Below are 115,343 nucleotides of genomic sequence, written 5' to 3'. Positions count from 1 at the left end.
AGCATCTGCCCGTATTGATCTATTTCAATGGCGGAGGACTGATGGCTGGAAGCGGAAGCGAGGCTCGATATGCTGGCGACGCGATGGCGAGAAAGGGCATCATCTCTATCACCGCCAACTATCGCGAGGGTATCTTCGGTTTCTTCGCGCATCCACAACTCTCCAAGGAGACCACCTATAAAGGATCGGGCAACTATGGTTTCATGGACCAGGTGGCTGCCATAAAATGGGTGAAAGACAATATCGAGGCCTTCGGAGGCGACCCCAACCGCATCACAATCGTTGGCGAATCGGCCGGTTCGATGTCGGTAAGTGCCTTGATGGCTTCGCCTCTCTGCCAGGGTCTCTTTGCACAGGCCATGGGTTCCAGCGGCTCGGTCATGGGATTCAAAAAGGTGCTTACCCTGAAGGAAGCTGAGCAGAAGGGGGTGGAAATGGCACAGAATATAGTTGCACAGATGGTCGGTAAGACCGATAAGACAAAGGGAAAGGCAAGCAAGAAGAAAGCCCCTAAGGCTGACATCGACATGCTTCGCAACCTTCCTGCTGAAGAGCTGCTGAAGTTGGCTTCCGTCAAGTCGCTCCCCGTGTACAACATCGACAGATATTTCTTCGTAGAGCAACCAGAAGAGACTTTCGCCAAAGGCAACCAGACCAAGGTGCCTCTGCTCGTGGGCGGCAACAACCAGGAGATGACACCATGGGCTGTACTGATGGGCAAACAGCCTACGGTGGAGAACCTGAAGGCTGGTGCCAAAGCTACTTTCGGCGAAGAGAACATAGATGAGTTGTTCCGTCTTTACGGCATCACTACCGACAAGGATGTGCTGGAGCAACCGGGTGTGAACTTGGCTTCTGACATCTTCCTCGACTATTCCACATGGAAGTGGGGCAACATGCACAAACTGACAAGCGGACAGCCCGTTTACCGTTATCGCTATTGTCATCCCCGTCCTGCCATGGCCATCAAGGGAAAGGTGGCTGCCCTGGCTGGTGGTGTGATAGACGCCAAGGAGGGTGAGGCTCCTGCCCCACAGGACAAGGGTGCCGTACACTCTGCCGATATCGAGTATGCCATGGGCACTCTGCCTACCAACCGTGTTTACAACTGGCAACCTGCCGACTACATGATAAGCGACATCTTCAGCCAGTACTACATCAACTTTGTGAAGACTGGCAACCCCAACGGACTGGGTCTGCCTGAATGGCCTTCCACCAACGGTAAAGCCATCGCTCCTGTGCTACAGATCGACGAGAACACGGTGGTAAAGACCGATGCCCAGATGGAGAAGCGATATGAGTTTATCGACCAACTGTTCTGGAAGTAAAGCGGTCAAATGGTTCTCAAAACCAATATAGAAATGAATATAAAATCAATAGGTAGTAAAATAAAAGGAAACCCCACGAAGATGGAGGGGACGGTATATTCGATACTTATCATTTGTGGCATTTCCCACTTTCTGAATGATATGATTCAGTCGATCATCCCCTCCATCTACCCCATCATCAAGGATAAGTTCGACTTCTCGTTCGCACAAATCGGAATCATCACCCTGATGTTTCAGATGGCGTCATCGATTCTGCAACCCTTTACCGGACTGTATGCCGACAAGCATCCACGTCCCTATGCCCTCTCCGTGGGTATGTGTTTCACACTCATCGGTCTACTGATGCTGGCCTTCTCAGAAAATTATCTGCTGATTCTCCTCTCTGTGAGCATCGTGGGTTTAGGCTCATCCGTGTTCCACCCCACTGCATCACGAGTAGCCCAGTTGGCATCGGGAGGCAGGAAGAGTCTGGCACAGTCCATCTTCCAGGTAGGCGGCAACGGTGGCTCGGCGATAGGTCCTCTCCTTGCAGCCCTCATCATCCTGCCTTTCGGACAGCACGCCATCTCGTGGTTTGCCCTTGCCGCCTTGCTCGCTGCCCTTATCATGATCAGATTAGGGGCATGGTACAAGGCCCGATTGGTGTATGTGGTGACGCATCCGCAGAAAAACGTCACCCTGAACAACGACATCTCGAAGCGGGCGAAATATGGGGCACTGCTCATCCTCGTGCTGCTCATCTTCTCGAAGTATTTCTATACCTCCTGCATCACGAGCTACTTCACCTTCTTCCTAATCGACAAGTTTGGCATCTCGGTACAGACTTCTCAGCTGTGTCTGTTTGTCTTTCTTGCCGCCTTTGCCATTGGTACTGTGGCTGGAGGTATGTTGGGTGATAAGTTTGGGCGCAAGTACGTCATCTGGTTCTCTATCCTCGGTGCGGCACCTTTCGCCCTCATCATGCCCTTCGCCAATCTGTTCTGGACTCTCGTCTGTACCTTCCTTTCGGGATTGATCATTGCCTCGGCTTTCTCGTCTATCGTGGTGTACGCCACTGACCTGATGCCCGACAAGGTGGGTCTCATTGCCGGCATCTTCTTCGGACTGATGTTTGGTTTAGGAGGTTTGGGCTCCGCCTTCTTCGGATGGTTAGCAGACAAGACCAGCATCGAGTTCATTTTCCAGGTAAGCGCCTTCCTGCCTCTGCTCGGCATCATTGCCGGATTCCTGCCTAACACGCAAAAGAAGAGGAAATAAGGGAGAGTTTTTTGGAGGAGTTAAGGGAGTTAAAGGAGTTAAGACAAATGCCTTTGTGGATATGAAATTAAACATTTCAAGTATCGCACGGGGGCAAGCACGGGCTGAAGGCCCAAGCGCATAGCCCAGGGCTGTAATGGACACAAGCAGCACGCCCTGAAAGGGCAGAAGCTCTTAGCCCAGGGCAGCGCCCTGGGTTATTTTGTGCGCAAACCTGTCGCCCTGTAAGGGCAAAAGCTTTAAAAAACACCTAATAAAAAATGAAAATTCTTTGCGATATGTAAAGCTTTTGCCCTTACAGGGCGCCTTGCAGATTGGCATTATACCCAGGGCGATGCCCTGGGCTAAGAGCTTCTGCCCCTTCAGGGCGTGTGGGGTAATTTCAACAGCACAGGAAGGGCGTATTGGGTAATTTCAACCGTACTTCAACATTCCCAAAAACTCCCCAACATTCCCCAAAAAATCTTCAACATTCCCAAAAACTCTCCAACTTCCCAAAAATGTAGGGTGAAAAACTTGCATATAAGAAAATAATCATGTATATTTGCTGCGTGATTATACTAACTCAACTATTGCAAATGGGGAAGTTAGAGAAGTTAAATTAAAAAGCAGTAAAGTATGAAAAAGAAATTGGTATTGACAGCAGCTGTTATCGCTGCTCTATCTGTTGGATCTTGCAATAGCAAGAAGACCAACGCTCCTGAGACCGATCAAGACAGCCTCAGCTATGCAGAAAAAGATTCGCTTGATTCAAACGACTTTGTACTCGACTCTATTGCAGGTACTTACGAGGGAACACTTCCTGCTGCCGACTGTCCTGGCATCAAGACCGTGCTGACCCTCAATGCAGACAGCACCTACCAGTATTCTGCCGACTACATTGACCGTAAAGACGGACACGACGAGGCAAGCGGAATCTACAAACTCCTGTCGCACGGTGTGATAGAAATCACCCGTCCTTCGAGTGGAGAAACTTCTTACTATAAGGTAAGAGATGCTCATAGTCTCATCATGACCGACTCCATCGGTAACGAGCCAGAAGGCGCCATGGCCAAGCACTATGTGCTGACCAAGAAGTAAGAAAAGACAAACGTCAGGCTACACCCAACAGCTCTATCTCGAAAATAAGGGTAGAGCCACCGGGGATGCCTGGCTGTGAGAACTTGCCATACCCCATCTCTGCAGGTATATAGATTTCCCACTTGGCGCCTACCGTCATCTGTTGCATGGCGACAATCCATCCTTCTATCAGTTCGCACAGGCGAAATGCTACAGGAGCTCCACCACGGCTGGAATCAAACTTCTTGCCGTTGATGGTCCATCCCGTATAGTGAGCCGTAACGATGCTTCTTCGGCCTGGTTTGGCACCATCAGGATTGCCTGCTTTCAGCACTTTATAATAGATGCCACGGGGCAAGGCCTGTACGCCTTCCTCGCGAGCCTTCTCTTCTAACCAACGCTTGTTGGCTTCTACGTATTCTCTTTTTGCCATTTTTGGGGGTCGATTAATGATGTTCTGGCACAATGGCAAGATACACCAAGTCGTGGTCGGTGAGGTTCTCCATATAGTGGGCATGGTTCATGGGGCAGTAGTGTACCTGTCCGGCACGTACCTCCTCCACACTGTCATCATAGTGGAATGTAGCCGTTCCGCTTATCACAAACACCACCTCGCAGTTGCCCTCGTGGGTATGCAGTCCTGAGGTAGCTCCCGGACGAAGTGTAGAATACATGATCTTCACCTTGTCGTCCACGAAGTTTCGAGTGTCCAACTTTCCTTTTCCTCCCTTGAAGCCCTCGAGATGAGCCTCAGCAATTTTTTCAAAATCTATTACCATATTTTTATTTGTTGAATTTTAGCCGGGTTCAGAAGTAAAAACCCTACACCAAGGCATCGAGATGTTTTTTCAGCTCTTTCAGCTCATCGCGCACACTGATGAGCGTCTCCAGAACATCTGAAGATTTCTCAGCGCCAGTCCTGTTCTGTGACAGATACTTGCGGGCAGCAGCAATCTTGAGGCCCTTCACCTTGATGAGCGAATAGATGACCTTTACCTGCTCTATGTCCTTCTCGGTATACTGACGAACCTTGTTGGATGTGACCTTGGGTTTGAGGAAAGGAAACTCTTTCTCCCAGTACCTCAGCGTAGACTCGTTGACACCCACTTCCTCGGCCACTTCCTTAATGGAGTAGTACAATTTGACGTTTTTATCTGTTTTCAGAGCCATAATTTGCAACTTTTTATCAAACAATGATTAATTGATTTGCAAATTTAAGCAATTCTTCTTATCTTTGCAAAGAATTTCGGAAAAAAATAAAGATTAATACAAAATAGATATGATGACAGCTAATGAAGTGCGCGAATCCTTCAAGAAATTCTTCGAAGGCAAAGGCCACAAAATTGTTCCATCAGCACCTATGGTTATCAAGGATGACCCTACGCTGATGTTTACAAATGCTGGTATGAACCAGTGGAAAGACATCATCCTCGGTACAAAGGACCCAGGTAAGGATGTACGTCGTGTTGATACTCAGAAATGTCTCCGTGTTAGCGGTAAGCACAACGACCTCGAAGAGGTAGGTCATGATACTTATCACCACACCATGTTCGAGATGCTCGGTAACTGGAGCTTCGGCGATTATTTCAAGGAGGGTGCCATCGATATGGCATGGGAATACCTCACTGAAATACTGAAGCTCAACCCTGAGGACCTCTACGTTACCGTGTTCGAGGGCTGCAAGGAGGAAGGTCTGGAGCGCGACAACGAGGCTGCAGGTTTCTGGGCAAAGCACGTACCTGCCGACCACATCATCAACGGCAACAAGCACGACAACTTCTGGGAGATGGGCGATACGGGTCCTTGCGGTCCTTGCTCAGAGATCCATGTTGACTCTCGTACTCCTGAGGAGAAGGCTCAGGTGCCAGGCCGTGAGTTGGTAAACAAGGACAACCCACAGGTGATTGAGATCTGGAACATCGTGTTCATGCAGTACAACCGCAAGGCTGACGGTTCTCTCGAACCTCTCCCTATGCACGTCATCGATACCGGTATGGGCTTCGAGCGCCTGGTTCGCATGCTGCAGGACAAGCACTCTAACTATGATACAGATATCTTCCAGCCAATCATCAAGGAAATCGAGGCTATCTCTGGCAAGAAGTATGGTTTCACTACTCCTACCGGTGAAAATGGCGAGGGTAAGGATGAGCAGGAGAAGATCGACATCGCCATGCGTGTCTGCGCCGACCACCTGCGTGCCGTAGCCTTCTCTATCGCCGACGGTCAGTTGCCAAGCAACGCCAAGGCTGGTTACGTCATCCGCCGCATCTTGCGCCGTGCCGTACGTTACGCTTACACCTTCCTCGGCCAGAAACAGGCATTCATGTACAAGCTCGTCAATGTATTGGTAGAGCAGATGGGTGCAGCCTTCCCAGAGTTGCCAGCTCAGCAGGAGCTCATCACCCGCGTGATGAAAGAGGAAGAGGATTCATTCCTCCGCACACTGGAGAAGGGTATCAACCTCCTCAATGGTGATATGGACGAGCTCAAGGCTCATGGCGAGACTCAGCTCGACGGCATGAGCGCTTTCCGTCTCTTCGATACCTACGGTTTCCCTCTTGACCTGACAGAGCTCATCTGCCGTGAGAATGGTTACACCGTAGACGCAGCCGGTTTCGACGAGGAGATGAAGAAGCAGAAGGAGCGTGCCCGCAATGCCGCTGCCGTGGAGAACGGCGACTGGGAAGTACTGAAGGAAGGCGACCAGAACTTCGTGGGTTACGACTATACAGAATATGAGTGCCACATCCTGCGCTACCGCAAGGTGACACAGAAGAAGAACAGCTTCTACGAGTTGGTACTCGACAACACTCCATTCTATGGTGAGATGGGTGGACAGGTTGGTGACAAGGGTGTACTCGTCAGCGAGGACGAGACCATCGAGATTATCGACACCAAGCGCGAGAACAACCAGAGCATCCACATCGTGAAGAAACTGCCAAAGAACCTGACTGCCGACTTCATGGCTTGTGTCGATATCGACAGCCGTGAGGGCAGTGCTGCCAACCATACTGCCACCCACCTGCTCGACTACTGTCTGAAGCAGGTACTGGGCGATCACGTAGAGCAGAAGGGTTCTTATGTAGACAAAGACACCTTACGTTTCGACTTCTCTCACTTCCAGAAGGTGACTGATGAGGAGCTTCGCCAGGTAGAGCGCAAGGTGAACGAGATGATTCGTGCCGACTATCCTCTGGACGAGCACCGCGACACTCCTATCGAGGAGGCTAAGGAACTGGGTGCCATCGCCCTCTTCGGCGAGAAGTATGGCGACAAGGTTCGTGTGGTTCGCTTCGGTCCTTCTGCTGAGTTCTGTGGTGGTATTCATGCCAAGAGCACCGGTAAGATCGGTTTCTTCAAGATTATCTCTGAGAGCAGCGTAGCAGCCGGCATCCGCCGTATCGAGGCTTTGACTGGCAAGGCTTGCGAGGAGGCCATCTACGGTTTGCAGGATACCATCGTAGCCTTGAAGGGATTGTTCAACAATGCCAAGGATCTCGAGGGTGTCATCAGAAAGTACATCGACGAGCACGATGCCCTGAAGAAGGACGTTGAGAAGTTCCAGGCTCAGGCTGTGGAGCGTGCCAAGGATAAGCTCGTAGAGAATGCCAAGGAGGTGAACGGTGTGAAGGTTGTCACAGCCGTATTGCCAATGGAGCCAGCAGCTGCCAAGGATTTGGTATTCAAGGTTCGCGAGGCTTTGCCAGAGAACATGATCTGTGTGGTAGGTTCCGTATACAACGACAAGCCAATGCTCAGCGTAATGTTCAGCGATGACATGGTGAAGGATCACGGTTTGAACGCTGGTAAGATGATTCGCGAAGCTGCCAAGTTGATTCAGGGCGGCGGTGGCGGTCAGCCTCACTATGCTCAGGCTGGCGGTAAGAACAAGGACGGCTTGAGCGCAGCAGTAGATAAGGTTGTAGAGTTGGCTCAGCTGTAATATTACATATAATATAAGGTATAAAGACAAAGTAGCAAAATATATAATGTGCTACTTTGTCTTTTATTTTAAGAACCCCAAATATTAGCAACGAAATGAAATTTTTCAAAAGTCCAGCCTTCCGATTAGGCTTAATACTAGTATTTCTAAGTGGAACAACTAATGCCAACGCTCAATTTTTCAAAAAGTTAGGCAAAGCAATTCAAAAAGCAGCAAATACCATTGAAGAAATTACTCAACCAACTAACGAGCCTACAACTCGTACAATGAAAATATACAAACAGCCGGATTCTTTCCAAGCAGACTCTACAAGCAATAAAAAAGAAATTACGGAAGGAACTTTAAATAGATGGAACAATGCTGCCCAAACTGCCTCTCAAATAAATAGTAAACCTGGCAACACTATCACTAACTCTAGCAAAATAGGCGGCAAGTTATTACCAGGACAAAGAATAGCACTAGCCGTTCAACAGAGAGCAGAATACGAGAAACAATTCTACATCAATGATACCATCTATAAAAAGGAACAATTAGGTGAATATAAGACATTTGAACAAATGAAAAAAATATATGCTTTAACTGATAATTCAAAACAAGCATATGCTTTCTTAGTAGAACCTATTCAAATTTTTGCTCCTTGGGGAGGTAAAGATGGATTAGTTAAGATTGCTAATTCGCCAACACTTTACACAACACTCCAAAATCTACTTGCCAAATATAAAGAATGGCAAAAAACAGCAATCAGCAACAATGTTGGAGCATTTGAGAAAAAAATAGACATCGAAATTCCTATAGAAACCATGACTTTTTATAGGGGTAAAGAAATACATGCAGGAAAATGGGATAATAAAAAGTTCACATTTATATATAAAAATGCGACAAAACCTCCTGTTCTAACATGCACCGGAACTTGGAAAGGCATGAATGATGATATTGCTCAATTAACTATTGCATTTAAAAATGAGCAAGAACTCTGTGATTTCATTGCGTTTTTTAATCCAAAAGAATTGAAAAAAATGATAGACTTCCAAAAACAAGGAGGATTATTCCATTAAAGTATTTAATATAAAGATTTTTTAAAAAAAACATCAACTTTCTACATAATGAAGTTGATGTTTTTTTGTTGAAGCAATTACAAAAAGTTGCCGGGAAAAACTAGTAAAAGAACTATCTCTATTATTTCTAAGAAAAAAATAATAATCTAAATTATTTTTTATATCATTGCCAACCTTACAATTGCAGTAAGGGAAGCAAAAAATGACAATTGCTACGTTTTATCATCTCACATAAAAGATAAAAATCCATAAAATATTCGCAAAAATAGCGAACACTAATTATAAAGTATTATCTTTGCAATCAATAAAACATATATAATTATGGAAATAATATTTGAAGAGGATTATCTCCGAGAATTATATTATGAGGGTAAAGCGCATAACAAAAAGTATCGCTTCCAACCTCAAATCATAAAGAAGTACGTTCGAGTTATTGACCTTATGGCATCCTTGAACAGTACAGCTGATTTTTATCGCTACAAAGCTTTACATTACGAAGTTCTTGTGGGTGATAAGAAAGATCGTGAATCTGTTAGAGTCAATGACCAATATAGAATAGAGTTTCATTCTGAAGTTGTTGGCAACGAAAAACAAATCACGATATGTAATATATTAGAATTATCAAACCATTATAAATAAAAAACAGCATTATGTCAAACTTAGGTTTTGGTTTTTACCCAACTCACCCTGGTGAGATTTTGAAAGAAGAATTAGAAGAACGTGGCATTTCGCAAAGAAAATTTGCGGAAAGTATTGGTATGGGATATTCCGTACTCAACGAGATACTGAATGGCAAACGTCCCGTTACCACAACTTCTGCTCTGATGTTTGAGGCTGCATTAGATATTCCTGCAGATTCTCTTCTAAAATTGCAGATGAAATACAATATGCATACTGCTCGAAAAGATAATGCTTTGGTAGAAAAACTTAAGCAGATTCGCAAAGTTGCAGCCATACTGTAAAATATATAATAAGGTATAGATATGGTAATGAAGAATCCTTTTGTCACAAACGGTTACGCTGGTCCGGAATACTTCTGCGACCGTGTGGAAGAAACCCAGCATATCACAGAGATGCTGACCAATGAGAATAACATGGCTCTGATTTCCCCTCGACGCATCGGAAAAACAGAGCTGATTCACCATTGCTTTGCCCAGCCAGTCATCCAAAAAGATTATTATACTTTTATCATAGACATCTATTCAACCAATTCCGTCAGCGATCTGGTCAATATGTTCGGCAAAGCCATTATTGATGAACTTCGCCCTAAAGGCAGAAGCGCTTGGGAGAAATTCCTGATGGCGCTCTCTTCTCTCCGTTCAGAAATCTCTTTCGATATCAACGGGGCTCCAGTTTGGGGAATAGGCATCGGCAACATGGTGAATCCGGAAATTACGCTTGATGAGATATTCGCTTATCTCAACCAAGCCGATAAACCATGCCTTGTTGCTATCGACGAGTTTCAGCAAATCACCAACTATGCCGACAATCGCATAGAGGCATTGCTCCGTACCTACATCCAGCGATGCACCAATGCCCACTTCATCTTCTCGGGTTCTCACCGCCATCTGATGGCAGAAATGTTCACATCTCCTGCCCGCCCATTTTATCAGAGCGTAACGCTGATGAACCTGAAGCCGCTGGATGTGGAGAAATACAAGGAGTTTGCCACAGCCAAGTTCGAGGAACGCAACAAACATCTCGATGCAGCCATTATCGGAGAACTCTTCGCCCGTTTCGGTGGTGTCACTTCATACATCCAGCGAGTAATGAATGTTCTCTTCCTCAAGACTCCCGAACAGGGCACCTGCACTCTGGATATGGTAGATGACGCCATCAACTACAATCTCAACATGGCATCAGACACCTACGAGACCCTTCTACGCCAGATGCCGGAAAAGCAGCGCAATGTCTTCATTGCCATCTCTGCAGAGGGCGAAGCCAGAAGCGTAAAGAGCGGAGCCTTTGCCAAGAAATACCACCTCCCATCACCAAGTTCTGTCAACTCTGCCTTGAAGGGATTGTTGGAAAAAGATTTCATCACCCAGCAGGATGATGCCTACGTGGTATATGACAAGTTCTTCGACTTGTGGTTGAAAAAGTATATGAAATAGTTTGACATGGTGCCATCGTCCACGGAGCCACAGTCAGAAAAGGCGCACTCATCGGAATGAATGCCACTGTACTTGACAAGGCTGACATTGGAGAAGGGGCTATTATTGCTGCAGGTGCAGTAGTTACCCATGGAACCAAGGTTCCTGCACATGAGATTTGGGCGGGTATTCCTGCCAAGAAGGTGAAGACCTGCGCTCCCGGACAAGCCGAGGAGTTTGCCAAGCATTATTCCGGATACATCAAGGACTGGTATCTGAAGGAAGATTGATAGAAAGGTATCTTGGCAAGGAGACTATCATCGTATTAATAGGTTAACGACGTGTAGTAAAAGCTGCATGATGAAGATGATTCGTGACCGTAAAACAAAAATGCGCCCGCACAATACGGACGCATTTCTGTTTTTATAAAAGTTCTATCTTTCCACCTTGAATATGGCGGCACTTATGCCAGAAGCTTTAATCACATCAGTCTTTTTTCCTGATTTATACACAACCTTTCCTGTGGAAAGAACAGAAACTGCCTTACCACCAACGGAGCTGATATTGAGAGAGGCTGCCTTGGCACCAGGATTCACGACAACAACATACTTCTCCTCACCCAAAGTGCGCTCATATACCATCGGATATTCCTGCCCCTTCTGGTTCAGGAGTTTCCAATCACCCTCATTGTCAAGAGCCTTTGCAGAATGACGCAAAGCGGTCAGCTTACGGGTATATGACAACAGAGATTTCTGATCACCCTGCTGAGCCTCAACGGTCAACTTTCCGTTTTCTGTATCTACAGGGAAGTAGAGCTTATCAGGTGCACTCGTAGAGAAGCCGGCATTCTTGCCCTTGGTCCACTGCATCGGAGTGCGGGTACCAGAACGTTCATTGCTACCCTCCTTGTTAGGGAGATTCATCTGATACTTCATACCAATCTCATCACCATAATAGATAAACGGAATACCTGGCATGGTGAGGAAGAAGGTCATCGCCACCTTCAACTGGTCTGGCGTATTGCGGGTACCGATGTTAGGACGCTGGTAATCGTGGTTGGCAGATGGAACAGCGATGTAGCCGAGATTCTTGGTGGCATTGTATGCCTTGGTATAGTTCTCGCTAAACTCCTTAAGCGAACCCTTGCCCTGCTTGTCGAAATAGCAGTTCTGGTAACTCTGCTCCCACTTGCCCCATGGAGTCTTGCGGTCGAAGAACAGAGAGGCATAGCCCTTGAGACCGAAATGGATGTAGAAATCGATGTTGAAGCCAGCAGGAATGGCTTGCTGCGGATTAGCCCACTCTGAAATCAAGACGGTCTCTGGATAATACTTATCCTTCCAAGCACGCATCTCCTTCCAAAGCTTGGAAACCTCCGTCTTGTCAGGGTCGTTCTTGACAAGCGATGACGCCATATCTACACGAAAGCCATCCACACCCTTATCAAACCAGAAAGCCATGATGTTACGTATTTCCCTGCGGACAGCCTGTGGTCCTGGAGCATCTACGCCCTGCTCCCAAGGATGATTTGGATCTGGATGAGCAAAACCATAGTTCAAGGCAGGCTGGCACTCGAAGAAATTCTTCTCATAATACTTGGCACGAGGAGCATTAGCCTCCACATATCTTCCTCGGGTACTAGACTCCGGACTTGCTTCCTGATGACGGGCTTCTATTTCTTTCTTCTCACTCTCAGGGATATCATTCATCCAGATATAATAGTCGCTGTAACGCTGGTTAGGATCTTTCTCGGAAGACTCCTTAAACCAGGCACACTTGGTGCTGGAATGTCCTGCCACCAAGTCGAGACAAACCTTGATGCCACGCTTATGGGCCTCATTGACCAATGTAACCAAATCGGTATTGGTACCGAATCGAGGATCCACCTTGTAGAAATCGATGACATCATAGCCACCATCAAACCATCCCGACTCAAAGATTGGATTGAGCCAGAGGGCGTTCACACCCAGAGACTTGATGTAATCCAACTTGGAAGTGATACCCGGCAGATCGCCAATACCGTTGCCATCAGTATCCATATAGGAAGATGGATAAATCTGATAGAAAAGTGCATCACTCAACCAAGCCGGTCCCTTCTTCTGTTCTGCCTGAACAGAAAGTGTGGTTGCCGCCAAAGCTGCAACCAACAGCATTTTATTCATTCTTTTCATAAGCAACATTATTTATTCAAAAAAACTTTCTTTCATAATAACTCAAAATTCTGCATTTTATTGTGCAAGAATGCTAATATCAGAAAATACATCGACGAGCACGATGCCCAGAAGAAGGACGTTGAGAACCGCTATGACATCCACGGCAAACGTATCTTTGAAACCAACGATAAGTTTTATTTTGTGTCGCTTTGTCTGTCCTACAGAATCGCTCTTGAAATACAGCCAATATTCTATTTTAAACTCAAGTTTCGCAAGCGGTTTAAGTACGGGCTGAAGGCCCAAAAGCTCTTAGCCCCTTGAATTTTCCATTTTCCAGGAGAGAAACATTAAGCCTTTATTCCTTCCCCATTCAGGCATTCGCCCGTCTCATAACTCTTCGTCATATCCTTTAAGATACCAATCATATCCTTCCTCAAGCTCTCAGGCTTCAGTACGATGATATTTCTGCCATGCCATAACAGTTCCTGAAGGAAATCACGGCTGGGGCGAACGGTGAGGGTATATTCCCGATACATTCCGTCTTTCGACTCCTTTACTTTCTGCTGACTCTCGTGCAGTGGAACCTCCTCGATATAATTGTATTCCGGATAGAAGGCACGGATGCGGATCTTCTCCACTGGTACATCTTCCATCCGATAGATGCCAAAGCAATCTTCATAATAATTCTCTGGAGTCAGGAACTTCTTCATCTTTGCCGACAACGGATGCTTCTCGCAAATAAGCTTCAGAAAACTGATGCGGTCGAAAGGAAGACAGCGAACGAGTTTTCTCACATCTTCCTCTGCATTCAAATCAGCATCTCCATCAACCTCAGCACTTGAATTGGCTTTCCCTTCAGACGCCGAACGTTGTTTCTTCACTCCCACAACATACCATCTCTGCTTGTAGTATCTCACGAAAGCCGGTTGCAGCACGATATCGCTCTCTGCTCCGAAACCCGAAACATACTTAAACTTCAGCAGATATTGCTTATCTATCGCTGCAAGAATATCATCCAGATATTCCGTGTTGTATGGCGGTGTATCGAGCATCACCTTATTGTGATACTTCAGCATATCACCTAACGAAGCCAGCCGCAGGGAACTCAGCATCCATTCCGTCACATCATCATTAGCGATCGGATCACGCTTCAGATAATACCGATAGCCGTCGCTCTTGTTGCATTCCACAGTAATGCCAAACTGCGACTGGATATTTTCACGATAACGATGAAAGGTACGTTTGTCCAGCTCATCCTCATCCTGATTAGCGTTGGCATCACGCCACTCATTAGCAATCTCCTCAAAGGTAAGATGCTTACGATCCAAGAGGCCTATCAGCCAACTATAGAATTTTACACGATTGTCCATAATCTCTAAATATCTAATGAAAATTTAAAAGAAATGCCTAAAAAGAGGAGAAAAGATAGCCAACAAAATGGTAATGCTAAATGCTGGCGTTTCTGACTTTTGTCATATACCAATGCGCGATACACTTGTGCCCGATGCTTGAAATGAACTGTGAACAAACTCGTCTCTTTGCATGAAACACATGAATTTTTAATAATGCTAACACAGACCTATTGCCTGATGTCAGCCTCTTGCTGCCTCTATCTTTTCTCCGAAAGTTTTAATCTACTCAATGAAAATTTCAATCCTCGCTCCATTATCGGGGCAAGTCTTGCAAATCTACCAAATCTACAGTCCAGTTCAAACTCTGAATTTTCAGGTCGAGCTCCCGATACTGCTTGGCATAGGTATCAGCCTCCTTACGAAGAGCCTTTATATCTATGGTTCTAACATATTTCAGTTCGTTTCTGCCAAAGCGAGTATCGTTGGCAGCAACGTAGTTCACCACCTCTTTCAATGCCTTGACACGCATCGACAAGACGTCTCTCTTGGCTATCAATCGAGTCAAGGAGTCTCCGTCCTGAACTATCTGAACGTTGGTGATGTTGATGCGATAAATCAAGTCTTCCAACTGGACGAGTACGTCATCCAGTTCCTTGTACAGTTCCTCTACGTTATCGCAGGGTTCATCGCCCTCCTGCACTTTGGCGCTTTCCTTGATACGTTCTTTCAGTTGACCCACTCTCTTCTGCAAGTCGGCTCTGATGCTCAATGCTTCTGCTAACTTCATAATCTTATATTTTTTATATATGACGTTAAACTTCTTGTTTTATTATGTCAAGGTATCAGCCTTTTTGTGTTCTACCCAAGCAAGGCACATCCTCAGGCCAATGAGGGTCGGTTTCATTTCCATCATCAGCATAACGAATATCTCGCTGTTCGGATATATTGCGGTCGTATTTCAGTTCCACTCTCACCGTGAAGTCATCCATACGAAGAATATCTGGCAGGCACCAAGGCTCATGAGTATGCAAGGCATGCATCGCATAACAGATACACAAATGGTCGTACGCCTTGTTGTGCAGATAGCTTTCCGCCCACGACGTGCCATCGTCGAGCGTATCAGTCAACTCTCTCAACGTATCCTCTTCGTTGCCGAAAAAGTTGGCAGACGCACCATTCACGATGGTATCCATCTTGCAATGTCCTGTACTGAGCAACTCATCTGTCAGATGAATCATATAGTCGAAGTCGGAACCGTAATAGTCATCATTCTCCAGATGCAAGACCGAGTCTTTGTCAGCATACTCGAATCGAAGCGTACTGTCCAAGTCGTAGCAGAAACGGTCGTCCACCTTGTATGGCGAACGGTAGAGCGTAAGCCAAAGGTTACGGCACTGCTCAAAACACTCTAAGGTGAGCTTGTAGAGTTTGTCGTTCAACTTGCTCAATCGTTCCACCTCGGCAGCAGTAGGATGAAGCATCATCTCGTCGAGCGTCACCTCACGAAGCCCAAGCAAGTCGTCCAAGAGCTCTCGCTCCGACTCACTGAAGTTTCTGAAGAAATAGTCAGGATTGTTCTCTTCCCGATTCACCACCTTCTTGATACGACGTTCCACCTCTTGCACGATGGCACGCTTATCCTCTATCGTAGACTTTTCTCTTATAAAGTCTACAAATTTGAAGTTAGGATCAGCATTATAGCTACGGTCGTTCTCTACATCATCTATCAGTTTCATCCATTCCTTTTCCATTTACTTCCTCTTTAAAGATTACGTTTCCTTTTTTCCATTGATACACCTCTCGCTCATATCTCAAGCTGACATCCGTCCAAAAATCATCCATACGGAGGATGTCTGGCAAAGAGTAATGCTCATGACTATGGAGCGAGTGAAGGAGATGGCAGATGCAAAATTTGTCGAAAGCCTGATTGTCGAGATAATCCAAATTCCAGTTGGTACCATCATCAGCCACTAGAGGTTCATACGAATACCGCCCACTATCCCTAAAATTGCAATGAAAATGGAGCATATACTCGAAGTCTGAGCCATAATAGTCATCATTATCCATCTTGAGGACGGAATCCTCATCATTCCAACTGAAATCAACGTGCTCCTCCACATCATAATAATCCTCGTTTGCCATCAAGCTCGGTGAGTGCAACAAAGACTTCCAGAGGTTGCGACCTTGCGCAAAGGCATCCTTCGACAGTTCATGAAGTTTATCGTTCTGATGTCCCAAACGCTCGATTTCTTCCTCTGTAGGATTTAACATCATCACATTGAGAATCTTTACCCGAGTACTCCAAAGGGAATCAAGCACCTCCCGCTCCTGTTCACTGAACTTACGGAAGCGGAAACTCTTGTCCGCATCATAACGGGCAATCATCTTGATGCGACGCTCTACTTCTTGTACAACTCTGCGCTTATCATCGTCCGACGCTTCGCCCACATAATCCATCAAAGCGAAGAAAGCCTCCGTTTCAAACGGATCTTTCTCAATTGTATCGATAAGTTGAATCCAGTTTTCCTTCATCTTCACCTACGATTTCACCATTACTAACTTCTATTATCTTATCATCGCCAAAGCTTCCTCCCCGTATCTTGTAGGGAGAGTTTCGCTTCAACGTCTTCTCCAAATACTCCAAGTCTTTGGGACGGAGTTGAGTGAGAGCGAAATCCACCTCATTCAGCTGCGACTGATTGCTCAGGGCGAGATGCTGAAGATTGTGACACATGAAGATGTCCAAGCGACGCAACTTGTCGTTCTTGCTCAAATTCAAAGATACCAAGTCCTTTGCTCCATCAATATGCAACTCCTCCAAGAGCGGATTGGCAGAGAAATCCAACTTCTCGTTTCTTATCTCGTGGAAGTCGATGAACTCCAGCAAAGGATTCTTGCTCACGTCGAGTTTCTCCTCGCCATACCCAGAATAGCCCAAGATACGCAAGTTAGGACATTCCGTGAGAATCACATCAAAGGTTTTCACCTCGAACATGCCACATCCATCAAATCCGATAATGGCATCTTCCTCTTCCGAACAGATGGTAATGGTGTAGTACATGCCCTTCTCAGGATAGGAATGACCAGCCTCCACCCAAGCCAACTTTTCGGAAGCAGGTTTCTGTTTACCTGTCACGACCTGTACCTTTCCATCGCCCCAAGCGATTCTTGCCTTGCTGCCTTTCTTCAGCATCAAGTGCAAGCCTACGGTCTCCCCCATTGTCCAGTCCAAAGTCTGGATATTGATTGTAATCTGTGCCATAATTCCTTGTTTTTAATGTTTACGTCGGCAAAGATAATGCAAACGAGCGCAATGAAAGCTTGCTTTCAAATTGCCGAGTGCAGCTTATCTTATGCAAAATTACAGGTCAGGTGTGTCAAATCGTGGCGCAAGCGAGAAAATTATCTCAAAAATCTTTGTATCACCTTGTACCAATAGTCCCAGGAATAGCCTACGGAAGGATGATTCACCACAAGAGCCTTAACATGCTTGCCACCAGGCATCATGTAGAAGCCATTAGGCACCCAAGTGCCTTCCACTTCCATGTCATTGCAATCCACCCAGTGAACATCAGAAACTTGCTCTTGGCGCCAGTGACCGCCAGGTAAATTGTTCCAAAGCCTCTTACCCCATACAATGATGTACTGAGGCTGATACTTTTCGATGACCTCAAAGAAAGCCTTGCCTGCCTGGTGATATTGTTCGGCTGTGCCAGCCTCGCGAGGACCACCCATCGCCACTTGCAGATAGTTGAAGAAGATGACCGAGTTCCAAATCTTCAGCCTCATCGCTTGATTGGTCTCCTCACCCACTAACGAACGCTCAAACTTCAGGAAAGTCCGCATCCAGTTCTGCCGTTCCTTGTTCTCATTGAGATAATCCCCAAGCACCTGCTGCGTAAAGTTCATACACTCCCGATGTAGCTGGCAGTCGCCACAATCCGTACAATTCTCATCACAATAATGACTCTCGCCCAATATCATGATTCGCTTGCCGAATATCCCTCCGTTGACATAATCCTTGCCAACGAAAGGTTGAAAGAAAATATTACTATTCATAGGCTATTTGTCAGTTTTATTCCTCTCATCGATGCTTTTCCATATCTTTCGATAAAAAGTCTTTTTCAAGCCAAACAATCCCCCAAAAAGAAATGCTATATTATATCCTGACGGATATGTATGCATACTGCCACACTTCGGGCATTTTACGGGAGCAGTATATACTGTACACCGCCACTCACAGTCCCATCCCATGAATTTGTTTCCACAATTATCACAGGTAAACTTTGTCATTCCTCTAAACATAAGCAATCCTTTTTTAGAACAATGAAGCTATCCAATCATAAGCCATGGTTCCCAAGCGAATGGCCCATGATATCACCACATAAACCAACCAGCAAAGCACGACGATGAACACAGCCGTCCAAAATGCCTTCTTATTCACCTTATTGATAATCTCCTTATCATCCTCGATATACCCGGTAACCAATCTCAGGTTCTCAACATACGAACGCTTGAATACATCCAGCACATCACCTATATAGAAAGGTATGGCACCAATCAGCACATCCATCAAGATATTATAGATGACAGCCAAAGTCAGCGGAATCGACTTAACCACGCAAAGACTGTAATAGATAAATGGGAATGCAAACACGCTCGTCAAAGCATCACCGATACCGACAGGAAGGATGAAGCCAAGGATAGGATCCAAGAACCACTTGTCCATATACTTCGCCGTACCTACCATCAGACGATATGATGGCATGTTCATCATCTTCTCACGCTTTGCTGCTTTTTTATCAGCCCTCGCCTGTTCTTTGGCAAGAGCCGCCTCTCGCTTTTGATCTTCTTTTGCGAAATCCATGCCCAAATCAGCCTGGGCCTGCTGTCTTCTTGAACTTTCCATACGCCTTATAATTCTATTTGTTTCTTACCATTTATAAATTCCGTGAACTCCTGTTCCGAAAGAGAAAAACCGCTCAAGTCGCTCATCAACTCCATAGCCTGCTTACGTTCCTCCTCACTACCAGCCAGATTGATACGCTTGAACACCTCACGAAGATAAGCACTCTTGTTGTCTATCTTAGCCATTTCACGCTTAAACTCATCAGCATGTTTCTTCAACTCCTTATCGTAAGCTACAGAAGCCAGCTTTCCGTTGAGCTGCTGCGCTTTGAGCTTAGCGAAACTATCAAACAGAACGATGCCTTTTTGCAAAGATTGCTCCATAGCTTCTGTCGTCATCGCCAAGTCTTCCTCGCTATACTCAGCAGGTTTGTTCTGTTGTGCGGTCTTGCCCTCTATCTTCTTATGGTCTTTCGTATATGCTTCCACTCCATCAAGCAGATTCTTAGCCATATTCTTGTCGGCATGGAGATTGTCTGCCAACATTCCTGTAAACTGAGAAAGGTTCTGCTCCACGTCGGAAGGAAGCTTGGCTGCCTCCCGATAATCGGGAATATCGACCGCATGCACCAACTTCTCATCTATCTTGCTCTCCATGATTTCACGTCCAAGTTTCAGCATGGCAACCATATCACGGAGATGTTTCAGCATCTTCAATTTCAAGTCGTCAGAGCAAACTATCTTGCTTCTGATCTCCTTAGAAACCTTATCCAGCTCACTGGAGAGTTTGGCATACTCATTTTTGATACGGATTTGTTCCTCACGATGCGATTCCAATTCCTCCTTATCCAATTTCAAATCTACCTGATAGCTCTCATATTCTCTCACAAGTGGGAAGCATACAGCATTCCATTCAGCGAAGTCACGATAGTAGTTCTTGTTGGCCATACCAAAGGTGATCCAGTTGACCAAGAAGAAAGGCTTGGAAGGCTTCTTAGCCTTCGCTTCCATATAACTTCCCTGCTTTGACTCCAAGGTGGCGGTGATGTCATTAATCAGCGAGGTGTAGACATCGATGTTCTGAAGATGGTCGTTAATTTCCATGTCCAGCGCTTTCATCTGCTGGAGCAGACATTTTCGTTGCTCCTCCAATGGACGAATAGTCTCATCCGCATACAAAGCATCAAGCGTCGCCTTCAAGTCAGAAGCCAACAGCTTTTCTCCATAGCGCAAGAACACATTCGCCTTCGGAATTACCACATCATTGAGCGTTTTGCAGATTACCAACAATCGTCCCATATCAGCCTTGATGCGAGTGGCATCATGCTTCACGCTGGTTTGGAAAACTGACAAATCAGACTTCAAACGATTAGCGCGTTCACTTGCTCCCATATAGTGTTCGAGCATCGTCAATCCTGCCATCGCCAAGCCCAATGACTTGTTGCCGTTCGACAAAGACTTATAAGCCTGCAAAGAACCCTGCAAAGAAGTGCGGAAGCTTTTAGAAATCTCACCAATCAGAGCTGCACATTTCTCCGTGAGCTTGTTATATTCCAACTCCACATACTTAAGCATCTCGTCCACATCCAGCCACTCTATTCGCTTGAAGTCGAACAGATCAGGAGAAACCATCTTGATGGAGTCGCCATAAATATCGATCAGTTTCAGGGCATAGTCACGATAAACCGTCCCGATATCACTACGCAAGGATGTAAAATCTTCAATGTTTCCACGAACGCTATCCTCGGCATAGTGATAAGCCTCCACCATCTTGGTGTATTTATCAAACATGGTAGACGCCTTGCTTCTAACATCTTTCACGCCATTCGTGCCCATGACAATATCAGCCATCTTCGACGTCCCCTTAACAAGAACTAAGTTTAGGTTCTGCTCCACCTGCTCCTTCAACTGCTCCAAAGCAGATGAAGACAACGCCAGTTCCGTCTCGGCTATCTTCAAAGCCTCCTCCTTGTTGCCCTGTTCCAGACTGTCATTCAACTTGTACTCAGCCACAAGCGTTGTACGTGAATTATTGGAAACAAAAGCAATGGCGATATTACCGTTATCATGGAAATATCTGTAGGCATCAAATACCAGCTTACTTACCTCCGAGGAATCGGAAGCTATACCATACTTCTTCAGTTCAAAAGCCAAATCTGCACGAAGATACGTCTTGTTCTCCTTGCAGAGTTCATCAGCAATCGTCTTGATCGCCTGATATACTTTTTGATTATCAGCCATACTGTTCATCGTATTTATATTTATTTATTCTTTATCACTACCTACAAATGCCGATGCCTTCATAAAAGAGAAGGTTGCATCAACGAGCCAACCGATGCACGAACCGACTGTAGCTATCCACCAGGCAACATGATAACCTGCAGTACAATTGGTAGCCTTGAAAAGGACATCGCCGTCAAAGAGATGCCTCACCAGATTAGGCAGGAAGAACAATCCATGCGCCAAACCAGCTTGCCATCTATACAATTCCGTACCATTGATGTTGACAAACAATACTGCTGCCACTATAGCAACGATTGGTCGCCAGGGTAGGAACATGAAAACCATTACAAGAAACCCTATAATTTTATTCATTTTTCGTTACACTTTATTTATGCTATGATTTCATCTATACAGACAATTATCTTTTAGATACATCTTGTTGTTTCTAATCTCAGTTGGAGTAAGTTTCTCTTTACGATAATCCTTCAAGGAACCCTTCTGCACCTGAAATCTACTCGTCTCCACAAAGATCAGGCTCTTGTGAATCCTCGTCTTGGCACGCTCCTCCATCCATTCTCTGCCTTTAGCGAGAGAAGACATATACCAATATCTCGTCTCAGCCCAAGCATTCCTTGTAGGTTGCGCAGTACCATGAATGAAGTCACGATAAACGGGAAGCGAGAGATCAGTTAGCCAACAAATCAGGACCGAATCCCCCTTAGCCATTAGCGTCATGTCCGACAACATCTGTTGCATGGTCATTTTCTCCGACTTCCGCCAAAGCATCCTCCTATCCATATATTCATTCTTCAAAGCCTCCTCCTTCTTTTGCCAATAGCCATGAGGGGTCAAGAAGAACCAATAGCCAAATAACACTACCAGCACGGCACTCATTACCGCAGCCAACCAACATACTCTTTTCCTGATGTTCTTTTCCATTGTTACATTACCTTATATAGTTATACATTTGATTTCGGCTGCGAAATAACTATATAGATATGTCAAATGGTGGCAGAGTATCAAGAAAAAAGTAAGAACACTCTATTTTTTTGCGAAATAGACATCAGTCACCCATAACGAATCAATAAACTAATGACATTTCTATTCCAATATTTCCCTGTTCAAATAAGATATTGTCAAGTTTCAGCTTTTCAAACACTTTCTGCAATTTGTCAATGTCGCCAAGGCGCAGTTTAACGATATTGCCAGGCATCTGTTCCACCCAACCTGCTTTCTCCGGCACAAGTTTCTTGGCATAAGAGATGGCTGGCGAAACAAGCAGGTCAATACCCATCTTGCCGTCATACGACAAGAACAAGTCTGTACCCTCAATCTTCTTCACAGTAATGTTTATGCTTACAGACTTGGTAAAGCCCAGCACTTTGATAGGTATAGAGACAGACACAGTAGCCCCGTCTACATACCCAAAATTAACAGTCTTATGAAAATGACTGGCTACATAATCCTGCAGCTCAGCATAAGTAATCGCTATCTTCATATAGCCTTATTTTAAAATGATTATTTTTTCTCTCTGTTTTTCCATATTCTTCGATAGACATATTTGTTCAAGCCTAAAAAGCCTGGTGGATAGGTATGCCACCCACCACACTTAGGGCATTTCACTGGAGCAGTATAGGCTGTTGCCATCCACTCGCAATCCATCCCCTTGAATCTATGTCCGCAATCATCGCAGACGAAAGCACAGAATCCTCTAAACATAAGCGATATGATTTATAAGTAGTTTTTTAAAAAATACTCTTACCATATAAACGAAACGGCATACTCTTGTCCGACGCACAGCCAACCAACAACGATTTATTGAATCATTCATTATTTCGTGCTTTGCGTCGGACAAATTTTTACTTCTTACCTCCAAACGTAGGTTTTCCACCTGTCATATCTACAATGACATCCAACACTTTTTTAACAATGCTAACAATTGTGTCTGCCTCGCCCTGTGAAAGGTTACGCGTGTCAGGTTTTAATCTTCCCGTAACATTATTATTTTTAAGTTATTTTTATTGAGGTCGCATTTCAACATACTTATCCCCATCACCTATCTTTATGGTATATTTCTTGTTGAGAGCATAAGCAGCAAAACCAAGAATCATTGCTAATTCTGCCGTACTTATAGTTACAGTACCAACGGTAAGTCCCATAGCTGTTGCACCCATAACAGTTCCCGCTAAAGAAGCGCCTCCTGTAAACGGAGCGGCAGCTAAACCACCTATTACTGCTAAAGCTCCAAATCCAATAGCCCCCTTAGCTACCTTAGCTTTCCTCCTTCTTGAACGAACTGCATTAGCAAATGTCTTGGCATAGGGATCTTCTATTCTTATTGAATCTACCTTATTTTTGATAGCTTCTTGCAATTCTTCTTTTGTTCTAACTACTATCATAATATTTCCAATTAAAATTGCAACTAATTTAGTTCATGGCCTCCTCTATATCCTCAGCAGAAAAGCCCAATTGTTTTGCTATCTTTTTGAAATATAATTTTTCAGCCAAAGCAACTTTATCTTCTGCTTTCAAGATATCAACTCCTTTTTCTAACAACTTCGCACTATTAGCTTCATCATTTTGTATAGAAGAGAAGTCTATTTGCAATAACTTATCACCACTCATTAGTTGTGCAAGTTCTAATTGCTCATCTTCAGACAAAGTGGAACTCTCTATTTCATTAGATAAAAGAGTTTCTTTTCTTTCATTCCAATTACCTCCTACTTTTGCCAAATTAAGCATGAATTGAATAATCAACTTATCTGGATTCTCTAACGCAATAGGAGACTCCGCTCCATCTTCTACCTCTGAAAAGGTTGCATTTACAAAATCTTCTGTATCTCCTTCTGGGATATGAATGTCATACATTTGTTCCTTCAATTTCTTTTGAAGACGCTTAGCTGAAGGACGGAATGTTGCAGCAGTTAATCCACCAGAAATAATGCCACCCAAAATTGGAATTGTTTTACCTACGCCTTTAGCAAAAGTATCTTTTGTCAGCTTTATTCCTATCCATTTGGCTACTTGCTTAATAATAGGATAATACACTGTTTTAGTTAAAGCCTTTTGAGGCAAGCGCTTAACAACTTGGACAGCAAATGCCTTAGAAACATTTTTAATTGCATTATTAGCTGCAGCAGCTCCCATCATCACACCGACAAACAAAGTCAACATATCTTGTGACGTTTCGGTAAGATTACCATTTTCATCTCTTAAGTCCGGAATACCATAAAGATAGGCTAATTTCTGTGCCAAGACGAAAGTATGCCAATAATATTGAGCCATATCTGCTGGGATTGTTGCTGCCATAGCTAAACCTCCTGGAATACCAGCGACAACCGACAAAGATGTAACTTTCAATAAATGATTATTGATACAGGAGTTTGCTAAACTATCTATTCTATCTTCCGAAAGGACATCAACAGGATTTGAGATAGCCTTCTCCAATTCATCTTTAGAGCAATACTGTCGAAGTTCTGATCTCAAAAACGTCTCTCTATCTACTTGTACTCCAGGAATAGCCAAAGCCGAAGACATAACTTTGTTCCATACTGTTACTTCATTTGCCATAATGCTCTATTTTTTTAATATTTTTGTTAAAAACTTAAGCCCTGATGCCACATCATTCATTACATGTGTATAACAAATATTTGTAGTACCACAACTTGGACACACAGAAACTTCCGACATCGTATTATAACTACGATGGCATTTTTTACACGTTGTCATTTTAGGCGTTCTCATCTATTTATATTTTTTAGTCCAACTTCTTAAATTCAAAATCGTTCTGGTTGCAGCATGCTTTCTTATAGTCGAAAGCATAGAGGCGCATGTAGGCCTCTTGCACCTCCTTGGCTCCATTGTAAAAAGGGGTGACGGTGTGCTGCATGGTTGTTACTGTCACTACCATTTCGGGAGTGAGAACTGTACCGTTAGAGCGCTTGATGCGCTTAGGCATTATTTGAAATACTTTACTCATAGTCTATTATGTTATATGAAACCCAATTAGTTGTGAAAATCTTATCACAACTAATTGAGTTATCAGAATTATGCTTTACATTTTATTTCTTCCAATTCTTTGGCGCGTTCCTCAGAGATTCCCAATGATTTTCTTTCACGCTCCAATAATCTACGAACATTATCAGGAATTACTCCATCTTCGATAACATCATCAAGAGCTTCCATGTACTCTTTTTCTTCATCGGTAAAAGATACCAAAGAAGCCTTTACCATGTCCTCAATCTCTTGCGCTCTCGTCTCTGACAATCCGAGTTTCTGACGTTTACGTTCCAAGAACTTACGAGAATGAGCATCTATTTCAGACGCATCTTCCAAACAGAACTCTACTTCTTCCTTATATGCCAACTCGTCCTCTGACAATTCAGATTTCTGTGTTTGAGCAATCTGAGCAACCGCCTGACCATTAGAGGCATTAACATTATCGTCCTCAAAATCCTGCAAAGGCTTGAACTGCATATCTATCTCCCATTCTATCTCTTCTGTCTTACTAAAGGTCTTGTCTGTTTTGGCATCATAAGTTCCACTTACATTTGTGACAAGGTATTCAAAAGATGCCTTGACAGACAGAACTTTACTTGAAGTCATGCTTACAGATTCCGAGGAAGACAGATGCAAAGAATATGACAATATATTTCCATTCAATCTTTGCTTTACCAAAGCTTGCCAAGAAGTTTCAGAGTCTAACCAAACCAAATCGTCTGGGCAATATGGCTGCTTTGTTGGTAAATACGTCTGAACCATCTCCATTCCATCCTTGGATGAATAACTATTTTGAGCAGCAGTATTTTTACCAAAACTTCCCCCAACATTAACGGCTTTAACATCCAATTCTCCAGACACATCCAACTGCTTTGCTTCTGAAGAAGCAGTATCTAACCCACGTAATCTTTTAATTCTTATTTCATTAGCTCCAAGACATTGTCCCAAATAACAAAGTTCATGTACTCTTTCCATAAACAACTGCTCTGTTGCATTCTCAAATGGAAGATACGTTGCAGGTTTGAACGGATGACCAATGTATAAAGTGTTGGCTTGCGGATGCCCAACAGGGAATTGGATTGATGTAGGAAGATCGTTTAATGTAAACACGAATTGTATGTTCCCATCTTTATCATAGCAACCAGGTAGTTGTTTCTCTGTTCCAAGAACAAATATAAATTTTCTCGTATTATAGTCTATTTGTGTAAAATAAGCAGGAAGATGTTTAGTTGTATTCATATATATATCCTTAGCTTCTTGCTTAATCTCAAAATCTGGTGATTCCATGGCTGCTAACGCCATTTGTCTTCCTTGTAATTGATTTAAGCAATACAAAGCATTAAGATAATATATTTTACAACGGAATTCATCATCTGTACAAAGTACAAGCGCCTCTCTAAACGCACTGTTCATAGCACCGTCATAACGATCTACTTCTTCTGAGAATTGCTCCGAGCCAGCTGCGATATCAACATCTAATTGTTCTTCCATTTTTTGTGCATACGCCAGTCCCAAATAATAATAACAAATTGATTTAGTCTCATCATCTGTAATATCTGTAGATGACAACATTTCATTTATTCCTTGAATTGCCTTATCCGCTTCATTATTATCCAAATAAGATTCTATTTCTTCCAATGGGGTTGTCTCCTCTTCATGCCCTGCAACAGTAACCATCTTGTTTAACACGGCAGCTATTTTTTGAGCATCAGCTTTAACGGCAGAAGTCTCTCCATTAAAACTAAAGAAATGGTCCAATGGCAAAGGTACATTATCCTCGTCATTTCCATATCCCCATAGATAGATATGCATCTCGCGATATTCAACTCTCTTAATGTCATTAAATGCAAAAGAATATACGTCTCCCTCATCATTATCAGGAATCCAAGCAAGCCTTTTATTGGTAATAACTATGCCTTGATTTTTGTTTCCAAAGAATGAAGTATCATTAAAGAACAAGATTTGTTCATGTATATCTATATTGAAATTATCACGAATAGAAGCCTTAGCACTATCAGAAATGTTTGTCATCATACAAACTATATGCTTGCCTCTTACACCATTCATAAAAGCTTTAGCCACTTCGTCAATTGGTGTCTCCGAAAAATTCCAGTTTTTTCCTCCATTAAGATTTTTGTCTATTACATCCATAGACTTATCTACAATGTCAGTAGCTTGCGAAATTGCATTTATGACAGGCGAAGAAGAAGCGACCATATTGACCGCTTTCTTCAAATTTTTAGAATTAAATATTCCCATTAGTCCAACTTCTTAAATTCAAAATCATTCTGATTGCAGCATGCTTTCTTATAGTCGAAAGCATAGAGGCGCATGTAGGCCTCTTGCACCTCCTTGGCTCCATTGTAAAAAGGGGTGGCGGTGTGCTGCAAGGTTGTTACTGTCACTACCATTTCGGGAGTGAGAACTGTACCGTTAGAGCGCTTGATGCGCTTAGGCTTTACTTGGAATACCTTACTCATAAGCATTCAGTTTTTAAGTTATCGTATATGGTTTATGCAAACGAGCGCAATGAAAGCTGCTTTCAAATTGCCCAAATGCAAGTGTATCAAGTTGCAAAGGTAGGAAATATCTGCGAACCAAACAAGTTCATAATGGTCCATAAGTGAAAAAAGAATGGCGTGAACCCCTACTTTCTTCACTTCCTTGTAAGTTAGGCTCTGGTAAAACCCGTAGAAAAGAAAATGCGAAAGAGGAATCCACACCATATGATGGCGCAGACTCGCTCAAACAAATTCGCGTTCTTTCTACGTTTCAATTTACCAGATTTCAACCTACAGAACTGAATAGTTTGCTCGTGTCCACAAGATTATCTTGTTTCTCTGCATCATAGCGACTTCAAGCGAGGACTTTCACCTGCCCTGTCACTAACCAATGGCAAATGTATTAAAAATCTGATGAGCCACCAAATTTTTAACAAGAAATCTTATGGATTCCTCCTATATTTCACATTTCAGGGACTCCACTCCCTCCTTCTTTCTGCATTCATACCTTAATTATATAGAGTTATTGTCAATTCTGCGGCAAAAATACAATCCTGTTAAGACAAAAACTGACATAGGAGGAGAAAAAATGAAGAGGGAAGATGAAATTGAAAATGAAATACAATATGCATACTGCTCGGAAAGGAGATAGCTTCCTGATGGGACAGAAAGGAAGAGAAAGAAATTCACTATCGGATACCAAGGATTGTCGATGGAGGATATGTAAAGCAATACCTAAAAATAATGATTTTTGAATACCAGCATTGCTTATTACAGAATTATTGTGTAATTTTGCACACAATAAAATTAGGATCTCAACTTTCGCAAATGGGGAAGTTAAAGAATTTAAAGAAGTTAGAGAAGTTAAAGCCATATGCTTTACAGCTAAATATTCAACCAAAAAGGCTGTTGGCTATAACTTCTAACGACCGAAGGGAGTGATAACTTCTTTAACTTCTATAACTTCTGAACTCTGCGAAAGTTCTATAACAAAAAACAATTATGAAGAAAAGAATATTCATTTTTGCGGCAATACTGTGCATAGGAATGGTCAGCAGTATAATAGCAACAGCCAAAAGTTCCCACTCTGAGGTCATGACCAAGAAGGCAGACGGAACCTACATCGTCAATACCACAACGCTGGGGAAAGACATCAAGGGATTTCGCGGCAACACACCACTCGCTATCTACATCAAGAAAGGGAAAATTGTAGAAATCAAAGCACTTGCCAATCAGGAGACTCCCAAGTTCTTCAACAAGGTAAAACAGGGTCTGCTCAACAAATGGAACGGCATGAAAGTAAGAAAGGCACAGCATGCCCAAATCGATGGTGTCACAGGTGCCACCTACTCCAGCAAAGCTGTAAAGGAAAACGTAAAGCGGGGCATCTCTTATTATCTAACGCATTGAACCTTCGCAAATACAGAAGTTAGAGAAGTTATCACTCCCTTCGGTCGTTAGAAGTTAAAGACTCAAGTTTCGCAAGTGGTTTAAGTACGGGCTGAAGGCCCAAAAGCTCTTAGCCCAGGGCATCGCCCTGGGTACAATGACAATCAGAAAGGCGCCCTGTAAGGGCAAAAGCCTTATAAATTGTTAGGAGTTTTAAAGCTTTTGCCCTTACAGGGCGACAGGCTATCATCCGTAATAACCCAGGGCGATGCCCTGGGCTAAGAGCTTCTGCCCCTTCAGGGCGTGTGGGGCGAAACTTCAGTTAAAGACACTACAGTAACGAATAAAAAAATAGGAAACAACAGACTTAAATATGAAATCATTTTTCAGAACAAAACAGTTATTAAGTCTTTTCATCTGTCTGGTCATTGTTTCTTCGCTGGCTATCGTAAAGCATGGCGAACTGTTGGGACACTCTTTCCGATCTGAACAGAAGCCACAGGCTGCAAACAATGACACTCTACGCATACTCGGAAACGGAACTGCCGTCATCAACACTTCTGCGCTGGCATCAGACATCACAGGATATGGAGGAAAGGTGCCACTCAACATCGTCATCAAGAATGGTGTCGTAGAGAACATTGTGGCGCTAAAGAACGACGAGACAAAGGAATTCTTTGACAATGCCTCTGCCCTGTTTGAGAAATGGAAAGGCAGAACGATAGACGAGGCAATGAACATGAAGGTGGATGCCGTAACAGGGGCCACATTCTCATCCAAAGCCATTATAGGAAACATGCAACGGGGACTTCTGTATGCCAAGAACAATCTGCAGACCGACGAATCAGTAAAAGGCAACAGCAGTTGGGGTTCTTCTGATAACAGCGGCTCTTCTCTGTTCTCCCTAAGAAACATCACCGGTATATGCGTGGTGCTGATGGCAGCCATCCTACCACTTTTTGTCAAGAACAGAAGGTATCATTTCTGTCAACTGATACTGAATGTCATTGTGCTTGGATTCTGGTGCGGAACTTGCCTTTCTTATTCTTCCCTGCTGGGTTTCGCAGCCCATGGCATGGAGATATCGGGCAACATCATTGCGACAGTCATGCTGATAACGGCTTTCATTTATCCGCTCTTTGGCAAGAAGTCGCACTATTGTACCCACGTCTGTCCATACGGCTCGCTGCAGCAGATAGCAGGCAGAGGGATAAAATACAAGATAAGAATGAGTCCCTTGGCTATCAAACGGCTTGACAAGGTGCGCAAGCTGATATGGGCTTTGCTGATGGTATGTATTTGGGGAGGAGTGTGGAGCGAATGGACTGACTATGAGCCTTTTTCGGCATTCATCTTCCGTTCTGCCTCATGGATTGTCATTGCGACAGCCCTTCTGTTCATCGCATTATCCTTTGTGATCACACGCCCCTACTGCCGTTTCGTGTGCCCTATGGGGACATTGATAAAACTCAGATACTAACATACTTTTACTAAAAACATATTAAAACTATATAATTTACGAAAAGATTGTATTGAAATCATGTTTTTCTGCTTATTTTTGCAACAGATTGAAATATAACAACAATGTCATTTGCATCAATATCCATATTGAATAAACATCACAGATGTAATGTAGCCCATTATATCCTTCATTGCAACATTCGAAAATAATATCTATCTCATTACAGATAACATATTATTAACGAATTGAAATTTACATGGGTTTAATCATATTATATTTTTTAGGTGCACTGTCACTATCCTTTTTATGCTCCGTCCTGGAGGCGGTGCTATTATCTACTCCGATGTCGTTTATCTCGATGAAGGAGAATCAAGGCAACAAGACTGCCTCGTTGATGAAACAGTATAAGAACAACGTAGATCGCCCGGTAGGTGCCATTCTTTCGCTCAACACCATCGCCCACACCATCGGTTCTGCCGGTGTAGGTGCTGAATCTATGAAACTCTTTGGTGAAGAATACTTCGGAATCATTTCTGCCATTCTTACTCTGTTGATTCTGGTGCTTTCAGAAATCATCCCGAAAACGATTGGTGCCTCCTATTGGCGCTCTCTGGCGATGACATCTACCAAGATCATCAGGGTGCTCATTTTCATCACCTATCCTCTGGTACTGCTCTCTGAGCTTATCACAAAGGTATTTACACCGAAGAGCCATCAGGCTTCCATGAGTCGCGAAGAAGTTTCTGCCATGGTGGATGTAGGTACCACAGAAGGTATCTTCCATGAATCAGAAAGCAAGATTATCAAAAGCTGCATCCGTCTGGCTGGAGTAAAAGCCAAAGAGGTTATGACACCATCCATCGTAGTGGAATCGGCTAACATCAATCAGTCCATCAAGGAGTTTTACGAGCAGAAAGAGTGGAAATTCTCCCGCATCCCCGTTTATGACAACAATAAGGACTATATCGTAGGATATGTTCTGAAAGACATGGTGCTCAAGGAGGTTTCGGACGACAAGTTCCAAACCAAATTATCCGAACTGGTACGCCCGATTCTCTCTTTCAAGGAGGACGAATCCTTGTATCAGATATGGGAAAAGATGCTGGAAAAACGAGAGCACATCTCCATCATCATTGATGAATACGGCTGCCTTCGTGGCGTGGTTTCCATGGAAGATGTGATAGAGACGATGACAGGCGTGGAAATCGTTGACGAAGACGATGTTGCCGTGGACATGCAGGCTCTGGCAAAGGAAAAGTCGCGTATGATGATGCTGAAAAAGAAATAAAAGAAACATCTTACTCAACTTTCGCAAATGGGGAAGTTAAAGAAGTTAGAGATGTTAAGGGACAAATGCTTTTGTGGATTTGCCCCTTCCCCATTCCCTTTGTGCTGTTGGCTATAGCCTCTAACGACCGAAGGGAGTGATCACTCCTTTAACTTCTGAACTTGCTAAAGTTCAGTTACTAATACTGAATCGTCTAATACCTCCTCACGGGGCGATAGGTGATGGTATAGAGGTGATGGAAGTAAGGCTCCCAGGAATTATTCTCGGCTTTGTCTTGCTCGTGTACGATACAGATGCCATAGAAGCGGGTGCCCGTGTCGCGGTATTCCTTGAACTTATCGAGCAGCAGACGGGGAGGCTCCGGAATCATAAAGTCGGTGATCCACAGCACGTCGGCATTGACATAACGCAAACCGTCGTTGTCGAGAAGAGAGAACATCTCATCCATCATCTTGCGTGCATTCGTACCACCACCGATGAAGGGAAGATGAGAAGCGCTTGACTGGCGCAGCGGCTTCTCCAAATCTGGCTCGTCCGAAGACTGAGGTATCTGCAAACCCAACTTGCGCATGCGGTTGAGCCGGCGTTTCTCCATCAGATCGACGGCATGGATGCTGACCGAAAAGTCTATGAGATAACAGTCACGTTCCAGGTCCTCGGCAGTTTCCTCAAGCAGGGAGATAAGCGTGGAGGCAACTCGCTCGGGAGTGCCATACATACTTGCCGACGTGTCGAGGCACACGATCATGGGACCCTTGCGCGAGGCATGGGTGAATCCCAACTTGCGTGAAGGCTTTGCCATCTCGCTCTTATAGCGGAAGGTCTGCAGCCTGCGCGTACGATACTTATAAATAAAGAGCCCTTCCATGTCCTCATCGCTATACTGTGCAAGTTCGAGAGGCAGCAAGGAGTTGAGGTCGTCGCCCACGGTGATGCCCTCAATGTCGCTGCCTGCCGAATGCTCCATCTTCATGTCTACGCCCGAAGCTATAGTGAGTCGGTCCTTGCCATTGGCGTCTGCCACACGACCCATCTTTGCCACTATCTCCTTGATTTCGGGATAGCGGTCCTGTATCTTCATCTGGTTAAGCCTGCGTTCAAACTCGGTCTCGGTCCATCCGCCCGACATCAGTTCCCAAGCCTGTACGGCTCTGCTCTCGGGTATTCCCTTGGCCTTGATGTTTCGGGTCACCTGACCCATCATCTTGATGAGTCCGCTCTCGAAATTGTTCTGTCTGATGGCGATGAAGTTCTTCAGTTTGCCAAGTGTCTGCCTTTCGATACAGTCTTTCCAGTCTCTCACCAGACGTTCCCAGTTCTCGCTCTTCGAAGCGCCCTCGCCTTGAAACAGCCGCACGAAGAAAGGCTTGTCGAAACCGTCGGCACCATAATCCTGCTCCAACTGATGGAGCAAGGGATGCCACACCTGCCTGTCCATACGCCTGAAGCTGGTCCAGGACAGCACATCTTCGGCACGATGATGGGCAGTCCAGGCACGCTGGCGCTGAAAACGGATGTGATGCACACACTCCACCACAAACTTGCCCACGCAGTCGTAGAACACCTTTGCCTTGATCTTGCTGTTCACCACCTGGCGCATGAACTTCTGCACCTCCTCACCTGTTGCGATGGTTATCTTCAGGTTGAAGAGATGAACGAGATAGTCTTTCAGCGGATCTTCCTTCGTATTCCAGGGCATGACCTGTGCCGGCAGTTCGGGCATGATCACCCGACCTGTCTTACAGAAGTCGTCCAGCATCTTCAGGTAATACTGGGCTTCGGCAAAGTCCTTGTTATTTTGGTAGTTCATATTTTATTCTTTCGCCATCAAGTATTCGGCAAAGATTCTGGCAGCACTCTCCACTTTGGCAGCGCAGGGACGCGTCTTATAGTATTCGGCTGTACGGGCAGAGGCGACATAGCTCGACTGAGCTTTCTCATGACCTTTCAGTCCTAAGATTTCGGCACAGATGATGCTGCCATTCTGCTCTTTCGACTGGGCGAGCAGTTGCTGCACCACCTTATAGCATGCCGACTTTCCTTCGCGGTCATCGCCTTCGGTCTGTCCGCAATCAAGTCCTACGAGGACAACTATTCCCGACACGGCACCGCACATCATCCGCATCCTTCCTACTCCACCTCCGAAGCCTGCACCGATGCGCTTCGCCATCTTGTCGTCAAGACCATACAGATCGGCAAAGGCTGCCACTACAGACTGACAACAGCCATACCCCTGCATGAAGTTATCCACCGCCTGCTGCACACGTTCCTCCAATTCGGGAGTCAATTTCTTCTGTTCATTCATAACGTTCTCTCTTTAATAGAAACAAGGATTTACCATAAAGCCCACTTGCAAAAATACGCATTTCCCGCGAAATAACCAAGCACAGAATTGCGAATATGATTTTTTTTTGTAATTTTGCAGTAGTATTCAATAAGAAGGCAATATGAAATATCCTATAGGCATTCAAAGTTTCGATAAAATCATCAATGAGGGCTATCTTTACATTGATAAAACCGAGTTGATTTATGACTTGATACATAATGGAAACATTTACTTTCTGAGTCGCCCAAGGCGATTTGGCAAGTCTTTGCTTGTGTCAACCCTCGAATGCTACTTCCAAGGCAGGAAAAAACTGTTCAAAGGGCTTGCCTTGGAGAAATTAGAGACAGAATGGAAGGAATATCCTGTATTTCATATAGATTTCAATGGCAAGGATTTTACGAAGGAAAATGAATTGGAAAATGTATTGACTGAATTTGTCGAAACACAAGAAGCTATATATGGCAAGTCTCCCTTTGCCACAACTCTTGGAAGTCGCTTCCGTGAAATTCTGAAGGCAGCCCACGAAAAGACAGGCTTGCGTGCCGTCGTATTGATTGATGAATACGACAAGCCATTGCTTGACGTAATGGACTTGGATATGTATGTCACTACCAATGAGAGCAAGATAACCTTAGAGGATTATAATCGTAATACCCTGAAGGGATTCTATTCCGTCTTCAAGGAAGCCGATGAGCATCTCCAGTTCGTATTACTCACGGGAGTTACCAAGTTTTCACAAGTCAGTGTGTTCAGCGGTTTCAACCAACCCGACGACATCAGCCTCTCCGCCCGATACGACACCTTGCTCGGCATCACCGAGGAGGAACTCCACACCGTCTTCAAGGAGCAAATTAAGGAGATGGCAAGGGAATATGAGTTTACTGAAGATGAAATGAAAGTCAAGTTGAAGCGCCAGTTCGATGGTTACCATTTCAGTCGCCGATTGATTGGCGTATATAATCCATTCAGCATACTCCGTGCCTTCAACGAAATGTGGATAGACGACTATTGGTTCAAGACAGGTTCACCAACCTATCTTGTGCGCCTCCTGGCTCACGACAACGAACACATCAACGAATTGGTGGGCAAGTACTATACCACCCAAGACTTCGATGACTACAAGGCTGATGTGGAACGTCCATTGCCTATGATATATCAGAGTGGTTATCTCACCGTCAAGAAGTATAAGCGATCAACCAACTCCTATCTGTTGGATTTTCCAAATGATGAAGTACGCCGTGGCTTCATCACATTGCTCACATCCAGCTACCTCAAGCCAAAAGAATCTCCAAGTTCATGGGTTCTTCAAGTGATAGATACCATGGAAGAAGGTGATGTAGAACAGCTCAAGAAACTCTTCACCTCTTTCTTGGCAAGCATTCCCTATTCGCAGCGTCGCAAGGATGATGAGCGAGAGAAGGAGCGATACTTCCAGTACACGTTCTATCTCATTCTCCGAATGATCAGTTCCTATACCATCTTCATCGAGAAAGAGCAAAGCGAAGGCAGAGTGGATTGTATCATAGAGACCACAAACGATGTCTATATCTTCGAGTTCAAACTTGATGGCTCCGCCGATGCCGCCATCCAACAAATCAAAGACAAGGGATATGCGAGGGAATACGAAGCAAGTCCAAAGCATATCCATTTGATAGGCTGCAATTTCTCGTCGAAGACGGGGACTATTGATGGGTGGGAAGTAAGATAACAAATCACAGAATGTTACATGAAAAAGAACTGGGACTACATCTGATGATTGACACTAATATCGCCAAAGACTTAATAATGGAATTGAGGGGAAGCAATAATTTGGAACAATATAGGACGATGTTGAAAAGATAAAGAACGAAGATATGGAAGCCATAAAAACTAAATTAGAGAACCTGTTTACAGGTGATGATACCTGCTATATTATACCTGTATATCAACGTAATTATAGTTGGACAAGCAAACAATGCAAACAATTATTTCAAGACTTGCTTTCTATTATTGAAACAGATAGAGAGCATTTCTTTGGAAGTGTTGTTCTATACCATATTAAACATAACTCATGGTCAGTAATTGATGGTCAACAGAGACTAACTACAGTTTCTTTGATATGGCTTGCTATGGCAAAATTAATCAAAGATGGCGTGAAGCAAGCAAAAAGCACTTTGACCGATAATATCCATAAAAAGTTTAGTTACGAGTCGTTGGAAGATGGTTCGATCCAGCCTCGTATGGTTCATGTTGAAAAGGATAGAAATGCTTTTGCTGCATTAATAGAAGATAACGAAGAGGCATTTGAAAAAGATTCTTATATCACACAGAATTTTCATTTATTCTATGAATGGATGAAAAACTCAAAATATTCTTTAGTTGAGTTTTATAATGCAATAAAGAACTTGATGATGGTGAAGATTGAGGTAGACACTAAAGACAAGCCACAATTAATATTTGAGTCTTTGAATTCTACAGGATTAGCCTTGACTGATGGCGATAAAATTAGAAATTTTATTTTGATGAATTTAGAGCCCAATCTTCAGAAAGCATATTATAAGAACTATTGGATCGATATAGAGAAGTATTCTAATTATTCTGGTAACCCAAAGGATGCACAAGGAGCTGTAACACTTTTTGTGAGAGATTACATGACCGCTCAAACAAATAAAATTCCTGTTTTGCGTGATGTCTATTTTAAGTTTAAGGAATTTACAAACCATAAAGGGCTTGCGCCAGAAAAGTTGCTTGGAGAAATGAAGACGTATTCACGCTATCTTTTTGAGATAGAAAATGCAGCAACCAAAAGTAGCAAGTTGAATTTGATTCTCAAACGACTTGCTCTTTTAGAGATGACAGTTTGTCATCCTTTTGAATTTAAATTGTTGGATAGTTTTTATTCTAAAAAAATAGATGAAGAGGAACTTTGTAAAGTGTTGGTCGTTGTTGAATGCTACATTTTCAGACGATTGATATGCGATGTTCCAACAAATGCTCTTAATAAGATTTTCGCATCGCTTTACGACAGTGCGGAAAAGCTCGTACAAAAAGCTATCATACCCTATTATGAGGCAGTTTGTTATCTTTTGACTTCCCGTAATGGCTCTGGGCGCTTCCCATCTGACAAAGAATTTATGGAAGCCTTAGCCACAAAGAATATATATAAGATGCGTGCTAAGAATAAAATATATACATTCTATCGTTTGAATGCTGGTAATAATGCAGAAGGAGATACTTCGGTAATAGATAAAATGCTACCAGATGGAAACGGAAATGTGATATTGTCTATAGAACATGTGATGCCACAAACGTTGAATGTTGATTGGAAAAAATCTTTAGGAGGTGAACAGAAAGCGATACGCCTTCAAGAGATTTGGGAGCATACCATTGCCAACCTTACTCTGACGGGATATAATAGCTCTTATAGCAATAGTAGCTTTATGACGAAACTGACATTGCAGACAGAATCAGGATTGGGCATAGGTTTTAAGTATTCTCCTTTACATATCAATGAGTTTATCAAGCAACAGACATCATGGGGTGAAAAGCAATTAGAGGCACGATTGGGTGAAATTCAAAGAGAGGCAATAGAAATATGGAAGTTGCCGATTTCTAAATATAAGCCTGCAATAAAAGAGGCAGAGTCTCTCACTTTGGAAGATGAGTCAGAGGATTTTACCAATACAGTTTTTATTGACTGTAATATCAATGGTGAGCAACTTCCAATTAAACAAGATGAAAATTGGATAAATGCTTTTATTGGTATCATGAAATTCTTGTATAGAGAGTATAAATTTGATATTCAAAAGATTGCTAATGATGATTCGTTAACTTTCTTACAAAATGAAACGACCAAGTATCAAAACAGTGTGTTGATTTTCGATGGTGTTTACGCCTACCTAAAAAGCTCGACTGCAGTTAAAATAGACATATTGAAAGATGTCTTTAACGAACTAAGCATAGAGCAAGATGCTCTTGTTTTTCACATTAAAAGAATCGGTGGAAACGAATAGTAATTCGAAACAAAGAACGAAACATTTGAAAACATAAAGCACACTGACGAGATTAGACAAGAGTATTAGCTGGCAAGGGAATTGTGTGTGGCTGTTGGGTATAAGAAGGACGAAAACTTCAAGCCTGTAATACATAAAGCGATGGAATTATGCAGCCTAAATTGGCAAGATGTAAATTACCATTTTCCGCTAATGCAGCAAATGATAGAGATAGGAAAGTGAGGGCATAGAAAAGTGGAGTTCTATCGCCTCTCACACCATGCCTGTCTTCTCTGTCCCATGTCGCTCAGCTCAAAGAAGGAGATCTCAATAAGTATTCAGTTATCCAAAAAACTTGGATAACTGCTACCGAAGGAAAAAGGTATGAGGCTAATGTCTATAATCTGGATATGATTATTGCCGTAGGCTATCGTGTGAACAGTTACAAGGCTACTCGTTTTCGTTAATGGGCGACTAATACGTTGAGCGATTTTATCCATAAAAATCGAGAGATCAGAGGTAGCTCCAGCCGACGATGGCTTGCTCCATCTTCTGACATAGCGACTGAAAATTCTGGTATTCCTGCTATCTGAGAAGTTGGAATGACTGCTTTCCTGATCACTGGAACTTAGACTTAATATTTTGTCTGCCTAAAGCACATTTGTGCCCTGACTAAGGGCACAAATGTGCTCTGGTAAGATAAAAAGCTATTTCCGAGTTCCAGCATCCTATCTCCGAGTTTTAGCATCCCTGTATAAGCCTTACCATTCTATGAATTACTCAACTTTCGCAAATGGTTAATTACGGGCTGAAGGCCCAAAAGCTCTTAGCCCAGGGCAGCGCCCTGGGTATAATGGCAATCAGCAAGGCGCCCTGTAAGGGCAAAAGCCTTATAAATTGCTTGGAGTTTTAAAGCTTTTGCCCTTACAGGGCGACAGGTTTGCGTTCATGATAACCCAGGGCGTTGCCCTGGGCTAAGAGCTTCTGCCCCTTCAGGGCGTGCTGCTGCAATGAACTGCTCGTTTATTTGCGCTGCCCTGGGCTAAGAGCTTCTGCCCCTTCAGGGCGTGTGGGGCAAAACTGAAACTTCAGTAACTTAAAAATAAAAGAAAAAATGAAGAAAATTTCATTGAGTGTAGTTTGCCCCATGGCATCCTGCACACGCAGCAACACTTGCGCCCGTTATGCGCAGTATGTCAAGGCACTTACCTGTGCCGATACCTTTGAGGTGCTCAATGTGAAGCACCTGCAGTGTGAGGGCGAGAAGTGCCCCTATCATCTTGTGTCAGAAAAGCAAGTATGGGCAAGGGGATTCCAGCGCATCTACAGTACCATCCCGGCGGGAAGAACCCATTATTTCTATTCCCGTACGCCTTATGCCCGGCGCAGGTTTTATAAGGCGAAGAATGGCGAGATAGCCATTGATCCCGACATGCAGCAACACCTTATCTCCATCTTCCGGGAGCACGGTGCTGACATGAGCATCGGCTTCGACAGTTATGAAGAAAAGGACGTACTGGTGGAGAAATAAGTATCACGTGGATGCGCTACTCCGCATACAGTTTCATCGTGTCCTGACGGGTAAAGGCCAGCTCTCTGTAGAAATCGCGAAGATAAGAAGAGAGTTCGGTCTTGTCGTCGGAAGAAACGAAGAGATTGTCACCTAACTGGCGTTCCAGGGAAGTCAGGGCATCAGAGAGACTCTCTATCTCGCCCTCGTAATCCCTGCCCTCATCAGGACTGCGGCGGATGCGATGATATTTGATGTCCTCGGCAAGGGCATTCTTCATCTCTACCAACTTGTCGGCATGAGGAGCAAAGAGTGCTTTGATGACGAGCGCACGGATGGCATCCCTCTCCTCCGGCTCCTGCCACAGGCAATGGTAGATGGGAAGAAGATCGCATACTGCCACTTCCGCCCGATCCTGCATAAAGGCAGAGGTACGAAGCAGGCGCATGATGTTCTTCCAGCGACGGTCGCTCACATACACATGACGGCGCTCGTCGGCCTCGTCGACATTGACTGCCCTCAGCGACTTGCGGATAGCAGAAATGGCATCGAATACCTCCTCCTTCACTCCTATGCGATCGATGGCCTTCGACCATTCCGCATATTCCCCGGCAGTAATCGCATTTGAATTGGCTTTCCCTTCGGCCGCCGCACACAGTCCTCCCGCTTCACTCTTCACCCCCAGGAGCATCTCTCGGAAGTTCTTCTCCTGTCGGATGGGACGGCTCTCTATGCGGATGACGAATCGGTCCCACAGCGCCTCCAGTCCCTCACCCTTGGCTGGCAACTCGTTGCTGGCAGCCACGAGAAGCTTCAGCGGCAACTCGATTTCGCGTATGCCGTTGCGGAACAGTTTCTCATTGATGACCGTGAGCAGGGTGTTCTGTATGGCAGGACCTGCCTTCCATATCTCGTCGAGGAATACGACATCGGCTGTAGGAAGATAACCTTCCACAGCACGCTCATAGGTGTCGGAGGTCTTCAGTTTCTGAATGCTCACAGGACCGAAGATCTCATCGGGCGTAGAGAAGCGCGACATGAGATACTCGAAATTGCGTGCTCCACGGAAGGCACACTTCAACTGTCGTGCCACCATACTCTTGGCCACACCCGGTGGGCCTAAAAGAATAACGCTCTCGCCTGCCAGAGCGGCAAGGAGCGAGAGCGATATTTCTGTTTCTTTCTCATAAATGCCCCGGTTCATATCCCGAAGCAAGAGTTTGAATCTTTCAAGCATGTATTTACTTTATATTTCCTACTTTGATCAAATACTCAGCGATCTGAACGGCATTGAGCGCTGCGCCCTTGCGAATCTGGTCGCCTGTGAGCCACAATGTATTGCCGTTGTCATCGGCGAGATCCTTACGGATACGGCCTACATAGACATCGTCCTTACCCGCACTCTCCAATGGCATTGGGTAGACGTAGTTCTGTGCATCGTCCTTTACGGTTACGCCAGGAGCAGCCTCCAAAGCCTTGCGGATATCCTCTACTGCCAAAGGCTTCTCGGTCTCGAACCATACGCTCTCTGAGTGAGAACGAAGTGAGGAAACACGTACACAAGTAGCACTGGTGCGAACATCAGAGTGCATGATTTTACGAGTCTCGTTGTACATCTTCATCTCCTCCTTGGTATAGTCGTTAGGAGTCATCTTGTCTATCTGAGGAATGACATTGTATGCCAACTGATGTGGGAACTTGTTGATATGGTCTGTCTTGCCAGTCTCGATGATGTCCTTATACTGCTGCTCAAGCTCAGCCATGGCTGCAGCACCAGCACCCGAAGCACTCTGGTAAGAAGAAATATGAATCTTCTTGATATGGCTCAGGTCGTCGATAGGCTTCAATACCACTACCATCATGATGGTGGTGCAGTTTGGATTGGCGATGATGTTGCGTGGACGGTTGAGCGCATCCTCGGCGTTTACCTCTGGTACTACCAATGGCACATCGTCGCACATACGGAAAGCGCTTGAGTTGTCAATCATCACAGCACCATACTTGGTGATAGTATCGGCAAACTCCTCAGAAGTTCCGCCGCCAGCAGATGTGAATGCGATATCGACATCTTTAAAATCATCGTTATGCTGCAAGAGTTTCACCTCATAGTCCTTTCCCTTATAGTTGTATTTTCGTCCAGCCGAACGCTCAGAACCAAACAACACCAACTCATCCATTGGGAAATTTCTCTCAGCAAGGATACGCAGGAATTCCTGACCTACTGCACCGCTTGCACCAACAATTGCTACTTTCATAATCGAATCTTTTTAAAAGTTGTTTAAAGTGAATCTTTTGGAAAAGAAAAGAATGCTCCTTTCCAGCATGATGATTTCTCATCTTTGGTTGTCTTCTAACGCTTATCCTCTCAAATCCGCTGCAAAGTTAAGACTTTTTCTACAATATCAAGCATAAAATCCCATAAATTATTGCTTTTTGTTGCATTTTTATTACTTTTGCTAACATTTCTGCATTATTTTGCATAAAATATCATTCATCCATCTCCGCTACTCATATTTACGATGAAACATCAGCAGACAGAGGGCACCTATCAATGCCATAGGCACACCGATAAGGGCGGGATAATGATAGCCCAATCCCATCGTTACAGGGATTCCGCCAAAAAAGGCGCCCAGGGCATTGCCTAAATTAAACGCTGCCTGGATGCAGCATCCACCCAACATCTCGCCTCCTTCGCTGTGCTTCACGATGAGATATTGCTCGGGCGAGCCGATACCGAAAAGACAGGCACAAGAGACAAACATCATCGAAGCCGTTACCCAGCCATTGTGCGACAGGAAGAAGGTGGCAAGCAAGGCTGCCGCCGCCAAGAACTGAAGATAACAGGTAAAGCGGCCTGGCTTGAATCGGTCTGCCAGCAATGCACTCACCTGGTTGCCCACTACCATTCCCAAACCGGCAAGAATCATCAGCAACGAAATACTCGACGCATGGAATCCACTGTTCATCTGCAAGAGTGGAGAGATGTAGCTGAACCAACAGAGAATGCCGCCATTGCCCAAGAAGGTGGCGGCGATGATAAGCCAGGGAGCCAGATGGCGCATGAATCTGAACTGCGCCTTCATACCCTTATTGGGCAATGCCTCCACATCGGGCACCCACTTGTGAATCATATAGAGCGTGATGATGCCCAACACCACCGACATCATAAAAGGTACTCGCCAAGAGATGGTGTGACTCAGGTAGGTACCCAACGGAACACCCATCAGGTTGGCAAAAGGCATACCGGCACACATCATCGCCACCGCCTTGGTGCCCTTACCCTCTTTCGCCATCTTCACCGCCACAATGGTTGCAGTTCCGAAATAGGCACCATGAGGCAGTCCCTGTATGAACCGGGCACAAAGCAACAGCCAATAGCTTGGTGCCATCGTGGCGATGACGGCTCCGAGAATCACCAACGACACAAGAAACAAAAGTATATTCTTCGGGCGATACTTATGCATCAATATCAGCGAGAATGCTCCGGCACATACTCCTAATGCATAGACCGAGATGAGATGACCAGCCTGAGGGATGGACACATTCATACTGTGTGCCACATCGGTGAGGATTCCCTCGATAATAAATTCGGCGACACCAAGGGTAAACGTACCCAAGGCAAGTGCAAACAGTCCTTTTTTCATACGCGTATTATCCTTATCTTTCTATCTTAAGTTTACTTTCCGGGTGCAAATTTACAAAAATCTTTGCACATATAATTGATAAGGAGGCAAAAGACTTTGCTTTTTCAAGATTTATTATTATTTTTGCACCCATATTATAGGAAGAGTGATGCAGCTGATGCTCGAGAACTCTCCCGAAAAACAGAAAGCCTATGCTGAACATTGCACAATATTTCCCGATAACCGACCCTACGCTGATCTTCTTCGTCGTGATGATCATCATCCTCTTTGCGCCTATCATCATGGGTAAGCTCCGCATTCCACACATCATCGGTATGGTATTGGCAGGAGTGCTCATAGGCAAGTACGGGCTCAACATCCTGGAGCGCGACTCTTCCTTTGAGTTGTTTGGCAAGGTGGGACTGTACTACATCATGTTTCTGGCTGCCCTCGAGATGGACATGGAGGGCATGAAGAAGGCGAAGTCGAGACTGCTCACTTATGGTCTGCTGACGTGCTTTGTTCCTTTCGGACTCACCTATTGGATGAGCGTCACCCTCTTGGACTATTCCACCAAAGCCTCATTCCTGTTGAGCTGTATCATGGCCTCGAATACGCTCATCGCCTACCCCATCGTGTCGCGTTACGGACTGCAACAGAAGCCGAGCGTCACGCTGAGTGTGGGGTCGAGCATGATCTCCCTGCTCATCGCCTTAGTGATGCTGGCTGGTCTGGTGGCTTCGTTCACCGAGCACGACGGCGTACTCTTCTGGGTACTCTTTGCAGCCAAGTTTGCCGCCTATTGTGGCGTGATGATATTCCTCATACCCCGTCTCACCCGATGGTTTCTTCGCCGATACAGCGATGCCGTGATGCAGTTTATCTTTGTCATGGCCATGCTCTTCATGAGTGCCGCCCTCTCGCAGACGGTAGGCATCGAGGGAGTCTTTGGTGCCTTCTTTGCGGGCCTTATATTAAATAGGTATATACCTCATGTGTCGCCACTGATGAACCGGCTCGAGTTTATCGGCAACGCCCTCTTCATTCCTTACTTCCTGATAGGAGTGGGCATGCTGATCAATGTGGGACTGCTCTTCCAGGGCGGTCATATTCTCTGGGTGGTGCTGTGCATCGTGTTCTTTGGCACCCTGGGCAAGGCCATTGCCGCCTATGCTGCCTGCTTTGGCTTCCGCCTGCCCCTGTCTTCGGGTCACATGATGTTCGGTCTTACCTCAGCCCATGCTGCAGGCAGTATCGCCATGGTGATGGTGGGAATGAACATTCTTGTCGGCAAGAACACCTATCTTGTCGACGACGACATGCTCAACGGTGTGGTGATCATGATACTGTGTACCTGTATCATCTCCTCGCTGCTTACCGACTGGTCTTCGCGCATGATAGTACTAAGAGACAAGGAGCTGCCGGAGGCTGAGGACGAGAAGAGCGCCAACGATGAGAAGATACTCATCCCCGTGCGCTATCCCGAATATGCCGACAACCTGATGAGCCTCGCCTTCTTGGTGAGAAACCAGAAGCTGAACCGCGGTCTGGTTTGCCTCAACGTGGTGTATGAGGACAAAGACATGCGCTACAACCAGGAGCAAGGCAAGCGGCTGCTCGAACATTGCAGCCAGATAGCAGCAGCCACCGATGTGCTCACGCAGACCCAGGTCAGAATAGCTGCCAACATCGCCAATGGCATCAAGCACGCCTTCAACGAGTTTCAGTGTTCCGAGATCATCATCGGCATGCACATGCATCCGGAACGATCGCCCAAGTTCTGGGGCGAGTTCCACCAAAGCCTTTTCAATGGACTCAGCCGCCAGATCATCATGGCACGCATCCGCCAGCCGCTCAACACCATACGCCGCATACAGGTGGCTGTTCCTTCGAGAGCAGAGTTTGAGCCAGGTTTCTACCGCTGGGTAGAACGTCTGTCGCGCATGGCACGCAACCTCGACTGCCGCATACAGTTCCATGGCCGTATGGAGGCACTTTCGCTCATCAACGAGTTTATCAAGAACCGCTATCCCGAGGTTCGTTCCGACTATACGCTCATGAACCATTGGAACGAGATGCCCCAGATAGCCTCGCAGATAGCTCCCGACCACATGTTTGTGGTGGTAACAGCCCGCAAGGGAACCGTCTCTCACAAGACTGCCCTTGAGCGTCTGCCCGAAGAGTTGACCCGTTTCTTCTCCGGCACCAATCTGATGATTATCTTCCCCGACCAGCATGGTGATGCCTCTGGCGAGCATCTCACCTTTGCCGAGCCTCAGCATCAGGAGGAAGAGAGTGCCTACGAGATGATGAGCCGCTGGCTGAAACGGCATTTCAAGTTTTAGGGTTTTTCAAGAACCGGAAACACTATAATCAATTATCAACATACATTAATTTTTTAACAAGATGAAGAAAACATTCACCAAATCAGTCATCGCAGTCACAGTGGGTGCCTTGACTCTCAGTTCATGCATCGGCTCTTTCGGCCTTACCAACTCAGTTCTCAGCTGGAACAAGCGAGCTACAGACAACAAGTTTGTCAATGAGCTTATCTTTATCCTCATCTCTCCAGCCTATGCTGTATGTTCTGTAGCCGACCTCTTCGTGCTCAACTCCATCGAGTTCTGGACAGGCGAGAAGGTGATCGGACAGGTGGGAACCACCAAGGACGTGATGGGCAAGGACGGTCGCATGTATGCTGTCAAGACTTTGAAGAATGGTTACGAGATAACCGACCCCGACGGCGAGAAGTCTTACTTCGTATTCAACAAGAAGAACAAGAGCTGGTCGTACAGTAAGGACGGCGACATTCGCGAGCTGTTCAGCTTCAATGAGGACGGCAGCATCCAGGCCTGTCTGCCAAGTGGCGCAAAGATGAATGTCACTGCCGACGACAATGGCTTATTCCAGCTCCGCATGGCGATGAACGATGGCTTCTACTATGCTTTCAACAAATAAGCCGTTCATCATTTTCTGAAATTCAGTTTACATCAACACATAGGGTGTCGCATTGCCTCATTCATGGGGAATGCGACACCCTATGCACGTTTTGTACTATACAGAAAGCCTCTTTTGTGCTATTCAAAGCCTTTTTTGTACAATTCATTATGATGATTTTTTTGTAAATTTGCAACCGAAGACACCTGTGTGTTTCAGCCTGATTCTGACAGAGATTTTCCATCACAATATAAACCAATAAAAACCGAAACAATATGAAGAATTTTACATCAGTCCTTCGGTCGCATAGCGGTGCTGTGCAGGCACGAATCCCGTCACTTCGGTCTGTGACGAAACAGAAGTCTACTCCTCCTTTCTGCAAGGTTTGCTGATGGCTCATGGTGCTGCTTGTCTTGACGATAAGTATGCCTGTGCTTGCAGAAGTTACGCTGACTTCAAATAATTGCCAATACGAGATACGTGGAACAGAAGGCAGCCGATATCTCAAGATTGTCTTTATAGAAGCCAACGGCGAGGTAAGAGTACCCGACAAGATGGCGGTACCTATTGACGGTAAGAAGGTTACGCTTTCTGTAAAAGAGGTTGTTGCCGAATCAACAAACTTATAATGTTACCAAATATATTTTTGAGCCAGGTATCGAGAAAGTGGAAATTGTCGGAAATTATAACCCATCTGTGAAATCCGTGATTTTCGAAGGCGACAACACCCAAGTGGCCTTCGCTTTTCATAATGGCAACCCGCTCGAAGAGATTAGACTGCCTGCCAATATTACCCAGTTCGGAAAAACTACTTGGCATGGCGCTTCTTCTTTCTCCAATTGCAAGACGCTGAAGAGTGTCATCCTGCCTGAGAAATTGGAGGAGATTCGTACCAGTTTGTTCGAAGGGTGCTCTGCCCTTACCACCCTCGTCATTCCCAACACTGTCACCAAGATAGGCAAAAATGCATTCAAGGAGAGTGGACTCACTCAGATCACACTTCCAGAGAGCCTTACCACCATCGAGGCTTCGGCATTCTATAAGACCAAGTTGGAGACCATCACCATTCCTAAGAATGTGACTAAGATTCCAACAGGTTGCTTCTCCCTGTGTGAGAATCTTAGAGAAGTCATATTACCTAACACGTTAACAACGATAAGCCAAAATGCTTTTGAAGATTGCCCCATTTTGGAGAGTATCAACATTCCTTCGTCTCTGGAAAACATCGAAAAAAGAGCTTTTCATCTACAGAAATACAAGGTGGGCAACCGTTATGCTTGCCCTCAATGTGGGCGCAAGCGTTGCTTTGCCAGATATATTAACGAGCAAGGACACATTACATTTCCCGACAACGTGGGGCGATGCGACCATGAGCAGTGTTGTGGCTACCATTATTCTCCATCTGATTATTTCAAGGACTATCCCGATGCCAACAGCAATGATGATTGGAGATATAAAACACCAATCAAAGAGTGCAGGAAAAAGAAACCTCTTCCAACTTTCATTGATAGCAAGCTGGTGGAGCAAACACTGCATGGCTATTCTGTCAATCCTTTGTACCGATACATTTCAACGGTCTTTGGCAAAGAGGAGACAGAACGGCTGTTTGCCTTGTACAAGGTCGGAACTTCAAAGAAATGGGGCGGTTCAACTATCTTTTGGCAGATAGATGTCAATGGGAATGTGCGCACTGGCAAGATAATGAAGTATGATGACAAGACAGGACACCGCATCAAGAACCCACACAGCCTGATGACTTGGGTACACCCAGAACTGAAACTGCCAGACTTTACACTTCGGCAGTGCTTCTTTGGCGAACATCTGTTGACAGATAAAACCACGACCAAGACTGTAGCCATCGTGGAGAGCAAAAAGACAGCCATCATTGCCACACACTTCATGTCTGATTTCGTGTGGTTGGCTACTGGAGGCATGAATGGATGTTTCAACAAAGATGCAGTCGAGGTCCTAAGCGGTCGGGAGGTTGTTTTGGTTCCAGACCTTGGGGCAACGGATAAGTGGAAAAGCAAACTTCCATTACTACAATCAATATGCAAGCAAGTACTTGTCAGCAACATCTTGGAAGACAATGCCACAAATGAACAAAAGACCAATGGTCTTGACATTGCCGACTTCCTGCTGATGACGGAAACGCCACAGATGGCGCTACAAAGGCTGATAAAGCAACATCCGCCACTCCAGCATCTGATAGACAGTCTTGGGTTGGTGTTGGTGGAAGAGTCATAGCAGAGTGGGTAAGGATCTGCGAGCACGCTTGCGTGACGGACTTTCACAAAAGTCCTAAACATAATAGGGACTTTTAGATTCACCTGCTGACGCTGTTCACTTAAAAAGTCCTTCTATTATGCTCAGGCTCTGCCCGAGACCTGTCTCCAATTATACAAGAACTACGTTACAAGCTCAAATGAAATTCTTATGGAAAGAAACATACCACGTGCCGCCATCCATGTAGGCACAGACAAGAAATCGTTCTCGTCCCAAGTGGGCAACGAGGCGGAACACAGAGGTTGGGACGAGAAGCGTTACCAACTAAAAAACGCAGACATAGATAAGAACAACCATTATAACTACTCACGCAAAAGACTCAACTTTGAGATAGTCAAGGGTGGAAAGATTGTGCCTCTTGGTTCCCAGTCTGTGCCGTTGCATGAACGCTTGCAGCACAGACTTGATGAACTTGGTTTCAAGCCATATATGGATGCCAAGCGTCCCGACCAAGTTTCAAGGAACAGTCCGAACTGCACTGTCGGCATCATCTTCAGTGGTGACCATGATGTGCTTAACAGGCTTGCCTTTGGTGAACAAAGGCTCAATACGTCAGATCCGTGATAATCCAAGCACGATGACCAAGAGTGAACGGAAGCGCAAAATGCAAGGTTACAGCAAAGGACGAAGCTAATTATCTTGATAATGTAAAAATGGGACTGGAGACACGTAGTCTTCAATCCCATTGCCTATGATCTATTCCTCGACGCCAGGACTTCGGCGCTTCAGGAGTATTGTGGCGACACCTACTCTCCCGCTTAATATCGCAGTACCATCGGCGCGTTTTTGTGTTTTACTTCTCTGTTCGGGATGGGAAGAGGTAGAACCACATCGCTATAATCACCTAGCTCTTAAATCTAATAATTTTTTAAGACAATCAGTCTTCTTAATCTTCAAACTTTTGGTTGCATTTGTTGTTGATATTTATTACTTTGCATTTGTAGAGCAATCCCATACCAAATCCAATCAACAGAATCAACATTGAAGAAATTTCTAATGTCATTCACATACGTTTTTAATTAATAACACTTAATCTTGAAAACTTATAAGATCTAAAAATAATAATTGAAAACGGTCAACTTTATGGAAGTGACTCTACATATTCCAGTAATAGTTGAAATCAGATTGACTACTCTGCGAGAATTTTGTTCCGGAAAGATAGAAGTAATTAGAGCCATACGTTATTGTATAATCATATGAAGAAGATCCAATATTTATTCTCATTTTGTTCCCAGAGACATAATAGGATCCTGATTCTTTTTCATATTTTCCTGTCCATGAATCTGCTGTCACCGATTTTACCGTATTACTCGATGAAAAATAAATCCATCCTTTGTCACTTTTTCCAGAATAGGAGTTGTGTACAGTTGTAGTCCAATAGCCTACAACGCTAGATATTTCCGAACTGGATCCTCCATCTCCGCCTGGATTAGATTTCTGTTTCACTGTCACAACGCATGAAGCTGTTTTCCCACCATCTTCTGTTTTTACACGTATTGTTGCTGTTCCAGATTTTACAGCTCGTACATTACCTATGTTATCTACTGTTGCTACAGATTCGTTGGAGGATGTCCACGTTACTTCTTTATTTGTGGCGTCCTCGGGATATATAGTTTCCATGATTCCATGACGTTCCCCTTCGGTAAGAGATAATGAAGTGTATTCAAGGGATATACTCTTTACGCTGACTATGACGTTAACTTCACAACCTGCAGTATAACCATTTTCTGTCCTAGCTTCTATCCAAGTATAACCACCATTCAGGGCACTTACTACACCATTGTCATCAACAGTTGCTACATCTTCATCTGAAGAATACCAAGTCACTTTTCCACTTGTTGCATCCTGAGGATAAACTGTAGCAACAAGTCTTTCTGTCCTACCTTTTTTGATTTCTATACTTTGCTTGTTCAGACTAATTCCAGTTACAGAAATTTCACAATCTTCTTTACTACAAGAACTTAAAGAAAGGAGCAAAACAGATATAATAATGCTCCATACATGCATAATTTTTGTCATAATTAAATAGCTTTTATTTTCGACATGAAGTTAACATGGAAAGAAAATCAAAGAAGATATCTGCTTTCATTTTTCCTTCCATCGTGATTTTTCCTTTTTCAGTTTTATCTTTGAATATGAATACAGCTTTGCTTTCTTTGACTATAAGACCATGGGCCACAGAGTTCCTAAAATGACGTAGTAAATGATGCACTTTGTCATCTTTTGATTTGAGGTCATTTTTCCTCTGCTCATAAAAGAACCAAGCTTCATATTTTCCCTTTTTCTTCTTTTCTTTTTTTGAATTGGAAGCCAAGAGGACAGAATGATGTTTTATGAAAGACTGAAGCTGTGGAGCATTAAAATTGAACTGCTGTGCCATAGTCTTGTATTCACTCTCGTAATCTAAAAGGAATTTATACAAGCGAATAATATCGTCTCGAGATAGTTTGCTGTTTGCCATAAGAGAAGCGTATTAGCTGGCTCCCGCTAACAATTATTATTGATTACTGATATACATGCATAAAAAACGTGGAGCCAAGTCCTGTCACTCGTTCCACAACCGGAGGCTCTCGCATTGCCCTGTTCGTCGAAACGAGCAACGTCCAGCCCCACGCTGTGCGTATATGTAGATACCTTCTCATATCCAAGAGTCAACACAAGTGCTGACAAAAGGATACAATACGGGCTGTATACAATACACCCAATGGGGCGTTTCGTTGCTTTGTCTTTGACGAACAAGTGTGAATTTGCGAGATTCCCAGTTGTCAAAACCAAAGCGCAGTAAACGCCTTATATGTATGTGCCCACCCATAGTCCGCTCCTCAAACTCTGTTACGATTAAGAGGCACAGCTTGGCTGGACGGCTTCAAAGTTATACATAATATCTGAGACTGCCATCAAAAAATGGTAGAAATCTTTAAAAATAGCGTAAATTTTCTTTCTTTGCGGCAAAAACAGCTCCAAATTCAGCTCTTTTTGTACATTTGCTCTTGCATAATTCAAAAAAAGTTGTACCTTTGCATCAACAGAATCCGCCACGCTTCCCACTTGAATAGCGTACCAGGGCGGATCTTCGCTTTTATATACATATAGAATATAATAAACAGCCGCTAAGCCATGCCCAACTGATAGAATTGTTGAAGGAGCGTGGCTTATTGTTTTATAATGAGGAAGCAGCATCTTCTGAGTTCAAGATGCTGAGCTATTTCCGCCTTGCTAACTATCTTCGAACTTTTGAGGTCGATGCTGATTCGCATCAGTTTAAAGATGATTCCCATTTTGAGGATTTTGCGTAATTTTTCTCACTAAAAAGTTTGTATTATCAATGATTATTCGTATCTTTGCACCGTCAGTCCTCGCCAAGCCTCTTAACAATGCTCAAATCGTGCGAGGCGTTTTTTGTTTATACACTTTTGAATATGGCGAATCTTATTCCCTTTACAAAACGGTTTGAATCTTCGGAAAATCTCGTTAATTTGCTTGAATCACGAGGTTTACAGATTTGTGACAGAAACAAAGCCATACAGTACCTTGACAATATTGGTTATTACAGATTGTCTGCTTATATGTATCAGCCTGTAACGGTGTACGACATGAACGGTCGAAAGGTTAATAACCCTATTGTGAATGGAATGAAGATCATGAAGCGTCAGTAAAGTTCTTCTTCTAAATGTAGCAGCAACGCCACAAAAAGCGCGCTGCTTTTGTTTTATTGAAGTTTCGCAAGTTTTTCCCTACACGCCCTGAAGGGGCAGAAGCTCTTAGCCCAGGGCAACGCCCTGGGTTGTTATGTGCGCAAACCTGTCGCCCTGTAAGGGCAAAAGCTTTAAAACTCCGGACAATTTATAAAGCTTTTGCCCTTACAGGGCGCCTTGCTGATTGCTATTATACCCAGGGCGCTGCCCTGGGCTAAGAGCTTCTGCCCTTTGCTTTATCCTTCGACCAGCGATTTTCAATTCCGCTACGCGCCGGTGACCGTTGGTTCAGGGCGTATTGGGTAATTTCAACCGTACAGGTCGAATATTTTTCCCAGGTAGGAAAAAATATTTGTTCAACTATCGCTTATATATTACTGTGTATTCATGCGCAGGCTTCCTGCTGACAGATTTCCACTTTTCACCTTCAGCTCCACCTTGCCTGCCTGACGACGGGAACGGAGAACGATACAGGCGGCACCCTCGTAAAGACTTCGGGAGGCATGGCTTGCCAACTGCTTGTCACCTACTGGCAACTCTGACGAAGCCATATCGCCGTTGCCTACTGCCACAATATCTGCCTCACCCTTCAATTCTATCTGCAACAACTGATGGGCACTCAGCACCCTGCGACCCTTGCGGTCGGTTGCCGTGACTCTGACAAACTGCAGGTCCTTGCCATCGGCTTGCCAGCAGCGAGACTCCGGTTCTAACCTGAGCGCTACAGCCTCTCCCGTAGTAGAGATTTCATGGCGAGCTACTATCTTGCCAGCCTTTCTTGCCACTGCTACTAAAGACCCTCGCTCATAAGGAACAGAGTCCCAACGTATGCGGTCACGCAGTTTGGCATCGTGTTCATTTCTCTTCACTCCCAAGCTCTTACCATTGAGTAATAACTGCACCTCATCGGCATTGGTATACGTATATAGCGATACCTGTTCACCTGCCTTGCGATTCCAGTTCTCCGAGAGTTGACTGGCAGCCACATTGATACCATTCCATTGGGTTTCACCTCCTGACTTCTCGATGATGGCGATATGTACGAGGGGCTCGTCAGAGAACATACTCTTCACGAAGTAGGCATCGGGCTTGGGAAGCATGGTCATATCGAACACTCCCTTGTTCCATCCCTTCAGCGGCCAGCCCAAACTCTCGCCTAAGTAGTCGACAGCCCCCCAGTAGGCAAGTCCCATCACCTTGTCGAGATTCATCTCAAAGAAGTTGGGTCCCATGGCTTCTGTGCTCGCCTCGCTCTGATAGAATATCTTTTCGGGATAGCGCTTCATGTCGCCGGGGAAGTACATATAACGGTAATTATATGAGTTGACTTCTGTGGCAACAGCCAGGTCGGCAGGCAACGAGTCGGTATCGATATTGCGATAACGCGGATGCATTGCCACCGTGGTGAGACGGGTATGGTCGTAGCGATGCAGCAGTTGACGCATCAGTCGGTAGAGGGTTACTCCCCAGTCGTTGAAGGGCATGTCGGCATGATGCTGCAGCTCGTTGCCTAAGCTCCAGAGGACGACGGAGGGATGATTGCGGTCGCGCTTCACCCACTCGGGTATGTTCTTCTGCCAAAGGCTCAGGAAGTCTCCCCTGCCTCCGGTAAACTGCGAGTTCCATTTATCATAGAGTTCATCGACGACCAAGATGCCATACTGGTCGCACAGGCGCAACAGGTCCTCGCTGTAAGGATTATGGGATGTACGAATATGGTTGAAGCCAAAGCGCTTCATGGTGAGCAACTGCTGCTCGATGGCACGAGGATAGGCTGCTGCACCAAGGGCTCCCAAGGTGTGATGATTGGCATAACCCTTGAGCAGCACTTTATGACCATTGATCTTCAATCCATTAGCAGGCGACAATTCGATGGTACGCACACCAAACTGCTCTCTTGTCCTGTCGGCTACCTTTCCATTCTTATCATAAAGCGTTACCTCTGCTGTATAGAGATATGGAGTTTCGCACGACCATAGCTTGGCATCGTCTATCGTGATGGAAGGCAGTTCGTACTCTCTGTCGCGCCACTTAGCATTGTAGTTCACGTCTGTCTTCTGCTGTGCTACTATTTTTCCAGCTCCATCATAGATCTTCACCTCTACAGGCATCTTATTGAACTGCTCACCATGAGGTTTCTTCTGCTTATTCACTATCTCTGCCTTGATATTCACTACGCGGTTGTCACTGGTAGTGATATAGAGCGGATGACGTGGAAAAAAGAGTTCATCATGGGTCACAATGAGGCGTACGTCACGAAACAATCCTCCGCCCGTATACCAGCGTGAGTTATTGGTATCACGTGTGTCGGCTCGCACTGCTATCTCGTTCACCTTTCCATAGCGCAGCAACTTGCTTACATCAATGTCGAAACCCAAATAGCCATAGTCGGTAGCTCCAACATGTTGTCCATTGACATACACGTCGCCAACAAGCATGATTCCTCCAAAGTCGAGCATGACTCGTCTTCCTTTCCATTCTTCCTGCGGTGTCAGTTCGTATCGATACCAGCCTATCCCCATCTCCTTGAATCCTCTTGCGCTGAGTCGGCTTTTCACATTATTGGCAGCATCCTTGCTGTTGGCACGTTCGTCTGCCCCTGGCGCCACCCAGGGCTGATAGAGCTGGAAGTCGTGAGGCAGGTTGACGACCTCGCATCCCCGCATAGCCTCATCCAAGAGACTGTGATTCTGAATGTTAAAAGATGGGTGGCTGATACCTTTTATATCGCCGCGATGGAACTGCCATCCCCAGTTGATATCTATCGTATCCCGCACAGAAGCCTGTGCTGCCGTACTGCTCATCATGGCACTGCCCGCCATGAGTAGCATAAGCCAAAAGTTTTTGTTGATTTTCATCCTTGTAGTTGATTAGTTTTTAATAATAGCACACAAATATACTAAATTACTATCATATAATGCAACTTTCGCATACGGGGAGTGAAGAGATGTTGGGGAAAATTAAGAAAAGTTGGGGGAAATTAAGAGAAGTTATGGAACAATTCCTACATCTTATACAAGAAGATGCAATAGGCTTCAACAGCTTACAAAGCCGCTTTCATTGCTCTACGAAATAGGCTTCATTGACCATCGAAGCCGCTTTCATTTCGAGGCTTTTCTATTGGTCAACCGAGCACTTGTCCCAAAACTGGGTTACAGAACGAACCAAAACGCTTAGGAAAGTGAGCTAAAATTGGTACAACGAACAGGACACCCTAATAAATAATCCCTGTCAAGGCAAGACATAGGCTTGCGTTGACAGGGGTTAAGTGGGGAAATTTATTATTTGTTGTTCGTAATATACTGATTACTCCATAAGATGGTTTTTGCTGTAAGGATGGGGCGGGTCAAAACTGGAATATCTTTGTATGTAGCATTGCTTATGCCAAATCCAACTATTACGCCACCATTTTCAATAATCTGGAATTCACAACCCTTATCATCTACTTGATCAGAAGTCCAGAAATTATAGGTATTAAATCCAGATGAAATCTTATTATAGAGATTAAGTGTATTCTTATTATATCCAGGCTGATAGCCAGTGATTTGGACATAATTATATCCCTCTTGGGCATCAGTTTTAAGTTCAAATGTAGGATAACCAGCTTTTGTAATTTTTGATTTACCTGCCCAAGCTTCCACATCATCTGCTAAATCCACAAAAGGCTTGATATCTGCTTTTGATGGTATACACCATTTCTCGCCCCATGCAAAGTTGCTACCAGTCTTTACTGCATCATGCCATGTCATCGCTTCAGCAACATTCTTCACTGCAAATCTTGGACCTCCGATCCACAACTGCACCCAATCTACGGTCTCAGTTGTACCATCCGCCAAAGTAGCTGTTTCTGTACCTGTCGTTGGACCAGTAGTAAGCGTATAGTATCTGCCAGCAGGGAGACCTGCTTCTTTTGTTGCTTTTATGCGGTTATTGTCATCTGTATTATATATGGAAATCTTCACATCAGCAGGGACAATGACATAATAGATGCCGGCATTGCCATTGCTTTCTTTAGAAAATACCGAAACCTTAGTGTCGCTTGTCACCACATCGTAGCCAGCATCGTTCGTCTTAGCCTTCAGCCCCGACACATACTTGCCGTCAGCAGTCTTCAGATAGATGTCGCACGGGCCGTAGTTGTCCACCTTAACGATGCGGAGCACGGCAACCTTGGGCTTCAGAGTGATCGAAAGACCATTTTCGCCCGTTGTAGTCTGGGCTGTTTTTCCTGCTACAGCAAACTTGTTTGCCACATCGGCAAAATTACCTGTCTGGTTTGTCAGGTCCACTTCATTACCTGGGAAGTAAGCATACCAGTCGGCATCCTCTTTGGTTACCTCAGCTTGAGCACAGGTAAACTGGCTGCCATTATTTGTGAAAGTATAGTAATTTGATATTTTGTTATTGCTTACACTCACCTTGTCGTCCTGGGCAAATGCAAACTTCCATGTGCCGCTTTCATCTGTCATAGTGGCACGCGAGCTTAGATTTTCAACAGAAGCATTGAGGGTCATTCCTCTCTTTGGCTGTATATCGCCATTGTCGTCGTTGCTACAGGCTGCGAGAACTACAGCAGCCAACATAAATACTGAATACAAAAACTTTCTCATGTTCTAATCCGTTTTCAATTTGTGTTCTTGTGGTTAATTTCTAATTGTTCTCATGCCTTATCCCAAACGTCATCGTCATCTCCGCTTGTAATTTCATCGTCTCCTTTTCCGAAAGAAAAACCAGGACGTACAGGAGCCTGTTGTGGGTTGTTACTGCCAGCAAAAATAGTTGATGCCTCTATAGCATATAAGCTAACAAGAAGCTTCATGTAAGTTTTTTTCTGCATAATGTATCTTAAAATGTTAATTAGTAAATACTCATCTTTATTAAGCGGCTGCAAAGGTACTATAAAAAATGTAATTTATACAAATCTACGTGTTACATTTTTGTTACAATCACAAAAATAAAGAAATTTTAAGTTTTTATCTAACTACTGAGCCCACTTTAAAAAGTAAGGCCTGTTTAAAATGTTTATATTTCACGATAATAATCTTCGATTTATGCCGTTATCTGGAGTATTTTTCGTATCTTTACACCATCAATCAAACAGAATGACTATGTTTAAAAAGACTGATCCGAATCCTCAGTTAGATATATTCACGGCTCCCTCAATGCAGTTAGGAAGTCGAGCTTCAAAGAAGTATTCTGACCCCAACTCATGGCATAACCAGTTTTATAGTCTCGTGACAACCAAGATTGATGAGGAGATATTCAAGCCTTTGTTCCCTGAAGGCAAGAAGAGCGGTCGCCCAAATGCCTCCATCCGCATACTCGTGGCTATGTCAGTCTTGAAGGAGGGATTCGGCTGCAGCGATGAGGATCTGTTTGAGAAGTGCGAGTTTGACCTTCTTACCAGGAAGGCTCTCGGCATGGAACTTCTGAACTTGCTAAAGTTCAGTAATAAGTAAAAGCCCCCGAAAGCATGAGCTTTCGAGGGCTCGATTGTGTGATAAGTAAACTCTAAGCCAATTGCAAAGAGCTAATTCTTTTGCCTATCTCCTGGACAGCCTGGTTGAAGATGTTTTTTTGCTCAGTGCTGAGCGTATAGACGTGTCCACGCACTTCAGAGCCGTTGAGACGCTGCGAGAGCCATGCGGCACTCTTGCCGAAGTAAACTTCTGCGATGTAGCGAAGAGGAAGAAGTTTATAATCCTCTGTCTCTATCTGCTTGCGCAACACCTCTACATTATCTTTTATTTGCTCCATCTTTTGACCAATGAAAGCCTTGGCTTCCTCTCTGTCTGCATCATTGGCATGAGTCTTGATGTAGCTTAGAATCTCTGCCTTTCGAGCCTCGCTCTTGGCATCCTCCCTACCTGCAAGAGATGCGTATTCCTTGAGTAATTCTGTGTTATTCTCCATATTTTTGTTTTAATTGGCTTGAATTTAAATCAATACTATTGTTTACTTATCACGGCGCAAAGATACATAAAATTCTTTTAATAACTATACATAACATAAAATATTTTTTATGTTTAACAAAGATTTCCTTTTCAGCGCAATCAAACGCATTTTTGCAGGTGATCCGATAAAATTTAAATTTTATCTATCTATCATACAATATTGTTGCTTTTTAAAAACATTTATAGCTCATTTTCTATCTTTTCCCTTATTTCTTTTTGAGGTTTATACAAAATTGCTTATTTTTGCAAAAGAATTTAGAACTTAATTCAAACAAATAGCTATGAAGTATTTCAACTTTTTAGGAATCATCCTTATTACACTTATGAGTGTAAATTCATTAAATGCTCAAGAAGCTGATAATGACTATTTTACTATCGTTTTTAACGACAGTACTGACATTTTTTTTCAAGCTAAAAACAAAAGTAAAGACCAAAATTTTCTCAAAAAAGAAAGAAATAAAACTTCAGAAAGGGGGGAAATTCAATCACGTTTAGGTTTTTTTATAGCTTCATATGATGATAACTTTTTCATGACGGAAGGAGTTCTGCATTGTTTAAAAACAGCAATGGACAGTTGGGAAAACGCAATAGCCATAAAAGAACCTATAAAATTCCATGTATGCATTTCTGAAGACTTAAATGAAGATATTGCTATTTCTACAACTGTAGGATATTCTTATTATAATAGGAGAAAATTTGAATCTCTCCCAGATAATCTACATCGTCAAATTGACAACAATATAAAAGAACACGATACTATTACTATAAACGCTACACTTGACTGGAATTCATCATGGCCGTATGACAATACTTACTTTGGTACTATAAACATGTCAAACGCTTTCATGAGAAGTATTGCGAAAATTATGGGATTTGGTTGTTCTGTTACATATAGAACAGGAGGATTAGGATTTGCAATTAGGCGTTTTTCTTCTCCTTTTGACAAACTACTATACAATGGAAAAAAATATCTTTCTGATTTGAAACGAATAGAAAATAGTAAAGATTTTACAGATTTTTTCACACAGCCTTTATCATTAAAGACTTCATCGTTTAATTACAAAATGTACAATCGCGGCTATTTTGAATTAGGTAAAAGTGGAGTGTATTTTCATTTAGGTTATAATAATCTTATGGAAGATTCTTTATCAGATTACAATAAATTACTCACAATAAATCCAGAAACAATCGACATAATGAAATCTATTGGCTGGACTCCTACTTCCTACGACTTACGCATCACTTGTAATAACACAGACGCATTGGGTTATGGGTCTATTTATGATAATATGGAATTCAAAATATTAGATTCAAACAAATTGCCAATAGTAGGAAATTGGACTTATCAAATCTATAACCCAATCACAAAACAATATTCTAACAACAGCACTGCTTATCAGACAAATATTTTTTCTGTAAATCCCAGCAATACTGATAAATATCTTGACATGTTCCAGTGTGTACAAGGGAAAATTATCTGTGAGACAAACGGTACTTCGTATAGTTATTTGACATCATTAGATGCTCGCCCTAAAATAGAAAAAGCTTACATCGAAAACATAAAAGACGTTGATGAAAACAGCTATGAATTTGACCTTTTTATATTTGCAAAAGGAGCCACAGGTGGTGATATTTTTGTATCGGACGATACAGGTACCTCAAGAAGTTATGCTTTCAAAAATGGAACAACCCATATAGGGCCTATGATAAAAGGTTATAAGGCATATATAGATATATCCCTAAGCAATGAATATGGATATACAAGTAAATTTATAGAAAAATCCCCAGATTACAATCAAGCAAGACGTAACGAACAAAACGAAGAAAACATTGATATAAAAATTAATGGTAAGAAATGTACTCAGATCAAAGATGGAGATTTAATTTCATTATCATTACCTGAACACTATAAAACTGAAGACATAGAATCCATTAAATGGTATATTAATTTTAAACAAACAAATAATCAAGAATACAAATATCTTTTATCTGAGGAACTTTATTGCTCTTTTATTAACAAACCCAAAATATTTCAGTGTTATTTTTCACACCCATACAACAGCGTTCTTATGGGATTTGACTGGGGAAATTTAAAAAAAGAGGTATGTCCTAACGACTGTTATTTTTCATGTATATTTAGTACTTCAAATAAAGGAAAAAACAATATCAGCTATATTCGCTCAGAACCTATTGATTTTGAAGTTCTGCCATCTACTCCTGTTTTGACTTTAAATAAGATATGGACAGAAGGACAGGACGATTATCCTCTGGCCAATGTTTCTATTGATGCAGAAAATTTTGAGCAAGGAGTCATTTTAGTAGAACAAAGTGAAGACCATTTACCTATATATACAGATACAATTTTTACGACAATACCTCAAGACGGCTTTACAGTCTATCCTGGAACATGGTATAATGGTATTTTTTGTTGGGTACGAAACCAATATGGACAAGCAATGAGTAATATTCTGAAACTCAATACCACAGATATTGCAAACAAAAACAATTTATCTGATTTTCTCATTGTAAATGGCCATCAAATAATTATAGATCCACCATATATGGTAACAATAAAAATCTATAATACCTGTGGAATATTGGAAAAGGAGGAATGTACCAACAACAAAATAAACATTTCTCTTTGTCGAGGATTACATCTAATAAAAATATCAGATAATAAAAATAACAATTTCAAGAACTACAAAATATTAATAAAATGAGAAAATTTTTTTTTACATTATCAATTCTGTTCATCGGATTATCAAATGTCTTTTCTCAGAAGAACCCAAACATGGTATATTCCACAGAAAAGACACCCTTAACTATTACATTACCAGTAGAAAGAAACATTTATGGTGGAACAATTATTAATGTTACCTATAAAGGATCCCAAATATCCAAAACCATAAAAGGAGCTTTCGAATATGCATGCAAATTAGTTGAAGAAAACATACCAACTACATTTCCATTAAATATTAATATGGAATTTACCAGTTTTACTGATGCCAATTGCCTTGCTCAAGTTGAAACCTATTCTGTATCTTCAGATGTCGCTCCGCAATATAGGGAAACAGACAAAGTATATGCAAAACGGTGTTCACAAACATATTCTTTTCCACACTTTACTGATCAAAACGAAGAAATATCCTTTTTTAGAGACACACCAGACGCAACTATAAAATTTTCGAAAAGGGCAAAATTCGATTACAATTTAGATCAAAATAAAATCAATCCCAACAAATATGATTTTATTACTGTAGCAACACAAGCCTTATTAAAAGCTATAGGCTTTAACATAAAAGCATATGCTTCTGGAAATTTATTGAAAGTGGCAACACCTGAGAACCAATTTACAGCAAAACTCATAGGTTCTTATGCTATGTCAAGTGAAGAAGACAACTACAAATATGCGACTTCAGGAAAAGCCAACATATATTCTGAGGATGGCAAAAGAACATGGTATCTCAATAGTGACACACCTTACAAACAAGGTATATCATTAAACTACTTTGTTGATTCTGATGACAAAGAAACTGCTATCATGCAATATGGTATATCCAAAGGAACAAGTATAAGATACATAGGCAAAGCCATACAAGATTTCTTTTCATTTTGCGGATGGGACAGACCGATTGCAACAGGAATGTCTGGCACCAATGTAAAAGGAACAACAACTTCTAATGTACAACAATTTCAACAGCCACAAAAAGTAAACTCTACAAATGAAAGTTATATATCTCCAACATCATATTACAATAATAGCAATTCCTATGACATAGGATCAAAACAAGAATGGGGAGATGCGGGAAAATATGTTCTGTTGAAAGATGGAAGTTGGCAACCTTTCAAAAACCTAACGGATCTAACAAATAATTCTCTATATGCAAGAACTATAGATGGCTATCTCCGCCTTAAAAACATTTCTGTTTCATATGGCCCAGGCGGCAACTACAAAAATCATCATATCACATATGAATTATACGATTACATACCACAAAAGCCAAATGCAGAATTTAATAATGTAGAATATCCTGCAGACACTAATACGAGAGTTTCTAATGAAGAGGATAATTTTGTTGAGGCTGAGATAGGAATTAAAGATCTTGAAGGAACAACTCAGATTCTTGTAGAACAAACAGACTCTGATTATCCTGTACCATACAGTTATATGGTCGATAACATAAGTGAAGGAAAATTTACTGCATTTATGAACAAGTTGTATCCTTCTACATTTAAACTAACATATATTAATAAAAATGGAAAAACAGAAGGAGAACCTTTTACTATAGACTTACGAGCAAAAGTTGAGCCCCAAATAAAAATAAACATATCAAAGGATAGAATTATATATAATGTCAAACATAACGACTCTCAAAAAAAACTCTATTATCAAATTACAAATATAACAAATGGAAATATTATTTCAAAAGGTTTTTTGCCTGACAATAAAGGGATTATTCCGACAAAAGGAATAAGAGAAGGTCTACATATTGTGACTGTCTTTTGTGGAAAATCTAAAATTTCAGAACTTAAATGGAATAATATCAAACAACAATGATAGACATCAAAGGAATAACAAAGAGCTTCGGCTCGCTGCAGGTGCTTAAAGGTATCGACCTGCATATCAATAAAGGTGAGGTGGTAAGCATCGTAGGCCCAAGTGGTGCGGGCAAGACCACCCTGCTACAGATCATTGGCACACTCGACCGCCCTGATGAGGGAAGCGTAGTGGTAGACGGTATTGACGTGAGCAAACTGTCACAGCGGAAGTTGAGCGACTTCCGTAACCAGCATATCGGTTTCGTATTCCAGTTTCATCAGTTACTGCCGGAGTTTACCGCGCTCGAAAACATCATGATTCCTGCTTTCATTGCAGGCAAGAGCCGCAAGGAAGCCAAGGCAAGGGCTGAAGAACTGCTCGACTTTATGGGGCTGAGCGAAAGAGCTCATCACAAACCAGCAGAACTGTCGGGAGGTGAGAAGCAACGCGTGGCTGTGGCAAGAGCTTTGGTAAATCATCCTGCTGTAATCCTTGCCGATGAGCCTTCGGGCAGCCTCGACTCACACAACAAGGCAGAACTGCATCAGCTCTTCTTCGATCTGCGCGACAAGTTCGGACAAACCTTTGTCATTGTCACACACGACGAGGGACTTGCCTCGATTACCGACCGAACCATACACCTGAAGGACGGAATGGTAGAAAAGAGCGAAGAGATGAAGAGTGAAACCGTAGAAAACGAAGACGTGAAGAACGAATACGTGAAGAGCGAAGAATAAAGACAACCTACAGAAAAACAAAGAACACATATATGAGCAACAAGATAAAATTAGGCGATTTCAACAGCCTGAGAGTGGTGAAAAGAGTAGACTTCGGCATTTACCTTGACGGAGGTGAAGAAGGAGAAATCCTTCTTCCTACCCGTTACGTACCCGAAGAGGTGAGCATTGGCGACGAGCTTGAGGTGTTTATCTACCTCGACCAAGACGAGCGACTCATCGCTACCACCGAGAAGCCACTTGCCAAAGTGGGCGACTTCGCCTACCTCGAAGTGAAATGGGTGAACGAATATGGCGCTTTCTTGGGATGGGGACTGATGAAAGACCTTTTCTGTCCCTTCCGTGAGCAGAAGAAGCGCATGGTTTTGGGCCAGTCATACATCGTTCACGTACATATTGACGAGGAGAGCTATCGTATCGTAGCATCTGCCAAGGTGGAGCGATACCTGTCGGAGGAACATCCTCACTATCGTCATGGCGACGAAGTGGACTTGCTGATCTGGCAGAAGACAGACCTCGGCTTCAAGGTCATCATCGACAACCAGTACCCTGGTCTGCTCTATCAGGACCAGATATTCCAGTACATTCATACTGGCGACAGAATGAAAGGCTATATCGGAAGAGTGCGCCCTGACGGAAAGATTGATGTGAGTCTGCAGAAAACAGGACAACAGCAAACTGCCGACTTTGCCGAAACACTCTACCAGTATCTGCTCGATAACGATGGTGCCTGCGACTTAGGCGACAAGAGCGAGGCTGACGATATCTACGAACGCTTCCATGTCAGCAAAAAGGTATTCAAGCGTGCCATTGGCGACCTCTACAAGAAACGACTCATCACCGTGAGTCCTATGAGTATCAGACTTTTAAAGGTAAAAGGGTAAAAAAGTAAAAGGGTAAAAGAGTAAAAAGGTAAAAGGGTAAAAACGCCCTAAAAATAACAACCCACTTGTTTTGGATTTCCAAGACAGGTGGGTTGATATTTTTATAACAAGCGGAACTATTCCACTTTCTTCAATGCTCTCATGGCATTGAGGACAGCAAGAACCGTTACGCCGACATCGGCGAAGACAGCCATCCACATGGTACCTAAACCCACGGTGGCAAGCAACAGGACTGCCACTTTGACTCCTATGGCAAAGGCCACATTCTGATGGGCAATGCGGATGGTGCGACGGGCAATGTGAACAGCAAGAGGAACCTTTCGAGGCTCATCGTCCATCAATACCACATCAGCAGCCTCGATGGCAGCATCACATCCCAAGGCACCCATGGCTATTCCCACATCTGCCCTCTTCAATACGGGCGCATCGTTGATGCCATCACCTACATAAGCCAAAGTCTTGCCTGCAGGTTTCTGCTTCAACAGTTGTTCTACATGAACCAACTTGTCGGCTGGCATCAGCTCGGCTTTATATTCATCGAGACCCAACTGACGGGCTATGCGATCGCCCACTTCCTGACGGTCGCCTGTAAGCATCACCGTCTTGACGACACCCTCACGGCGCAACTGGGCTATGGCCTCGGCACTGCTTTCTTTTACACGGTCGCCTACCACAACAGGCGCACCCTCATCGGCCTGTACCAACACCTCGCCATGAGTCAGCGTTCCAGTCTTATCAAACACCACTACGCCAACCTTGGCAAGAGCGTCCATATAACTGCTTCCCTTGATGAGAATACCTGCACGGGAGGCTCCGCCAATGCCACCGAAGAAAGTGAGCGGCACACTGATAACCAAGGCACAAGGACAGGATACCACAAGGAAGATAAGCGCACGGTTGAGCCAAAGAGGCAACAGTTGCATAAAACTGCCCTCACCAAAGAGCTGCACACCCAAGCCCAAAGCGCCCAAGAGAGGCGGGACAATAGCCAAGACCAAGGCTGCCAGCACAACTACAGGAGTATAAACGCGGGCAAAGCGGGTGATGAAAGACTCACTGCGCGACTTGCTTGCACCGGCCCCCTCTACCAAGGCTATGATGCGAGAGGCTGTACTCTCACCAAAAGTCTTGGTGGTCTGCAAACGCAGTTCTCCCTTCACATTGATGCTGCCCGAATAAACCTCATCGCCCTCTTTTACCTCACGAGGTACACTCTCGCCCGTAAGGACAGAAGTGTCAAGAAGCGCAGAACCACTGACGACATTACCGTCAAGAGGCACTTTCTCTCCTCGTTTTACCAGAACCGTCTCGCCTATTTGTACCGTCTCGGGCGCAACTGTCTGCACCTCTTCTCCATGACAGACGTGAGCCACATCAGGACGAATGGTCATCAGATGTGAGATACTGTCGTGACTCTTTCCCTCGGCATAGCCTTCGAAGAGTTCACCCACCTGGAAGAAAAGCATGACGAAGACAGCCTCAGCAAACTCTGTCTCCTCGCCCGGAAAGAAACCGATGCACAAGGCTCCTATGGTGGCAATGGTCATCAGGAAATGTTCATTGAACACATCGCCATGAGCAATACCCTCGGCAGCCTCGCCCAAGGTGTCGTGACCTATCAGCAGATAGGGAACAAGATAAACCAGGAGCAACTGCCAGGTAGACAGCGCACATGTCTTTTCGACGAAGTAAGCTCCTATAAGCAATAATACAGTGACCGAAATGAGCAGAAAGCGCTTGCCAAGGCTTCCATGCTCGTCATGATGCTCGTGATGATGCTCACAGCCACAACCGTGAGAACCTTGAGCACAACCACATTCGTGATGATGATGATTTGTTTCCATATTGATAAGATACTTTAGTTATATTATATTTCTGTTCTTTTTCGGATGCAAAAATACAAAAAGGCTTCTGCAACCTGGTTGCAAAAGCCTTTTCTATATAAAATATTTTTATCCCACACGCCCTGAAAGGGCAGAAGCTCTTAGCCCAGGGCAACGCCCTGGGTTATTACGTTCGCAAACCTGTCGCCCTGTAAGGGCAAAAGCTTTAAAACTCAGGCAATTTTCAAAGCTTTTGCCCTTACAGGGCGCCTTCCTGATAGCCATTATACCCAGGGCGCTGCCCTGGGCTAAGAGCTTCTGCCCTTTCAGGGCGTGCTGCTTCTGGAACTGGACCTTCTGCCCGTACTTAAACCACTTGCGAAACTTGAGTAAAATATCTTCTATTATACTTGTAAAAGTTGAGCCTTCCTCGACTCTCACCATCTACCTTTCCTGCATCAATACCACTGCACGGCGTTGGAATAACCGCTTCGCTTATCGTACTTCAAAGCATCTGTAAGCGTAGAAGCGTTACAACGGAACGTGAAGTTATAGCTGGTGTAAGGAGCTAACACTACCGAACAACTCATATTGAAACAGTGGAGGTCGCGCTGCAGAGAAGCAGTTGTCATACTCATGGCCTTGTTCTCGAAGTCGTAGCCAGATGAGAAACTGATGTTCCAGCCATCACTGATACGCACGTTACCACTGAAGTTGAGAGTCTGGGTAAACTTGTATGGATAGCGCATGGTGCTCTCGTTGAACTTTTCTCGGCGAGTATCCTCACGCATGGTGATACCGTAACCCACAGAAAGCGACCAAGGCATATTGAAAGCCATGTAACCGTCGTCATCGGTCTTGGCCTTTCCGCCCTTCTTCTTGGCTCCATGCTTTCCGGCCTCCATATCATCGTCGATATTGGTTTCGATACTGGTATCTACACCCTCATCGTCATCCTTGTTGCGGGAGTTTTCGCTGTCGCTGTCATCGCCTCCTCCGAATAGTTTCTTCAACTTATCAGGCGTAAGCGTGAAAGAGAAGTTCTGCGACATACCCTGGAAACGTCCGAAACGTCCCTTGCCCCACTCAGTATGGGTTCCCACATAAGGATTTCCCTGTTCGTCGAGTTCATAGGCATAGGTGGCAAAGACAGCATGCATACTGTAAGTATAGTTTTTCCACCATTTCAGGCGCAAGTCGATACCGAGGTCACTCCATGGCCGCACCTTGGCTGCCGTATTGTAACTCATATTGATATCGAAAGCATCGATAAGACTTATCTTTTTAAATCCGGTGGAGTCCTTATCGCTCTTGACCTTCATCTCAAGGTTGTTGCCCAATGTGAAGGAAATGCTTCCCTGCTTACCCTTGCCCGGCACACCAAAGAGCGAGTTTTGATAAGGCGAGTAGCTGACGAGCGATACATTTCCATTGGCATCAGTCTTCTGATAAGTATCCCAGTATCCATAGCGAGAAGCACCAAAGTCTGGCGCATAGCTGAAGCTTACAGTTGGCGAGAGCACGTGGCGTATGGCCTGTATCTTGTCACCGAAGAGCTTGCGGTTGGGCACCCAGAAACCATAAAGCTTGGTAGAGGCACTGATGCTCATGTTCCAGTTGTACACATTATGGAAACCATAGGTCGTATCAGCCACCTCGACCTGCTTCTGCTCGTCCCACGACTTAGTGACCTTATTGGTGTACATACGGTCGGTAAAGTTGAAGTTAGGACTGATGTTGATGTACTTGAAGAGCGTGAAGTTGGCACTTACCGGAATGCGATGTTCCCATCCGTTGCGCCAGTCTTTAATAAGATTGCTCTTGAAAAGCAGATCTTCCTTAGTGGAAATGGAGTTGCTCACATGTCCTGTATAGCTCAGGGCTATCTTCTCATACCATCGCTCGTCACCCACCATCTTCTTGCGACGGAATGGATAGAAACGCGCAATGTTGATATTGAGGTCGGGCAGAGTGACTGCCAACGAAGAGTCGCGCATGTTCTGCGAGAGGTTGGTAGTTGCCGTCAGCGACATACCTATGCTCGAAAAGTTGGTGCTCCAGTTGACAGAAGAGGTTCTGGTACTCTGCGTCATCGACTGTGGATTATAGAGCGAGTTGAGATTGTTGCGCTCATAACTGGTTGAAGCAAAGTTGACGCTGGCAGAAAGCGAGCTGTAAGGATTGGCCTTGGAGTCTTGTCGATGGCTCCATTGCAACTTGAAACTCTCCTGCTCGGCAAAGTCGGGCATTCCCTTATCACCTGTCTTAGTATCCTGATAGCTGAAATAGAAGCTTCCCGAATACTTGTAGCGCTTGCGATAGTTGCTGGCAGCCGAGAGACCCCAAGAGCCCTTGGTGTAGATTTCGCCCAGGAGTTTCAAGTCCCATTTGTCGTTGATGGCAAAATAATATCCACCATCGCGCAAATAGAATCCTCGGTCGCTCTCATCGCCATAAGTAGGCATGATAAAACCGCTGCTATAGCTCTTGGTAAAGGGGAAGAAACCATAAGGAATGGCGAAAGGCATAGGCACATCACACACCACGAGGTAAGCCGGGCCAAAGACTACATCCTTGCCAGGACGCACCTTGGCACGCGAGAGCGAGATATAGAAATCAGGATGTGGGTCATCGCAGGTGGTGTAACGTCCATGCTGCAGATAGATCACTCCTGAAGAGTCGCGCTTGGAGCGCATACCCGACAGGAAACCGTCCTGCTGCTCGGTATATACATTATTAATAAGGGCTTTCTTGCTCTTGAAATTGAACTTGATGGTATCGGTATCATACTCGTCGCTACCCATCTTGAATACAGGCTTTCCCTTTACACCACCCTCGGCAGTAGAGTCGGCCGTACCCATAGCCTTCACGTTACTCTTATCGATGTCCATCGAAATACGGTCGCTGGCAAGATCCATATTCTCATACTTCACCTGCGCAGAGCCATAAAGATGCGCCACCTTGTTCTTGGCGTCATAGACAAGCGAGTCGGAAGCCGAATAAGTGACAGGAGCATCTACTCCACCCGACTTCTTGCGGGCAATACTGTCGAGACGAATACTGTCGTCCACCACTTGGTTGTGCTTCCAGATAGCCTTTTGCAGAGAGTCCATGCGGGCAGTATCAGCCACCACATTGCCTGCTGAGTCGCGCAAGACAGAATCGACCACAGCCGTAGAGTCGGCGGCAGCCTTCTTCTTTTTCTTCTTGAAGAACGGCATGTTGGGACTTGCCATCATACAGATGAAGGCAAACAACAAAAGTGCTATGAAAGGATATTTTCTCATTTAGTTTGCAAAGTTAAGCATTTCTGCTTAGATTACACATCATGCTGACGTCTTTTTAGCTCATTCGAACATTTTTTCCCACTCCTTGAAGCGCAGGACACCCTCCTCGCCAAACTTGGCCAAGCTTTTCTCAGCCTGCTGGACGGTTTTCTCACGATCGAGATGAGTCTTGCTGAAGAACTTGTCAGCATAGCAGATCACCTTTTCCTCCATGGTTTCGGGAAGGAAATCCTGATGAGGCAAAGGCAGATTCTGACTCTCTATCTGCTGGCATGTGATGCCTGCTCCCGTATGGCGCTCGCACACACGTGCATGGCGCTCGAAGCCTTCACGACGCATCAGTTCGGCACCCAGACGACCATGACAGATGTAGGGTTGACTGCCAAAACACATGATGCCAGGAGCATCGGTAAGATAGATTCCGATGTCGTGAAGCATGGCTGCCTCTTCCACAAACTGAGCGTCAAGATGCAGTTCGGGATGAGACGAAACAATCTGTAGCGCTCTTCGCGCTACAGATTGACTATGGGTAATGAGGATATGACGAAGCTCATTATCCTCAGGATAATACTTATCAATAATAGCTTGATAATTCATCTATTTAATGTTTGGTTTGTCATGTTCAGTGTTTAATTAGGCAGACGCCACGATACTTGCAAAGTAAACATTAAACACTGAACATTCAACATTATTCAGCCTCTCGCTCAATGTAGGCGATCACATCGCCCTTGCGAATCTTGCTGCCCTGCTTGGCATTGATTTCTACAAGCTTTCCACCAAGAGCTGCAGGAACGGTCTCGAACTCGCCCCATGGAGCCAGGATGTAGCAGAAGGCATCACCTTCCTTATACTCCTTGCCGATGAATGGCTCTACGGCTGGCTGGCATTCTCCCTCGCCCTGGAACTCCCAGAAAATCTGACCGGCTACAGGTGCTACGATAGCATCAGCCTTGGCATGCTTGAACTCTGCCAACTGGGCAGGAGTCAATGTTGAGCCAAGCTTGGCATCCTTAGCCTTCTGCAGGTCTGCCAGGAAGTTCTTCTTAGCCTGACCGCTCTTGTAATTGCGATACTGCTCTGGGTGCATGGCAAGCTCGAAGAGTTCCTCGTCGTCCTGACCGTAATCCCAACCATTCTCGTCCATCTCCTTCTTGAAGTCGTCGAGGGCGTTGGTGAGCAATGTATGAGCATCTACGTCTGTAAACTCGCGGCCCTGCTTCTTGGCAAGTTCTACGAGTTCTGGATCGATAGTTCCAGGAATCTTACCACTCTTACCGAGAATCATACCCCACATAGAGTCGTCCATCATTACGAAGCGACCCTTGCCCTGCTCCATGGTGAGGAGGTTCATCAGGGAGATGTTCTTCACGTACTGGCTGAATGGTGTTACCAATGGAGGATAACCCACGCGTGGCCATACATACTCTACCTCGTCGAAGAGCTTGATGAGCAGGTCGTCCATAGACAACTCTTCCTCACCCTTCTTCTTGCGGATATTGTTGATGGTCTGGCGCATACCGCCGAGATCTGCCATCATAGAACCCATCATACCGCCAGGGAGACCGCAACCGAGCAACAAAGAAGACATGATCTTATTGCCAGGGTTGATGAAGTAGCCGAGCCACTCGTCGATGAACTCCTGAGTCATGGCACGAGCCTTCATGTAAGCGCTCATGTTGATCTCTGGAACCTCGAAGCCCTCGTTCTTCAGCATGCTGATGACAGAGATGACGTCTGGGTGAACCTTACCCCATGACAATGGCTCAATGGCTGTATCGATGATGTCGGCACCGTTGTTGCAGACCTCGAGGATAGAAGCCATAGAGAGACCAGGACCTGAGTGACCATGATACTGGATGATGATCTGTGGATACTTATCCTTGATCATCTTGGTCAGCTTACCGAGGAAAGCAGGCTGACCGATACCAGCCATATCCTTCAAGCAGATTTCCTCAGCACCGGCAGCGATGAGCTGGTCGGCAATGTTCATATAATATTCGAGTGTATGAACAGGAGAGTTGGTGATACAGAGTGCACACTGTGGAGTCATGCCGCCCTCCTTGGCCCACTTGATAGAAGGAATGATGTTGCGAACATCGTTCAAACCATCAAAGATACGGGTGATGTTGGTACCCTGCTTAGCCTTCACCTTGTACATCAAGGCACGTACATCGTCTGGCACAGGATACATACGAAGAGCGTTCAATCCACGGTCGAGCATGTGGGTCTTGATACCCACCTCATTGAAAGGCTTGCAGAATGCACGAACTGCATCATTAGGATTCTCACCAGCGAGGAGGTTTACCTGCTCGAAAGCACCGCCATTGGTCTCTACACGGCTAAAGCATCCCATCTCGATGATTACTGGGGCTATCTTAGCCAACTGATCCTTGCGTGGCTGGAACTTACCAGAACTCTGCCACATGTCTCGATATACGAGACTGAACTGAATTTTCTTCTTCATTATTATTTAATAATTTCTTTATTCTTTTCTTTATTGTAACATGGTGCCAGGCGGCACCTATATAAAACCAAGGTGCAAAATTAGACAAAAATTCCGAATTATCAGCCCTTTCAACTGATTTTTTATAATTATTGTACTATTTTTGACTATCCTGTTGGATGTTCACATATTTTTATTGACTGAAGTTTCGCAAGTTTTGCCCCACACGCCCTGAAAGGGCAGAAGCTCTTAGCCCAGGGCGTTGCCCTGGGTTATCATGTTCGCAAACTTGTCGCCCTGTAAGGGCAAAAGCTTTAAAAAATACCTGGAGTTTTAAAGCTTTTGCCCTTACAGGGCGCCTTGCTGGCTGCCTTTATACCCAGGGCGCTGCCCTGGGCTAAGAGCTTCTGCCCTTTCAGGGCGTGCTGCTGCAATGATAACTTCTGAACTTACGACAGTTGGCTCTGCTTATACCGTTATTTCGCCTGAGCCATAGCAACGATGATGATTCTCATCATATACCACACAGAACTGGCCTGGAGCCACTCCGTGTATGGCTTCCCCGGCATGTACCATCAGCCTTCCATCCTCCATACGTTCTATTGTGGCAGGATGATACTCGGGGGTATGGCGTATCTTGAAGGTGACATGATGCATGTCCACCTCGCGGGTAAGGAAGTGGAAGTCATGCAGCGGAAAGTCCTTCTTATAGGCAGTCTGCGGATCATAGCCATGACTCACGTAAAGGATGTTGTGCTCCACATCTTTCTTCACCACAAACCAGGGGCCGCCGCCAAAGCCAAGTCCCTTACGCTGGCCTATGGTGTGATACCACAGTCCCTTGTGCTCGCCGATGCGCTTGCCCGTTTCCAACTCTACCACATCACCAGGATTGTCGCCCAGGTAACGGCGGATATAGTCGTTGTAGTTGATCTGCCCCAAGAAACAGATGCCCTGGCTGTCGCGGCGCTTGGCATTGACGAGGTGTTCTGCCTCGGCTATCTCACGCACCTCGTTCTTCACATGATGCCCAATGGGGAAGATGGCCTTGCGAAGCTGCCAGGAATAAATCTGTGCCAGGAAGTCGGTCTGATCCTTCACTGGATCGGGACTTGTCACCAGCCACTTATCACCCTGCTCGTCGATTTCTGTCTGTGCATAATGACCAGTTGCTATCAGGTCATAGTTGTGCCCCATCTTCTCGTCGAAGGCACCAAACTTGATGAGCCTGTTGCACATCACGTCAGGATTGGGCGTATAGCCGGCCTTCACCTTCTCCATGGTGTAGCGTGTCACCTCGTTCCAGTATTCCTGATGACAGTCTACCACCTGCAGCTTACAACCATACTTGGCAGCTACGGCGGTAGCCATCTCGAGGTCTTCCTCAGAAGAGCAGTCCCACTCTTCCTTTTCCTCGGGTCCGATCTTGATATAGAAGCAGTCGGGATGCAAGCCTATACGGGCAAACTCCCAAACCACTACGGAGCTGTCAACTCCTCCCGAAAGCAAAACGGCAATACGCTTGCCCTCCAAACTCTTTATATCCAACATGATGAGAATGTACTTTGTTACTTAAAAGTGTGTTGAAACCAGGCGATGAAGTCACAAAAGTTCCTTCTATCGCACGATGAAAAATGCGGGAAAGCCTCTCCACATAAAATTTCGGCTGCAAAAGTACAAAAAAAGCATGAGACAAAGCTATAAATCAATAAAAATTAGTAACTTTGCACCCGAAAATTCAAATACGAACCAAACATTCGCACGTAAGAGAGAAATTGCGAATCTCGAATTACAAAAAGTAGTTATGGAAATTTTAAGGAATTTGTTTTATGGTTTTCCCGACCTTTGGGGAGGCGGTGTAGCCCATTCGGTGATGATTTTAGCTTTGGTCATTACGCTGGGCCTGTGTTTAGGCAAAATCCGAGTGAAAGGTGTGTCCTTAGGCTTGGCCTGGATTCTTTTCATCGGTCTTGTCTTCGGTCATTTCTCGCTCAACCTCGATGAGCACCTGCTCCACTTTTTGAAGGAGTTCGGACTGATACTCTTCGTTTACTCCATCGGTCTTGAGGTGGGCCCCAGCTTCTTCTCGTCGTTCAAGAATGGCGGCAGAAGTCTCAACATGCTCAGCATCATTGTGATAGCGCTGAGTATCGCTACCACATTGGGAATATTCTATGCTTCGGGGACTTCCATTACCTCTATGGCAGGTATTCTGTCGGGTGCCGTAACCAACACTCCCGGACTGGGTGCCGCACAACAGGCGTTCAGCGACCTGCGCCATATCGATGCCCCCAGCATCGCAGCCGGCTACGCCATCGCCTATCCTATGGGTGTGCTCGGCGTTATCCTGTCGTTCGTCATTCTGAGATTTGCTCTACATATTAATAAGGAGAAGGAGGAGAGCGAGGCAAAGAGCGGCAAGGGACACTTGGAAGCCATGACTCTGAACACCTTCTCGGTGAAAATCACCAACAAGATGATATTTGGCGACACCGTAAAGCAGGTACGCGAGCTCTTGGGACGCGACTTCATGATTTCAAAGATTCACCGTCCCGACAGCGACGAGCATCATGAGATAGTCAACGGACATACCGTGCTCAATGAGGACGATGTGGTATTCATTGTGGCTCATCCTGCCGTACAGGAGCCTATCATAGCCTTGCTGGGCGAACAGGTGGAGATGGACTGGGAACAGTTTGGCAATGAGCTGATAACCCGCCGTATCCTTATCACCAAGCCAGGCATCAACGGCAAGACCATCAGCCAGATGCAGATTCGTTCCAACCTGGGTACCAACATCACCCGAGTCAACCGTGCTGGTGTAGACCTTATTGCCACTCCAAGCCTCAAGCTGCAGTTGGGCGACCGAGTTACAGTAGTAGGCACAGAGTTGGCCATCAGCCATACCGAGAAAGTACTGGGCAACCAGATGAAACGACTCAACTACCCCAACCTGATTCCAATCTTCTTGGGCATCATGTTAGGATGTATCGTTGCCAACATACCTTTCTTTATCCCTGGCATTTCAGAGAGTCTGCGACTCGGACTGACAGGAGGTCCGCTCATCGTGGCTATCCTGATAGGATACTTTGGTCCTAAGCACAACCTTGTGACCTATAATACGATTTCAGCCAACCTGATGATTCGCGAGATAGGCATCTGCATCTTCCTGGCATGTGTGGGATTGGGCACAGGCGAGCAGTTCATACAGACCGTAGCCACGGAGTCGGGCATGATATGGATTCTCTACGGCATAGCCATCACCATGATACCTATCATATTGGGCGGCATCATAGGCCGTTATGCCTTCCACATCAACTACTACACTCTCCTGGGCGTTTTGGCTGGTGCCAACACCAATCCTTCAGCCTTGGCTTATGTGAGAGACCAGACCAGTGCCGATGCGCCTTCAGTGGGCTACGCCAATGTTTACCCATTCGCCATGTTCCTGCGCATCGTAACCATTCAGATCATCATCTTCGTGTTCGGATAATAACGGACAGGAAGATGAATAATTTGCGAAACTTGAGTAAAAAACAAGTAAAGAGAAAAATAGTTATATAAAAAACATCAATGGATCACGGAAAAGAAATGGAGGCCCTGCTGGCCCAACAAGAGAGCAAGGAAAAATGCAAATGCGGCAACCACAAGGACAACTGCAACTGCAAGGAGATAGCCGAGTCGGAGCTTCGACGCAAACTCGACCTGCTGCTCCGTACTGGCAGTCTGCTGATGGAGAGTGCCGCCGACACATCGCGCATCATGCGAACCATGAAGCGCACGGCTGCTTTCTTAGGACTCGACGAACAGTACATCCACCTTTTTGTAAACTGGAATGTGCTGATGGTGAACTACAGCGACGAAGAACACTCCTTCACAAAGTTTCAGCGCTGCGAGAAGCATGGCATCAACCTTACCACCATCTCATTGGTGAGCAAGTTGACATGGCGTGCCATCAAGGAAGACTACTCGCTCGACCAGTATGAGCAGGCTCTGCAGGACATCAAGTCTACCAAGCGCAGTTTTACACCATGGCAAGTGGCTGTAGGCGGCGGCTTCGCCTGTGGTGGCTTCTGCATACAGTTCGGTTGCGACTGGCCAGCCTTCTTCTATTGTTCGCTGGCTGCTATCTTAGGTTTCCGCCTTCGTATGTTCCTCCCTACTAAGGGTTGCAACAACTATGTAGCTATAGGTATTGCCGCTTTCGTGGCAACACTCATCGCATGGGCCACCTCTTTCCTGTCACTCACACCATCCATTGCCTCCAGTCTGCCAGGCTTCATGCTCTCTGCCACACCTTGGCATCCGCTGATGGCCTGCGCTCTGTTTATCGTACCGGGAGTGCCACTTATCAATTTCGTATGCGACATGGTAGACGGCTACATCGAAGTGGGAATGGTAAGAGCCCTCAATACATTGCTGATGGTATTGGCTATGGCTTTCGGTATTGCATTCGCCATACAGGTGTGCCACATCGACAATTTTGTGACCGACCTTACCATGACGCCCCATCATGCCTACTGGGAATATGCCATAGCAGCAGCCGTATCGGCCATGGGATTCTCCACCATCTTCAGCATTCCGCGCCGTCTGCTGCCGGTAGTTGCTGTGGGAGGTATCATCGCTGTTTGTTTCCGCAACATTGTCAACCTGGGTCCAAGTAATGGCAATATTGGTCTTGACATGGGTCTCAGTATTGGTTCTCTGGCAGGTTCGGCTCTCATCAGCATCATCGTCATCAAGGCGCGCCACTGGTTCCACACTCCTCATCAGTGTATCACCATCCCGAGTGTCATCCCAATGGTTCCGGGTGTCTTGATGTATCGCGCTCTCTTTGCCTTCATTGATATGCACGGCGTGGTAGGCGAGGTTACCGTCGGCATGAACAATATGATCAAGGCATCGCTCGCCATCATCTGCATCGCCCTGGGTGTGGCTATCCCCAACGTCTTCTTCCGTCGATTTGTAGAAGGCAACCGCAAGCGAAAACTCTTCAACATGCTTGTGGAGAGAAAGAGAAAAAATGGTGAGTTCGTGGATTTGCACGAAGTGGAAATCAAATAAACACCACGCCCTGAAGGGCAGAAGCTCTTAGAAGCAGCACGCCCTGAAAGGGCAGAAGCTCTTAGCCCAGGGCAACGCCCTGGGTATATTAGCAATCAGCAAGACGCCCTGTAAGGGCAAAAGCTTTAAAACTTCAGGCAACAAATAAAGCTTTTGCCCTTACAGGGCGACAAGTTTGCGCACATAACAACCCAGGGCGATGCCCTGGGCTAAGAGCTTCTGCCCCTTCAGGGCGTGCTGCTGTGGGTTTCTTGACCTTCAGGGCGTATGAGGAAAAACTTGCGAAAATTCAATATTTATTTTCTCAGTTTCTCACGATACTTCAGAGGCGAAGTATGGAGATGTTCTCTGACATACTTGCCAAAGAAAGAAGTGTTGGAGAAACCGAGAATACCCGAAATCTCCTTTATCGACTTACTCGTAGATCGCAGATAATACGTAATATCCGAAAGGGTGTACTCAGTTATCCAGTCAATGGCAGTCTTGCCGGAATGCCGCTTGCACACGATGGACAGATATTTTGGGGTGATGCACAGTTGCTGGGCAAAATACTCTACCGGCTGATGCTTGATCTCGCTCTGTTGCAACAGTTCAAGGAACTTGTCGAAAAGGTCGCTGGTAGTGGAAGAAGCGTTTTTATCATCCTTCTCCATGGTAGTAGAAAAACTGTTGCACAACGCCAACAAAGCACTCTTGAGCAGAGTCTCAACGATTTCGCGGCGATAGGGATTCCACGATGTAAGCTGCATGTAGTCGGCATCGAGACAAAGACGCACCAAGTCGGTAAACTTGGCATAGAAGAGCATTTCTTCCTCTGTCATCTTCACCACCGAAACCTTGTCAACATACATGGCACGATTCCAGATGCTGATATGAGAGTGCAGAATGTTTTGCAGACCTAAGTTGGACAAACACACGGCCGTACACGCAAAGTCGGGCGAAACCTCCATGATGTCGAGCGTATTGTTGGGCGGACACACAAAGATATCGTTCTTACCTATCTCTATCTCCTTGCCGTTGATGTTGAGCCTCACGTTGCCAGCCTGGCAGGAGGCTATCATATTCATCTGCAATCTTACGGGATCAGGATTAGCCAACACCCTGATATTGTCGAATATCAGAATGTTTTCATCGAGATAACGGGTACTGAGCTCGGCACTCTGTGCGAACTCGCCCTCCTCGAAGCGCTGCTTGAAATCCTTTAGCTCATTGTTTGGCATCTTTGTCTTGTTCTTAGTTCTTTCTGTTTCGTTACACCCCTAAAAAGACTCCCTGTACTTGTTCTCGTCCTTGTCTTCAAGCATGGAAAGATAACTTTGATAACGGCTGGCGGCTATGTAATGGTCTTCCACCGCACGGATGACGGCACAACCAGGTTCGTGGGTGTGGGTGCAGTTGGAGAAACGGCAGTTCTCAGAGAACCGAAATATCTCCTTAAAATAACTCGTCAATTCTTCCTTCTCTATATCAAAGGTACCAAAGCCCTTGATACCAGGAGTATCGATAAGATAACCTCCAGCCGACAGCGCTATCATCTCGCTGAAGGTGGTGGTATGCATGCCCGTATTATGAGCATCGCTGATTTCTGCTGTACGCTGGTCGGCCTCAGGCACCAACTGGTTGATAAGTGTCGACTTGCCTACTCCACTGTTGCCGCTGAGCAAAGAAATCTTGTCCTTGATGAGGGGAATCAACTGTTCCACTCCCTCACCTGTGGCAGCAGACAGTTCGACACACTGATAGCCGATAGTCTCATAGAGTTTTCGCATCATCTGCTCATAGTGCAACTCCTCCTCAGAGAGGATATCTCGCTTATTGAATACCAGAATGACAGGCACACGATAAGCCTCAGCGCCAGCCAAGAATCGGTCGATAAAAGTTGTGGAGGTTTGTGGATAATTCACCGTCACCACCAGCAAAGCCTGGTCGACATTGGCAGCCAGGATGTGGCTTTGCTTACTCAGATTGGGCGATTTGCGAACAATGTAGTTGCGACGGTCTTCTATGGCAGATATAAAGGCGGTTCCCTCCTGATTGGTAATAAGCTGCACATGGTCGCCAACAGCCACAGGGTTGGTGCTGCGTATTCCCTTCAGACGGAAATTGCCCTTTATCTTGCTTTCAATAAGCTGGCCATCGTCAGTCTTGACGGTGTACCAGCTTCCTGTATTTTTGATGACAAGTCCTTTCATCCTACGACTTTAGACGGTCATGATTTCCTTCTCCTTGTCGTCCATGAGAGCTTCCAACTGCTTGATGTACTTGTCGTGCAACTTCTGCAAGTCGTTCTCAGCATCCTTCTCAAGGTCTTCAGACAGTCCGTCCTTGATAGCCTTCTTCAGCTTCTCCTTGATTTCCTGACGCACGTTGCGCACCTCTACCTTTGCCTTCTCAGCTATCTTGTTGCACTGCTTTACCAGCTCCTTACGGCGCTCACCTGTAGGCTGTGGAATGCCCAAGCGTACTATCTCACCATTGTTTTCGGGAGTGATACCTACCCCACTGTCCATAATGGCCTTCTCAATATCCTTGATAGCTTTCTTGTCCCAAGGACGGATAGCGATGGTACGAGCATCAGGAGTTGTGATATTTGCCACCTGATTAAGAGGCACCATACTGCCATAACTGTTCACTCTCACACCATCGAGGATGGCCACGTTGGCACGACCGGCACGGATATGCGAAAGTTCTTCTGCCAGATACATTGCAGCCATCTCCATGCGCTCGCCTGCTTTGTTCAAAGTTTCTTTTACGTCTATCATATTTTTATTTTTGCTTATTGTTAATAAATTCTTTTATTGTCTGTTGTCACAATTCAAGCCACAAATATAGGCATATTTTGCGTAACCGCCAAACTTTTAGAGCCACTTTTGCACGCCAGCCATCTTTTTAGCTGTTTTTCTCAGCCTGTAGCCTTTCCAGTTCAGCTCCCACATAATTGGTAAGTTCCACAAACTCCTGCACCGAAAGCTGCTCGGGGCGACGGGTCATCACATCGGCTGTATAGAAATCCTCGCGGGGAGTCTGCCCAGGGAACATCTGCTTCAGACTCACTCTCAACATCTTGCGACGCTGGTTGAATACCGTCTTTACCAAACGCTTGAAGAGCAACTCATCGCAACCTAAGTCGGTCACCTCATTGCGTGTCATGCGGATCACGGCACTCTTCACCTTAGGGGGAGGATTGAATACATTCTCGTCCACGGTAAAGAGATATTCCACACTGTACCATGCCTGTATGAGGACACTCAGGATGCCATAGGCTTTGTTGCCTGGCTCTGAGGCGATGCGCAACGCCACCTCGCGCTGAATCATTCCCGTGCAACAGGGAATGAGGTCCTTGTAGTCAAGCATCTTGAAGAATATCTGCGAGGAAATATCGTAGGGATAATTGCCCGTCAGCACGAACTGTTTCCCGTCGAAGAGACGTGTGAGGTCCATACGCAGGAAATCCTCACCAATGATATTGTCCTTGAGACGTGGAAAGTTCTCGTGAAGATAAGCCACCGACTCAGAGTCGATTTCCACAGCTTTTACAGGTCGTGGCTTCTCAATAAGATACTGGGTGAGCACACCCATACCCGGACCAATCTCGAGCACGGGCAAATCAGGACAAGCGTCTACCGTATCGGCTATTCGCTTGGCAATACCGAGGTCAGTAAGGAAATGCTGACCCAAATTTTTCTTTGGCTTTACTGCTTTCATGTGTCTAATTTTCTGCAAAGATAGTGCAAGCGAGCGCAATGAAAGCTTGCTTTCAAATTGCCGAGTGCAGCTTATCTTCTGCAAAGATAATGCAAATGAGCGCAATGAAAACTTGTTTTCAAATTGCCGAGTGCAGCTTTTCTTCTGCAAAGATAACGTATTTTTCCGAAAAAACATGTAGCATCCATACAAAACAACACAAAAATTATTAACTTTTCACTAAACACGGCATGAAAAAGAACACAATGATTATGTTAAATGAAAAGTCATTGGGACAAATTACTTCATCATTCCATACAGGAAAGTCACAAACATATTTATAGTCAGTAATATTCTGTAGTTCCTACACTACAGGACGAGAATGCGAGAAATCTATAATAAATAACATTAAAGCATTCTCCATTTATCTATTCTTTAGAACTTTTCCCAGACATCGTCACTCAAAAAAAAAACAGCGCGCAACTCCTTTGAGTTACACGCTATCTAAATCATATTTATGTTATTTTTACCTATAAGAAATTTCCTAACTTTCTCGAAGTCTGTGTCCAAAACGTTCTGCGTACTATCGATGATCTGTAACAGTCAAAACACGATAACGTTGTGAAATCACAAACAAAGACATCAAGGGATAAGAATCTGTTCTTTGAGAGGTAAAGAAACGGAACTACCACCAACTTGAACCAGATACGATCCTGGCACTGTCACAAACTGATGCTGGTCCATATCATAATAAGAGAATGAGTCAGAATCCAATTTTACTTGAATACGACGAGACTCTCCATGCTTCAGAAATACTTTTTCAAAGCCCTTCAACTCCTTCAACGGACGGGGTAAGGTAGGATTCACGCTTCCCACATAGACTTGAGCTACTTCTGCAGCATCCTTCTTGCCTGTATTTTTCAAGTCGAAAGATACAAGCCATGAATCATTATCTTTAACTATAGTAAGATTTGAATAGTCAAAAGAAGAATAAGAAAGGCCAAAGCCAAACGGGAATAAAGGCTTTACTCCATTGGCATCATAACCACGATAGCCAACAAACACACCTTCACGATATTCCACAGTCTTACATTCTCTACCAGGTCGGTTCTCATAATAACTGTCATGGCAAGGATTGTCCTCCCATTTTTTCTCAATAGAAATAGGAAGTTTACCACTTGGAGAAATCTTTCCTGTCAGTATTTCTGACAAGGCAGTTCCACCTTCCTGTCCAGGATACCATGCCATCAGCAGGGCGTCTATCTTGTCAAGCCAACGGCTCATATCCACTCCACCGCCAGCATTGAGCACTACCGTCATCTTCTTGCCCGCCATAGAAAGGCGCTCTATCATCTCTTCCTGATACCCCGTAAGACGGAAAGAACGATCAAAGCCTTCTCCCTCTACATTGGAGTTAAAGCCAGTACTATAAACTATGTTTTCAACCTTAGCCAGACCAGCATACAATTTTTTCTCATTCAGACGAGAGATATTGCAGCTCACTGCTGCAGAAGATATATTGTCAAAATATTCCAAAACAAAATGATACATTTGGCCTTTTTCTACCTTGAACGTTTTCTCGCGATGAGAATAAGCATGATTACCCCAATCGCCTGTCAAGAGCTTATCGTTCACAAAGATACGGTAGCCATCATCGCCACCCATAGATATGCGCAACAGACCATCTTCCTTTGACTTATAATAGAAAGACCATCTTGCCGAGAAATGATCTTTAGGAAAACCTGGACCTATAGAGTCATATCCCCAATCAAATGCTATCTTGTCATCCACATGAGTTGAATCGGGAGTTCCTGAAAGCTTCTGATTTTTGTAATAAGAAGCCAAGAAACCTTTTTTTGTCATTGCCGCATCCATATAAACCTCAGCATTAACATCATCATAGATGACATCATCGGTCAAGACGATAAGATTGGGCTTGGCTTTCTTTAGGGCAGCACTCAACGTAGTAGAGGCAAAGGGATTTACGAAGCCACTTCCACCTCCTGTTGCCACAATATTGGCATTCTCACCAACAAGGGCTGTACGCCCTTTAAGAGGCAATGTGTTCTTATTGTTTTTCAGAAGCACAATACCTTCACGGGCTATCTGTAGAGCTTTCTGCCTGGACGATGCATAATTCAAGACTATCGTCGTATCTTTCTGCTGTCGGTCGAGCAAGCCAAAAGCTATCAAAGACTGCAGAATGTGCTGTACCTTCTGATCTATCGTAGCCTCTGTCACCAATCCTTTCTTTATAGCAGGATAAAGATTCTCGTAATTCAGATTGCGTCCTTTTGGCATCTCCAAATCCAGGCCATTATTGGCTGTATTGACAACAGAATAGACTGAGGTCCAGTCAGACATCAAGAGGCCGTTAAATCCCCATGTGTCACGAAGTATCGTTTTATTGAGCCAGGCATTCTCTGTAGCATGCACACCATTGATAAGATTATAACTGTTCATAACTGCACCTACGTGAGCCTGCTGTACTGCCTTGCGAAATGCAGGGAAATAGATTTCCTGCAAAGTTCGCTCATCAATATCAGAACTGGTGTGATGACGACTCCACTCCTGATTGTTGCCACAAAAATGCTTGATGGTTGCCATCACTCCCCTGCTCTGAACGCCTTCTATGTACTGACAGGCTATCTCAGAAGTGAGATAGGGATCCTCGCCGAAATATTCATAATTACGACCGCACAAGGGTGAGCGATATATATTAACACCTGGACCCAATAAGATACCGACACCACGGGCACGGGCGTCATCCCCCAGGCCCTCACCCAACAGATGAGCCACATTTCTATTCCAAGTGGCTGCAGTTAGGATGCCCGATGGGAACAAGGTGCTATGAGGTGCATGATTGCGAATGCCACAAGGACCATCAGCCAGCAATATGCGAGGAATTCCCAGACGTGGAATAGCACGCAGTGAAAAGGACGTCTCACCGGACAGATAATCTATCTTTTCTCTCAAAGTCATTTGTTCCACCAACTCTTTCGCTCTTTTCATAGCTTCATCATCTATGATTTGAGCCATCGAATGAGAACAAACGACACCAACTATCATCACCGCTATTGTACGGCTGATATTACACAAACTTTTTATCTGATATTTCTTCATAACTATATTTTTATTTTGTCTTTATCTTTATCTTGCATGGCAGAAGCCCATCGGCAGAAGCCTCAAAAAGTAACTCGCCCACACGGCCATTACCTCGTACGATTGCCATCAGTTGTCCATGAAAGACAGGCATTTCTGATATGTGAAAAGGATTCAAGTCGGTAGGATCTCCATTGGCTGAAGCAACAAACTCTCCACATCCATCTACTCTGAAACGAATTCTTTCAGAACTGTCAGGGCACAGATTACCCTGCCTATCGACTACTTTTAACTGCACAAAAGCATACTCTGTACCATTGGCGCACACACTATGCTTATCGACCATTGCCATCAACCGATAAGGTTGTCCTGCCGTACAGACAGAATCACTCATTGCAGGATGTCCTTCCCTATCATAAGCGACAACAACAAGTTTACCAGGCTCATATTTCACAGAATCCCATATCAACCGATAATGTCGTAAGAGAGCCAGACTGTCTCCCTTCATAGACTGGACTTCCGACAAGGACAGTTTCCGCCTGCGCCCCATGCTTTTGCCATTCAGGAACAACTCTGCTTCGGGATAATCTGTATATACCATTACAGGGGTTACCTGCCCCTCGCGCCCATGCCAAGTCCAATGAGGAAGTATATGAAGTGTATGATCTCTTTTATTCCACAGACTGCGATAAAGATAATACCTGTCCTTGGGTATATTGGCTATGTCGATGATACCAAAGAGCGAGCTATGGCTTGGCCAGTTGTCATTATTATAAGGTGTTGGTTCACCTAAATAGTCGAAGCCCGTCCATACAAACTGTCCTAAATACCATGGATATTTCTCGGCCAAGGAAAAATCAACATCTGGCGTGTTACTCCAGCTACAATATTCCACATCATAACCCGAAGACTGATGGTCTGCGTACATTGCCATGGATCTCAACTTTAGAGGGAATTTATAAACACCACGCGAACTTACTGTGGAAGCTGTTTCGGAACCGAGAATCATTCCTTGCTGCCAAACAGCAGCTGCCTTTTCAAAATTCCAAGTATTGTAGTTGATGCCAGGAATATCCACTTCTTTGGCGAATCCATTAGCCAAAACATACGGAATTTGATCCATACACACTGTAACAGATCGTGTAGAATCTTCTTCATGGCAATACTGCTGCAAGCGTTTCACCAACTTCCATCCTTCAGGATCTCGCTGGTTGGGCACCTCGTTGCCTATTCCCCACAAGATGACAGAAGCATAATTGCGAAAATGGCACACCATATCTCTTACCATTCTCTCTGCATAATCTTCAAAATAACGATGGAATCCTTTCTCGCACTTAGGTATATCCCACTCGTCGAAAGGCTCTATCAACAGCATCAACCCCATCTCATCGCACAATCGGGGCAATAATGAGGAAGGAAGATTATGGGAAGTTCGGATGGCATCACACCCCATATTCTTTAAAAGCCTGAGCCTATAGCGAAGAGCAGACTCATTAATAGCGGTACCCAGCGCTCCTAAATCATGATGTATGCAAACCCCTTGTATCTGACGATGCTTCCCATTCAGGAAAAAGCCCTGTCCCTTGACAAATTCAACACTTCTAATGCCAACCTCCTGCTCCAAGTGGTCAACAACACGTTTATCCCGAACTAAAGAGATACGCAAATGATAAAGATTAGGCTGTTCCGGACTCCACAATCGTGGATTCAATACTGTCAAAATCTGTCGAGAGTTTTGTTCACCCGCCCGCACCGAGGCTTGCCGACTGGCAACAACCTTGCGGTTAGTATCCAACAGTTCCAATCTGACGATGCTACCGGATTTATTTTTCCCTTCTATAGTAGCATCTACACTTACTTCTGCCTTATTAGCACCAACTATTTTAGTAATAACTTTTGTTTTCCAAGCAGAAAGAAGGACATCTCCCGTCTCAATCAACCTCACTTCCCGAAATATTCCTGCGCCAGGATACCAACGCGAAGAATAAGCCTTGGAATCTAACTTAATCGCCAAGACATTATCTTTGCCAGGACGATGTGCATAGGAGGTTATTTCTACTTGAAATGCAGCATAGCCATTCGGTTGAAAGGCCACTTGCCGCCCATTTACAAAGACTGTGGCCTCGCTCATCACTCCATCAAAATAAAGAAAGCTCCGTGAATTACCATTCAAGCGAAAATGACAACGATACCAAGCCTCACCATCATAAGGAAGTCCTCCGGTACGACCCGTCTTACGATTCACCCTGGTTTCTTTGTTTTGGATATTCATCACATCCTGCAAGTCGTTGTTCCTATCAAAAGGTCCCAATATGGCATAATCGTGAGGAACAGTCACACTGCTCCATAATTTATCGTCATAATTCACCTTCTCTGCAGAAGCATATCGTCCACGAGCAAATTTCCACCCTTCCTCAAGTATGCGTTCGCTACGTTGAGAAAAAACAGAAAGGAAAGATATACACACCATCAAAGAAAGAACTATAAAACGTTTCATTTTTTTTTCTATTCTATATTCAACTTCAATTCTTTATCACCCACAAGTATCGACACTTCACCAGACTCCACAAATCGTCTGCCATCGGCATCAATATATCCAAGATCTCTCTCCACATCGACATTAAAGGTATAAGTAACACTCTCTCCCTTCCGTATCAATTTCTTCTCAAAGAACTTCAACTCTTTACATGGGCGCGTAATGGTACTATAAGGATCCACAATATACCAAAAGACTGTCTCCTTTCCGTCCCTGTCGCCAACATTGGTTACAGAAACCGAAACCTGAAACTTATCATTCTTGGTCACATGCGATTTACTTGCAACTGGCAAACCATAAATAAAATGCGTATAGCTCAGTCCATGCCCGAAAGGATATAAAGGTTCGCTCGTCATATCCTTGTAAAAGCCCTGGTGACGGCGGGCACTATTACGTCTGTTATAATAAATAGGAATCTGACCTTGCGCATAGGGGAACGTCATCGCCAACTTGCCTGAAGGATTATAGCGGCCTGAAAGAATGCCTCCAAGCGCATCACCTCCTGCTATACCAGGATGCCAAACTTCCAAAATTGCTTCTGACAAATCCACAGCCTCACCCAGAACAACAGGGCGACCACTTGCCAAAACGAGCACAATCTTACCACCGGCATTATTCACGGTATGCATCAACTTTTGCTGAATGGCAGGCAGACTGATGTCGGCATGAGAATTATTCTCACCACTCCAACTACCTTTCTCGCCCATACACATGATAACAACATCAGCCCATTTAGCCAAAGCCTCTGCTTCCTTAAAGCCCGATTCGTCATCACCATCAAAATCACAACCTTTAGCATACCTCACTTCGGAGATTCCAGCAAACTCCTTCTGAATGCCAGTAAGCAATTTCTGAATATCCTGATCCTCACCATGTCCCCACCAACAGCCAAGCAAATCATGTGCATTGTCTGCCATCGGTCCCACCACAGCGATCTTCTTTACAGACTGTAATGGCAATATACCCGAATTCTTCAAAAGAACCATTGACTCAGAAGTTATGTCGGAAGCTACCTGCAAGCTTTGTGGCAGCAGAAAACGAGCTGCAGGCTTTGAAACTGGGGTATAAGGATTTTCAAACAATCCCAGTTGAAACTTTACCCTCAGCACTCGCCTCACAGCCTCATCAATAACTGCCATGCTGACCTTACCTTCAGTGACTAAAGACTCCAAATATGCATCATACGAATGAGACATCATATCCATATCGAGTCCTGCCGTTAGCGCTAATGCACCAGCCTCCTTCAAATTCTTGGCCATACCTTGACTCTTCAATTGCTGGATGGCTGCCCAATCCGAGACAACCATACCTGAGAAATGCCAACGATGGCGAAGAACCTCTGTCAACGTATAATAGTTAGCAGATCCAGGAGTGCCACTGATGTCATTAAAGCTACTCATAATAGTAGCTGCACCAGCCTTCACACCCATCTCGTATGGAAGAAGATAAGTATCCCATAGACTCTGGCGGGAAATCTCGGTATAAACATAGTCGCGACCTGCCTCAGAAGCTCCATAACCCACATAATGTTTCAAGCATGCGGCAACAGACGTTGCAGCAGCAAGGCTGTTGCCTTGATAACCTTTCACGGCAGCCTGTGCAAACACGCCATTGGCATAGGGATCCTCTCCGTAGCATTCAGCCACACGCCCCCATCTTGGATCTCTGCTGACATCTATCATTGGAGAGAATGTCCAGTCTACACCACTCATTCTACACTCTTGAGCAGAAACCCTGCATCCTTGCTCCACCAATGCAGGATTCCAACTGCAAGCCTGAGCTAATGGAATCGGGAAAATCGTACGAAAACCATGAATGGCATCATAGCCGAACAAAATAGGAATGCCCAAGCGAGAATCCTCCATGGCATGTCGTTGCATCCGATTTCGCAACTCTGGATCAGTAGCAAAATATATCAAAGAGCCTATCTCTGCAGGGATGTTTTTCACCTCTACACCCTTATTATTCTCTATATTGTTGGTACCCAATGTATACTGATTGAGCTGCAAGACCTTTTCTTTTAAGGTCATACGTGACAAAAGATCCTCTACCCTGTTTTCCAAAGTGGCATGGGCATCTTTATATATCATCTTGGCTTTTGCTGAATTATTCGCCATTATAGGGCGAGCAATACATACGACCAACAGCCATATCATCATTCTCGATTGTATTCTCATAGGTCATGTGTTTATTTAATGTTCTTGTATTCTTGCTGCTTTTTCTGATAGTAGTCATGCATAACATACCAGGCTTTCTTGCGCTGCCCTTGATCAGAAACCAATCCCTTACGGTTCCAACCATCCTGATTGGTAGGATGAAAGCGGAATGGCGACCTGAAGTCAAAAAGAACCCAAGGCGAGACACCTACTAAATTTGGAATATTCTCAAACATCCTCAAATTATCACGATAAAGTTTTGCTTGGTATTCCTCACTCCAGGAAGAAGCTGTCGTATCGTCACCATGCTGACCAAACAAGGCCTCGCCCCCAAACTCTGAAATAAGCAATGGCTTATGCACAGCCACCTTCCATACACATTTGGCAGGTTCCAACGGCCATGGCGCATACCAGCCCATATATTTATTGACACCAATCATATCCAATTGATTTACAAAGCTATCTTCCATCTCGAACAACTGCGAATTTTCCTTGAAATATACATTATCGAAAGCGGCAACAAATAAGCGAGTTGTATCTACTTCCTTACCAGCTTGCAGCAAATCCGTCAAAAAGGCATTACGAGCATCAGAAGGTCGTGTCTCGTTTGCTATTCCCCAAAAGCAATCAGCGCAACGGTTTTGGTCTCTACGAATGGTTTCTTTCAACATTCTCTTTGCTTTATTTAAGGTTTCCTTATTAGAGAAATCTATGGCTTGCCAAACAGGTATTTCCTGCCATAGCATGATGCCCATCTTCTCTGCCTTGCGAACGATATACTCGTTTTGCTGATAATGCGCCAAACGAACCATATTAACTCCTAAAGCTCTTGCCTCAGAAAGGAGCATTTCGGCGTCACTTTCAGAGCAGGCTCTTCCCATACGTTGTGGTATTTCTTCGTGGAAAGAAATACTACGCAAAAACACTGGTTTCCCATTGAGATGCACTTTTGTCCCCTTCACCTCCACATTACGGAATCCAATCATTTCTGTTACCTCATCGCACTGGGTTTTGATGTTTACTTGATATAACTTAGGAAAATCTGGACTCCAACGTTGTATCTTGGAAATCTTCAAATCTCCAGTTGCCATACCTGATGCGTCTGTTTTCAATAGGAGTCTGCGCTTCAATTCTGGTATTTCTACACATACATCTTGATTGGCAACACCTTCCGACAAAAAGACTTTCACATGTACCAAATCTGCACGATGCTTATCCAATTGAACAAAATAATCGCTAATATATTGCTTAGGCAAGGTAACAAGCATCACATCTCGCGTGATACCACCATAATTCCACCAATCAAAAGACAAAGCTGGGATGGCAGACTTCTGACGACGATTGTTCACCTCCACAACCAATGTATTATCCCCTTGCACCAAAGCATCTGTCACCTCAATTTGAAAAGGTGTGAAAGATCCTTCGTGCTCTCCGATTTTTTTACCATTCAAATACACATTACAACGATAGCTGACACCAGCGAAGTACAAAAAGCGCCGCTTGGCATCTAAAGCATGGAGATGAAAATGGCGGGCATACCAAACAGAGCCTTCAAAATACTTGAGTTCAGAAGATTGAGAATTCCAATCTCCTGGTACATTCAGGCGCAAACCTCCATCGAAAGCATATTCATAGAAATCGCTCTTACCTTGAGGCGTTTGGTTGAGATACAATTTCATTTCTTCGCCTCTCTCGTAAAGATCGACGATAGCATTCCACTTTCCGTTCAAGGATTCATATTGCCTACCATAGACATTAGAGATATATGTCTCTGCAGCAAAAGTCTCTCCACAAAGGGAAATGATACATATTAATAAAGCTACTATTTTTTTCATTTCTCAATCTTGTATTGGTAAATTGCAAATTGATTCTTCTCCGGTAAAAAGAAAGAGAGTCGTCCATTCTCATCTATTTGGGAGACAAATGAGGCTCCTTGCCCAGCTATCTTCTCCAATTGAACATGCTCGCCAGGCGTCAACCAGGTCTGCAACCAGGCCTTTTGTCTGTCGTTGTCCTCACGATAAACAATAAAATATCCTTTATCCTGACAAGTCATAGACTGGAAGCCTGTCCAAGAACGCCCTGAAGGCTCATCACCTATTGGCAAGATAACTCCCGAATGGAAGTCATGCAGTATCTTTCTGTAACTCTCTATCAGTGGGGAAACCTTATAGGCATCCTGAGGCAAGTTGGATGCTTCCATCCATGCTAAAGGCTGAGCAGCAGCAGTAATGCCAAAAAGATAGTCAAAGGAGTAGCTCTTGGGAGCAAAAATATCATTATCAGCATATTTATCAGCATTGCGCCATTTGTTCAAGAACTCTACCTGCATTTTTTCTGCAGGAACATAACGAGACAATTGCCACAAATTGCGCAAAGTACGATAAGGATAGTAGTTTCCCCAATCAGTATATCTATTCTCCAGAAATATATTTCCATACTCATTCATAGAATGATATCCCCCACGTCTTCCTGCAGTGGCGTCCAAATTAAAGATAACGTGATGATTGGTTTCCAATGCTACCTTGTCAAAAAGATGGCGCAAATTCTCTTCTGCTTGCTTTGTAGGAATCTGCAAACCATCTATCTTGAAGCACTCTATGCCATATTGACGATATAAAGACACAATTGCCTGGGCATCCTTCTCCCAATCGGAAAAATCATTTTGTACACTTGGATTAAACCACAAGCCGATACGGATACCCAACTTCTTTCCTCTCTTCACTATATTTTTCAATCCATGAGGGAACTTCATGGGATTAGGTGTCCAATAGCTGTTGTCCTTCCAAATATCCTTGAAAGAGCCTCCTTTTGTCTTTGAGTTAGGACTTTTACCATTCTGCCAACCGTCATCCAACTGGAAAACAGTAATACCCAACTTGGCTGCTCTATCTAATTCGCGCATACAAAACTCCTCGTTGATTTTTTCATCTTGGCTTCTATCTCCCCAAGTGTTGAGCATAATCATCTCATCTGAAGAAGATTTTTCCTTTCGCAGTTGTTTTTGGTAAGTTCGCAAAGACACCAATGCTGCTCTCTCCTCACCATGAAATACGCCAAGCACACATCCATACAGACGAGTCCATGATTCCTTCTTTATGTCGGCAGAAGAAACTCCAGGACTGACTACCATAAAGTCATTGAAATCTGTGATAAAGTCGGAACCAGTATAATGCAACTGTGTACTTGAAGAAGGAGACTCTTTCAAAAAAAAGAAGCCATTATCAGTCAATTGGTCCTTGGCAAACAACAGATTACCCCTACAACCGCTCTTGCGATATGGAATAAAATTACGTTCAAAGACCAAATTGTCATTCCAATCAGTATAATCCAAAAACTCAACGGCCTTTGTCTGCCAATGCTTCCCAAACAACTGAATGCGGTCTAATGTTGGAGTTTTCAATTCCGTCACCATATCCTCTGCTGACTCAATATTTTTTCTATCAACATTGGATACATCAGCAACAGACTTCAACTTCTGCATAGTACCTCTAAGATATGTGGTACATGCCAAGGCAGGAGTATTCTCATAAACCTTGAAGACACGCTTTACTGATAATGTACCCTGGTCGTAACAAACAATCACTTCAAGATGACTTGGTTGCACACCATCAGAAAGAACCCATTGCGATGACATTTTTCCATTCCTTGCATCACCTTGAGCTATGGCAAAGTCTGGACGCTCACCACGAGCCTGCATGCAAGTTCCATGCAGTTTATCTGTCAAGGCTATCGTTTTCAACGCTCCATGATTCCACAAGAAACAGCGCTCCATGTAAGAGTTTCCTATGCGAAGGGTATCTTTATTCAAAATGGCATAGCTGCTCTTCACAGCTTTCACAGAACACCATGCCATTGAGAATAATAGCAAAATGAATAGGGTTTTTCTCATAATAATTAATGATTGATAAAAGCGCGAGGCTTATCCAAAAATCTATTAGGTTCATTAAAATGCTGAGTGTCGGGTACATCTTTCTTACCCAAACCATCCTGCATCAACACTTTTAGCTCCGGCAAATGATGACGATACACGTCTCTTGGCATAATACCATATTGATGGCAAAGACCAGCAGCCATCCCTACAACCTCCCCCATCATACCCGTGGTTCTCATAACCCTTACCGTACCCAAAGCCACATGAGTACAACTGATATTCCTACCTGCCATAAAAAGGTTGTTCACATTACGGGAATACAGACAGCGATAAGGCACAGCATAGGGATAGATCCATCGATGTATGGTTCGCGTTTTAAATTCATTGCCAGGGAAATGAATACTATTAATACTGTCCGCAAAATGCAAGTCAATGCTCCAACTTGTTGTAAAAGACGCATCTTCGTGCAATACATTTTTATTGATATCTTCCTCAGACAAAACGTAATCTCCTAAAAGACGGCGTGACTCTCGCTTGCCCGCGATATACCCCACCCACGCCAAGGAACGATTGCTGAATTTTTTCTTTTCTACAGAATGATTCTTCAAAAAACTCCAGTTAGAGTAAATAACCAAAAGTCCATAGTCTCTGATTCTTTCAGCTTCTGTTATCTGGTTTTTATTCATACCTGTTTCCCAGGTCCACTCTCCTTTAGTTACAGTTTCCTTATTAGTTTCATTGAAGTTTACACCATAACAAAACTCTGGAAACGAAACCTTATTATCCTTCAACTCTGAATACCACTGAATAGAGGTACCCATAACGACGGAATCAGCTTTAACAGGTGCCAAAGACTCATGATATTCGCCTTGTGCCTCACGCCCCATTCTCCAATCAGCTCCAGCCATATAACCAATCGTACCATCTCCTGTACAATCGCTAAAAATGGGAGCAGAAAGACAGAGTTCCTCACCAGTAGAAATCTGACGAATCACTACAGACTGAATAAGGTTCCCTATCGTCTTGACCTTTACTGCACGGTAACAAGGATAAAGTGTTATATTTTTCTCGGCAAGAATAAAGGAATCTTTCTTGGTATCTTCATAGAAGTTGCCGGGCTGAGCATTACCACCTTTAGAATGTCCAAACTCACGAATCATCCTTCCCAATCCCTGATTGGGCATCATCTCTATTGTGCCTCCTAAATGTACGCGTACCTCTGAAGAATTATTACCTCCTAAAACAGGACGGTCATTGACTAAAGCCACTTTACACCCCAATCGGGCAGCAGAAGCGGCAGCGCACATACCTGCGATACCACCACCTATCACGATAAAATCGTAGTTCTTCTGCTTTAAAATGACCTGTGGATGAAGACGTTTGCGAAGTAGACCAGTTGCTTTTGTATCAAGTCCTACAGGAGACTGAACTTCATCGGTTGTCATATAGACAGCATCACAACGGCCCTCAAAACCTGTCAAGTCATGCAAAGCCAAACTGTTTGTACCTGTCTTGAGCCTCATTTTACCAACTTTTTGCCATTGCCAGTCCTTTCCTTCAGCGCCCAATACCTTAGAAATGATTTTTCCATTAACAGACAAAGAAAAGCGACCTGGCCCAGACTTTTTACTCCAAGGAGCAGTCCAATTGTATGTCCTTACATATATATAGTAGAGACCACCTTCTTTCACGTGTATAGTTGTCGTAGCATCATCCACAGGTTTACCCATTCCATGTGCCAACAAATAAGAAGAGCCCATTTGGTCCATAAATTGCTGATCAACAACCCAACCTCCCTTCTGGTGGAAGCTCTCTGCTTCCACCAGAATTTCAGAAGCCTCCACCATAAGGGAACTCAGGAACGCAATTATCGTTATGAGGAATTTCTTGCACATATATACTTTTTCATTATTTAATAGTTACATCTGAAAGTTTTACCCATCCATCCGCTGTCTGATATTCATCTCGTGCAGAAATATAAATGCCTATATTGTTGTCCTTTGCTGTATCTACGATACCAACAGCCCAAGTATATTGACCAGAAGTTACACCTTCCAATGTAATCTCTGTACTGTAAGTATGAGGCTTACCCTTCACCCAATCAGAAACTTTTGGCAAAGCATCTACATAGACTTTGACAGGTTTCTCTGTATTCTTGTCCAACAAGGCAAATGCCACCTTATACTTCTGATTCCATTGAGGTAGATTAGTAGGACAATATCCCCAGCCCAAGTTAGACCAACGATGTGTTAAGGTAACCTTTGCACCAGCAGAAGCATTCTCGGGAACAGATAATTTATCTGGATAAAGACGATAACCACCCTCTGCAATGAATTCTTCTACCAAATTGTATGCTGCATTAAACCAAGAATGGGTTTCACCTGCCTGTGGATTGTTGTTGAATCGGAAATCCATCATATTCACATTAGCACCCTTAGCCTCATCAAACTCACCTTTTCTCACCTCTTTATAATTGGCATAACCATCACCCTTGATTGAACCACCATGAGATGACTCTACCCAACCGCCTTCCATAATAAATGGACATTGATAGCGATAAGTAGTAGCGATGCCGCGCTCCCAATCCTTGTAATATTGTTTCATACCAAATGCATCATGACGAAGTCCAAAACCTTTCTTGACAGCTCTTTCTATCAACTCGGCAGAATCATCAACAGGTGCTCCATCAAACTCCTTGCTACTCAATAGACAACGGTGATAGTTGATGAAGACAGGAACCTTTGTGAAAGTTTGCGACATCAAGTCGGTGATCCACTCAAACACATCGTATTTTACCTCCTTCTCTGTTCGCTTCTCTGACTCGTTGGGAGTGTCAACTGCCCAATATTTCAGGGAATGTGTTTCACCCCATTTGCCCAAACCAAATCCGCTCACATAATTGGTCACGTCTGGATCATTGTACTTAGCTGCAAAATCTTTCAAAAATTTGGCATATTTCTCCTGGAATATAGGATCGTCAGGATATGGCGACCAAACCTGCACACTACCTGTAGTAGTCACATATCCCTTGCAACCTGCTTCTTTCACATAGTTTGGAGTAAAATTATAATGCTTGTCACGGCTATCAACCACAAAAGTAAAAGCCAGTTTCAAGTTTCGCTCCTTGGCGCCATTTACTAACATACGGAATCTTCTGGCGGGTTCGGTATCTACACCATCTTGCCAAATATAAACGCCCTCTTCTGGATTGAAGTCACTCCATGCACCACGGATATAACAGGTTGTACCATAATCCGACACTTTCACAGGACCTACAGAAGACTCAAAATTATCATAGATATCCCAGAAATTATCCATCATTCCACTGCCAATACCCGTATAGATATTCCAACCCTGCAATGGGTTACGGAGGAACTTATAACGCTCTGGCTTGATATTCACAACCTTGTTACCAGAAATATTCCAACTATAATCAGTCGTTCCCAGATCATCGCTGTCGGAACATGAAGTTCCGACAACGAGAGATGAAACGATGAGTGCCAATGACATAATCGTCGTTTTGGCTCCTGACATATATTTTTCCATTTGCATAATTATCTAATATTATTGATTATTTCTTATCAAATAAAACTGTGTTGTTTCTCACATTCACCACAACAAAGTTGCAGCCCTCAGGAATAATAAAGTAAGCATAGCGGTTATGGCTCTGACCTTCTACCGTTTTCTCTTCAACGCCCAACTTGGCTGTGATGTAACCATTGTGGTCATTACGCTTAGCATCGGCTGTAGAACCAAAAGCATACACATTATTATTATGGTTATCAACGGCAAACTTCACCGAAGCCTGTACGACATTTCCTCGTTCATCCTTTTGTGAGCTACGAGGGAGCGCATCACCTTTATATACAAACACACAAGGATCTGCTAAGCTTGGGTACAGATTGAACTTATCTTGATAACCAGTGAAGGCACCAGGATCATGATCAAAAGCATTGAACGTACCATACATATACAACTTTTCTATAGTTGTCTTATAAGGGTTGATACCCAAAGTGGTGTTGTTCCAACTAACCGTTTTTGGCTGTAAATCGGTTTTGTCGGAATAGATGGTTACCGTTTTTTCTTCTTTATTCAGAACGATGCGATATACACCAGACCTTGGAATAGTCCAATAACGGGATGCCCCTGCTGTATTTGTCGTCACCTGAGTGAACGACGAAGACTGACCATCATTGATATCATGGTTACCATCCTGCATAGGAACTGCAGACATCTTCTGTTCTCCTTCAAAAGTAAACGGAATATAAAGACTACCAGAAGACAGTTCTCCACGCCAAGCATACAAGTTTTCATTCTCCAAGGTCTGGGTCATTTCAACTTGCTCACCAACAGCCGAACCAGCCAAGAACACCTGATCAGCCTCAACAACTGCACCAGCTGCAACAATCTTCACTGTTTGATTATTCATGTTGATTGTGATGCGATAAGTATCAGCTTCAGGAATGATCCAATAATTTGCATCAGAACGGTCACTGATTACAGCTGGCATCTCTCCCAATGTGGGAGTTGCAGCAACTGTTTCTGGCCCAATAGCATTCTCCTCATCTCCGAAATGAACAGGGAAATTAATCTTACCGGCATTCAACTTACCTGTAAAGGAGTAGATAGTACCATCATTGTTTGCCTCGAGCCGTACGTCCTCGTCACCGACAGCAGTACCACCCATAAACAATTCGTCTGCACTAAACTGTTTAGGTCCATAAGTCTTTACGTTCACTTTTGCCGTAGCTATATCAGGTATCACCAAACGAGGACCCTCAAAAGAAGCGGTGACAGTAAACTGCACCTCACGAATGGTACTGGTAAGTTGACCAAAATGATTGACCAAAAGTTCCTGCAATTGCTTGTTAGTATAAATACGTGAGAAATGGCCATCATCCTCATATTCCACTATCTCATCAGCAGTACTTCCAGATACACGCATTTCATACTTATAGGTGGTTATATAATCATCACCATAATCGTGAGCTGTTGTCCAGTCTAATGTCAATGCGGTAGCATCAGGATTATTCTCATCCAATTTGACAAATTCACCCGATGGCTGAAGTTCTATAACCGATTGATTTCTTGAATAAGAGTTGTCTATATCTTCATTACAAGACACCGTGAACATACTCATAGAAGATACCAGCAGCCATACTATTACTTGATTTATATTTTTTGTTTTCATCTGTAAATCTCTTTATAAAATCTATTACACAATGAACGATTTGAAGGGAGGGAATAATCCCGGCTTAATAACCAGGATTATTTGTTAGATTAGGGCACAATTCCATATCATGTGTAGGAATTGGCCAGAGGTATTCTCTATCTGGGAAAGAGCGCTTGGCACCAGTTGTACAATAACCGGCATTGAAAAGGGCAGAAAAATCTGCCAAGCCATCTTCGTCTATCTGCGGTGTCATTCCCCAGAACCAAAGTCCCTTCTCTACAACGTTCTTCAACAAATCATCCGGCTGAAGCATGATATAATTATAACCATTGAGAGCCTTTGATGCCAACTTCCATCTCATCAAGTCCTGCAAACGAGAGTTTTCCATTGCAAACTCCATACGGCGCTCTATACGAACTGCCTTTCTCAATTCCTCCTGAGAACCCATTTTTACTGCAGGATAAGCAGAAGTCTCCGAAACATCCACTCCGTAAGCACGGGCACGAACCATATTGATAGCCTTGAGTACGGAATCATCTATCTTATTTTGCTCAATCATAGCCTCCGCATACATCAAGAGTACGTCGGCATAACGCATGATGATATAGTCTTGTTCTACCTTCAAACCATTTTCCATCCAGGAGGCATCAATACCCTTTTTCCACAGCAAACCTGTATAGGAAGCATATTGATTAACCTTACGAGTATCTTGATTTGACTGAGTTTTGCCCGTGGTATAGTTCATAATGGTAGTTGCTGCAGGACTTGGGTCATACTCAAAACCGCAATGTTCTGTATTGAAAGCCACAATAGTCATGCTGCAACGAGGATCACGATTCTTAAAAGGATTACGAGGATCAAACAAAGGTGATTCGTCAATGGGCAAACCATCGGTACAGAGATAAGATGCCAGCAGATCCCAGGATGGATTGTATGAACCATACCCACCAGCATTACGTGGAAGACCATTCTTCACAATCCAAGAATCTAAAACAACATCATTTTCTATAGAGCGAGGTAATACGAAGACCTTTTCTGGGTTTACTTTGGTACTTTGCTTAAACAGTTTGGCATAATCAGGCTCCAAAGAATAAACACCTAAGTCCATACAGGCCTTTGCAGATTTTTCCGCCATTTCATAATCACCCATGTAAAGTGCAAAACGAGCTTTCATAGCCATCGCTGCACCTTTGGTAAAATGAACGGGAGCACTTTGACCATATGATACAGGAAGACCTTCGATTGCCTTATCAAAATCCGCATACACAAGAGGGATCAACTCCTCTTTTGGACGACGCCCCTTCTGTTCAGCCTCTGTAATCGTTTCTGTCCTCTCCAAATAAGGAACATCACCATAGAAGAAAATCAAATCGGCATATTTGCATGCACGGGCAAAACAAGCCTCACCCGTATAACGGTCTATCACCGACTGAGCCACGTTTCCCTCTGCTTTATGTATGTTTTCCAACATCGTGTTGGCACGGGCTATCAGCTTATAGCTCTGCTCCCACAAGGCATAAACCTCATATTGCTGACCATTCATGGTTCCATCAAGAATGGTACCCTTGCTACCTGGGTTGCGGTTCTGCAAACGATAGGTTGTATTGTCACACCATTGTTCTGAAGAATTTAATGGCTCCTGCCAATAACCCAATATGTAAAACTCATTAGCCGCCAAAGCCAACTCTGTTTCATTTGTATACCAAGAAGCTGTATTACCTTGAGACTTTGGCACCAAATCCATACTTTCACAAGAGACCAATGCCAAGCTCAAACCTGCTAAAAATATCTTAACTTTCATATACTTTTCATTTAAAAATTAACTTGAACACCAACAACCAAAGATGTAGTGATAGGATAAGCACTTGTACCCATTTCAGGATCCCAGCCCTTAGGATAATTGCTGATACAGAACAAATCAGATCCACTGATATAGAGACGAGTACGGTCTATTCCCACATACTTTGTCCAGTTTTTAGGAAGTGTATAACCCAAGGTTACATTCTTAAGACGGAAATAGGAACCATTAAACATCCAGTAGCTGGAAGTGGCATAGTTGTTATCTTTGCTCACATTGGACAGACGTGGATACTTGGCACTCGCATTCTCTGCATCAGTGTTGAAAGGACTCCAGTACTTGCCTTCAATGATTGCTGGCACATTGCCAAAATTGTTTCTGAATGGCTGCACCATCGCCTGGTCAAGATAAGCATTCTGCTTGCCTATGCCCTGGAAAGCAATGTTCAAATCGATGCCCTTCCATGAAGCACTCAAGTTGCCACCATACTGATAACGAGGAAGAGAGTTGCCCAAAGGCACTCTGTCGTACTCTGGAGAGATCTTACCATCTGGCACGCCATCAGGACCACTGATATCGCGGTATTTCAAGTCACCTACAGTCACAGAACTACTCGTTCTTGCAGAGTTTTGCACCTCATCTTGTGTCTGATAGATACCATCACAAACATAGCCATAGAACTCATTAAACAAGACCCCAGCTCTTTTAACTTTTCCACCAGAAATAATGTCAGAGTTGTTCAAATAATCTATCTTAGACAAATAGTCAGAGAAGTTAAGACCAACACTGTACTTGAAATCACCAATATGATCTTGCCAACTTACATCAATGTCATAACCATGTGTTGACATCTTTCCCGCATTGGTATTAGGACTGTTGTAACCCATCGTGTAAGGAATCTGAATGGCAAGCAACATATCTGTTGTCTTTTTCCAATAATAATCAAAATTGATATGCAGACGATTGTTCAAGAAATTAGCATCAAAGCCTAAGTCCGTACTGGTAGTAGTTTCCCAGGTGATGTCTTCCACTGCCAATACTGCAGGGCGGGCTGTCGATCCAGAAACAACACTTCCATCGGCCATATAGAATAAGGTACTGCCAAAATTCATCAAGGCTATGTATGGGAAATAGTTGCTTCCAATACGTTCATTACCCAACTTACCCCATGAAGCGCGCAATTTCAGATAAGACAACCAAGGCAAGTTTGCCTTTTGCATAAAAGGCTCCTCTGACATTACCCAACCGGCTGAGAAAGAAGGAAATGTTCCCCAACGATAATTCTTTGCAAAACGTGAACTTCCATCACGACGCACATTGGCTTGAAACAAATAACGGTTGGCATAAGAATAGAGCAAACGTCCAAAGAAAGAGTTGGAAGTATATTCTGCTCCAGTACCACTATTAGTCTGAAAATCTTCTGAACCGATGTTCAAAAAAGGATAATTTGTCAGTTCATACTGATCGCGTGCAGCAGACAAATTCTCGCTTTTCATATAATAGTTCTCAAAACCAGCCATTACCGTGATGTCATGCTTTCCAAAAGTACGCATATAGTTGGCCAGCAACTGGCTTGTGACATGCCAATTGTCGTTACGTCCTTCAGTAAGTTTGTTGGTGGCATAAAGAGAACCTGCATCCAGATAGCCTCCGATGACATCTGGGTCGTCAGGCAATGTGTACCAACATGCCAATTTAAACTGCTTGCTCTTTTGATAATTGATGAAAGGAGAAATTATAGCCGAAAGACTCAGACCTGTCAATGGTTTATAGGTCAAAGAACCTTTACCAGACAACTGTGTACTATGAGATACCGTACTACCACCATTCTTCAACAGTCCATAGGGATTGGAACCACTTTTTCCAGAGGCGATACGACCATCACTCCACATTGCAGGATAAATAGCTGGCATCAGACGCATTGTGCTGAATGGATCATAAATCTGATTACGGCTCTTGGCATGACGAATGCTCACATCCAAGGATGCACTCAATTTCTTATTGATATTAAAATCGTTGTTAGCACGGAACATATAACGTTGGAATCCACGACCATCGTAAAGACCATCCACCTCATCATAAGTCAAGGTTGCAACAGATTTCACCGCCTTGTTTCCACCAGACACTGTCAAAGAGTGAGTCATACGAGGTGCACTGCTGTTCAATATCAAACCTTGCCAATCGGTTATAGGATAATTATTGGGATCCGTCTGATTGTATTTCACCCAATTCTTAGTCTGGTCTGCAGTATATACTTGAAAAAATCCACCTGAAGGATTGTCGTTATACTGTAACTCGTTGTTCATTTCCAAATAACGGGTCACACCAACCATGCTGGGCTGCCTGGTACGGATTTCCCATCCAAACTCAGCATTATACTTCAAGTCTATCTTACCCGTATCATTGCCACGCTTTGTAGTCACAAGAATAACTCCTGCGGCGGCCTTTGATCCATAGATACTTGCTGCGGCAGCATCCTTCAACACAGAAATGCTCTCCACATCATTGGCATTCACATAGTCCAATGTGCTTTCTACGCCATCCACTATAACCAAAGGACTTGATTCACCAATGGTTGTGATACCACGCACACGGATGCTGCTCGCACCAGAACCTGGCGCAGATGAATTACGAGATACCGTCACACCAGAAAGAGAGCCTTGCAATGCGTTTGAGAGCATTGTCGTACGCTTGTTGACCAATTCGTCACCCTTGACAGCAGCAACAGCACCTGTCAGATCCTTCTTCTTCACTGTACCATAGCCAATCACCACAAGCTCGTCCAAGCTGTTGGTATTCTCCTGCAACTCGACATCGTACTTACTCTTAGAGCCACTAATCTTGACCGTTTGGTCATTAAAGCCAATATAGCTCACCACCAATTCTGCCCCAGAAGGAACTTCCAACTCGAAATTACCATCCATATCGGTAACGGTGACGATGTTGGTACCTTTTACTTTCACTGTGGCACCTATCAATGGTTCATTGTTGCCATCGCCAACCACACCCTTAATTTTTCTGCCCGCAGTTCTCTTACTTTCTCTCTGGAACGTTTGCTTGTTAACTTTCTCGCCTAAGGAGATGGTAACTTGGCGGTCATTGATGTGATACTTAAGTCCTGTCTGCGAACAAACAGCAGCCAAGATGTCTTCTACAGATTTGCCTTTTGTTGCAACATTGACTTTCTTTGTCAATAAGTTCTTTACATGCTGGTCATACACAAATACATACTTGCTATGGCGCTCAATGTAATCAAAGACCTGCTTCACCGTAGAATCGTCTGCCTTTAAAAGCATAGTTTCCCCCAATTCGGTTAACGAAATGTTTGAAGCTTGTAACGAAACAACTGGGAATGACAGTAACCCTGCCAAACATAGCATTCTTATGCCAGTGCCCGTTTTTCCAACAATAGTAGTTAGGTTCATAAGCTTATTCTTTTTAGTTATTATGATGATTAATTAATTTTTATTGTTCCTAATCTGAGCCATCCATTTCTTTGGCAGTTCTGGTCGACCGCCATGATTATTCCAGGCTCATTCCGTTGAGTAGTATCTACCAATGCAACTTGCCAGGTATAGGTTCCCTTAGGAATGCCCAGTAAGCTGACAGATGTGATATATTCTCCGTCTTTTCCCTTTATCCACTGCGAGAGGTCAGAGTCTGTCACCACAAAAGTCTTCACCCTGTTTCCTGCCTGATCACTCAAGGAGAAGCAAACTTTGTACTTTTGGTTCCATTGTGGTATATTGGTAGGACAATAGCCCCATCCCAGATTTCTCCATTGATGTCGTATGCTAACCATTCCATTCTTATCAGCTTTATCTGGAAGGACTATTTTCACAGGATAAAGACGATATCCACCTTCTTGTGTGAATCTTTTTATCAGGTCAAAACATTTGCCAAACCAGGAACGGGTCTCATCATTGATACGCAAATCCATCATGTTGACATGTGTCTCCTCGCCAATTTCATACTCCCCCTTTCGTACGTCCTCAGAATGTCCTTCTCGATACTTGCCACATGGGTCTATCCAATAGCGATGATGAGCCTTGGTAATCCATCCTCCCTCAAAGATGATGGGACGCCGGAAAAACCACTTCTTTGCAAAATTCTTTTCCCAATCTTTATAATACCCTGTCATTCCAAATGCATCATGGCGGAGGCTATATCCTTTGGCTATCGCTTCCTCCAGCATTTGCTTGCTATGAAGATTTGGAGCAGCCCAACTCAGCGTATCACCTACAAGTCGATGATAGTTAATCAAAATTGGGACTTTCTTAAAAGTGCGACTATACAAGTCGGTTATCCAGTTGAAAACTTGTTGTTTGTATTTTTTATCTTGATACCTTACCGCATGCGACTCTCCCCATTTTCCCAATCCATAGGCATCTATAAAATCTACCACATCTGGATTATCAAAGTAATCGGCAAAAGCCTGAATAAACTTCCCGTATTTTTCCTGAAACACAGGATCGTCAGGATATGGCGACCAAATTTTTGGATTGTTGGGGTCTTGGAAGCCTTTTGCTCCTGCCTCTTTTACATAAATAGGAGTATTCTGCCCTTGGTCTCTGCTATCCACAACGATGCGGAAAGCCAGACGGAGTTTTCTTTTCCTTACGCTTTGAAAAAGTTTGCTAATGCGGGAATCTTTATCCTGCCATTGATATTTTCCTTCTTCAGGTTCCAAAGAACTCCAACTCGTACGCAAGTAGCATGTGCTCGCGTAGTCAGACACCTTGACTGTCTTACCTTCTCCCACAGGCATGGCATCATACCCTTCCTTTGCCCAGAAATTTTCATCCCAGGTTCTTCCTAAATACATAACCCACCCCGTAAGCGGATTTTTCAACACATGCACTGTATCAGGTTCAAAGCTGTACACTCTCACTTTTGCCTCCATACGATATGCTCCACAAAGCATAGTAAAAAGCGCAAATATTTGCAAAATATACTTAAATTTCATACGCTATTTAGGTTTTTGTGATACAAAGTCCCCTTACCCATAGGAGGGCACTTTCTTTGCTAAAAAATATTAATGTTTTATTAATTGGTTACTATATAGATTTCACCATTTTTCCGTATGGTCTTAATCTTTACCATTCCCTTGATAGTTTTCAGGACATCCATAACCGAATCCTGCAACACAAGTTTTCCATATAAAGGCGTAGAATTAACATGATTACAAACTATTTTCACGCCATAATACTGGCTAAGCATCTCTGCTATATCATTCACACTTTCGCCTTGCAATGTCAACACGCCATCCATCCACGAAGTATAATCCTGTGCATCTACCTGCGTCTTTTCCACAAAAGACCCATTCTCGACAACAACCTTTTCAGATGGCTTCATACGCACCAGGTCTTTGTTATCTGTAGTAATCTCTACAGAGCCTTTTGCCAATACCACACTTGACTTACTGTCATCATAATTGGATATATTAAAACGCGTACCCAACACCTTGACTTTAAATTTTCCACTATTCACAACAAAAGGATGCTCAGCATCATGAGCCACCTCAAAATAAGCTTCTCCCTTTATCGAAACCTCGCGTCGTTCTGCGCCCTGGAAAGTTTTAGGATAACTTAGTGTTGTACGGGAGTTAGCCACAAGTTTGGTGCCATCAGAAAGCATGATGGTCATTTTCTCTCCCACAGGCACGATAATATGTTGCATCTCCATTTTTTTAGTACAAGCAGTTAATGTCTCAACACGGCGAGTATCTAAAATCTTCCAAAGACCCAGGCAAACAAACGTCAACAAGATACAAGCTGCAACTGACACACGAGCCCACTGGCGACGATGCGATCGACGCTGTTCGTCATGAATCTTCATGAATGTCTTCTGCTTAATCGAGTTTGAATCCATTTTTTTAGGAAAAGACTGCTCCACGAAAGACCGCAATTTAAGGTCCTCCACAGAGTCGTCATATTTATAATTATTAATATTATCTTCCATTTTTCTATTGTTCTTTTATAAGAAGACGCTTTCCTTATTTATATCTATAGGTGCATCTCTCATTATTTTTCCTACTTTTAGCAAAAATCAGCCATGTTTCAACTTCCTTTTCAAAGTGGTCATTGCAAAACCGATATGATAATTGACCGTTGCAAGAGAAATATCCAACATTTCTGCTATTTGCTGATATGGCACTCTCTCTATCTTTGCCAAGAAGAAAACGTGTTTACATTTCGGCGGCAATGCCTCTATGGCCAACTGAAGAGACCTCATCTCTTCGACCGAAATCATATGATCAGCAGGAGTTTCTGTCACAGGAAAACAAAACTGAGTCATTTCGTCCATAGAAACATCCAGATGTCTCTTCTTTTCTTTCCTGAGACAAGAAATAGATTTACGATAGACCAGAGTGTTGAGCCAGGCTTTCATATTCTCAACTTCTACTATCTTTTTTCTGTTTTTCCAAACCTCCAAGAAAACATCACTGACTATTTCCTCAGCCATCTCCTTATTATACAGTATTCCGTATGAATGGTAATAAAGCCCATCCATATATCTGTTCATAAAACTGTTAAAGGCGAGCTCATTTCCTTGAGCAATCAGTAACATTTCTCGTTCCAGATCTTCCATTCTTCAGTTATTTAGGTTACAATAGGACTTTCCCAAAACTTTAGGGCACCCTTTCACCAATAGAGACGCAAAGGTATCAAAAATATATAAGTTAAAAACAAAGAAAACGCCATCTTTTAATCTTTTTAACATTACATTTAACTGCTGTAATTACTCAGCACCCATATTGTCATGAGTTGTTACGTTAATATTGTGAGTCAACGTGTATTATCAATAAAACTTAAAGTGGTCAACTAAAATCGTTAAACCACAAACTAAAATCGTTAAACCACAAATGCAATAGGCTTCAACTGCTTACGAAGCCGCTTTCATTGCTCTACGCAATAGGCTTCATTGACTATCGAAGCCGCTTTCATATTGTGGTTTAACGATTTTAGCCCATCATGATGAGCATTTTTGCCCATAAGGATGAGCAGAATTGCTCATCCTTATGAGGAAAAGTGCCCGTACTATTGGGCAGAAATGCCCAAAGCCTTGGGGAGTCTTGGGCAAAACCATGGGGAACCTTGGGCAAAAAGCATGGTGACACTCCATATCATAGCCTATACTTTTTACCACGATATATGCAAATACCTTTCTGTCGCTTGCTTACACTAACACCCAATACATTATAGGCAAAAGGACTTTTTACAACATCTGCCATCACCTTTTCCACATTGTGAATACCAGTACTTACCGCCACGAAAGCTCCAGGAAAACTATTATCCAGACGAGAGTTACCAAGTTGATCTACGGAGACATCAGCTGCATCAAATCCCCATTCATTCACCTTGTCATTGAGGTCATTTACCAGCACTCCTGCCTTGACCGAAGCCAATGGTTTCAATACACCATTAGTTAGTGTCGCATCACCAAAAACCGCAGCATAGTCATCAAGTAAATTTCCATCACCTTCTTCTGTGGCAAGATTATCGCCACAAATAATTGAGTTGATAAATTTCAAGTTCTGTACTCCAGCAAGTTGCAACTGTCCATTTCCCTCGTTGCCAGCAAGTGTACAGCTAATAATAAGCAACTCATTCTTGTAGTCATTATTCTTTCCGTTGGCAAAGACAGCTCCGCCAGAAGTTGCGATGTTGCCATAGATGGTGGAATTAACAATCGCGGTACGTTGAGCATGCTGTACACAAACTGCACTTCCTGTACCTTCTTTTACTTTGTTTCTTGCAATCAGACAACGCTCAAACGTACTATATCCCTTTGTTCTGTTGTTGGATGACAGACGAATGGCTCCTCCACGGCTTCCAGCCTCATTGTCGGTAAAATCACATTCGAGCAAATGAGAAGTGCTATATTCTGCACGAAAGGCTATACCACCATAACCAAGAGATCTGTTTTGATAGAAACGACAATTCTTTACGACAGCATTTCCACAATCTTTGAGATACAATGCACCGAGCTGTGCATTACTGGCCGTGTTGGAACAATAAGCTCCGGTGAACTCGATGCCCTGGATACATAACTCTTTCTCCTTTTCCAGGGAGCCCGTAAAATCAGCCGAGATTATTTGACTCAAATCGCCTGCGTCAAAGGTATTCGAATGATTGGAATCACCTGAGAATACTGTGGGATTAAGAGAAGGATAAACCATATTCGGAATGTTTACACCCGTCAAACTTGGATCACACCCTCCTATAAGTTTACAAGGCTCCGTGATTGTAATTGTGGTCTGAGGATAGTAGGTACCTCCTGCAAAATAATAAGTATCACCAGGATTGCCATTGGCTATATGGTTCATAAAACCGCTCAAGGAAAAAGCTTTGTCCCATGATGAACCATCTCCATCTTCTGTCAATCTGGAATCATTGTCAGGCCTCACAAAATAGACTTTAGCACCTATTGTATTCTGGATATAATTCAAGTCTGTTACTGCATCTGGTGTTTTGCATGCTTCATGCGCTGCAGTCTGAGCTGCAATTTTAAGACTTTCACTCATATTAGGAGCCACAAAAGAACATCCTATAGGGTTGACACCCAATACAGCCTCCAGCCAAGTGCAGGCAGCAGTATACCTACCATAATAAACATTCAGATGCTGTCCGTCACGATTCATCCTATCACCGATAAACGTAGTACGGGCATTCTGAACAGCCGTTCCCACCGGTACAAGAATATCAAAACCATAATTAGTGACACACTGCCGTGCTGCATCAACTATGGCATGATACATGGTAAGCTGATCCTTGTTGTAATTAGCAAAACCAGAATGAGTGCAGTTGGCTGCATAAGCCCATGTCTGATGCCATATCAACTTCACATTTTCAGGTGCCAAATTTCTGATATAGCTGATAAGGTAACTAAGATATGGAGTATAGGTTTCATACAGACCAGACAAAGGACTGCCTTGCTGTAAACTGACATAATCCCACTTTTCGTCTTTCAATGCTGTTTCTAAGGTAACACCTTCCTTAGAAACCTTCATTCCGTCAACCCCTATCTTACGATAAGAATACGCAGCCGTATTGTTCTGGGCATTGTTGTAATGACGTTCCAGGGTACAGCCACCAATGTACATATTGGCTATAATTGTTTGCTTCCCGGAGGCTTCTGCCAGTTGGTGTAGATAATTCTCTATGGCATCTTGCGAGAAACTGTTTCCTATGGCGAGTATACGAATAACACCATCATCGCTTGCATAGGCATGAATGTTGATTACTAATAATAAAAGTAATGACAGAAAATATTTCATCGTTCTCATAACTATGTTGTTGTTTTGGTTAGAATAAATATTACTTTCAAGTTTCATCTATATGTACGTTATAGTTACTACATATAGCCGTGTTTACACAAAAAAGCCGACAACAGCAACAACAGCCTGTCGTAGTCATCAGTCAAAGGTTTACGATAATAGAATATCGGATGATGCCTTCCCTCGAAAAGGTGAAACTCACATTCGTTCCCTTTTCGGCGCACTTCATCAACATATTGTCCTGCTACCTCCCTCTTCGTAAATTCATCTTTCGTCCCCATGCAAAGAAGCATTGGAGGCATACCATCACGCACCGACTTCATAGGCAAAGCCAAAGTAGGATATTCCAGCAACAGCAAATCAGGAACAGAAAGGCTGTCTGCCCCCATGCGGTCTATGCTACCCAAAAGGGCAGACATACATCCTCCCGCAGAAGCTCCACCCACAGCCACTCGATGGGGGTCGATATCTAATGTTCGAGCATTTTCCCTCATCCATTTTACAGCATCCTTGGCATCTTCCAAAGCATCTTGCCATGAAGAACCATATAGATAAGATATACGATAATCAAAAGATACCGCCAGCACGCCCTTGCTTGCCAGATAAGCAGACTCTTTGTAGAACTGTAAAGGAGAGCCATACTTCCAACCACCCGCAAAGAACCAAGCCACAGCCGAATGCTGCGCCTGCCCTTGCGGACGAAAGACATGGGCATACAGACTTTCGCCCGAAGGCAGCAACTTGTAAGCCACTCGATCCACCCGATAAGCATGAGGCGGCTGCATTAAAAGTTTGCCCAAGGCTGCAAACCACACATTCGCCATATGTTCACGCCCCAAGCGGTTAGGATGCACTTTGTCCTGAATGGTCATTGTCGCCCAATGGAATCCCTTGCTTTGGTCCACCAATACAACATGATCATTATGTAAAGCCTTCACCATCTTGGCTATCTCTTTATTCAACTTTGGAATATAAGAGTATTTGGGTAGCTTACCACTCTCCACCACTTGTGCCATCAAGATAGTCGCATTCGGATTAATGAGCAAGATGGAAGAAATAATCTTACGATATGCAGCAATCATTCCTTTGACGGGGTTCTCCTCTGAAAAGTGGTTGTGCCCAGCATGAAGCAACACAAAATCAGCAGGATACTTGCTGTAGATACTGTCTATTCTGGCAGCAAGAAACTCAACGTTTTTACCACTGAAGCCACAATGATTCAACTTGCCGATACGACACTCGCTTTGACGCGGCCCGATGAAATCGAAGTCATAACCAGCCGAGTACAGTTGCTCCCATAGAGGATAGAGATAAGAAGAAAAATTACTTCCCCCTTCCGTAATAGAATCACCCAAACCCATAACAGTAAAGCGTTTCTGCTGCCCCTGTACTAAAGCAGTCGTACTCCAAAGGAGCACAACTGCCATGAATATTCTTTTTATTAAATACATTCCAACTAATAATTCAATCCCCAGACATACTGCACAGAGTCGGCATCTTCCTCATCTTCTTCAAAATCAAATGGGTCGGTAAAAGGCTTCGCTAATTGCTCAGCACCACTCACCTCATTATTAAAGCCAATAGAGGCTGCCAGGATTATACTGTCTACCGACATCTCACAAATACTTATGGAAGGGCATATATATTTCTTTTTCATCATGAATGCTTTATTTTACAACAAACTTCTTACCATTCACAATGCAAATACCTTTCTGCAATCCCTTCTGCTGCATACCTTGCAGATTATATATCTTGCCTGCCATCTTGCCTACCTCTGTCACTTCTTTGATACCAGTATCCACACCACCCAGAGCAAAGCCCTTGGCAGCACTTGCCTCTCCTGCTACTGCAAGATAAGCCTTGTTGGCACTATTGGTGAAAGCTGCACCATTCTCAGCATCCCAATAGAAACCTATGCCTTTGTCTTTATCATTAGCAAGTTTATAGAACTTGGCACCTACTTCATCAGAAGTTGTCAGCGACTCATCGCTTGTACCCTTCAACAGATTGACATCCTCGGAAGTTTCCTCTAATTTCAATGCCACCTCATAGTCATTCTTTGCACCATTTAACAAGAGAGCCGACTTAGCTGGCACGACACTACCCGAGCCATACTTGTAATCAACGACCAAAGTTCCTTCTACCTTTGCATCGGTCACTACGCCACCCTTTACTCCTTCTGGCATCATATAACCGAAGTCATGATAATAAGTAGCGTATTTTGTATCCGTAATTCCGAACTTACCCTTCAAAGGCTTTGCCACTACTGCTCCAGGAACAGCAATATCACCACGAGAAACGCCATTGATATCCTGTTTCAAGTTTTGACCAAGGCTCCAATCTTTCGCTATTGCCTCCATCTGCACTTGGGTTGCACCATAAGGTGCTGCCACAGGACCATTTGTCACAGCATTATTGCCAAAGATGCTACTCAAGGTGTTGTCGTCACTTACAAAATCAGAAGTTTTCCATGCAGAGGTAGGAGCTGTACCAACCTTATACATACCTATTATATTATAGCCATTGGAAAGAACCTGCTTTGGCTTGTCTTGGAGAGAAATAGCAGGAGTCGTACCATCACCGACTATGATAGAATTAGCTATACGAATAACTGCATCTTTTCTGCCCAACACTTGTGCGCCACCCATATTCCCGGCTACAGTAGAATTGATAAGTGTAATCTGGCGTGCATAATTGCTATCGGCACCTATAGAGAAGATGGCACCAACCTCACCCTCTGTACCAGAAACATTTTCTGTTATAACAGAATTGATAATATTCAACTCTTGACCATGATTAAAAAAGATGGCACTACCAAGAGAACTTGCCTTATTGCCAGAAACAAGACAACGATTCAAGGTTGTATAACCCTTCGTTGCACCATCTGAAGTCAATTTGATAGCACCACCACGACCTATAGACTCATTATTTATAAACTTGCAATCAGTAAAGTTTACCGTACTACGCTCTAATAAGCATGCGGGTCCACCATGATTATTATCCTTTGAATAAACAGAAATATTCTTATCAAAGATACAATTCTGCACATCAACCCAACCGCTATTATCAACTCTCAACGCCGAAGTCTTCGTCTGATTTACATATGCCCCGGTAAATGTGATATTTTTTAGAACGAAATGCTTAGAATCGTCACCATTTTTTGTATCCAATTTTATGAAAAGCAAAGATGGAGCATCACCTTCATTAGCAACACCATCACCATTTACATCTCCAGAGAAAACTGTAGGTGTCCCAGTAGTAGCTCCAATAAAAGAATACCCATTAGAAACAGTAGGCACTTTAGCTGGAACATAATACGTTCCTCCCTGAAAATAAAAAACATCTCCATTTTGATACTCATTGATTTTACCGCACATCTCGGTAAAGGCAATGGCATTTTCCCAAGAAGAGCCACTTTTTTCACCAGAACCATCAACGCTGACATAATAATCAGTTGCAAAACTTGCAGATGCACAAAGCACACCTGCCAACATCAAAGTAAATCTTTTCATATTCATCCAATTTAGGTTGTTAGTAAAAAACTTTAGTTATTTACCTTATAGGTCGCAAAGAAAAGAAAAAGATATAGGTAAAATATATAAAAAATATCTATATATATTCCTATCAACGATTCTATAAGCTATTTGACATACTAATAAGGAAAGGGATTTATCAGCAGCAAGAACTGAGAAGACAAGACTAAAACTTGTTGAAAAGATCCAACCTATAAGGAAAACTGTTCTACTCAACTTTCGCAAGCGGAAAGTCAGAGGGGAGTTAAGAGAAATTAAGGGACAAATGCCTTTGTGGACTTGCCCCATCCCCATTCTCTCAAGGCTGTTGTCCCTTAACTTCCCGAACGACCGAAGGGAGTGATAACTTCCCCTTACTTCTATAACTTCCATACATGCGAGACTTCAGTACCTATATAATAAAAGCAGTAACAGCTTCATTTTGTTGCTGTTACTGCTTTTCCCTATGATCACAAAGTAAATTTCTGTGTTTCGATGGTTTATCCGACAGCCATCCTGCCGTTTTGTCGCTTATATAAGTCGTTCAACGACATTATTCTACGATAGCTGTCCAGCCACCACCTGGTGCAAGATGTATCTGGAGCTTATCGTCAGAAGTTACCTGTCGATAAGTATGTTTGTAATCTGTGGCCTCACGGTCTGCATTGATACCATCGGCAAAGATATTAGCCTTGCCATTCATTTTTTCCAATTTACCTGTTGTGTCATTCGGTGTTACTAAACGGGAAAGATCGACAGTAAGATCACGAGCCTGCCAATTGTTCATCGCGGCTATATACCATTTATTGCCTTTCCTCTTGGCTACAACCACGTATTCACCGAGCTTTCCATCCAAAGGAACCACCTGATCATAAACTGTAGGTATCTGCGAGATAAAGTCGGTACACTCCTGATTCTGCATATACTTGGTTGGACTATCGGCCAGCATCTGCAAAGGTGCTTCAAAGATCGTGTACATCGCCATCTGATGTACTCTCGTACCCTGACTCATCGGATGGTCGTTGTTGCCGAAAAACTGCGAGCGAACGGCATTCACCATAGCTCCCGGGGTATAGTCGAAGGAACCAGGAAGAGCACGGAGGAAAGGAATCGTCACATCGTATCTTGGCTGATCATGCAGTGGACCAACACCTGTACGAGGTTCCCACTTGGAATTTTCCAAGCCTTTCACTCCCTCGATATTCACGATGTTAGGATAAGAGAACTGTACGCCAAACGGACGCATGCCGTGCAGGTCGAGCAGAAGTTGATGCTTTGCTGCACATGCCGCGATTTCATAAACAGAATTGATGGCTTTCTGGTCGTCTCGGTCGAAGAAATCTACCTTGAATCCCTTCACACCCATATCGCCATAATGCTTCATGATTGCCTCCATTTTATCATGTCCACGCTGTACGAGATTACGCCATGAAGACCAGAGAATCACTCCCACACCATTTTCTTTGGCATAATTGATGATGCCTGCCATATCCATCTTGTCGGAGAATGTCAGCAAATCTTCCGGGTCACTCCATCCTTCGTCGATGATGATATATTCCAGATGGTTGTTCCTGGCGAAATCCACAAAGTACTTGTAAGTCTCTGTATTGATACCCGCACGGAAGTCTACACCTGTTATATTGGTATTATTCCACCAGTCCCAAGCTACTTTTCCCGGCTTTATCCACGAAGTGTCCTTGACACGGCACGCAGGACCGAGAACTTTGGCAATATCATTACCCACCAGTTGCTTGTCCTCATCCGTAACAAGGACTATACGCCAAGGCAACTTGGTTACTTTTTCTGCAATATAATTAGCCCGTTCGGTAGGAACTAAGTTCAGACGGGCATAGCCTCCTATCTCCTCTTTTAATGGTAATGGAGGAAAGGCTGCATGTATCGAATAATCCGTAGATGCATCTGAAGAGAACACTCCTGAAGCTGTAGAGGAAGGTGTTCCTTTCAAGAGATACATACCAGGATAATTTTCCACATCAGCTTCCATCACTACTGCCTTCTTTCCGTCAGGTAAGCTAACAGCAAGAGGGGTGATGGCAAGAGAATCCTTATACATCTTAGACAGTGGGGCCTCGTCATAATATGACTCAAAGGAATAACACCAACGTTCCCCTCCCCGATTATCATTCACGTAGGGAACAAATGCCTGATAATCGCCAGTGAAGCGATATTCCGAAGTTTCATTAAGCACCTTGTTGATCATCTTTTTAGGGATGATGCGATAAGCTGCGGCATTCATGAAGGCCCGGAATTCCACATCGTACCCATTGCAGGAAAGGAGCAGTCGCTGATAACCACCTTTATCATCGTTTTTCCAGTTGGTGACAGATGCTTTACGCACTTTGGGATTCACACCAAAAGTCTGCTTATCAGTCTGTAAGGAGATAACAGATGGCTGCAGCACCTGAGTTTTTCCCTTGGCTACAGCCCATGTTATAGACTTATCCACATGGACGTTGACAACCAAATCTCCCAATAATGATTGTATCGTATATACTTTAGCCGTTATTGGCAAGCCGCATACGAGGGCTAACATGAAGGATGTAATAAATTTAGTTCGCATCATAATAAATGGTTTTAGTGACACATTTGCGAAAGGTGAGTTGTTTAATCTTATCTTTTTGATCGAAGACCCTGCAAAGTTACGATAATATCATGAAACAGCAAACAAAAGGGGAAAAAAAAGACTAACTGATCACACCTTTTCGGAGATATTATGCCACAAGATGCCAAGCGGCTAAAATAGAAAAACGGATTTCAGCTCTCGTGAGCCAAAACCCGTTTCCATTTCTATAATCTCTCTAATAAATTGTTCTTTAGAAAAAGGTGGAGTGCTTAGTCAAGCTTGTTCTCCACATTCACTGCCTGGGCAATCATTACTGCCACAACGGCAAAAGTCATCATGAATACCATAATCTTTTTACCTTTAAACTGAATTAATACTTATTGAATATATATAGCGTTATGCTTTAATATCCTTTTGACGATGCAAAGGTACGGCATTTTCTGTGTGTGCGCAAACATTTCGAACAATAAAGTGTAATTTCTACTCTTTTTTTGACTCAGGTCAAGTTCTTACCCGGTATTTTAAAGCTTTTGCCCTTACAGGTAGGGTGTTCAAAATCCGTTTAAAATCCGACGCATTTTTTACCTATGGTATTGATGCGTTTCACTGCCAAA

The 115,343-nt window shown here is 44.0% G+C and carries 87 protein-coding genes, 1 rRNA gene and 2 pseudogenes (1 of these 90 running past the window's edge); 28 read left to right on the top strand and 62 right to left on the bottom strand.

The annotated features are described in order from the left end of the window. The 3 genes from F7D20_RS07830 to F7D20_RS07820 form a co-directional block, all read left to right on the top strand. Positions 1-1,328: the 3' portion of a carboxylesterase/lipase family protein gene (locus F7D20_RS07830; protein ID WP_158463548.1), read on the top strand. The gene continues 334 nt to the left of window position 1, outside the view; only the last 1,328 of its 1,662 coding nucleotides appear in the window; its start codon lies off the left edge, out of view; the stop codon is at positions 1,326-1,328. Between the two features lie 33 nt (positions 1,329-1,361). Next, a complete protein-coding gene (locus F7D20_RS07825; RefSeq protein WP_194253522.1) occupies positions 1,362-2,585 on the top strand; it encodes an MFS transporter in 1,224 nt (407 codons plus the stop codon). 618 nt (positions 2,586-3,203) lie between these two features. Beyond that, complete coding sequence (locus F7D20_RS07820) at positions 3,204-3,665, top strand: copper resistance protein NlpE (protein WP_158463546.1); 462 nt, start codon at positions 3,204-3,206, stop codon at positions 3,663-3,665. Positions 3,666-3,678: 13 nt separating this feature from the next. On the opposite strand, the gene F7D20_RS07815 is transcribed toward F7D20_RS07820, so the two are convergent. Genes F7D20_RS07815 through F7D20_RS07805 form a run of 3 tightly spaced genes read right to left on the bottom strand, consistent with a single transcriptional unit; the run spans position 3,679 to position 4,814 of the window. After that, the gene (locus F7D20_RS07815; protein ID WP_022251275.1) at positions 3,679-4,077 is read right to left on the bottom strand and encodes an FKBP-type peptidyl-prolyl cis-trans isomerase; all 399 of its coding nucleotides are present in this window, start codon (positions 4,075-4,077) and stop codon (positions 3,679-3,681) included. Positions 4,078-4,090: 13 nt separating this feature from the next. Then, positions 4,091-4,423 (bottom strand): cupin domain-containing protein, encoded by a 333-nt coding sequence (locus F7D20_RS07810; RefSeq protein ID WP_158463545.1) that lies wholly within the window; start codon positions 4,421-4,423, stop codon positions 4,091-4,093. Between the two features lie 43 nt (positions 4,424-4,466). After that, positions 4,467-4,814 (bottom strand): MerR family transcriptional regulator, encoded by a 348-nt coding sequence (locus F7D20_RS07805; RefSeq protein WP_158463544.1) that lies wholly within the window; start codon positions 4,812-4,814, stop codon positions 4,467-4,469. 109 nt (positions 4,815-4,923) lie between these two features. Between F7D20_RS07805 and alaS the strand changes: the two genes are divergently transcribed. The 6 genes and pseudogenes from alaS to F7D20_RS07775 form a co-directional block, all read left to right on the top strand. Further along, on the top strand, positions 4,924-7,587 hold the full coding sequence (gene alaS, locus F7D20_RS07800; protein WP_158463543.1) for an alanine--tRNA ligase: 2,664 nt from the start codon (positions 4,924-4,926) through the stop codon (positions 7,585-7,587). Positions 7,588-7,682: 95 nt separating this feature from the next. Continuing rightward, positions 7,683-8,642, top strand: a complete 960-nt coding sequence (locus tag F7D20_RS07795) for a hypothetical protein (RefSeq protein ID WP_158463542.1) — start codon at positions 7,683-7,685, stop codon at positions 8,640-8,642. 321 nt (positions 8,643-8,963) lie between these two features. Beyond that, complete coding sequence (locus F7D20_RS07790) at positions 8,964-9,281, top strand: type II toxin-antitoxin system RelE/ParE family toxin (RefSeq protein WP_158463541.1); 318 nt, start codon at positions 8,964-8,966, stop codon at positions 9,279-9,281. 11 nt (positions 9,282-9,292) lie between these two features. Beyond that, on the top strand, positions 9,293-9,604 hold the full coding sequence (locus F7D20_RS07785; RefSeq protein ID WP_158463540.1) for a HigA family addiction module antitoxin: 312 nt from the start codon (positions 9,293-9,295) through the stop codon (positions 9,602-9,604). A gap of 27 nt (positions 9,605-9,631) precedes the next feature. Further along, positions 9,632-10,756, top strand: a complete 1,125-nt coding sequence (locus tag F7D20_RS07780; protein WP_158463539.1) for an AAA family ATPase — start codon at positions 9,632-9,634, stop codon at positions 10,754-10,756. A 5-nt stretch (positions 10,757-10,761) separates the two neighbouring features. After that, positions 10,762-11,025: pseudogene (locus tag F7D20_RS07775) on the top strand (gamma carbonic anhydrase family protein); the annotation flags it as partial. A 144-nt stretch (positions 11,026-11,169) separates the two neighbouring features. Here the strand turns inward: F7D20_RS07775 and F7D20_RS07770 are convergent. The 18 genes from F7D20_RS07770 to F7D20_RS07685 all read right to left on the bottom strand — a co-directional run bounded on the left by F7D20_RS07770 (position 11,170) and on the right by F7D20_RS07685 (position 27,790). Next, on the bottom strand, positions 11,170-12,897 hold the full coding sequence (locus tag F7D20_RS07770; protein ID WP_158463579.1) for an alpha-amylase family glycosyl hydrolase: 1,728 nt from the start codon (positions 12,895-12,897) through the stop codon (positions 11,170-11,172). A 338-nt stretch (positions 12,898-13,235) separates the two neighbouring features. Continuing rightward, the gene (locus tag F7D20_RS07765) at positions 13,236-14,258 is read right to left on the bottom strand and encodes a helix-turn-helix transcriptional regulator (RefSeq protein WP_158463538.1); all 1,023 of its coding nucleotides are present in this window, start codon (positions 14,256-14,258) and stop codon (positions 13,236-13,238) included. Between the two features lie 295 nt (positions 14,259-14,553). After that, positions 14,554-15,027, bottom strand: a complete 474-nt coding sequence (locus F7D20_RS07760) for a DIP1984 family protein (protein ID WP_158463537.1) — start codon at positions 15,025-15,027, stop codon at positions 14,554-14,556. Positions 15,028-15,082: 55 nt separating this feature from the next. Next, a complete protein-coding gene (locus F7D20_RS07755) occupies positions 15,083-15,991 on the bottom strand; it encodes a hypothetical protein (protein ID WP_158463536.1) in 909 nt (302 codons plus the stop codon). After that, entirely contained in the window at positions 15,960-16,778 is an 819-nt protein-coding gene (locus F7D20_RS07750) for a hypothetical protein (protein WP_158463535.1), read from the bottom strand. Before F7D20_RS07750 ends, F7D20_RS07755 begins: the two co-directional genes overlap by 32 nt. Beyond that, entirely contained in the window at positions 16,735-17,502 is a 768-nt protein-coding gene (locus F7D20_RS07745; protein ID WP_158463534.1) for a hypothetical protein, read from the bottom strand. Before F7D20_RS07745 ends, F7D20_RS07750 begins: the two co-directional genes overlap by 44 nt. Positions 17,503-17,642: 140 nt before the next feature. After that, on the bottom strand, positions 17,643-18,299 hold the full coding sequence (locus F7D20_RS07740) for a hypothetical protein (protein ID WP_158463533.1): 657 nt from the start codon (positions 18,297-18,299) through the stop codon (positions 17,643-17,645). Between the two features lie 259 nt (positions 18,300-18,558). After that, entirely contained in the window at positions 18,559-19,149 is a 591-nt protein-coding gene (locus F7D20_RS07735; RefSeq protein ID WP_158463532.1) for a DUF4112 domain-containing protein, read from the bottom strand. 5 nt (positions 19,150-19,154) lie between these two features. Then, positions 19,155-21,329, bottom strand: coding sequence for a hypothetical protein (locus F7D20_RS07730; protein WP_158463531.1), 2,175 nt, complete (start codon positions 21,327-21,329; stop codon positions 19,155-19,157). Positions 21,330-21,353: 24 nt separating this feature from the next. Beyond that, positions 21,354-21,683 carry a hypothetical protein gene (locus tag F7D20_RS07725; protein ID WP_158463530.1) on the bottom strand — a complete coding sequence of 110 codons (330 nt, stop codon included), beginning with the start codon at positions 21,681-21,683 and terminating at the stop codon, positions 21,354-21,356. A 30-nt stretch (positions 21,684-21,713) separates the two neighbouring features. After that, entirely contained in the window at positions 21,714-22,250 is a 537-nt protein-coding gene (locus tag F7D20_RS07720) for a hypothetical protein (protein WP_158463529.1), read from the bottom strand. 142 nt (positions 22,251-22,392) lie between these two features. Further along, positions 22,393-22,809, bottom strand: coding sequence for a hypothetical protein (locus F7D20_RS07715; RefSeq protein ID WP_158463528.1), 417 nt, complete (start codon positions 22,807-22,809; stop codon positions 22,393-22,395). Between the two features lie 20 nt (positions 22,810-22,829). After that, on the bottom strand, positions 22,830-23,030 hold the full coding sequence (locus tag F7D20_RS07710; protein WP_158463527.1) for a hypothetical protein: 201 nt from the start codon (positions 23,028-23,030) through the stop codon (positions 22,830-22,832). Between the two features lie 299 nt (positions 23,031-23,329). Next, positions 23,330-23,710, bottom strand: a complete 381-nt coding sequence (locus F7D20_RS07705; RefSeq protein ID WP_158463526.1) for a hypothetical protein — start codon at positions 23,708-23,710, stop codon at positions 23,330-23,332. Positions 23,711-23,738: 28 nt separating this feature from the next. Continuing rightward, positions 23,739-24,881, bottom strand: a complete 1,143-nt coding sequence (locus F7D20_RS07700; RefSeq protein WP_158463525.1) for a hypothetical protein — start codon at positions 24,879-24,881, stop codon at positions 23,739-23,741. A 187-nt stretch (positions 24,882-25,068) separates the two neighbouring features. Then, a complete protein-coding gene (locus F7D20_RS07695; RefSeq protein ID WP_158463524.1) occupies positions 25,069-25,290 on the bottom strand; it encodes a DUF6140 family protein in 222 nt (73 codons plus the stop codon). A 68-nt stretch (positions 25,291-25,358) separates the two neighbouring features. After that, the gene (locus F7D20_RS07690) at positions 25,359-27,569 is read right to left on the bottom strand and encodes a hypothetical protein (protein WP_158463523.1); all 2,211 of its coding nucleotides are present in this window, start codon (positions 27,567-27,569) and stop codon (positions 25,359-25,361) included. Next, on the bottom strand, positions 27,569-27,790 hold the full coding sequence (locus F7D20_RS07685; RefSeq protein WP_158463522.1) for a DUF6140 family protein: 222 nt from the start codon (positions 27,788-27,790) through the stop codon (positions 27,569-27,571). Before F7D20_RS07685 ends, F7D20_RS07690 begins: the two co-directional genes overlap by 1 nt. Positions 27,791-28,813: 1,023 nt before the next feature. Between F7D20_RS07685 and F7D20_RS07680 the strand changes: the two genes are divergently transcribed. From F7D20_RS07680 to F7D20_RS07670, 3 genes are all read left to right on the top strand, one after another. Beyond that, positions 28,814-29,221: an FMN-binding protein gene (locus tag F7D20_RS07680; RefSeq protein ID WP_158463521.1), complete on the top strand. Its 408-nt coding sequence runs from the start codon at positions 28,814-28,816 to the stop codon at positions 29,219-29,221. A gap of 352 nt (positions 29,222-29,573) precedes the next feature. Then, positions 29,574-30,680: an FMN-binding protein gene (locus F7D20_RS07675; protein ID WP_158463520.1), complete on the top strand. Its 1,107-nt coding sequence runs from the start codon at positions 29,574-29,576 to the stop codon at positions 30,678-30,680. Between the two features lie 238 nt (positions 30,681-30,918). After that, positions 30,919-31,950, top strand: coding sequence for a CNNM domain-containing protein (locus F7D20_RS07670; protein WP_158463519.1), 1,032 nt, complete (start codon positions 30,919-30,921; stop codon positions 31,948-31,950). Positions 31,951-32,143: 193 nt separating this feature from the next. Here the strand turns inward: F7D20_RS07670 and F7D20_RS07665 are convergent, their stop codons facing one another. Then, positions 32,144-33,760, bottom strand: a complete 1,617-nt coding sequence (locus F7D20_RS07665; protein WP_158463518.1) for a vWA domain-containing protein — start codon at positions 33,758-33,760, stop codon at positions 32,144-32,146. Between the two features lie 3 nt (positions 33,761-33,763). Continuing rightward, entirely contained in the window at positions 33,764-34,225 is a 462-nt protein-coding gene (locus F7D20_RS07660) for a C-GCAxxG-C-C family protein (protein ID WP_194253527.1), read from the bottom strand. Positions 34,226-34,397: 172 nt separating this feature from the next. On the opposite strand from F7D20_RS07660, the gene F7D20_RS07655 reads away from it, so the two are divergent. The 4 genes from F7D20_RS07655 (at position 34,398) to F7D20_RS07635 (ending at position 39,778) form a co-directional block, all read left to right on the top strand. Next, positions 34,398-35,984, top strand: a complete 1,587-nt coding sequence (locus tag F7D20_RS07655; protein ID WP_158463516.1) for an ATP-binding protein — start codon at positions 34,398-34,400, stop codon at positions 35,982-35,984. A gap of 145 nt (positions 35,985-36,129) precedes the next feature. Continuing rightward, on the top strand, positions 36,130-38,268 hold the full coding sequence (locus F7D20_RS07645) for a DUF262 domain-containing protein (protein ID WP_158463514.1): 2,139 nt from the start codon (positions 36,130-36,132) through the stop codon (positions 38,266-38,268). Positions 38,269-38,531: 263 nt separating this feature from the next. Beyond that, positions 38,532-38,714: a RhuM family protein gene (gene rhuM / locus F7D20_RS13220; RefSeq protein WP_158463578.1), complete on the top strand. Its 183-nt coding sequence runs from the start codon at positions 38,532-38,534 to the stop codon at positions 38,712-38,714. Positions 38,715-39,361: 647 nt separating this feature from the next. Next, positions 39,362-39,778: a DUF6078 family protein gene (locus F7D20_RS07635; RefSeq protein ID WP_158463513.1), complete on the top strand. Its 417-nt coding sequence runs from the start codon at positions 39,362-39,364 to the stop codon at positions 39,776-39,778. 16 nt (positions 39,779-39,794) lie between these two features. Here F7D20_RS07635 and F7D20_RS07630 read toward each other — a convergent pair whose 3' ends face one another. The 3 genes from F7D20_RS07630 to F7D20_RS07620 form a co-directional block, all read right to left on the bottom strand. Next, the gene (locus F7D20_RS07630; protein ID WP_158463512.1) at positions 39,795-40,994 is read right to left on the bottom strand and encodes an AAA family ATPase; all 1,200 of its coding nucleotides are present in this window, start codon (positions 40,992-40,994) and stop codon (positions 39,795-39,797) included. 4 nt (positions 40,995-40,998) lie between these two features. Next, positions 40,999-42,012, bottom strand: coding sequence for an aspartate-semialdehyde dehydrogenase (locus tag F7D20_RS07625; protein WP_158463511.1), 1,014 nt, complete (start codon positions 42,010-42,012; stop codon positions 40,999-41,001). A gap of 249 nt (positions 42,013-42,261) precedes the next feature. After that, entirely contained in the window at positions 42,262-43,401 is a 1,140-nt protein-coding gene (locus F7D20_RS07620; protein WP_158463510.1) for an MFS transporter, read from the bottom strand. 191 nt (positions 43,402-43,592) lie between these two features. Here F7D20_RS07620 and F7D20_RS07615 point away from each other — a divergent pair, with 191 nt between their 5' ends. The 5 genes from F7D20_RS07615 (at position 43,593) to F7D20_RS07595 (ending at position 49,167) form a co-directional block, all read left to right on the top strand. Next, positions 43,593-45,725, top strand: coding sequence for a cation:proton antiporter (locus F7D20_RS07615; protein WP_158463509.1), 2,133 nt, complete (start codon positions 43,593-43,595; stop codon positions 45,723-45,725). A gap of 61 nt (positions 45,726-45,786) precedes the next feature. Continuing rightward, entirely contained in the window at positions 45,787-46,338 is a 552-nt protein-coding gene (locus F7D20_RS07610) for a DUF3332 domain-containing protein (RefSeq protein ID WP_158463508.1), read from the top strand. A 410-nt stretch (positions 46,339-46,748) separates the two neighbouring features. After that, a complete protein-coding gene (locus F7D20_RS07605; protein WP_194253520.1) occupies positions 46,749-46,946 on the top strand; it encodes a hypothetical protein in 198 nt (65 codons plus the stop codon). A 37-nt stretch (positions 46,947-46,983) separates the two neighbouring features. Continuing rightward, complete coding sequence (locus F7D20_RS07600) at positions 46,984-48,564, top strand: DUF6371 domain-containing protein (RefSeq protein ID WP_367383919.1); 1,581 nt, start codon at positions 46,984-46,986, stop codon at positions 48,562-48,564. A 189-nt stretch (positions 48,565-48,753) separates the two neighbouring features. Next, complete coding sequence (locus F7D20_RS07595; protein ID WP_228114135.1) at positions 48,754-49,167, top strand: plasmid recombination protein; 414 nt, start codon at positions 48,754-48,756, stop codon at positions 49,165-49,167. Between the two features lie 170 nt (positions 49,168-49,337). Here F7D20_RS07595 and rrf read toward each other — a convergent pair. The 7 genes from rrf to F7D20_RS07560 form a co-directional block, all read right to left on the bottom strand. Continuing rightward, positions 49,338-49,451 (bottom strand): 5S ribosomal RNA (gene rrf / locus F7D20_RS07590). A 247-nt stretch (positions 49,452-49,698) separates the two neighbouring features. Then, positions 49,699-50,622 (bottom strand): Ig-like domain-containing protein, encoded by a 924-nt coding sequence (locus F7D20_RS07585; RefSeq protein ID WP_158463505.1) that lies wholly within the window; start codon positions 50,620-50,622, stop codon positions 49,699-49,701. Between the two features lie 13 nt (positions 50,623-50,635). After that, positions 50,636-51,064, bottom strand: a complete 429-nt coding sequence (locus tag F7D20_RS07580; RefSeq protein WP_158463504.1) for a hypothetical protein — start codon at positions 51,062-51,064, stop codon at positions 50,636-50,638. 377 nt (positions 51,065-51,441) lie between these two features. Further along, positions 51,442-51,783: a hypothetical protein gene (locus tag F7D20_RS07575; RefSeq protein WP_158463503.1), complete on the bottom strand. Its 342-nt coding sequence runs from the start codon at positions 51,781-51,783 to the stop codon at positions 51,442-51,444. Positions 51,784-52,672: 889 nt separating this feature from the next. Next, entirely contained in the window at positions 52,673-55,129 is a 2,457-nt protein-coding gene (locus tag F7D20_RS07570) for a glycoside hydrolase family 2 TIM barrel-domain containing protein (protein ID WP_228114134.1), read from the bottom strand. Between the two features lie 450 nt (positions 55,130-55,579). Then, on the bottom strand, positions 55,580-56,908 hold the full coding sequence (locus tag F7D20_RS07565; RefSeq protein ID WP_158463502.1) for a fimbrillin family protein: 1,329 nt from the start codon (positions 56,906-56,908) through the stop codon (positions 55,580-55,582). A gap of 50 nt (positions 56,909-56,958) precedes the next feature. Next, positions 56,959-57,135, bottom strand: coding sequence for a hypothetical protein (locus tag F7D20_RS07560; protein ID WP_158463501.1), 177 nt, complete (start codon positions 57,133-57,135; stop codon positions 56,959-56,961). Between the two features lie 265 nt (positions 57,136-57,400). On the opposite strand from F7D20_RS07560, the gene F7D20_RS07555 reads away from it, so the two are divergent. Further along, positions 57,401-57,757: a transposase gene (locus F7D20_RS07555; RefSeq protein ID WP_228114133.1), complete on the top strand. Its 357-nt coding sequence runs from the start codon at positions 57,401-57,403 to the stop codon at positions 57,755-57,757. Between the two features lie 52 nt (positions 57,758-57,809). On the opposite strand, the gene F7D20_RS07550 is transcribed toward F7D20_RS07555, so the two are convergent. Beyond that, positions 57,810-58,211, bottom strand: coding sequence for a DUF5053 domain-containing protein (locus tag F7D20_RS07550; RefSeq protein WP_158463500.1), 402 nt, complete (start codon positions 58,209-58,211; stop codon positions 57,810-57,812). A 364-nt stretch (positions 58,212-58,575) separates the two neighbouring features. Between F7D20_RS07550 and F7D20_RS07545 the strand changes: the two genes are divergently transcribed. From F7D20_RS07545 to F7D20_RS07530, 4 genes are read left to right on the top strand one after another with little or no spacing between them, the layout of a single operon-like run. Then, on the top strand, positions 58,576-60,972 hold the full coding sequence (locus tag F7D20_RS07545; RefSeq protein ID WP_194253519.1) for a hypothetical protein: 2,397 nt from the start codon (positions 58,576-58,578) through the stop codon (positions 60,970-60,972). Continuing rightward, a complete protein-coding gene (locus tag F7D20_RS07540) occupies positions 60,969-62,810 on the top strand; it encodes a hypothetical protein (protein WP_158463498.1) in 1,842 nt (613 codons plus the stop codon). The genes F7D20_RS07545 and F7D20_RS07540 overlap by 4 nt, the downstream gene beginning before the upstream one ends. Beyond that, positions 62,807-63,529, top strand: coding sequence for an ABC transporter ATP-binding protein (locus F7D20_RS07535; protein ID WP_158463497.1), 723 nt, complete (start codon positions 62,807-62,809; stop codon positions 63,527-63,529). Before F7D20_RS07540 ends, F7D20_RS07535 begins: the two co-directional genes overlap by 4 nt. A gap of 32 nt (positions 63,530-63,561) precedes the next feature. Continuing rightward, positions 63,562-64,413: a CvfB family protein gene (locus F7D20_RS07530; protein ID WP_158463496.1), complete on the top strand. Its 852-nt coding sequence runs from the start codon at positions 63,562-63,564 to the stop codon at positions 64,411-64,413. A gap of 116 nt (positions 64,414-64,529) precedes the next feature. Here F7D20_RS07530 and F7D20_RS07525 read toward each other — a convergent pair whose 3' ends face one another. The 5 genes from F7D20_RS07525 to mnmA all read right to left on the bottom strand — a co-directional run bounded on the left by F7D20_RS07525 (position 64,530) and on the right by mnmA (position 73,517). Continuing rightward, positions 64,530-66,257, bottom strand: a complete 1,728-nt coding sequence (locus tag F7D20_RS07525; protein ID WP_158463495.1) for an HAD-IC family P-type ATPase — start codon at positions 66,255-66,257, stop codon at positions 64,530-64,532. Positions 66,258-66,694: 437 nt separating this feature from the next. Continuing rightward, positions 66,695-69,523 carry a putative LPS assembly protein LptD gene (locus F7D20_RS07520; RefSeq protein WP_158463494.1) on the bottom strand — a complete coding sequence of 943 codons (2,829 nt, stop codon included), beginning with the start codon at positions 69,521-69,523 and terminating at the stop codon, positions 66,695-66,697. 60 nt (positions 69,524-69,583) lie between these two features. After that, positions 69,584-70,120: an HDIG domain-containing metalloprotein gene (locus F7D20_RS07515; RefSeq protein WP_158463493.1), complete on the bottom strand. Its 537-nt coding sequence runs from the start codon at positions 70,118-70,120 to the stop codon at positions 69,584-69,586. A 91-nt stretch (positions 70,121-70,211) separates the two neighbouring features. Continuing rightward, entirely contained in the window at positions 70,212-71,987 is a 1,776-nt protein-coding gene (locus tag F7D20_RS07510; RefSeq protein ID WP_158463492.1) for an oxaloacetate decarboxylase, read from the bottom strand. Between the two features lie 447 nt (positions 71,988-72,434). After that, complete coding sequence (gene mnmA / locus F7D20_RS07505; protein WP_158463491.1) at positions 72,435-73,517, bottom strand: tRNA 2-thiouridine(34) synthase MnmA; 1,083 nt, start codon at positions 73,515-73,517, stop codon at positions 72,435-72,437. Positions 73,518-73,770: 253 nt separating this feature from the next. Here mnmA and F7D20_RS07500 point away from each other — a divergent pair, with 253 nt between their 5' ends. Beyond that, complete coding sequence (locus F7D20_RS07500; protein WP_158463490.1) at positions 73,771-75,459, top strand: putative transporter; 1,689 nt, start codon at positions 73,771-73,773, stop codon at positions 75,457-75,459. Positions 75,460-75,539: 80 nt separating this feature from the next. Beyond that, positions 75,540-77,030, top strand: a complete 1,491-nt coding sequence (locus F7D20_RS07495) for a threonine/serine ThrE exporter family protein (protein ID WP_228114132.1) — start codon at positions 75,540-75,542, stop codon at positions 77,028-77,030. Positions 77,031-77,326: 296 nt separating this feature from the next. Here the strand turns inward: F7D20_RS07495 and F7D20_RS07490 are convergent, their stop codons facing one another. The 23 genes and pseudogenes from F7D20_RS07490 to F7D20_RS07385 form a co-directional block, all read right to left on the bottom strand. Then, positions 77,327-78,250, bottom strand: coding sequence for a helix-turn-helix domain-containing protein (locus F7D20_RS07490; protein ID WP_158463489.1), 924 nt, complete (start codon positions 78,248-78,250; stop codon positions 77,327-77,329). Between the two features lie 39 nt (positions 78,251-78,289). After that, positions 78,290-79,222 (bottom strand): ribosome small subunit-dependent GTPase A, encoded by a 933-nt coding sequence (gene rsgA / locus F7D20_RS07485; RefSeq protein WP_158463488.1) that lies wholly within the window; start codon positions 79,220-79,222, stop codon positions 78,290-78,292. A 9-nt stretch (positions 79,223-79,231) separates the two neighbouring features. Then, positions 79,232-79,792 carry a ribosome recycling factor gene (gene frr, locus F7D20_RS07480; RefSeq protein ID WP_022252599.1) on the bottom strand — a complete coding sequence of 187 codons (561 nt, stop codon included), beginning with the start codon at positions 79,790-79,792 and terminating at the stop codon, positions 79,232-79,234. A 127-nt stretch (positions 79,793-79,919) separates the two neighbouring features. Then, the gene (gene rsmA, locus F7D20_RS07475) at positions 79,920-80,735 is read right to left on the bottom strand and encodes a 16S rRNA (adenine(1518)-N(6)/adenine(1519)-N(6))-dimethyltransferase RsmA (protein ID WP_158463487.1); all 816 of its coding nucleotides are present in this window, start codon (positions 80,733-80,735) and stop codon (positions 79,920-79,922) included. A 621-nt stretch (positions 80,736-81,356) separates the two neighbouring features. After that, positions 81,357-83,783: a glycoside hydrolase family 3 protein gene (locus F7D20_RS07470; protein WP_158463575.1), complete on the bottom strand. Its 2,427-nt coding sequence runs from the start codon at positions 83,781-83,783 to the stop codon at positions 81,357-81,359. Between the two features lie 64 nt (positions 83,784-83,847). Further along, positions 83,848-86,286: a DUF4982 domain-containing protein gene (locus tag F7D20_RS07465; RefSeq protein WP_367383918.1), complete on the bottom strand. Its 2,439-nt coding sequence runs from the start codon at positions 86,284-86,286 to the stop codon at positions 83,848-83,850. A gap of 35 nt (positions 86,287-86,321) precedes the next feature. Further along, positions 86,322-88,523, bottom strand: a complete 2,202-nt coding sequence (locus tag F7D20_RS07460) for a glycoside hydrolase family 3 N-terminal domain-containing protein (protein WP_437182660.1) — start codon at positions 88,521-88,523, stop codon at positions 86,322-86,324. A gap of 17 nt (positions 88,524-88,540) precedes the next feature. Continuing rightward, the gene (locus F7D20_RS07455) at positions 88,541-90,343 is read right to left on the bottom strand and encodes a glycoside hydrolase family 2 protein (RefSeq protein WP_158463484.1); all 1,803 of its coding nucleotides are present in this window, start codon (positions 90,341-90,343) and stop codon (positions 88,541-88,543) included. After that, positions 90,340-92,403: an alpha-galactosidase gene (locus F7D20_RS07450; RefSeq protein ID WP_437182659.1), complete on the bottom strand. Its 2,064-nt coding sequence runs from the start codon at positions 92,401-92,403 to the stop codon at positions 90,340-90,342. Before F7D20_RS07450 ends, F7D20_RS07455 begins: the two co-directional genes overlap by 4 nt. A gap of 2 nt (positions 92,404-92,405) precedes the next feature. Next, entirely contained in the window at positions 92,406-94,277 is a 1,872-nt protein-coding gene (locus F7D20_RS07445) for an FAD-dependent oxidoreductase (RefSeq protein ID WP_158463482.1), read from the bottom strand. Between the two features lie 13 nt (positions 94,278-94,290). Then, positions 94,291-95,928, bottom strand: coding sequence for a DUF4832 domain-containing protein (locus F7D20_RS07440; RefSeq protein WP_158463481.1), 1,638 nt, complete (start codon positions 95,926-95,928; stop codon positions 94,291-94,293). 25 nt (positions 95,929-95,953) lie between these two features. Next, a complete protein-coding gene (locus tag F7D20_RS07435) occupies positions 95,954-97,573 on the bottom strand; it encodes a SusE domain-containing protein (protein WP_158463480.1) in 1,620 nt (539 codons plus the stop codon). A 64-nt stretch (positions 97,574-97,637) separates the two neighbouring features. After that, entirely contained in the window at positions 97,638-99,356 is a 1,719-nt protein-coding gene (locus tag F7D20_RS07430; protein ID WP_158463479.1) for a RagB/SusD family nutrient uptake outer membrane protein, read from the bottom strand. An 11-nt stretch (positions 99,357-99,367) separates the two neighbouring features. Then, the gene (locus tag F7D20_RS07425) at positions 99,368-102,649 is read right to left on the bottom strand and encodes a TonB-dependent receptor (protein ID WP_228114131.1); all 3,282 of its coding nucleotides are present in this window, start codon (positions 102,647-102,649) and stop codon (positions 99,368-99,370) included. 158 nt (positions 102,650-102,807) lie between these two features. Then, entirely contained in the window at positions 102,808-104,178 is a 1,371-nt protein-coding gene (locus F7D20_RS07420) for a DUF4832 domain-containing protein (RefSeq protein ID WP_367383917.1), read from the bottom strand. Positions 104,179-104,399: 221 nt separating this feature from the next. Then, positions 104,400-105,224, bottom strand: coding sequence for a FecR family protein (locus F7D20_RS07415; RefSeq protein ID WP_228114130.1), 825 nt, complete (start codon positions 105,222-105,224; stop codon positions 104,400-104,402). 177 nt (positions 105,225-105,401) lie between these two features. Next, positions 105,402-105,944, bottom strand: coding sequence for an RNA polymerase sigma factor (locus tag F7D20_RS07410; protein ID WP_158463475.1), 543 nt, complete (start codon positions 105,942-105,944; stop codon positions 105,402-105,404). Positions 105,945-106,479: 535 nt separating this feature from the next. Then, on the bottom strand, positions 106,480-107,535 hold the full coding sequence (locus F7D20_RS13280; protein WP_437182658.1) for a right-handed parallel beta-helix repeat-containing protein: 1,056 nt from the start codon (positions 107,533-107,535) through the stop codon (positions 106,480-106,482). Positions 107,536-107,799: 264 nt separating this feature from the next. Next, positions 107,800-108,642 (bottom strand): annotated as a pseudogene (locus F7D20_RS13275) (DUF4886 domain-containing protein); the annotation flags it as partial. Positions 108,643-108,710: 68 nt separating this feature from the next. Continuing rightward, the gene (locus F7D20_RS07400) at positions 108,711-110,060 is read right to left on the bottom strand and encodes an alpha/beta hydrolase fold domain-containing protein (RefSeq protein ID WP_194253517.1); all 1,350 of its coding nucleotides are present in this window, start codon (positions 110,058-110,060) and stop codon (positions 108,711-108,713) included. Positions 110,061-110,089: 29 nt separating this feature from the next. Next, positions 110,090-110,293 carry a hypothetical protein gene (locus F7D20_RS07395; RefSeq protein WP_158463473.1) on the bottom strand — a complete coding sequence of 68 codons (204 nt, stop codon included), beginning with the start codon at positions 110,291-110,293 and terminating at the stop codon, positions 110,090-110,092. Between the two features lie 7 nt (positions 110,294-110,300). Then, complete coding sequence (locus tag F7D20_RS07390; protein WP_158463472.1) at positions 110,301-112,145, bottom strand: hypothetical protein; 1,845 nt, start codon at positions 112,143-112,145, stop codon at positions 110,301-110,303. A 553-nt stretch (positions 112,146-112,698) separates the two neighbouring features. Further along, a complete protein-coding gene (locus F7D20_RS07385; RefSeq protein WP_158463574.1) occupies positions 112,699-114,726 on the bottom strand; it encodes a glycoside hydrolase family 97 protein in 2,028 nt (675 codons plus the stop codon). Positions 114,727-115,343: the final 617 nt, after the last annotated feature.

The organism is Segatella copri (assembly GCF_009495355.1).
In the GTDB taxonomy this organism is placed as follows: Bacteria; Bacteroidota; Bacteroidia; order Bacteroidales; family Bacteroidaceae; genus Prevotella.
The sequence above is the reverse complement of the archived record's forward strand: the minus strand, read 5'-3'. Positions and strand labels throughout refer to the sequence as shown.

Excerpts from the sequence above, each read along its gene's own strand:
- F7D20_RS07395 (WP_158463473.1), bottom strand. The coding sequence starts at position 110,293 with ATGATGAAAAAGAAATATATATGCCCTTCCATAAGTATTTGTGAGATG.
- F7D20_RS07510 (WP_158463492.1), bottom strand. The coding sequence starts at position 71,987 with ATGAAGAAGAAAATTCAGTTCAGTCTCGTATATCGAGACATGTGGCAG.
- F7D20_RS07740 (WP_158463533.1), bottom strand. The coding sequence starts at position 18,299 with ATGAATAGTAATATTTTCTTTCAACCTTTCGTTGGCAAGGATTATGTC.
- F7D20_RS07755 (WP_158463536.1), bottom strand. The coding sequence starts at position 15,991 with ATGGAAAAGGAATGGATGAAACTGATAGATGATGTAGAGAACGACCGT.
- F7D20_RS07570 (WP_228114134.1), bottom strand. The coding sequence starts at position 55,129 with ATGCTACTCATGGCGGGCAGTGCCATGATGAGCAGTACGGCAGCACAG.
- F7D20_RS07655 (WP_158463516.1), top strand. The coding sequence starts at position 34,398 with ATGAAATATCCTATAGGCATTCAAAGTTTCGATAAAATCATCAATGAG.
- F7D20_RS07780 (WP_158463539.1), top strand. The coding sequence starts at position 9,632 with ATGAAGAATCCTTTTGTCACAAACGGTTACGCTGGTCCGGAATACTTC.
- F7D20_RS07410 (WP_158463475.1), bottom strand. The coding sequence starts at position 105,944 with ATGGAAGATCTGGAACGAGAAATGTTACTGATTGCTCAAGGAAATGAG.
- F7D20_RS07595 (WP_228114135.1), top strand. The coding sequence starts at position 48,754 with ATGGAAAGAAACATACCACGTGCCGCCATCCATGTAGGCACAGACAAG.
- F7D20_RS07635 (WP_158463513.1), top strand. The coding sequence starts at position 39,362 with ATGAAGAAAATTTCATTGAGTGTAGTTTGCCCCATGGCATCCTGCACA.
- F7D20_RS07560 (WP_158463501.1), bottom strand. The coding sequence starts at position 57,135 with ATGCAGAAAAAAACTTACATGAAGCTTCTTGTTAGCTTATATGCTATA.
- F7D20_RS07535 (WP_158463497.1), top strand. The coding sequence starts at position 62,807 with ATGATAGACATCAAAGGAATAACAAAGAGCTTCGGCTCGCTGCAGGTG.
- F7D20_RS07705 (WP_158463526.1), bottom strand. The coding sequence starts at position 23,710 with ATGATAGTAGTTAGAACAAAAGAAGAATTGCAAGAAGCTATCAAAAAT.
- F7D20_RS07575 (WP_158463503.1), bottom strand. The coding sequence starts at position 51,783 with ATGCTGCTTCCTCATTATAAAACAATAAGCCACGCTCCTTCAACAATT.
- F7D20_RS07385 (WP_158463574.1), bottom strand. The coding sequence starts at position 114,726 with ATGCGAACTAAATTTATTACATCCTTCATGTTAGCCCTCGTATGCGGC.
- F7D20_RS07530 (WP_158463496.1), top strand. The coding sequence starts at position 63,562 with ATGAGCAACAAGATAAAATTAGGCGATTTCAACAGCCTGAGAGTGGTG.
- F7D20_RS07630 (WP_158463512.1), bottom strand. The coding sequence starts at position 40,994 with ATGCTTGAAAGATTCAAACTCTTGCTTCGGGATATGAACCGGGGCATT.
- F7D20_RS07670 (WP_158463519.1), top strand. The coding sequence starts at position 30,919 with ATGGGTTTAATCATATTATATTTTTTAGGTGCACTGTCACTATCCTTT.
- F7D20_RS07430 (WP_158463479.1), bottom strand. The coding sequence starts at position 99,356 with ATGAAAGTTAAGATATTTTTAGCAGGTTTGAGCTTGGCATTGGTCTCT.
- F7D20_RS07680 (WP_158463521.1), top strand. The coding sequence starts at position 28,814 with ATGAAGAAAAGAATATTCATTTTTGCGGCAATACTGTGCATAGGAATG.
- F7D20_RS07490 (WP_158463489.1), bottom strand. The coding sequence starts at position 78,250 with ATGCCAAACAATGAGCTAAAGGATTTCAAGCAGCGCTTCGAGGAGGGC.
- mnmA (WP_158463491.1), bottom strand. The coding sequence starts at position 73,517 with ATGTTGGATATAAAGAGTTTGGAGGGCAAGCGTATTGCCGTTTTGCTT.
- F7D20_RS07470 (WP_158463575.1), bottom strand. The coding sequence starts at position 83,783 with ATGATAGTTGGTGTCGTTTGTTCTCATTCGATGGCTCAAATCATAGAT.
- F7D20_RS07710 (WP_158463527.1), bottom strand. The coding sequence starts at position 23,030 with ATGTTTAGAGGATTCTGTGCTTTCGTCTGCGATGATTGCGGACATAGA.
- F7D20_RS07525 (WP_158463495.1), bottom strand. The coding sequence starts at position 66,257 with ATGGAAACAAATCATCATCATCACGAATGTGGTTGTGCTCAAGGTTCT.
- F7D20_RS07445 (WP_158463482.1), bottom strand. The coding sequence starts at position 94,277 with ATGTGCAAGAAATTCCTCATAACGATAATTGCGTTCCTGAGTTCCCTT.
- F7D20_RS07730 (WP_158463531.1), bottom strand. The coding sequence starts at position 21,329 with ATGGCTGATAATCAAAAAGTATATCAGGCGATCAAGACGATTGCTGAT.
- F7D20_RS07725 (WP_158463530.1), bottom strand. The coding sequence starts at position 21,683 with ATGAATAAAATTATAGGGTTTCTTGTAATGGTTTTCATGTTCCTACCC.
- F7D20_RS07765 (WP_158463538.1), bottom strand. The coding sequence starts at position 14,258 with ATGGACAATCGTGTAAAATTCTATAGTTGGCTGATAGGCCTCTTGGAT.
- F7D20_RS07700 (WP_158463525.1), bottom strand. The coding sequence starts at position 24,881 with ATGGCAAATGAAGTAACAGTATGGAACAAAGTTATGTCTTCGGCTTTG.
- F7D20_RS07555 (WP_228114133.1), top strand. The coding sequence starts at position 57,401 with ATGACTATGTTTAAAAAGACTGATCCGAATCCTCAGTTAGATATATTC.
- F7D20_RS07645 (WP_158463514.1), top strand. The coding sequence starts at position 36,130 with ATGGAAGCCATAAAAACTAAATTAGAGAACCTGTTTACAGGTGATGAT.
- F7D20_RS07820 (WP_158463546.1), top strand. The coding sequence starts at position 3,204 with ATGAAAAAGAAATTGGTATTGACAGCAGCTGTTATCGCTGCTCTATCT.
- F7D20_RS07465 (WP_367383918.1), bottom strand. The coding sequence starts at position 86,286 with ATGGTGTGTATATCTTTCCTTTCTGTTTTTTCTCAACGTAGCGAACGC.
- F7D20_RS07790 (WP_158463541.1), top strand. The coding sequence starts at position 8,964 with ATGGAAATAATATTTGAAGAGGATTATCTCCGAGAATTATATTATGAG.
- F7D20_RS07665 (WP_158463518.1), bottom strand. The coding sequence starts at position 33,760 with ATGAACTACCAAAATAACAAGGACTTTGCCGAAGCCCAGTATTACCTG.
- F7D20_RS07805 (WP_158463544.1), bottom strand. The coding sequence starts at position 4,814 with ATGGCTCTGAAAACAGATAAAAACGTCAAATTGTACTACTCCATTAAG.
- F7D20_RS07585 (WP_158463505.1), bottom strand. The coding sequence starts at position 50,622 with ATGACAAAAATTATGCATGTATGGAGCATTATTATATCTGTTTTGCTC.
- F7D20_RS07415 (WP_228114130.1), bottom strand. The coding sequence starts at position 105,224 with ATGGATTCAAACTCGATTAAGCAGAAGACATTCATGAAGATTCATGAC.
- F7D20_RS07500 (WP_158463490.1), top strand. The coding sequence starts at position 73,771 with ATGGAAATTTTAAGGAATTTGTTTTATGGTTTTCCCGACCTTTGGGGA.
- F7D20_RS07695 (WP_158463524.1), bottom strand. The coding sequence starts at position 25,290 with ATGAGTAAAGTATTTCAAATAATGCCTAAGCGCATCAAGCGCTCTAAC.
- F7D20_RS07440 (WP_158463481.1), bottom strand. The coding sequence starts at position 95,928 with ATGGAAAAATATATGTCAGGAGCCAAAACGACGATTATGTCATTGGCA.
- F7D20_RS07785 (WP_158463540.1), top strand. The coding sequence starts at position 9,293 with ATGTCAAACTTAGGTTTTGGTTTTTACCCAACTCACCCTGGTGAGATT.
- F7D20_RS07420 (WP_367383917.1), bottom strand. The coding sequence starts at position 104,178 with ATGTATTTAGGAAGAACCTGGGATGAAAATTTCTGGGCAAAGGAAGGG.
- rsmA (WP_158463487.1), bottom strand. The coding sequence starts at position 80,735 with ATGAAAGCAGTAAAGCCAAAGAAAAATTTGGGTCAGCATTTCCTTACT.
- F7D20_RS07610 (WP_158463508.1), top strand. The coding sequence starts at position 45,787 with ATGAAGAAAACATTCACCAAATCAGTCATCGCAGTCACAGTGGGTGCC.
- frr (WP_022252599.1), bottom strand. The coding sequence starts at position 79,792 with ATGATAGACGTAAAAGAAACTTTGAACAAAGCAGGCGAGCGCATGGAG.
- alaS (WP_158463543.1), top strand. The coding sequence starts at position 4,924 with ATGATGACAGCTAATGAAGTGCGCGAATCCTTCAAGAAATTCTTCGAA.
- F7D20_RS07745 (WP_158463534.1), bottom strand. The coding sequence starts at position 17,502 with ATGGCACAGATTACAATCAATATCCAGACTTTGGACTGGACAATGGGG.
- rsgA (WP_158463488.1), bottom strand. The coding sequence starts at position 79,222 with ATGAAAGGACTTGTCATCAAAAATACAGGAAGCTGGTACACCGTCAAG.
- F7D20_RS07825 (WP_194253522.1), top strand. The coding sequence starts at position 1,362 with ATGAATATAAAATCAATAGGTAGTAAAATAAAAGGAAACCCCACGAAG.
- F7D20_RS07715 (WP_158463528.1), bottom strand. The coding sequence starts at position 22,809 with ATGAAGATAGCGATTACTTATGCTGAGCTGCAGGATTATGTAGCCAGT.
- F7D20_RS07390 (WP_158463472.1), bottom strand. The coding sequence starts at position 112,145 with ATGAAAAGATTTACTTTGATGTTGGCAGGTGTGCTTTGTGCATCTGCA.
- F7D20_RS07620 (WP_158463510.1), bottom strand. The coding sequence starts at position 43,401 with ATGAAAAAAGGACTGTTTGCACTTGCCTTGGGTACGTTTACCCTTGGT.
- F7D20_RS07675 (WP_158463520.1), top strand. The coding sequence starts at position 29,574 with ATGAAATCATTTTTCAGAACAAAACAGTTATTAAGTCTTTTCATCTGT.
- F7D20_RS07795 (WP_158463542.1), top strand. The coding sequence starts at position 7,683 with ATGAAATTTTTCAAAAGTCCAGCCTTCCGATTAGGCTTAATACTAGTA.
- F7D20_RS07625 (WP_158463511.1), bottom strand. The coding sequence starts at position 42,012 with ATGAAAGTAGCAATTGTTGGTGCAAGCGGTGCAGTAGGTCAGGAATTC.
- F7D20_RS07580 (WP_158463504.1), bottom strand. The coding sequence starts at position 51,064 with ATGGCAAACAGCAAACTATCTCGAGACGATATTATTCGCTTGTATAAA.
- F7D20_RS07810 (WP_158463545.1), bottom strand. The coding sequence starts at position 4,423 with ATGGTAATAGATTTTGAAAAAATTGCTGAGGCTCATCTCGAGGGCTTC.
- F7D20_RS07545 (WP_194253519.1), top strand. The coding sequence starts at position 58,576 with ATGAGTGTAAATTCATTAAATGCTCAAGAAGCTGATAATGACTATTTT.
- F7D20_RS07760 (WP_158463537.1), bottom strand. The coding sequence starts at position 15,027 with ATGAAGTTAGCAGAAGCATTGAGCATCAGAGCCGACTTGCAGAAGAGA.
- F7D20_RS07565 (WP_158463502.1), bottom strand. The coding sequence starts at position 56,908 with ATGAGAAAGTTTTTGTATTCAGTATTTATGTTGGCTGCTGTAGTTCTC.
- F7D20_RS07520 (WP_158463494.1), bottom strand. The coding sequence starts at position 69,523 with ATGAGAAAATATCCTTTCATAGCACTTTTGTTGTTTGCCTTCATCTGT.
- F7D20_RS07815 (WP_022251275.1), bottom strand. The coding sequence starts at position 4,077 with ATGGCAAAAAGAGAATACGTAGAAGCCAACAAGCGTTGGTTAGAAGAG.
- F7D20_RS07495 (WP_228114132.1), top strand. The coding sequence starts at position 75,540 with ATGGATCACGGAAAAGAAATGGAGGCCCTGCTGGCCCAACAAGAGAGC.
- F7D20_RS13280 (WP_437182658.1), bottom strand. The coding sequence starts at position 107,535 with ATGGTTTATCCTTCTCTTAATCCCACAGTATTCTCAGGTGATTCCAAT.
- F7D20_RS07720 (WP_158463529.1), bottom strand. The coding sequence starts at position 22,250 with ATGGAAAAGAACATCAGGAAAAGAGTATGTTGGTTGGCTGCGGTAATG.
- F7D20_RS07685 (WP_158463522.1), bottom strand. The coding sequence starts at position 27,790 with ATGAGTAAGGTATTCCAAGTAAAGCCTAAGCGCATCAAGCGCTCTAAC.
- F7D20_RS07455 (WP_158463484.1), bottom strand. The coding sequence starts at position 90,343 with ATGAAAAAAATAGTAGCTTTATTAATATGTATCATTTCCCTTTGTGGA.
- F7D20_RS07550 (WP_158463500.1), bottom strand. The coding sequence starts at position 58,211 with ATGGAGAATAACACAGAATTACTCAAGGAATACGCATCTCTTGCAGGT.
- F7D20_RS07615 (WP_158463509.1), top strand. The coding sequence starts at position 43,593 with ATGCTGAACATTGCACAATATTTCCCGATAACCGACCCTACGCTGATC.
- F7D20_RS07435 (WP_158463480.1), bottom strand. The coding sequence starts at position 97,573 with ATGAAAACAAAAAATATAAATCAAGTAATAGTATGGCTGCTGGTATCT.
- F7D20_RS07425 (WP_228114131.1), bottom strand. The coding sequence starts at position 102,649 with ATGCTTTTAAAGGCAGACGATTCTACGGTGAAGCAGGTCTTTGATTAC.
- F7D20_RS07400 (WP_194253517.1), bottom strand. The coding sequence starts at position 110,060 with ATGGCAGTTGTGCTCCTTTGGAGTACGACTGCTTTAGTACAGGGGCAG.
- F7D20_RS07540 (WP_158463498.1), top strand. The coding sequence starts at position 60,969 with ATGAGAAAATTTTTTTTTACATTATCAATTCTGTTCATCGGATTATCA.
- F7D20_RS07770 (WP_158463579.1), bottom strand. The coding sequence starts at position 12,897 with ATGAATAAAATGCTGTTGGTTGCAGCTTTGGCGGCAACCACACTTTCT.
- F7D20_RS07515 (WP_158463493.1), bottom strand. The coding sequence starts at position 70,120 with ATGAATTATCAAGCTATTATTGATAAGTATTATCCTGAGGATAATGAG.
- F7D20_RS07690 (WP_158463523.1), bottom strand. The coding sequence starts at position 27,569 with ATGGGAATATTTAATTCTAAAAATTTGAAGAAAGCGGTCAATATGGTC.
- F7D20_RS07735 (WP_158463532.1), bottom strand. The coding sequence starts at position 19,149 with ATGGAAAGTTCAAGAAGACAGCAGGCCCAGGCTGATTTGGGCATGGAT.